Source organism: Tardiphaga sp. 42S5, assembly GCF_034044155.1.
Taxonomy (GTDB): Bacteria; Pseudomonadota; Alphaproteobacteria; order Rhizobiales; family Xanthobacteraceae; genus Tardiphaga; species Tardiphaga robiniae.
In genome coordinates this window covers 1,827,525-1,942,867 of the sequence record NZ_CP139027.1, presented here as the reverse complement: position 1 = coordinate 1,942,867, position 115,343 = coordinate 1,827,525, and the positions used below count along the sequence as shown (strand labels likewise).

92 protein-coding genes and 5 pseudogenes (2 of these 97 cut by a window edge) are annotated in these 115,343 nt (G+C 59.6%); 35 read left to right on the top strand and 62 right to left on the bottom strand.

Going from position 1 to position 115,343, the window contains the following annotated elements; translation table 11 throughout:
* A protein-coding gene (locus SFY93_RS09015; protein WP_320446828.1) for a Gfo/Idh/MocA family protein crosses the window boundary here: on the top strand, window positions 1-988 show its 3' portion. It extends 23 nt beyond the left edge of the window; 988 of the gene's 1,011 nt are visible here — the last part of the coding sequence; the start codon falls outside the window, past its left edge; it ends in the stop codon at window positions 986-988.
* Window positions 989-1,129: 141 nt separating this feature from the next.
* On the top strand, window positions 1,130-1,855 hold the full coding sequence (locus SFY93_RS09010; RefSeq protein ID WP_320446827.1) for a FadR/GntR family transcriptional regulator: 726 nt from the start codon (window positions 1,130-1,132) through the stop codon (window positions 1,853-1,855).
* A 426-nt stretch (window positions 1,856-2,281) separates the two neighbouring features.
* On the opposite strand, the pseudogene SFY93_RS09005 reads toward SFY93_RS09010, so the two are convergent.
* Window positions 2,282-2,542, bottom strand: a pseudogene (locus SFY93_RS09005) (transposase); the annotation flags it as partial.
* A 371-nt stretch (window positions 2,543-2,913) separates the two neighbouring features.
* Window positions 2,914-3,031: pseudogene (locus tag SFY93_RS09000) on the bottom strand (IS5/IS1182 family transposase); the annotation flags it as partial.
* Between the two features lie 372 nt (window positions 3,032-3,403).
* Between SFY93_RS09000 and SFY93_RS08995 the strand changes: the two are divergent.
* A complete protein-coding gene (locus tag SFY93_RS08995; protein WP_320446826.1) occupies window positions 3,404-4,369 on the top strand; it encodes an AraC-like ligand-binding domain-containing protein in 966 nt (321 codons plus the stop codon).
* Between the two features lie 22 nt (window positions 4,370-4,391).
* Here SFY93_RS08995 and SFY93_RS08990 read toward each other — a convergent pair whose 3' ends face one another.
* The 4 genes and pseudogenes from SFY93_RS08990 to SFY93_RS08975 all read right to left on the bottom strand — a co-directional run bounded on the left by SFY93_RS08990 (window position 4,392) and on the right by SFY93_RS08975 (window position 8,578).
* Window positions 4,392-4,928: a flavin reductase family protein gene (locus SFY93_RS08990; protein WP_320446825.1), complete on the bottom strand. Its 537-nt coding sequence runs from the start codon at window positions 4,926-4,928 to the stop codon at window positions 4,392-4,394.
* Window positions 4,929-4,935: 7 nt separating this feature from the next.
* Window positions 4,936-6,357, bottom strand: a complete 1,422-nt coding sequence (locus tag SFY93_RS08985) for an NtaA/DmoA family FMN-dependent monooxygenase (protein WP_320446824.1) — start codon at window positions 6,355-6,357, stop codon at window positions 4,936-4,938.
* A 731-nt stretch (window positions 6,358-7,088) separates the two neighbouring features.
* Window positions 7,089-7,299 (bottom strand): annotated as a pseudogene (locus tag SFY93_RS08980) (ISNCY family transposase); the annotation flags it as partial.
* Window positions 7,300-7,630: 331 nt separating this feature from the next.
* A complete protein-coding gene (locus SFY93_RS08975; protein ID WP_320446823.1) occupies window positions 7,631-8,578 on the bottom strand; it encodes a LysR family transcriptional regulator in 948 nt (315 codons plus the stop codon).
* Between the two features lie 375 nt (window positions 8,579-8,953).
* Here SFY93_RS08975 and SFY93_RS08970 point away from each other — a divergent pair, with 375 nt between their 5' ends.
* The 6 genes from SFY93_RS08970 to SFY93_RS08945 all read left to right on the top strand — a co-directional run bounded on the left by SFY93_RS08970 (window position 8,954) and on the right by SFY93_RS08945 (window position 15,531).
* Window positions 8,954-9,922 carry a Bug family tripartite tricarboxylate transporter substrate binding protein gene (locus tag SFY93_RS08970; RefSeq protein ID WP_320446822.1) on the top strand — a complete coding sequence of 323 codons (969 nt, stop codon included), beginning with the start codon at window positions 8,954-8,956 and terminating at the stop codon, window positions 9,920-9,922.
* A 12-nt stretch (window positions 9,923-9,934) separates the two neighbouring features.
* Window positions 9,935-10,705, top strand: coding sequence for an ABC transporter ATP-binding protein (locus SFY93_RS08965; protein ID WP_414717138.1), 771 nt, complete (start codon window positions 9,935-9,937; stop codon window positions 10,703-10,705).
* Complete coding sequence (locus SFY93_RS08960; protein ID WP_320446820.1) at window positions 10,698-11,543, top strand: ABC transporter permease; 846 nt, start codon at window positions 10,698-10,700, stop codon at window positions 11,541-11,543. The genes SFY93_RS08965 and SFY93_RS08960 overlap by 8 nt, the downstream gene beginning before the upstream one ends.
* A 39-nt stretch (window positions 11,544-11,582) precedes the next feature.
* The gene (locus SFY93_RS08955) at window positions 11,583-12,977 is read left to right on the top strand and encodes an FAD-dependent oxidoreductase (RefSeq protein ID WP_320446819.1); all 1,395 of its coding nucleotides are present in this window, start codon (window positions 11,583-11,585) and stop codon (window positions 12,975-12,977) included.
* Between the two features lie 37 nt (window positions 12,978-13,014).
* The gene (locus SFY93_RS08950; protein ID WP_320446818.1) at window positions 13,015-14,055 is read left to right on the top strand and encodes an ABC transporter substrate-binding protein; all 1,041 of its coding nucleotides are present in this window, start codon (window positions 13,015-13,017) and stop codon (window positions 14,053-14,055) included.
* Between the two features lie 120 nt (window positions 14,056-14,175).
* Window positions 14,176-15,531, top strand: coding sequence for an FAD-dependent oxidoreductase (locus SFY93_RS08945; RefSeq protein WP_320446817.1), 1,356 nt, complete (start codon window positions 14,176-14,178; stop codon window positions 15,529-15,531).
* Between the two features lie 365 nt (window positions 15,532-15,896).
* On the opposite strand, the gene SFY93_RS08940 is transcribed toward SFY93_RS08945, so the two are convergent.
* Genes SFY93_RS08940 through SFY93_RS08930 form a run of 3 tightly spaced genes read right to left on the bottom strand, consistent with a single transcriptional unit; the run spans window position 15,897 to window position 19,259 of the window.
* Complete coding sequence (locus SFY93_RS08940; protein ID WP_320446816.1) at window positions 15,897-16,802, bottom strand: 3-hydroxyacyl-CoA dehydrogenase NAD-binding domain-containing protein; 906 nt, start codon at window positions 16,800-16,802, stop codon at window positions 15,897-15,899.
* Between the two features lie 47 nt (window positions 16,803-16,849).
* The gene (locus SFY93_RS08935) at window positions 16,850-18,046 is read right to left on the bottom strand and encodes an ABC transporter substrate-binding protein (protein WP_320446815.1); all 1,197 of its coding nucleotides are present in this window, start codon (window positions 18,044-18,046) and stop codon (window positions 16,850-16,852) included.
* Between the two features lie 16 nt (window positions 18,047-18,062).
* On the bottom strand, window positions 18,063-19,259 hold the full coding sequence (locus SFY93_RS08930; protein WP_320446814.1) for a serine hydrolase domain-containing protein: 1,197 nt from the start codon (window positions 19,257-19,259) through the stop codon (window positions 18,063-18,065).
* Window positions 19,260-19,459: 200 nt separating this feature from the next.
* Here SFY93_RS08930 and SFY93_RS08925 point away from each other — a divergent pair, with 200 nt between their 5' ends.
* Together SFY93_RS08925 and SFY93_RS08920 are read left to right on the top strand one after the other, a co-directional pair.
* The gene (locus SFY93_RS08925) at window positions 19,460-20,410 is read left to right on the top strand and encodes a helix-turn-helix domain-containing protein (RefSeq protein ID WP_320446813.1); all 951 of its coding nucleotides are present in this window, start codon (window positions 19,460-19,462) and stop codon (window positions 20,408-20,410) included.
* Window positions 20,411-20,945: 535 nt separating this feature from the next.
* Window positions 20,946-21,188, top strand: coding sequence for an MFS transporter (locus SFY93_RS08920; RefSeq protein WP_320446812.1), 243 nt, complete (start codon window positions 20,946-20,948; stop codon window positions 21,186-21,188).
* Here the strand turns inward: SFY93_RS08920 and SFY93_RS08915 are convergent.
* From SFY93_RS08915 to SFY93_RS08905, 3 genes and pseudogenes are all read right to left on the bottom strand, one after another.
* Window positions 21,130-21,348: pseudogene (locus SFY93_RS08915) on the bottom strand (exodeoxyribonuclease III); the annotation flags it as partial. The gene SFY93_RS08920 and the pseudogene SFY93_RS08915 overlap by 59 nt on opposite strands.
* Window positions 21,349-21,354: 6 nt before the next feature.
* The gene (locus SFY93_RS08910; protein ID WP_320446811.1) at window positions 21,355-23,211 is read right to left on the bottom strand and encodes a peptidoglycan D,D-transpeptidase FtsI family protein; all 1,857 of its coding nucleotides are present in this window, start codon (window positions 23,209-23,211) and stop codon (window positions 21,355-21,357) included.
* 4 nt (window positions 23,212-23,215) lie between these two features.
* Entirely contained in the window at window positions 23,216-24,577 is a 1,362-nt protein-coding gene (locus SFY93_RS08905; RefSeq protein WP_320446810.1) for an MFS transporter, read from the bottom strand.
* A 903-nt stretch (window positions 24,578-25,480) separates the two neighbouring features.
* Between SFY93_RS08905 and SFY93_RS08900 the strand changes: the two genes are divergently transcribed.
* Window positions 25,481-27,964, top strand: a complete 2,484-nt coding sequence (locus tag SFY93_RS08900) for a penicillin-binding protein 1A (protein WP_320446809.1) — start codon at window positions 25,481-25,483, stop codon at window positions 27,962-27,964.
* Between the two features lie 356 nt (window positions 27,965-28,320).
* On the opposite strand, the gene SFY93_RS08895 is transcribed toward SFY93_RS08900, so the two are convergent.
* The 5 genes from SFY93_RS08895 to SFY93_RS08875 form a co-directional block, all read right to left on the bottom strand.
* Window positions 28,321-29,817 (bottom strand): aldehyde dehydrogenase family protein, encoded by a 1,497-nt coding sequence (locus SFY93_RS08895; RefSeq protein ID WP_320446808.1) that lies wholly within the window; start codon window positions 29,815-29,817, stop codon window positions 28,321-28,323.
* Window positions 29,818-29,975: 158 nt separating this feature from the next.
* On the bottom strand, window positions 29,976-30,968 hold the full coding sequence (locus tag SFY93_RS08890; RefSeq protein ID WP_320446807.1) for a Bug family tripartite tricarboxylate transporter substrate binding protein: 993 nt from the start codon (window positions 30,966-30,968) through the stop codon (window positions 29,976-29,978).
* 126 nt (window positions 30,969-31,094) lie between these two features.
* On the bottom strand, window positions 31,095-32,288 hold the full coding sequence (locus SFY93_RS08885; RefSeq protein ID WP_320446806.1) for an FAD-dependent monooxygenase: 1,194 nt from the start codon (window positions 32,286-32,288) through the stop codon (window positions 31,095-31,097).
* Between the two features lie 229 nt (window positions 32,289-32,517).
* Window positions 32,518-34,206 (bottom strand): thiamine pyrophosphate-dependent enzyme, encoded by a 1,689-nt coding sequence (locus SFY93_RS08880; protein WP_320446805.1) that lies wholly within the window; start codon window positions 34,204-34,206, stop codon window positions 32,518-32,520.
* 90 nt (window positions 34,207-34,296) lie between these two features.
* A complete protein-coding gene (locus tag SFY93_RS08875) occupies window positions 34,297-35,733 on the bottom strand; it encodes an FAD-binding oxidoreductase (RefSeq protein ID WP_320446804.1) in 1,437 nt (478 codons plus the stop codon).
* A gap of 281 nt (window positions 35,734-36,014) precedes the next feature.
* Here SFY93_RS08875 and SFY93_RS08870 point away from each other — a divergent pair, with 281 nt between their 5' ends.
* Window positions 36,015-36,854: an IclR family transcriptional regulator gene (locus SFY93_RS08870; RefSeq protein WP_320446803.1), complete on the top strand. Its 840-nt coding sequence runs from the start codon at window positions 36,015-36,017 to the stop codon at window positions 36,852-36,854.
* 64 nt (window positions 36,855-36,918) lie between these two features.
* Here SFY93_RS08870 and SFY93_RS08865 read toward each other — a convergent pair whose 3' ends face one another.
* Complete coding sequence (locus SFY93_RS08865) at window positions 36,919-37,380, bottom strand: MarR family winged helix-turn-helix transcriptional regulator (RefSeq protein WP_320446802.1); 462 nt, start codon at window positions 37,378-37,380, stop codon at window positions 36,919-36,921.
* 213 nt (window positions 37,381-37,593) lie between these two features.
* On the opposite strand from SFY93_RS08865, the gene hmgA reads away from it, so the two are divergent.
* From hmgA to fahA, 3 genes are read left to right on the top strand one after another with little or no spacing between them, the layout of a single operon-like run.
* Window positions 37,594-38,940 carry a homogentisate 1,2-dioxygenase gene (hmgA, locus tag SFY93_RS08860; protein WP_320446801.1) on the top strand — a complete coding sequence of 449 codons (1,347 nt, stop codon included), beginning with the start codon at window positions 37,594-37,596 and terminating at the stop codon, window positions 38,938-38,940.
* An 8-nt stretch (window positions 38,941-38,948) separates the two neighbouring features.
* Window positions 38,949-39,602, top strand: coding sequence for a maleylacetoacetate isomerase (gene maiA / locus SFY93_RS08855; RefSeq protein WP_320446800.1), 654 nt, complete (start codon window positions 38,949-38,951; stop codon window positions 39,600-39,602).
* 25 nt (window positions 39,603-39,627) lie between these two features.
* Entirely contained in the window at window positions 39,628-40,899 is a 1,272-nt protein-coding gene (gene fahA, locus SFY93_RS08850; RefSeq protein ID WP_320447730.1) for a fumarylacetoacetase, read from the top strand.
* Between the two features lie 321 nt (window positions 40,900-41,220).
* On the opposite strand, the gene SFY93_RS08845 is transcribed toward fahA, so the two are convergent.
* From SFY93_RS08845 to SFY93_RS08830, 4 genes are all read right to left on the bottom strand, one after another.
* Entirely contained in the window at window positions 41,221-41,904 is a 684-nt protein-coding gene (locus SFY93_RS08845; protein ID WP_320446799.1) for a Fe2+-dependent dioxygenase, read from the bottom strand.
* A complete protein-coding gene (locus tag SFY93_RS08840; protein ID WP_320446798.1) occupies window positions 41,898-42,095 on the bottom strand; it encodes a hypothetical protein in 198 nt (65 codons plus the stop codon). Before SFY93_RS08840 ends, SFY93_RS08845 begins: the two co-directional genes overlap by 7 nt.
* Window positions 42,096-42,101: 6 nt before the next feature.
* Window positions 42,102-44,609 (bottom strand): TonB-dependent receptor, encoded by a 2,508-nt coding sequence (locus SFY93_RS08835; RefSeq protein ID WP_320446797.1) that lies wholly within the window; start codon window positions 44,607-44,609, stop codon window positions 42,102-42,104.
* A gap of 85 nt (window positions 44,610-44,694) precedes the next feature.
* Window positions 44,695-45,762 carry a tetratricopeptide repeat protein gene (locus SFY93_RS08830; RefSeq protein ID WP_320446796.1) on the bottom strand — a complete coding sequence of 356 codons (1,068 nt, stop codon included), beginning with the start codon at window positions 45,760-45,762 and terminating at the stop codon, window positions 44,695-44,697.
* A 1,005-nt stretch (window positions 45,763-46,767) separates the two neighbouring features.
* On the opposite strand from SFY93_RS08830, the gene SFY93_RS08825 reads away from it, so the two are divergent.
* Complete coding sequence (locus tag SFY93_RS08825) at window positions 46,768-46,947, top strand: hypothetical protein (protein ID WP_320446795.1); 180 nt, start codon at window positions 46,768-46,770, stop codon at window positions 46,945-46,947.
* Here the strand turns inward: SFY93_RS08825 and SFY93_RS08820 are convergent.
* Window positions 46,920-47,726 carry an AraC family transcriptional regulator gene (locus SFY93_RS08820; RefSeq protein ID WP_320446794.1) on the bottom strand — a complete coding sequence of 269 codons (807 nt, stop codon included), beginning with the start codon at window positions 47,724-47,726 and terminating at the stop codon, window positions 46,920-46,922. The genes SFY93_RS08825 and SFY93_RS08820 overlap by 28 nt on opposite strands.
* Window positions 47,727-48,599: 873 nt before the next feature.
* Window positions 48,600-49,400, bottom strand: coding sequence for an AraC family transcriptional regulator (locus tag SFY93_RS08815; protein ID WP_320446793.1), 801 nt, complete (start codon window positions 49,398-49,400; stop codon window positions 48,600-48,602).
* Window positions 49,401-49,809: 409 nt separating this feature from the next.
* Here SFY93_RS08815 and SFY93_RS08810 point away from each other — a divergent pair, with 409 nt between their 5' ends.
* The 5 genes from SFY93_RS08810 to SFY93_RS08790 all read left to right on the top strand — a co-directional run bounded on the left by SFY93_RS08810 (window position 49,810) and on the right by SFY93_RS08790 (window position 53,370).
* Window positions 49,810-50,208, top strand: a complete 399-nt coding sequence (locus tag SFY93_RS08810; RefSeq protein WP_320446792.1) for a hypothetical protein — start codon at window positions 49,810-49,812, stop codon at window positions 50,206-50,208.
* A 118-nt stretch (window positions 50,209-50,326) separates the two neighbouring features.
* Window positions 50,327-50,725: a hypothetical protein gene (locus SFY93_RS08805; RefSeq protein ID WP_320446791.1), complete on the top strand. Its 399-nt coding sequence runs from the start codon at window positions 50,327-50,329 to the stop codon at window positions 50,723-50,725.
* A 135-nt stretch (window positions 50,726-50,860) separates the two neighbouring features.
* Window positions 50,861-51,589: a helix-turn-helix transcriptional regulator gene (locus SFY93_RS08800; RefSeq protein ID WP_320446790.1), complete on the top strand. Its 729-nt coding sequence runs from the start codon at window positions 50,861-50,863 to the stop codon at window positions 51,587-51,589.
* 95 nt (window positions 51,590-51,684) lie between these two features.
* Window positions 51,685-52,317, top strand: a complete 633-nt coding sequence (locus SFY93_RS08795) for an acyl-homoserine-lactone synthase (RefSeq protein WP_320447729.1) — start codon at window positions 51,685-51,687, stop codon at window positions 52,315-52,317.
* A gap of 105 nt (window positions 52,318-52,422) precedes the next feature.
* Entirely contained in the window at window positions 52,423-53,370 is a 948-nt protein-coding gene (locus SFY93_RS08790; RefSeq protein WP_320446789.1) for a LysR family transcriptional regulator, read from the top strand.
* Here SFY93_RS08790 and SFY93_RS08785 read toward each other — a convergent pair.
* The 11 genes from SFY93_RS08785 to trbB form a co-directional block, all read right to left on the bottom strand.
* Complete coding sequence (locus SFY93_RS08785; RefSeq protein ID WP_320446788.1) at window positions 53,343-53,585, bottom strand: DUF2274 domain-containing protein; 243 nt, start codon at window positions 53,583-53,585, stop codon at window positions 53,343-53,345. The two genes, SFY93_RS08790 and SFY93_RS08785, sit on opposite strands and share 28 nt — an antisense overlap.
* A 9-nt stretch (window positions 53,586-53,594) precedes the next feature.
* On the bottom strand, window positions 53,595-54,809 hold the full coding sequence (locus tag SFY93_RS08780) for a TraB/TrbI/VirB10 family type IV secretion system protein (RefSeq protein WP_320446787.1): 1,215 nt from the start codon (window positions 54,807-54,809) through the stop codon (window positions 53,595-53,597).
* Complete coding sequence (trbG, locus tag SFY93_RS08775; RefSeq protein WP_414717137.1) at window positions 54,806-55,819, bottom strand: P-type conjugative transfer protein TrbG; 1,014 nt, start codon at window positions 55,817-55,819, stop codon at window positions 54,806-54,808. Before trbG ends, SFY93_RS08780 begins: the two co-directional genes overlap by 4 nt.
* Before the next feature lie 17 nt (window positions 55,820-55,836).
* On the bottom strand, window positions 55,837-56,520 hold the full coding sequence (gene trbF / locus SFY93_RS08770; protein ID WP_320446786.1) for a conjugal transfer protein TrbF: 684 nt from the start codon (window positions 56,518-56,520) through the stop codon (window positions 55,837-55,839).
* On the bottom strand, window positions 56,520-57,779 hold the full coding sequence (gene trbL, locus SFY93_RS08765; protein ID WP_320446785.1) for a P-type conjugative transfer protein TrbL: 1,260 nt from the start codon (window positions 57,777-57,779) through the stop codon (window positions 56,520-56,522). Before trbL ends, trbF begins: the two co-directional genes overlap by 1 nt.
* A 3-nt stretch (window positions 57,780-57,782) precedes the next feature.
* Window positions 57,783-58,097: a putative entry exclusion protein TrbK-alt gene (trbK-alt, locus tag SFY93_RS08760; protein ID WP_414717136.1), complete on the bottom strand. Its 315-nt coding sequence runs from the start codon at window positions 58,095-58,097 to the stop codon at window positions 57,783-57,785.
* A 65-nt stretch (window positions 58,098-58,162) separates the two neighbouring features.
* On the bottom strand, window positions 58,163-58,894 hold the full coding sequence (trbJ, locus tag SFY93_RS08755) for a P-type conjugative transfer protein TrbJ (RefSeq protein WP_320446783.1): 732 nt from the start codon (window positions 58,892-58,894) through the stop codon (window positions 58,163-58,165).
* Window positions 58,891-61,332 (bottom strand): conjugal transfer protein TrbE, encoded by a 2,442-nt coding sequence (trbE, locus tag SFY93_RS08750; RefSeq protein ID WP_320446782.1) that lies wholly within the window; start codon window positions 61,330-61,332, stop codon window positions 58,891-58,893. Before trbE ends, trbJ begins: the two co-directional genes overlap by 4 nt.
* A gap of 10 nt (window positions 61,333-61,342) precedes the next feature.
* Complete coding sequence (locus tag SFY93_RS08745) at window positions 61,343-61,606, bottom strand: VirB3 family type IV secretion system protein (protein WP_320446781.1); 264 nt, start codon at window positions 61,604-61,606, stop codon at window positions 61,343-61,345.
* Complete coding sequence (locus SFY93_RS08740) at window positions 61,606-61,932, bottom strand: TrbC/VirB2 family type IV secretion system protein (protein ID WP_414717092.1); 327 nt, start codon at window positions 61,930-61,932, stop codon at window positions 61,606-61,608. The genes SFY93_RS08745 and SFY93_RS08740 overlap by 1 nt, the downstream gene beginning before the upstream one ends.
* Window positions 61,929-62,849 carry a P-type conjugative transfer ATPase TrbB gene (gene trbB / locus SFY93_RS08735; RefSeq protein ID WP_320447726.1) on the bottom strand — a complete coding sequence of 307 codons (921 nt, stop codon included), beginning with the start codon at window positions 62,847-62,849 and terminating at the stop codon, window positions 61,929-61,931. The genes SFY93_RS08740 and trbB overlap by 4 nt, the downstream gene beginning before the upstream one ends.
* An 826-nt stretch (window positions 62,850-63,675) precedes the next feature.
* On the opposite strand from trbB, the gene SFY93_RS08730 reads away from it, so the two are divergent.
* A complete protein-coding gene (locus SFY93_RS08730) occupies window positions 63,676-64,518 on the top strand; it encodes a universal stress protein (protein WP_320446780.1) in 843 nt (280 codons plus the stop codon).
* 114 nt (window positions 64,519-64,632) lie between these two features.
* On the opposite strand, the gene SFY93_RS08725 is transcribed toward SFY93_RS08730, so the two are convergent.
* The 4 genes from SFY93_RS08725 to SFY93_RS08710 all read right to left on the bottom strand — a co-directional run bounded on the left by SFY93_RS08725 (window position 64,633) and on the right by SFY93_RS08710 (window position 77,526).
* On the bottom strand, window positions 64,633-65,991 hold the full coding sequence (locus SFY93_RS08725) for an HlyD family type I secretion periplasmic adaptor subunit (protein ID WP_320446779.1): 1,359 nt from the start codon (window positions 65,989-65,991) through the stop codon (window positions 64,633-64,635).
* A gap of 18 nt (window positions 65,992-66,009) precedes the next feature.
* Window positions 66,010-68,331: a cadherin-like domain-containing protein gene (locus SFY93_RS08720; protein ID WP_320446778.1), complete on the bottom strand. Its 2,322-nt coding sequence runs from the start codon at window positions 68,329-68,331 to the stop codon at window positions 66,010-66,012.
* Window positions 68,328-70,103: a type I secretion system permease/ATPase gene (locus SFY93_RS08715; protein ID WP_320446777.1), complete on the bottom strand. Its 1,776-nt coding sequence runs from the start codon at window positions 70,101-70,103 to the stop codon at window positions 68,328-68,330. Before SFY93_RS08715 ends, SFY93_RS08720 begins: the two co-directional genes overlap by 4 nt.
* A gap of 76 nt (window positions 70,104-70,179) precedes the next feature.
* Window positions 70,180-77,526: a peroxidase family protein gene (locus SFY93_RS08710; protein WP_320446776.1), complete on the bottom strand. Its 7,347-nt coding sequence runs from the start codon at window positions 77,524-77,526 to the stop codon at window positions 70,180-70,182.
* 508 nt (window positions 77,527-78,034) lie between these two features.
* Here SFY93_RS08710 and SFY93_RS08705 point away from each other — a divergent pair.
* From SFY93_RS08705 to SFY93_RS08690, 5 genes are all read left to right on the top strand, one after another.
* On the top strand, window positions 78,035-78,706 hold the full coding sequence (locus SFY93_RS08705) for a response regulator (RefSeq protein WP_320446775.1): 672 nt from the start codon (window positions 78,035-78,037) through the stop codon (window positions 78,704-78,706).
* A gap of 49 nt (window positions 78,707-78,755) precedes the next feature.
* Window positions 78,756-80,138, top strand: a complete 1,383-nt coding sequence (locus SFY93_RS08700; protein ID WP_320446774.1) for a sensor histidine kinase — start codon at window positions 78,756-78,758, stop codon at window positions 80,136-80,138.
* Window positions 80,139-80,151: 13 nt separating this feature from the next.
* The gene (locus tag SFY93_RS08695; RefSeq protein WP_320446773.1) at window positions 80,152-80,949 is read left to right on the top strand and encodes a LuxR C-terminal-related transcriptional regulator; all 798 of its coding nucleotides are present in this window, start codon (window positions 80,152-80,154) and stop codon (window positions 80,947-80,949) included.
* Between the two features lie 193 nt (window positions 80,950-81,142).
* Window positions 81,143-81,325, top strand: a complete 183-nt coding sequence (locus SFY93_RS29670) for a BTAD domain-containing putative transcriptional regulator (RefSeq protein WP_414717091.1) — start codon at window positions 81,143-81,145, stop codon at window positions 81,323-81,325.
* A 1,095-nt stretch (window positions 81,326-82,420) separates the two neighbouring features.
* A complete protein-coding gene (locus SFY93_RS08690) occupies window positions 82,421-82,591 on the top strand; it encodes a hypothetical protein (protein ID WP_320446772.1) in 171 nt (56 codons plus the stop codon).
* A 72-nt stretch (window positions 82,592-82,663) separates the two neighbouring features.
* Here the strand turns inward: SFY93_RS08690 and SFY93_RS08685 are convergent, their stop codons facing one another.
* Together SFY93_RS08685 and SFY93_RS08680 are read right to left on the bottom strand one after the other, a co-directional pair.
* Window positions 82,664-82,915: a hypothetical protein gene (locus SFY93_RS08685; protein WP_320446771.1), complete on the bottom strand. Its 252-nt coding sequence runs from the start codon at window positions 82,913-82,915 to the stop codon at window positions 82,664-82,666.
* 117 nt (window positions 82,916-83,032) lie between these two features.
* Window positions 83,033-83,209, bottom strand: coding sequence for a hypothetical protein (locus SFY93_RS08680; protein WP_320446770.1), 177 nt, complete (start codon window positions 83,207-83,209; stop codon window positions 83,033-83,035).
* Between the two features lie 275 nt (window positions 83,210-83,484).
* Here SFY93_RS08680 and SFY93_RS08675 point away from each other — a divergent pair, with 275 nt between their 5' ends.
* Complete coding sequence (locus SFY93_RS08675) at window positions 83,485-84,300, top strand: ion transporter (protein WP_320446769.1); 816 nt, start codon at window positions 83,485-83,487, stop codon at window positions 84,298-84,300.
* A gap of 353 nt (window positions 84,301-84,653) precedes the next feature.
* Here the strand turns inward: SFY93_RS08675 and SFY93_RS08670 are convergent, their stop codons facing one another.
* The 3 genes and pseudogenes from SFY93_RS08670 to SFY93_RS08660 form a co-directional block, all read right to left on the bottom strand.
* Entirely contained in the window at window positions 84,654-90,263 is a 5,610-nt protein-coding gene (locus SFY93_RS08670; RefSeq protein ID WP_320446768.1) for a DUF3320 domain-containing protein, read from the bottom strand.
* Between the two features lie 139 nt (window positions 90,264-90,402).
* Entirely contained in the window at window positions 90,403-91,764 is a 1,362-nt protein-coding gene (locus SFY93_RS08665; RefSeq protein WP_320446767.1) for an AAA family ATPase, read from the bottom strand.
* A pseudogene (locus tag SFY93_RS08660) lies at window positions 91,730-92,836 on the bottom strand (AAA family ATPase); the annotation flags it as partial. The pseudogene SFY93_RS08660 and the gene SFY93_RS08665, both read right to left, overlap by 35 nt.
* 76 nt (window positions 92,837-92,912) lie before the next feature.
* On the opposite strand from SFY93_RS08660, the gene SFY93_RS08655 reads away from it, so the two are divergent.
* Window positions 92,913-93,224, top strand: a complete 312-nt coding sequence (locus SFY93_RS08655) for a hypothetical protein (protein ID WP_320446766.1) — start codon at window positions 92,913-92,915, stop codon at window positions 93,222-93,224.
* Window positions 93,225-93,286: 62 nt separating this feature from the next.
* Here the strand turns inward: SFY93_RS08655 and scpB are convergent, their stop codons facing one another.
* The 13 genes from scpB to SFY93_RS08590 form a co-directional block, all read right to left on the bottom strand.
* The gene (scpB, locus tag SFY93_RS08650; RefSeq protein ID WP_320446765.1) at window positions 93,287-93,928 is read right to left on the bottom strand and encodes an SMC-Scp complex subunit ScpB; all 642 of its coding nucleotides are present in this window, start codon (window positions 93,926-93,928) and stop codon (window positions 93,287-93,289) included.
* Window position 93,929: 1 nt separating this feature from the next.
* The gene (locus SFY93_RS08645; protein ID WP_320446764.1) at window positions 93,930-94,871 is read right to left on the bottom strand and encodes a DUF1403 family protein; all 942 of its coding nucleotides are present in this window, start codon (window positions 94,869-94,871) and stop codon (window positions 93,930-93,932) included.
* 405 nt (window positions 94,872-95,276) lie between these two features.
* Window positions 95,277-95,711, bottom strand: a complete 435-nt coding sequence (locus SFY93_RS08640; protein ID WP_320446763.1) for a CopG family transcriptional regulator — start codon at window positions 95,709-95,711, stop codon at window positions 95,277-95,279.
* Window positions 95,712-95,715: 4 nt separating this feature from the next.
* Window positions 95,716-97,707 carry a conjugal transfer protein TraG gene (locus tag SFY93_RS08635; protein ID WP_320446762.1) on the bottom strand — a complete coding sequence of 664 codons (1,992 nt, stop codon included), beginning with the start codon at window positions 97,705-97,707 and terminating at the stop codon, window positions 95,716-95,718.
* Between the two features lie 45 nt (window positions 97,708-97,752).
* Window positions 97,753-99,516 (bottom strand): relaxase/mobilization nuclease domain-containing protein, encoded by a 1,764-nt coding sequence (locus tag SFY93_RS08630; protein ID WP_320446761.1) that lies wholly within the window; start codon window positions 99,514-99,516, stop codon window positions 97,753-97,755.
* Between the two features lie 250 nt (window positions 99,517-99,766).
* On the bottom strand, window positions 99,767-100,675 hold the full coding sequence (locus SFY93_RS08625; RefSeq protein WP_320446760.1) for a lytic transglycosylase domain-containing protein: 909 nt from the start codon (window positions 100,673-100,675) through the stop codon (window positions 99,767-99,769).
* On the bottom strand, window positions 100,675-101,187 hold the full coding sequence (locus SFY93_RS08620) for a S26 family signal peptidase (protein ID WP_320446759.1): 513 nt from the start codon (window positions 101,185-101,187) through the stop codon (window positions 100,675-100,677). Before SFY93_RS08620 ends, SFY93_RS08625 begins: the two co-directional genes overlap by 1 nt.
* On the bottom strand, window positions 101,184-101,648 hold the full coding sequence (locus tag SFY93_RS08615; RefSeq protein ID WP_320446758.1) for a DUF2840 domain-containing protein: 465 nt from the start codon (window positions 101,646-101,648) through the stop codon (window positions 101,184-101,186). The genes SFY93_RS08620 and SFY93_RS08615 overlap by 4 nt, the downstream gene beginning before the upstream one ends.
* A 448-nt stretch (window positions 101,649-102,096) precedes the next feature.
* Window positions 102,097-102,981 carry a replication initiator protein A gene (locus SFY93_RS08610; RefSeq protein WP_320446757.1) on the bottom strand — a complete coding sequence of 295 codons (885 nt, stop codon included), beginning with the start codon at window positions 102,979-102,981 and terminating at the stop codon, window positions 102,097-102,099.
* A 17-nt stretch (window positions 102,982-102,998) separates the two neighbouring features.
* Entirely contained in the window at window positions 102,999-103,283 is a 285-nt protein-coding gene (locus SFY93_RS08605) for a helix-turn-helix transcriptional regulator (protein WP_262047337.1), read from the bottom strand.
* 133 nt (window positions 103,284-103,416) lie between these two features.
* Window positions 103,417-103,938: a DUF2285 domain-containing protein gene (locus tag SFY93_RS08600; RefSeq protein ID WP_414717090.1), complete on the bottom strand. Its 522-nt coding sequence runs from the start codon at window positions 103,936-103,938 to the stop codon at window positions 103,417-103,419.
* A gap of 58 nt (window positions 103,939-103,996) precedes the next feature.
* On the bottom strand, window positions 103,997-104,191 hold the full coding sequence (locus SFY93_RS08595) for a transcriptional regulator domain-containing protein (RefSeq protein WP_320446756.1): 195 nt from the start codon (window positions 104,189-104,191) through the stop codon (window positions 103,997-103,999).
* Window positions 104,192-104,352: 161 nt separating this feature from the next.
* Window positions 104,353-104,631 carry a DNA -binding domain-containing protein gene (locus tag SFY93_RS08590; protein ID WP_320446755.1) on the bottom strand — a complete coding sequence of 93 codons (279 nt, stop codon included), beginning with the start codon at window positions 104,629-104,631 and terminating at the stop codon, window positions 104,353-104,355.
* 132 nt (window positions 104,632-104,763) lie between these two features.
* On the opposite strand from SFY93_RS08590, the gene SFY93_RS08585 reads away from it, so the two are divergent.
* Together SFY93_RS08585 and SFY93_RS08580 are read left to right on the top strand one after the other, a co-directional pair.
* Window positions 104,764-105,009, top strand: a complete 246-nt coding sequence (locus SFY93_RS08585) for a helix-turn-helix domain-containing protein (protein WP_320447724.1) — start codon at window positions 104,764-104,766, stop codon at window positions 105,007-105,009.
* A 76-nt stretch (window positions 105,010-105,085) separates the two neighbouring features.
* A protein-coding gene (locus tag SFY93_RS08580; RefSeq protein WP_320446754.1) for an IS5 family transposase occupies window positions 105,086-105,843 on the top strand; the annotation gives its coding sequence in 2 pieces (ribosomal slippage) (window positions 105,086-105,428 and window positions 105,428-105,843; 759 coding nt in all).
* A 203-nt stretch (window positions 105,844-106,046) separates the two neighbouring features.
* Here the strand turns inward: SFY93_RS08580 and SFY93_RS08575 are convergent.
* The 3 genes from SFY93_RS08575 to SFY93_RS08565 all read right to left on the bottom strand — a co-directional run bounded on the left by SFY93_RS08575 (window position 106,047) and on the right by SFY93_RS08565 (window position 110,707).
* A complete protein-coding gene (locus SFY93_RS08575) occupies window positions 106,047-107,237 on the bottom strand; it encodes a DUF932 domain-containing protein (protein ID WP_320447723.1) in 1,191 nt (396 codons plus the stop codon).
* Between the two features lie 375 nt (window positions 107,238-107,612).
* The gene (locus SFY93_RS08570; RefSeq protein ID WP_320446753.1) at window positions 107,613-107,924 is read right to left on the bottom strand and encodes a DUF736 domain-containing protein; all 312 of its coding nucleotides are present in this window, start codon (window positions 107,922-107,924) and stop codon (window positions 107,613-107,615) included.
* A 782-nt stretch (window positions 107,925-108,706) separates the two neighbouring features.
* Window positions 108,707-110,707: a ParB/RepB/Spo0J family partition protein gene (locus SFY93_RS08565; RefSeq protein WP_320446752.1), complete on the bottom strand. Its 2,001-nt coding sequence runs from the start codon at window positions 110,705-110,707 to the stop codon at window positions 108,707-108,709.
* 1,071 nt (window positions 110,708-111,778) lie between these two features.
* On the opposite strand from SFY93_RS08565, the gene SFY93_RS08560 reads away from it, so the two are divergent.
* Window positions 111,779-112,690 (top strand): DUF2971 domain-containing protein, encoded by a 912-nt coding sequence (locus SFY93_RS08560; RefSeq protein ID WP_320446751.1) that lies wholly within the window; start codon window positions 111,779-111,781, stop codon window positions 112,688-112,690.
* Window positions 112,691-112,790: 100 nt separating this feature from the next.
* Here SFY93_RS08560 and SFY93_RS08555 read toward each other — a convergent pair whose 3' ends face one another.
* Complete coding sequence (locus SFY93_RS08555) at window positions 112,791-113,654, bottom strand: ImmA/IrrE family metallo-endopeptidase (RefSeq protein ID WP_320446750.1); 864 nt, start codon at window positions 113,652-113,654, stop codon at window positions 112,791-112,793.
* A gap of 11 nt (window positions 113,655-113,665) precedes the next feature.
* On the bottom strand, window positions 113,666-114,037 hold the full coding sequence (locus tag SFY93_RS08550; RefSeq protein WP_320446749.1) for a helix-turn-helix domain-containing protein: 372 nt from the start codon (window positions 114,035-114,037) through the stop codon (window positions 113,666-113,668).
* A gap of 173 nt (window positions 114,038-114,210) precedes the next feature.
* Here SFY93_RS08550 and SFY93_RS08545 point away from each other — a divergent pair, with 173 nt between their 5' ends.
* Window positions 114,211-114,663, top strand: coding sequence for a multiubiquitin domain-containing protein (locus SFY93_RS08545; protein ID WP_320446748.1), 453 nt, complete (start codon window positions 114,211-114,213; stop codon window positions 114,661-114,663).
* Window positions 114,563-115,343 carry the 5' portion of a ThiF family adenylyltransferase gene (locus SFY93_RS08540; protein WP_320446747.1) on the top strand. It continues 467 nt past the right edge of the window, so only the first 781 of its 1,248 coding nucleotides appear in the window; it begins with the start codon at window positions 114,563-114,565; the stop codon falls past the right edge of the window. The genes SFY93_RS08545 and SFY93_RS08540 overlap by 101 nt, the downstream gene beginning before the upstream one ends.

The window sequence follows — 115,343 nt, the reverse complement described above, 5'->3', positions numbered from 1 at the left end:
TGGGCTTGGAATGGCGGTGAAGCCGCATATTCTTTCGTTGCTTGAATTGCAGGCGCAGGGACGGATCACAATCGTCGGCGGATTTGCGCCATCAGCGGACCGGCGGTCAGCGTTTTCACAGCAGTGGGGCGTTCCGGTTTCCGATAGCCAAGAGGATTTGCTGTCGCGCTCCGATCTCGATCTCGTCCTGATACTGACGCCCCCTGGGACGCATCTGGCGACGGTGCAGGCTGCAGCCGCAGCAGGGAAGCACATTCTGGTCGAGAAGCCCGTCGAGATATCGGTGGCCAGGGGTGAGGAACTCGCGGCCGTCACGGAGGCTGCCGGCGTGCGGTGTGGCGTGTGCCTGCAACATCGCTTTCGTCCCGCAGCACTACGCCTGAAGGCCGTGCTGGATCAGGGAGATCTGGGCGATATCCTGTCGGCGAGTGCATCGATCCGCTGGTGGCGTGATGACGTCTATTTCCGTCAACCGGGCCGCGGGATGAAGGCTCGCGATGGCGGCGGCGTATTGCTCACACAAGCCATCCATACGCTCGATCTGCTTCTGCATTTCGTGGGGCCGCATAAGGACGTCGCCGGTTTTGCATCGACCTCGCCGCTCCGAACGATCGATACTGAAGACGTGACAGCGGCGGCCGTGCGCTTCCAAAGCGGTGCCATCGGCGCGCTCGATGCCACCAGTGTTGCGCGGCCCGGCTATCCGGAGCGTATCGAAATCGCCGGCACGCGCGGCTCGGCCTATCTCGAGACGTTCCAGTTGGCCGTCCATCGTCACGAAGGCCCGCCAGAGACGGTCGGGACTGCGCAATCGGGCGGCGGTGGCGCCGATCCGATGGCATTCGATCACGGGCCGCATCGGAACGTGATCACCGAGATGCTGGATGCGATCGAACAACGACGCGAGCCGTCCAACAGCGTGCGCTCCGCCCTTCACGTGCAGCGATTGATCGAGGCCTGGCTATCAGATGCCGCCGCCCGCGCTTGACCGACGCCCTCACGGCCCCTCGCGCCTCAGCAGTTTGGCCCGCGCTGCAATTCTGGATTGTCAGCGGCAGTGCACCGACTTGTCAAAAAGATGTAATGTTGCCAAAGACTGGAGCATGTTCGGAGCAAGGACGGGGTGAACATGGGCTCAACGGTCAAACGGGACGACATTCCGGAGCGCCCGGCTGTGACGGGAAAGCTTAGCGACCGCGTCTACGATCATGTCCTCAGCCAGATCACGGTCGGAATCTACCCGGTCAATTCGCGGCTTCCTCCTGAGACACGCCTGGCAGATCAGCTTGGCGTTTCACGCCCGGTCGTCCGTGAAGCGCTGATGCGGCTGCGCGATGACGGCGTCGTCGCATCGCGGCAGGGCGCCGGCTCATTCGTGATGCGACGTCCCGCGGCAGACGTTTACAACTACGCTCCCGTGGGAAGCATTGCCGATATCCAGCGCTGTTTCGTATTTCGCATCGGCATCGAAGGAGAAGCTGCCGCGCTTGCCGCGCGCGATCACGATCCGGAAGGTCTGCGCCGGATCCGCGATGCAATCACAGCACTGGATCAAGTGATCGCAGATGCCGCGCTCGGCGTGGAGGAAGACATCGCGTTCCACCGATCAGTCGCAGAGGCCACCGGCAACCGCTTCTTCGCCGCGACTCTCGCCGCGATCCAGTCTCAGGTGAGCGTGGGCATCACGCTCAATCGAAATCTCTCCTTGATTCAGCCTCGCGACCGACTTCTGCGTGGGCAAGAAGAGCACCGGGCCGTGCTCGATGCGATCACCTCCAGAGATGAAGCCCGAGCGCGCGAAGCCATGCGGTCGCATATCGAGAACGCCCGCAAGCGCGTTTTTGAGGGCGGATAGCTGCGCGCAGCAGGGCACGCGCGCCCGAGTGGTTGTACTTAGATGAAAATCGGGAGATTCTTGACAGACGGCGGCGCCGCGAAATGACGCTAAGTCATTGAAATCATGGTCGGAGTGGCAGGATTCGAACCTGCGACCCCTGCGTCCCGAACGCAGTGAACATCCTTTAAGCCATTGATTTTTCTCACTGTCGCAGGTGTTTCCGTCACGTTTTGTTCACGGTCGTTTCACCCAATTCGTTGCGATATCGTTGCGGCGTTCTCAGAGAGAACGGTAGCAACCGGCTTGGTCCAACGAGCACGCTTCTCCGACACCTTCCAGCACCGGATGTACAGGGGCGCGCTGGAGGCCTCTGTCCACCACGTCTTCTTCCCCGTCCAGGACGAGGCGTTGAAGGACAGTCCGTCGGCCCGCGCTGTGTATGAGCAAGGCGCTGGCCTCCCGACGAAGATCCTTCACCTCGCCCGATGTCGCGGCGCGCGCCGTGTCACCGGCCAGCCAACGCTTGCCGGCTTCCAGGAACTTTTTGGACCAGCCGTAATACATCGAGGCAGCGACGCCTTCCCGGCGGCAAAGCTCGGAGATGTTCTCGTCACCACGCAGCCCTTCCAGCACGATGCGGATTTTCTCTTCGGCCGAATACTGCCGACGCGCCTGGCGTTCAAAGCTGAGTATCTCTACGTCAATCTTGGAAGCAGCAGCATCACTTCAGCAGCTCCAACGACTCCCGGTAGTGCCGTTTCTTCCTATGGCACGCACTTCAGCGATCTCGATTTTCATGTCCTGCGCGTCGGTGTGAACTACCATTTTTGATTTTTAGATGATCAAGGAAAAGCCCGGCCATAGCGCCGGGCTTTTTTATTGCTGGTAAACCGGATTGGACTACTCCCATCCTCAAATCCACTAAAGGAATGATACTTGCTCCAATTTATCTTCAGTAGATGGGCAAGATCAAACGGCGATAAACGTTAGGCAGCGCGTCGATCTTGACCTGCTCGCCTGAAACGCCCCCGATTTTGAGTTAGGGTTCTGTTCTCCACCGAGGAGACAGCGACTGCGAAAACGAGCAGTTTGCCGTTGAGAACACGTCGGTCGTTCCCTAGGCACGCCGCGCGGCTTGTTCGGAAGGAGCGACCGGATGGCAGTCCACTCAAAGTCTGTGAGTTCGTATCTCATGTTTCGAGGCTCCGGTTCGGGAGCTTGAATCACACCTATCCCGGCTTTCGCAACTCGTATTGCAGGTCCGAGATGGGCCAGATAGCGGAGATGCTGCAGATATGTCAAAAATGACGCGAATGACCGGCAGAAGGGGCCGCTTATTCGTGCGACGCACCGATTGGCGGCCTAAGCGGCAGGCAACCGGTGAGCAAGCTGCCTTACTTGTGATCGACGCAACCTCCCAACAACCTTTGAGAGCACCCTATCCTGACGATTAATACCAAAAGCCCTAGGAAAAGAGCCGTTTTTCAACACCTGCGAGCTGAAGCTGCGAAGCGCTTTGAGTGGCACGAATGATGCTTAGATTTTCTGTCATCCCGATTCAGGGACATGCAGATGGACACTTGGACGACCGATACACTGCCAGAGCGCGACCAGTTCAGCTACTGGAAAGAGGTGTTGTGCGAGGCATACATCGCGCTTGATCCGACCAGGCCTTCGTCGGGCGCATTTGCGGGAACTGTCACAGCGCAGCCGCTGGCAAGCGTCAACGTCACCACCATCGCTTCGACCCGGCAAAAGATTCACCGCGGCCGTTCGGAGATCAGCCGGATGCCGGCGGAGGTATATTTCCTGAACTTGCAGATCAGGGGACAGTGCCGGATGTCGCAGGGCGGACGGTCCGCCCTGATTCAACCTGGCGAATTCTCGCTGGTCGATTCCACGGAGCCCTATCTGAACGACTATTGCAGTGACGACTGGCTGCAGTATTCGTTTCGCATCCCACGCCATTTGCTCCGCCCGCATTTGCGCAATGCCGATCGCGTGACGGCCACCTCGGTGTCCGCCAATGGTGGTGTCGGCACGGTCGCAGTTGAGTTTCTGATGTCGATCACCCGAAACGCACATACCCTGTCGCCTACAGCGGCGCAGTTGAGTCACAGTATGATTGAACTGGTGGCCATGTCGCTAGGAGCGACGAGCAGCGCGATCGAAGCTGGCGAGGGTTCAGCACGCAAGGCACTTTGCGCGTCAGTAATGAACCACATCGAAAGGAATATTGCCGATCCCGAACTGTCGCCAGCCAAGGTCGCGGCGCATTTCGGCGTATCGCCCAGATATCTGCATCGCGTGCTGGAAGAAGGCAGCCGGTCGTTCGGCCGAACCGTCCTTGAGGAGCGGCTCGATCGCTGCGCCCAGGATCTTGGCAGCGCGCGAAAGGAAACTATTTCCGAAGTCGCGATGCGCTGGGGCTTCAACGACCTATCTCATTTCAGCCGCACTTTCCGCCAACGCTTCGGCAAGACGCCGCGGGATTTCCGCCAGACAGAGGCCCGGGCACAGTCAATCGGCTGACAGCCCCGGGCATTGTCTGCGGTCAGTCGTCGACTTTTTCGACACGTCGAAACGCACTGTCCAGATAGAGCAGCGGGTCGATATACTTCTCCGGACTGTGAACTTCTTTGACGGCACCGAGGAAGATGGTGTGCGTGCCATAGGACAGCCGTTCCACCACCTCGCAGTCGAAGGATACCAGCGCGGAATGTAGCGATGGCGCCCCGGTCGCTAGCGTTCGCCAGTCGCCCGACGCAAAACGCTCGGCGCGTCGTTCGGTCTGACTGAATACTTGCACAAGATCGACGTCTTCCGCCGACAGCAAATTCACGCACAGGATCCCGGACCGGTCGATCGCGCCGTGCGCGGACGAGTTCTTGTTCACACAGACCAGCAAGGTCGGCGGGCTTGTGCTGACGGAGCTGACCGCCGTAGCGATCAGTCCTGCGCGAACGCTGTCCTCCGCGCTGGTGACGAGGGCAACACCGGATGCGAACCGGCGCATCCCCGCCTTGAACGACTCAACGTGCCGCTGTTGGTCATGGAGGTCCGAGAGTAAAGGGCGAAACATCGCGTTCATGATCGCCTTACTCCGCCGGTTCTCTTTGCCAACTCACACCCGTGCCGCCGGTGCTCGTCTCGGCGGCGCGGACGAAGGCACCTCGGTAACGCGCGGCAGGATGGCTGTCCGGTAAACGTCCGCCGCTCCCCGGAAACAGCTTCTCCCGCAGTGAGCCCGGCCCGTATTCGCGTTGCGCAAGACCGCGCTCCTGCAGAACGGGAATCACGTGCTCGATGAAGTCGCGATAGGATCCCGGGAAATACTGGCAGATCATGTTGACACCATCGATTCCGGCGTCCTGCCAGGCTTCCAGTTGGTCGGCAATGCTCTCGGGCGTGCCTACCATCCGGCTGTTGTACGAGAGCGCGTAAGCGAGGTCCTTGACCCGTGCCTTCTTGCCGGGATTGCTGGCCTCGAACATGCTGACGAAGCCGCGCAGCCCGTCGACCTGCGCTTCCTCGATTGGCATGTCCTTGTCCATCATGCCCAGATCGATACTGAGGTCGCGGCTGATGTGCGCCGCCAGACCATCATAGCTGACGCCTTCGTCTATTTCGGCCGACTTGCGCCAAGCTTCCTCTTCCGTGCTGCCGACGACAAACGAGAAGCCCTGAATGAATTTCAGGTCGTCCGCGTGGCGGCCTTGCGCGACGGCAACGGCCCGGGTCTGGGCGATGCCCTTACGCGCGCCCTCGATGGTCGGATAAAGAATGAAGGTGCCCTCGGCATTGCGGGCGGCGAAGGATTGGCCGACCGGCGACGAACCGGCCTGGTACAGCACCGGCGTTCGCTGCGAGGATGGCGAGCAGAGGTGCGGACCGAGCACCCGGTAGCGTTCGCCTTCGTGGTAGATGCGGTGGATCTTGTCGACGTCGGCATAGACGCCGTTGACCTTGTCGCCGAGTACCGCACCCTCGTCCCAGGATCCCTCCCACAGTTTGTAGACGACCTCCATGTACTCGTCCGCCCAGCGATAGCGCTCGTCGTGCGGCACGATCTCGTTGAAGCCGAAATTCTGCGCGGCGTTGTGGCTGACGCTGGTGACGATGTTCCAGCCGATGCGGCCGTTGCTTAAATGATCCAGCGTCGAGATACGGCGGGCAAAGCTGAACGGGTGCTCCGACATGATCGAGCTGGTGAAAGTCAGCCCGAGGTTTTTCGTCACACCAATCAGCGCTGCGCATAGGGCGCCGGAATCGTTGCACGGTATCTGCAGGCCTTCCTTGACGTAGGTGTCCCAAGACCCCTTGTAGGCCGGATCGATGCCGATCACGTCGGCAAGAAACAACGCGTCAAACTTCCCCTTCTCGAGCAGTGTGGTCAGCTCGATCCAGGTTTCCAAATTGTCGAAGTGCATCTGCGTGCTGTCGGGATGCCGCCACAGGCCATGATAAATGTGCGACACGACGTTCATCGAAAAGCAGTTGAAAATCAGGCGTTTTCTCATGGGAGCGTCCTCTCGGTTAGAGCTACGTCCGATCTGAATTGGACAAGTCCAGCCTAATGGGGCCGCACGATCTGTCTTGTCTAAGAGCGCCCGACTTTTGGTCTGAGAGAGAACAATGGTGAAAGTGCCTGGCGGCCGTTCACTTTCCGACACTGGAGCTAGACATTTGTTCGGTGTTTACCGATAGCGCGATTTGCGCGCCAGCACCGGATGTTGCAACAAAACGGCGCGACGGCGCCGCGCAGGCCATCGTACCGGAGCGGCGCCGTCTTTTTCGGACTGGTTTTGGGGCTGAGGTGACTGTTCCTGGATCCGCAGGGCGCGCGCTTTCATAAGACCCTGCTGCTGGTCTGAGCGTCGTGGTCCCTTTGGAAGTTTATTAAATCGCGGCCGAGCGTCTTGCTGTTCCGTGATCCAGGCCAGAACCTCGCCCAAACGCTTGTTCTCGACGATGGCGGCGTGACTGACCCGCTGCAACTTGTCAAAGGCTGAGTAAGGCAGGGATTGGCCTTTCCAACGAATCTCGAGGCGCCCGTCGGGAAAGTCGTATATCTCGACCATTCTGCCGCGAAGACGAACAGCAAGACCCTCAGGCTTGAGCATCAGCTTCATCCGGCTGTAGTTGACCACAAGCTGATGTGAGACCTGCCGCAGTTCCCGCCAACACAGGATTTGATCGACATCCTGATGGGCATCAAGCTCGCGATGAAAGTCTCGATCTCGCACCGCAGGCTTGGCAAAGCGGACGTTGTAATGAGAGATGAAGCCAGGCAGGAAGGCGTTTGCCGCGTCTATCGTGCTGATGCGGGCAAGTCGCAGTTCCTTCACCAGACGATCTTGCAGCGTATGATGCGCACGTTCTACACGGCCCTTGGCCTGACTGGTATTGGCACAGAGAATTTCAATGTTGAGTTCAGATAGAGCCCGTCCAAACTGCGTCATTCCATTGCCGCTGGCCGCGTTCTCGTTCGACACCCGACAAGTAATGCTTGTTCCGCTGATTGAGGAGCTCGAATTCGATAGCTCATTTTAGCCTACTTGTGCACTTCTTCGTCACCACGACCTTCAGCGGCCGAACCGACTCGATGCACAGGGATTGATGAATGTGAGGTTGGATCGCGGAGGATCCGACGCTGATTGTCCTCTGACCGACTTCTCAATGATCGCAATTTGGTCAGCACTGTGCTCCACCGTCATTTTCCGACGGATGGATGCAATCGTACGTATTGTTATGTTAAGTCGAGTACGAACGCGTGCCGCCTGCGGCCAGCACCTATGGATTGCCCACAAAACCGACTTTGGGCATTTCAGGTTCCCTGTCATCTAAACCTCGCCAACGCGGCATTTGACCGAGAGCCTCTTGGAAGCGGCCGATCAATGCCTGCACGGCTGGCACGGCCGCGCGGCGGTCGGGTGCGACAGCCTTGATCCAAAGGGCCGGCACCGGGAATTCCGGCAGCAGCGGAACAAGAGCGCCCGAGCCAATTAAGTCCCGCACCATGTAGTATGAGACGAGCGCTATACCGCGACCGGCAACTGCAGCAGCGATCAGAATCTGAGCATCATTTGAAGACAGGCGGGGCGTAACTTCGATGGTGACCTGACCCTGCTTAGCCTCGAATACCCAAGCGTTACCTGTCGGGAGAAAGCTCAGACAGGCGTGATCGGCCAAGTCGCGGGGGTGGCGAACACGAGGGTTATTGGCAATATAGTCCGGCGACGCGCAGATCATTCGGTCTAGTTGGCAGAGCGGAATCTCGGTCACGCCGCCAAATGATACCCAGTACGCGCCCAAGGCTAGATCGAAGCCTTCGGCAACCGGGTTGACGGAGCGATCCATAAGCACAACCTCGAGTCTCACTCGCGGAAAATCTCTCTCGTAAGCGTCGATAACGTCGCGGAGGAGAAAAGTGGTTAGAGAAGTGGGCGCCTTTACGCGAAGGAAGTCTTCCACCTCGCCAGGGGATCGGCCTGGATCCTTCAGTAGACCGTCAAAGTCGACAAGGGCCAAGCGACTTCGTTCAAGATAGCGTCGCCCAACTTCAGTGAGAATCAATTGACGCGTTGATCTCTTAAACAATGTCACCTTAAGTTGATGCTCCAGCTGGTTGACACGCTTTGTCACAACGGACGCCGCAAGTCCGAGCTGATGGGCCGCTCTGGAGAAACTCCCATATTGAGCCACTGCCTGAAAGGTCTTGAAGTTCTGATACGTATCCATGATCTAACGCGAAATGCGCGAGAAGTTCGCTCGTTGACGTGTATTCCCCGCTCAAGCGCGTGATGTTAGCCCTCCTGCCAATAGCGCTCAAGTCAAAAGGCGCCGGTATCTAGGGAGGGAATTTTGGTGATCGTCGCCCATTTGAACGAAACCACGACCCGGCGTGAACACCTCACGCCAGACCGCTCATGCTCGCGCCGGTCCTCTCGCAAGATGACGCCGCATCGTGTCGCCAACCTTCTGTTCGCAAGCCGGCGCATTTCGATGCGCCACGACGAACGGCCAGTTACGCGCAACGGGGAAGCGTGTTTCGCCATCGGGCGGTCGGCAGCCAGGGCGCTCCCCGCTCGCGGTCGATCTGAAGGTCCGACGAAGATGAGCGTGATCACCAAATGCTTCGCAGTAATATGCCTGACATTCTACTGCAACCCAATCGCTGCGCAGGAGTGGCCAACACGCCAAGTGACGATCATCTCGCCGTTCCAGGCGGGATCTACTCCCGACAGCGTCGCGCGCATTCTAGCGGATCGGATGCAGCAAAGACTTGGCAAGACATTCGTTGTTGAGAATAGGCCGGGCGCGAGCGGCAACACAGGGACGGGGATGGTTGCAAAGGCAGTGCCGGACGGTCACACGCTTGGCGTCAGTATCGTCGGCCCATTGGTTATCAATGCGCTGTTGTTTCCAAAAATGCCCTATGAGACCGCCAAGGACATTGAACCCATCACTATCCTTGCTTCGCAGCCGAGCGTGCTGACCATCAATCCGAGCATGGCCGCGGACGACGTCGCTACCTTGATCGCAATACTCAAACGCGCCCCTGACAAATTCAACTATGGGTCAATCGGCCGGGGCTCGTTGTCGCATCTTGCAATGGAATCGATTGCCACCAAGGCCGCGGTAAGGCCGGTGCACGTCCCGTACGCAGGTTCACCGGCTGCTGTAACCGCCCTTCTACGAGGTGATGTGCAGATATCGGTGCTGCCCGCTGGAGCGGTGGCGCAGCAGGCCGCAGAAGGCAAACTGAGGATGCTCGCGGTAACATCAGCCCGCCGTTCGGCGCTACTGCCCCAACTTCCGACGCTTGCAGAGGCTGGAATCGCGAACGTCGAAGCCGATGCGTGGATTGGCCTGATTGCGCCGGCTGGCGTGAGCCCCCCTATCATCACGAAAATTCGAGAGATTGCGATCGCCGTGCTGGCAGAACCGGAGGTCGTCGAGAAGCTCAAACTCCAGTTTATGACGCCGGTCGCCAACACAACCGAAGAATTCCGCACTGTGCTCAAGGAGGAGCATGATCGCTGGGCTCCTATCATCGCGGCTAACGGTATCAAGGCCGAATAGATGCCTAGCTCCATCGCAATCGCTGTCGACCGCGTTTCGCATCGTTTTGGAAGCCTTAGCGTCCTGCAGGACATCTCGTTCACCGTTGCCGCCGGCGAGGTTGTCGCTATCGTGGGGCCATCGGGATGTGGCAAGAGCACGTTGCTGTCCATCATTGGCGGACTCCTCCTGCCGTCGTCCGGAGCTGTCGCGCTCAGCAACGACACCACTGACAGTTTGAATCCCCTTGCTTTCGTTTTCCAAGACTTCGCACTATTGCCGTGGAAAACCGTAGCGGCGAACGTCGCCTTCGCTCTAGAACATTGCAGTCTGTCGCGTAGTGAGCTCGATGGCATAGTGCATGACGCACTGAAAAGAACCGGACTGGTCGATTTCGCAAACGCCCTTCCCAAGCAGCTGTCAGGCGGCATGCGCCAGCGCGTCGGGCTTGCTCGTGCGCTCGCCGTCAGGCCGACATTCCTACTTATGGATGAACCTCTATCGGCTCTTGACAGCCAGACGCGCGAAATTCTGATGGCAGACCTTACCTCCCTGCTCGACGACTCCAAAATGAGCGTCGTTTACGTCACTCACAATCTCGATGAAGCCGTAAGACTCGCCGATCGGGTCGCGATCTTTTCACGACGCCCGGGACGCATTCGCGAATTTTTTGATGTGACTATTCCCCGCAGTCAGCGAGGGAGCGAAGCCGCGTTGGTCGAACTAGCACGCACGCAAAGGCGGTTGTGGTCGAGCATTCGTGACGAAGCGACGCAAGCCGATCGGGAGATGGCTGATGTCTGATTTGACCCGCACTTCTTCTTTGCATCCAACTGCGGGCGGGAACGAGGGCCGGAGCAACCTTTCGCCGGTTCGATTCAGAGCCCAAGGCTTCACCGCCGCATCCAGTCGGTTTGGGGGGTGGGCGGCTGCAGCCGTGCTCATCGGCTTTTGGCAGGGTGCAAGTTCCCTGGGCTTTGTCAACGCTCTGTTTCTTCCGAGTCCCATCGCCGTCGCCAAGACGCTAGCCGGCCTGATAGCGAGCGGCGAACTCTGGCAGCACGTCTCGGCGTCCGCACTACGGATTGCGACTGGCTGGATTTGCGGAACGGCAGCGGGCCTCCTGTTAGGCTTTTCGATGGGATTGTGGAGCCTGGCGCGCTCCACCGGCACTGCCGTGGTTTCTGCCTTGTTTCCAATCCCGAAGATTGCCCTCCTGCCTCTGATGATCCTGTGGTTTGGAATCGGCGAGCCTTCGAAGATCGTCACCATCGCACTCGGAGTGTTCTTTCCAACCACCATCGCCGCCTACAGCGGCGTCGATTCCGTGCCCCGCAATCTCATACGTATGGCGCAGAGCTTTGGAGTGCCGTTCCTTGACATTGTGCGCAAGGTAGTTCTGCCGGGCGCCTTGCCTTCAATCCTGGCGGGTTTCCGCATTTCCACGTCGTTTGCTCTGCTGCTGGTTGTCTCAGCGGAGATGATCGGCGCCGACAAGGGTATCGGCACATTTGTGATGCAGGCCGGAAACCTGATGCAGACCGATCACCTTCTCGCTGGAGTCACCGTGCTCTCTCTGTTCGGCCTAGCCATCGCCCGCGGAATCGGTCTGCTAGAGAAGACGGTCCTTCGTTGGCGCTAATTTTTAGTGATCATTGTCACGTCGTTGGAGATCAATCGCATGTCAGCAGGCTTTGAGACACAGATTCGTGGGCTTGAGGAACTTCGGCTTCGGGAGCCCACCGAGTTGGACGCTCGTCTGAACTACGACGTCATCGTTGCTGGCGGCGGGGCTTCCGGGTTAATCGCCGCGGTATGCGCTGCACGTAGCGGTGCCCGCACCTTATTGGTCGACCGCGCAGGCTGCTTGGGCGGGACCGCGACGACGGCGTACGTCGCACAATACCTTGGATTTTTTAACAACAATCTGCAGGCTGTGTGGGGCGTGCCATTTGAATTCGTTCGCCGGATCATAGCATCCGGCGGCAGCGATGGCTTCACCAAGTACACGTTGGCGGAAGCAGCTGCTACACCGCTAGTAGTTCACAATCTTCCGTTCAATCCCGAGATCGTCAAGATCGTCGCCGACGAGATCGCGCGCGAAGCCAATGTGGCTGTGCTTCTGCATAGCCAGATCGCTGACGTCCTCATACGCGATGGGCGAGTTTCTGGCATCGTTGTGGAGGGAATATCGGGCCGCCAGGAGATCGGAGCAGGCGTTGTCGTCGACGCGACCGGTGACGCACTCGTTGCAAAGGCGGCCGGCGTCGAGGTGAGGGGCGAAGACGCGGATTTATCCAAAGCACGGCAGCCCATGACACTGGTATTCCGACTGTCGAATGTGGATGTAGCCAAATTCCGGGCAATACCGCGCGAGAAGAAGCGGGCGCTTGCGCTCAAGGGCATTGATGCTGGTGAGCTGTTCTGGGAGAGCATGTCCTTCGTAAGCACCCCTGGCGGCACCGACGCCATTTGCCTCATGAGTCGTATCCAGGGTTTGGATGCGTTGGACCACTTTGATCGGAGCGAGGCAGAGCGCGTTGGACGCCAGCAGATCAAGAGCATCGTCGGATTCCTCAATCGCGAGGTGCCGGGCTTCGAGCGTTCAATCATCGCCAGCATCGCGCCCAGCGTTGGCGTGCGCGAGACGCGAAGGATTGTCGGCCAATACACGCTGACCGAAGAGGACATCATTCAGCAGAGAGAGTTTGTTGACAGCGTCGCGCTCGGTTGTGGGCCGATGGATCTCCATGAGCCCAACGGCACCGGCATCCAACTCGCGATGCCTCCCGCCCCATTCGAAATCCCGATGCGATGCCTCATTCCCGGGGATGTCGAAGGCTTGATCGTCACCGGACGAGCGATCTCGGCGACGCGCGAAGCCAACGGCGGCGCTCGTCATATGGCCACCGCAATGGCGCTCGGCCAGGCGGCCGGCACCATGGCTGCGATAGCCGTTCGCCGAAAGGTGTCGACGCGGTCGCTTCCGGTCGATGTCGTCCAGTATGAGCTGCGGGCCGCTGGCGCAGCCTTGTCTAAGGCGGATTGCGGGGCTCACGCGAGCGCGGCGGAGTGACCGCTGACACCGTCGATTATCGAAAGAGGAGGAAACCATGATTCGAAGTCACACGCCGCGCCTCCCGAAAGCAATTGCAAGGGCCGCCCTGCTTCTCGCGGCGATAGCAGCCAGTAGCTTCGGATTATCACACTCCGCGGCCGCCGAGGGCTTGGTCATCGGAATCGCGAAACTCGCCTCGGCCGGGCCGGTGTTCGTCGCCATCGACCGTGGGTATTTCACTGAGCAGGGTTTTGAGCCCGTCCTCAAATATTTCGAAGCCGCCCAACCTATCGCCGTCGCTGCAGCGTCCGGCGATATTGATGTGGGTGCCACGGGCCTAACTGCAGGGTTTTACAATATGGCAGGACAAGGTGTCCTGAAGATCGTCGCTGGTCAGTCTCACGAGAAACCCGGATATCAATCTAATGCAGTCATTGCATCGCTCAATGGATTTAATGGCGGGCTAAAATCACTGGAGAACCTTGCAGGAAAATCGATCGGCATCGCGGCCGTCGGATCAACGACACACTATGCGTTGGGGTTGATCGCAGAAAAATACCGCATCGATCTGAAGGCAATCCGCATCGTCCCGTTGCAAACCATACCCAACATGGTTTCGGCGCTGCGGGGTGGGCAGATCGATGGGTTGGTGGTTCCATCGACCGCTGCGATGCCGCTGTTGCGTGACGGACAGGCCAAGCTCCTCGGATATGTCGGCGATGAGACCCCCTGGCAGATTGGGGCAGTGTTCACCTCAAGCAAAACGGCTTTGGAGAAGCGCGACTTCGTAACTCGCTTCATCACGGCATATCGCAAGGGAGCGAGAGATTTCTTCGAGGCCTTCAACGGCCCCTCAGGCAAGACAGTCGACGGGGAAAGGGCTGAAGGTATCCTTGCGATCGTCTCGAAATATACGGGGCAGTCCCCCGCAACGCTCAAGGACATCATCCCCTATGTCGACCCCGATGCACGCCTGAACGTCAAGGACGTCGTTAAGCAGATCAGATGGTATCAGGCGCAAGGATTCATCGGACCCAACGTCGATCCGACAGTTGTTTTTGACATGTCGCAAATCGTGGAGACACCGGCACCGTAGGTCCCAGCTGGAGACACACGTCTCGCGTCTGAAGCGCTGGCCTGGAGGGATCGCCTCAATCATAGCCCGCCTTGATCGGGCGACCATCTTTCTTCGTCACTTTATCTTCCGGAGATCCATATGAATGTGATCGAAATCGTTACTGAACCTGCCCGCAAGACCAAGCTTTACGGGACGTTCGATGTCGTCGTTCTTGGTGGCGGTCCCGCCGGCATAGCTGCCGCAGTGGCCGCCGGACGCGCGGGAGCTGCGACCCTGTTGATCGAACGTTACGGCTTCCTGGGAGGCATGGGTACCGCCGCGGGTGTGACTAATTTCTGCGGCCTACATGCTAATCGTTTTGGCCGGATGGAACAGGTTGTGCATGGAATCGCAGACGATCTGCTTGACCGGATCGCGCGTCTGGATGGTCTCAAGGAACCGCACACAGTCTTCGGTAAGATCCAAGCTCAGGCCTATGACACTGCGGCTTACAAGCTCGCGGCCGACCAATTGCTGCTCGACGCCGGCGTGAAGATCTTGTTTCATAGTCTCGGTGCCGGTGTGCTGATGAGCACGGAACGGCAAATCGACACACTTTTCATCGAAACGAAATCGGGCCGGCGCGCTGTCCGTGGCCGCATCTTTATCGATGGGTCCGGCGACGGCGATCTCGCAGCTTGGGCCGGCGCGCCGTATGAACTCGGCGACGGCGCCGGCTCGATGATGTTTCCATCGACGATGTTTCGTATCAACGACGTCGACCGAAATGCCGAAGCGGCAAGAGCATGGGAGCCAATCGCCGGCATGATGCTGGCAGCAACGCGCGATACCGGCCGCCAATTTCCGCGCCAGACTCCCATCATCCGCCCGCAAAAGCACGGTATCGAATGGCGAGCCAATATTACCCAGGTCGGCAACAAGGACGGCACCGCGGTCGATGGCACCGATGCCGATCAACTGACGTATGGCGAGATTGAAGGTCGCAAGCAGGTCAGGGATACGTTCGAGTTTCTGCGAGAGAACGTCCCCGCTTTTGCCAATGCCTACATCGTCGATCTGCCGCCCCAGTTGGGAATTCGCGAGACGCGTCGGATTGTCGGCGACTATCAGCTTAGCGAAGACGATGTGCTACAATGTGCGAGCTTTCCCGACACCATCGGCGTGAACGGGTGGCCAATCGAAGACCACATAACTGGCGATATTGTTTTCCGCTGGCCCGACATTCCCGGAAGCCGCGGGTTCAATCATCTCCCGTTTCGCATGCTTCTTCCCCAGCAGCTCGACAACTTGTTCGTTGTCGGCCGTTGCGCGTCCATGACTCACCGCGGACAGTCCGCCGCTCGTGTTTCGGGAGCTTGTTTCGTGATGGGTGAAGCGGCCGGGACTGCCGCGGCCATGGTCATCCAGAGCAACGGCGTTTGCCGGGATGTCGATGTCGGCACCTTGCAGGCAACCCTTGTAAATAATGGTGTCTATCTGGGGACCGATATGTAGCCAAGTCCGCTCGATGAGTCTGCGCAATTCTAGCGAGCTAGAAGGCATTTCTTCGAGCGGCCCGGCAGAGGGCCGCCTCATTGAGACGATCGAGGAGGAATTACGATAAACGTTTCGCAAGTTCGGTAGGCTCGTCCCTGGACATGCCGGTTGCCTCACCGGGGATCTTCGTTACAGCAATCTACATCGGTCATATTGCAAATAAGCGCCGAACTTTGACCTCCATCGGCTCACAACATTGCCCCCAATACGTGATGAATATTCCGGTGATGGTCAAGGAGTTCGGCTGTATTGGCCAGGGTCAACCTTCGGCGCCGATCGGGGGGCAAACCGTGCGCCGAATAACAATAAAACTCAGCGGCATCTCACGGGTTCAATTTCTCCACTGTCGATGTTCTTGTCTCGGGCGAGAGTTGGAGTGCCGCAATCCTCAAGATGGATTTGAGGCGATCATTGCGAAGTAGCGTCAATTCATCGACTGATAGGCCACCCAATTGCTTTTGGGTGCTATCTATCAATTCACGCTTGAGCTCGGATGTCATAGTTGGACGCTTGGCATCGTCCCAAAGGTCTTCAAATACAGGCCCGAGATGGTCAATGAAGTGAGCTAGACCGCCTGAGCCACCGCCTAAATGAAACGTTGCAAATGGCCCCAGGAGAGCCCATCGCGGACCCAATGCGTAAGTGACGGCCGCGTCCACATCCTGCACGGTCGCCTGGCCTGTCGCGACAGCGTCCACCGCCTCACGCCATACCGCTGCCTGCAAGCGATTTGCGAGATGACCTTTTCGTTCGACGTTCAACCTAATCGGATGCTTGCCGATTGCCTTGTAAAATCGAACGGCCTCCTCAAGCACCGAAGGAGCGGTATCGCGGCCACCGACCACTTCGACCAGCGGGATTAAATGAGGAGGATTAAAGGGATGCCCAACGAGAACCCGCTCGGCGAAGCTTAATCCCGCCTGGAGGTCGGACGGCAGCAACGCCGACGAAGAAGAGGCAACGATCGCATGTGCTGCGAGCTTATTGGAAAGCCTTGCGTACAACTCTCGTTTAATAGCGAGATCCTCGGGCCCGCTTTCCTGAACGAAATCGGCGCCCTCCACAGCATCTTCAGGCGTGTCGCACCATTGGATTGGACTTGAGGCATCAGGTCGAATGACAGAATGTTGCGGATCCCACGCTTTAACCGTCTGGCATTGCGTCGAGAACGCGGCAATCCAGCTCGAACCGATCAACCCGCACCCCAGCACGGCGACAGTTTTTGGCATTTACCCCCCCTAATTGGATCTTCTATGGTGTTGACGCAACGGCGCGGCTATCTCACAGAGATCAGCGCTCCCTCCGGTCTCCAGGTTGAGCCGTCCCATTTGCCGAGTTGAATCTGCTCAATTGGGAAATGATCGTCAGGACCGGTATTAAGAACGACACCAGGCGCGAGCAGGGGTAGTGCCAAGTGTCTTACGTTTGAGGCCTGCTTCATAATGTTTGCTCTGCTGAGGTCATCTCCGCAACGTGCTAGTACGTCGACCAGAGTTTGAGCGACCGAATAGCCATAAACAGGAGCGAAATCGTCGTCTCGCACTCCCGGCATATACTTTCGCATGAAATCGAAGTACTCAGCGAGCGACGGGTCTTGCCTCCAATTGGGATCGTTCCAGTTTTTGAAAAAGGTTGCGGTATACAGGGAGAGATCGCTTCTACCCTTTACCGTTTCCGTTGTTACAGAAACCAAAGAGGCGCCTCCGGTTACATAAACAGTGGGGGACCAATTCATCTCGACGAGTTTGCGCACGAACTGTGCAGCAAATTTGGGAACGGCTGCGAGTACAACCACATCGGGGTTGGCCGCCCTCACATTCACAAATTGGGATTCAATCGTGGGGGCGCTCGTCTCATAGCTGAATTCTGAGATTAGCTTCGCCGAACTCTGCTTGTCGAGCACGTCTTTGACCCCAAGTAGATAGTCTTTACCGAAGTCATCGTTTTGATAGAGCACCGCAATGCGTGCAGATGGGTTCTTGTCGATCGCGTCCCGCGCGAAGGCCCGCGCTTCAGACCGAAAGCTTGGTTGCCACCCCATACTCCAGGGATATTCCTTCACGTCTCCCCAATAGTGTGCTCCCGTCCCAACGAACAACTGGGGTATCTTCTGCCTGTTGAGATATTTAGCCTGAGCAGCGTTCGTCGGTCCTCCAAAACTGTTGAACATGAACGCTATTTCATCGTCTTCGACCAATTTTCGCAGCTGCTCGACCGACTTGGGCGGCGAATAGGCGTCGTCTCTGGATAGAAGCTCAATCTTCCTCCCATTGATCCCCCCTTTCTCGTTCAGCATCCTAAAGTACGCGTCTTGCACTTTGCCTATGAGTCCGTATTGAGAAGCCGGGCCGCTATAAGATGTCGTTTGCCCGACTTTGATTTGGTTTGCTGATACTCCGGGCTCTGCCGCGAAAACAGCCGCCGAGGCCAAATGCGCAGACAGAACTACGATTGCGATACCACATCGAGACATAATCCATATTCTCCTTCTAACGGCTCTTTCCGCCGCGCAGTGCCTGATAAGTAAGTTGACGAAGGAGCCGCCGACAGTGATGGCGTTGATCGGGAGCCTGCATCATGAAGACGCAGACCATCTCTTCGGCTGGATCCACCCATGCATATGTTCCTGATATCCCCGCCCATGAGAAGTCGCCGACGGATCCTGGAAGCGAGTTTAGACCGCGGTGAATTCTAATCAGAAAGCCCAGTCCGAATCCTTGACCCAGCTCCGGGAGAGGAGCCAACGCGCCAAGACTTGGCATATACGCTCCAAAGTTCACCTGCTCCGGAAGATGGTTTGCGACCGTCCAGCTCGCCGTGGCACGACTCAGGAGAACGCCTCGATCATGAACAAGGTCATCCAGAAGCGTTTGAAGGAACTCGTAATAATTGTGAGCACTTGACAGCAGGCCGCCTCCGCCGGAGTACCAAGACGGTGATACGTTGCTCTCCCAGAATGCGGGCATCCACGGCATTCGACCGGATGCCTTGTCTCGAAAGGGCTGGGCAAGGCGCGATTGCGACGTGCTGGAAAGCAAGAAGCCGGTATCGTCTAATCCCAGAGGAGCGAACACAAGATCATGTAAGGCCTGCTGAAGATCGCGGGCTAAAAGGCGTTCAATAATCAGCCCGAGCACGTCCGTCGACATGCCATACTCGAATGTGCTTCCAGGAACGTAGAGGAGACTTATCCGCGCAAGCTTCTCAACCAGATCGCTCGAGGTCTGCTGCGGGTCCAACACGTTGAGGCGGCGATAGCTTTCGTGGACAGGGCCAGACCCGAAATCGCCGTATGTGAAGCCTGAAGTGTGCCGAAGCAGGTCGTGAACTTTGATCGGCGGGGTGGCGGCGCTCGAAGGACAGCAGAGGCCGTCGAATTCCGGCAGGTAACGCGCAACAGGTTCGTCGAGCGAGAGCATGCCGCGTTCGACAAGGATCATTGCCGCGACCGATGTGATCGGCTTTGTGAGCGAAGCCAGCCGAAACAGGGAATCCAGCCGCATCGGGACTTCCCTGGCAGGATCGCAATATCCGAACGGTTCGAAGAATACCGGCTTACCAAAACGCGCCAACAGCACGACTGCGCCGGGAATTATCCCGCCCTCAACTTGCTCCTTGATCACTTCACCTAGCCGGGCAAGCCGTGTTGGGCAAAAGCCCACCTCTTCCGGCGCGACGCACTTCATACGGGGTCAACTCTCGCTTTTGCCCTGTTGGATCGCCCGGCTACTAGGCCTGCGGTTTCGCGTCTCTTTGACAGGTTTTCGCGAATTGGGTTTGCGATACGGCCCACTGTGCTTTGTTCCTGGCGCTCCCATCCACCCCCAGTTGCGTGCTTTCTCCGCCGTTGGCATATTGGGGGCGCATAATCAAGGCGTGGCCGTCAATGTCGAAACAACCCAGCTCGACCGAGATACTTGTCGCTCGCACCTCCGATGTGGAACTAGCTGAGCAGGTCGAATATTGGTCTTCTGCTTTCAGCTCAATCTGGGGAAGAGTGCAGCTCTCTCCGGAGGAGCACCAATCATTCTCCGGCGATTTGCATTCCGTCCAAATCGCCTCGTTGAGAGCTAATCGAATTTCTTTTGGAGGCCAGCGTTTCAGACGGATCGAAGCCAACTCGGAGCAGGCGTTCTACTCGCTCGCATTTCCGCAACGAGGTGAGGCAAGTATTCGGATGGGCAACGACGGAGTTGCGCTTGGGCCAGGTTCAATGTTCTTGCTTGATAATTCGCGCCCCGCAGAATTTTTTGCATGCAACTCATATGAAACGCTAAATATTCAAATTCCTATTTGCAGAATGAAGCAGCGGATAGGCAGACAGTTTAACACCAACTTTCTCCGCGTAGACGCCAGCAAAATACTACCAGAACTTTTGCGGGACATTCTGATAAAAGTAAGCGCCTTGACGAGTCCGCTCGAACCGCGTTCGGCCACACTTTTGGAACAGCAAATTTGCGACATCGCTGCGTTTTGTTTTGCACCGGCAAATGCTTCCGAATCGGAGGAAGGTGTCCTTCTCCTCGCGCAGCGGGAGCGCAGCGACAAGCACATAACCCGGCTCCACGCACGACCCGACCTGTCTCCATCCGTGATCGCCAGAGCATGTGGAATTTCAGAAAGCTACCTGCATAAGATCTATCGCGGGAGTGGCCAGACGGTCATGGAGCGTGTCAAAGAGCTTAGACTGGAAACGGCTCACACCCTTCTGTGCCAAAAGGGGCGCATCTGCACAATATCTGAGGTCGCATATGAAGTTGGCTTCAAATCGTTGGCGGAGTTTTCGCGAGCATACAAGAAGCGCTTTGGAACCCCGCCGCGGCGTACGCGGCTCTGAGTTTCATGTTTGCTCTCCGGGTTTTGGACTGAATAGTGACATTGTTGGCTAAGCTCCCTAAGAGGGCCGATGCCAGAACGTAATTGTCGATCCGCAAATTTGGATGGCAGCTTCTTTGGACAGATCCATCCTGCACTATAGGGACAGTCCAACGTATCTCGCGCGTCAATTGGTGTAAGTTCCTACAAGGCCATACAAGACGCGACGTCGCTGTGCCCATCGAACCCATGATCCGCCATAAGAGGGCCGTGGGCATCTCCGGCTAGAATCGCATGGATGACACCCCATTCTGAATCCGGCATCGCAGGTCGCCTGCCTTTGGTTTCAGATCGGCATCCTCCCTGTTCAATCTTTCTGCGCCCATCGACATCGCAGCGCTGATTGTCAGCCGGTTTCAGATTCACGTGCTGCTGCTGTGCTCGGCCGTCTTGTTCATCGACGGCTTCGACACCCAGGCCATTGGTTACGTCGCTCGCGAGCGGCAATTGGGCGCGGAGCGCTCGGACCGGTCTTCAGTGCCGGTCTTTTGGGCCTGATGATCGGCGCACTCATCCTCGGTCCCGTCGCCGACCGCGTCGGCCGTAAAAAGATCATCGTCTTCAGTTCGATCGCTTTCAGCATTGGTACACTATGCTTGAGCAAAGCGCCGGCGAAAGAAATGCGCCTGAGCAGACTGAGCATGCGGAATATCCGGAACTCCAAGGCAATCGATATCGAGCGCCGGACTTTATCAGCTTCGCCGCGTGGGTATTCAGACGCTTCAGCCATGCCAGCTTGAATTCGAACTTCGGTCCGGGCTGGGGATTGCCGTTGGAAGCGTAGACGCCGGCGACCCGCACGCCGTCAACGGCGGCTTCGATATATCAGCTTTGGGCATCCTTCGGATCACCAGGCAGGCGCGTCTGTGTGACGATGATCTCCGAGCCGCGAGCGTGGATAACCGATCAGTCGGTCGTCTTGGATGCTTCAAGAAGGCGATCCGACGTAGGCAGGTCGAAGCGGGGCTGAAGACCCAACAGCGGCGCAATCCGCTCGATCACCTTCCCACCGGTAGGCACCGCGTTCCAGCCGGAAGCGATGTTGCCATAGGTTTCCGGGAGCGCCTGCGGCTCGTCAAGCATGATAAGGACCTGATATTTCGGATCGTCGCAGGGCATGATTGCGGTGAACGAATTCAGAACACGCTTTTTGACATAGCGGCCCTTGAAAACCTTCTCTGAAGTACCGGTCTTGCCACCGATGTAGTAGCCTTTGACGTTCGCTTTGCGCGCCGATCCGACCTCCGCATTGAGCCGCATCAAGTAACGCATCTTGTCGCTGGTCTCCTGCTTGATTACGCGCTTTGCGATTCCTGCCGCTTCTTCTTCGCTACGCCTGAGAAATGTCGGCGCAATCAAATAGCCGCCGTTGACCAACGCATTGATCCCCATGACTGCTTGCAACGGAGCGACGGAGAGACCTTGGCCGAATGCCGCGGTGATCGTGTTCAGCTCGCTCCAACGACGGGGTATCAGCGGAGCTGCGCTCTCCGGTAGTTCCGTGCGCAACCGCGTCAACTGGCCCATTTTGGCGAGGAATGCCTTGTGCGCCTCAACGCCCTGCCCGAGCGCGATCCGCGCAGCGCCAATGTTGGACGAGTAGGTGAAAACTTCCTTGGTGTTGATAAAACGACCGAGCATGTGGCTGTCATGGATGGTGAACTTGCCATAATGTAAATTGTCCCGCGCATCCCATAACGAGTTCAGGTTGATCCTGCCGGAATCGAGCGCCATTGCCAACGTGAACGCCTTGAACGTCGATCCCATTTCGTAAACGCCAGTGGTCAGACGATTAATGCGCTCGGGGTCGTGAACTTCTTTCGGATTGTTAGGATCAAAATCTGGAAGAGAAACCATCGCTACGATCTCGCCGGTCTTGACGTTAGAGACGATGCCAGAAGCGGCTTTGGTGTGGAATTTTTCCTTGGCCTTTAGCAATTCGTCGCGCAGCGCGTGCTCGACGCGTAGGTCGACCGATAGTTCAACCGGTCGCTGCAGACGATCGGCGGCGAAGCCCGCGCGGTGCAGATCAGCAAGGCCATTGGTGTCTAGCCACTTCTCCATCCCGGCGATGCCCTGGTTGTCGATGTTAACCAGGCCGATCAGATGCGCAACCTCAGCGCCCGATGGATAGACGCGCTTGTTCTCGCTCAGGAAGCCGATGCCGGGAATGCCGAGGCGATGGATGTCACGCATCTGATCCGTCGTGATCTCGCGCCTCAACCACGCAAAGCCCTTGCGACTGTTGATCCGCTCGCGGAATTCCGGCGTGTCGAGATCGGGTAGTGCTCCTGTCAGGAGCTCGACGGCCTCGTCCTTGTCGATGATGCGACGCGGCTCGGAAAACAGCGATGGCGACTTGACGTCAGTGGCGAGAATCGCGCCGTTGCGGTCGACGATATCGGGCCGCGCGGTCGCAATCGCGTCGCGGGCGGCGCGGCGTTCGCCATGGGCGTCGCCGTCGACACCCAAAATCACAAGGCGGCCGGCGATGACGCCATAAATGCCGACGAAGGCGATCATCATGATGCCGACGCGCGCGCGCGCCTTGGCGGCGCGATCGACGTTGCGTCCATAAAGAAGGCTGCGTACCAGGCGCTGGCGCCACGACTCAGCCGGCGGTCCCGGCGGCTTAACCGATGATTGCGTGTGACCGGTCACTGGGTGTCCTTCGACGCCGGCACCAAGCCCGTCACGATATCCGGGTCGATGGTGTTGGGCATCGTACAGATCGGATAGAGCTCGCCGGCTCTGCGCGTTCATGTGCCTATGCCTGTTGTTCTTTTCGAACGACCGCGTTCGCAAAAGGGGTGACAGCGATCAAAGTGGCCCCAACGATCAGAAGCACAGCTGCGAACAGAAGGCCCGCGGCAAAGTTTCCTGTGACGTCACGCAATATCCCGATGACATATGGACTGACGATCGATCCCGTAATTCCGGCCATGGTGATAATCGCCAAGCCGGCGGGCTTTGCTGCAGCACTTAGATGACTTGCTGGGATGGCCCAGAAGACGCCCAAAGCTCCGTAAGCGCCTGCTGTGGTCAGAACGAGTCCGAGGAAACGGAAGATTGGATCGGAACCAAAACCCGCCATCATCCATCCTAACGCTGCGAATAGCATCGGCAAAACCGTATACATGCGCCGGGTTCCGGCGCGGTCTGACATGCGGCTGAGCCAAAGCATCACAAAGCATGCGCAAACGGCGGGAATACCGGCCAGAAGCGTGGCCGCCGTCGGCGTCCAACCGCTTGAAACATCCTTCACTATCTGCGGAAGCCATGTGGAGATCGCGTTAAGCGATGTGACGAGACAGAAGTAGATCAGCGCAAGCGTCGCAATTACGGGTTTCCAGAGCGCTTTGAATACGGCGCGGGCACTCTTATCGCCGCCTGTACTGAGGTCTCCCTCCTCATCCGAGATCGCCCGCTCCAGAACCTCGGCCTCGCGACGGGTTAGCCAGGATGCCTTTGAAGGTCTATCGCTGAGAACGAACCAGGCTGCAACACCGAGAATGATTGAAGGCGCCCCCTCGATCATGAACAACCATTGCCAGCCTTTGAGGCCAGCGGTGCCGTCGAGCTGCAGGATCAGCCCTGAGATCAGCGAGCCTATAGCGATCGTGAAGGGCTGCCCCACGAGGAACATCGCGGTCGCACGTGCTCGCCGATGCGCCGGCACCCAATAGGTCAGATAGAGAAGTACGCCAGGCATGAGACCCGCCTCGGCGATACCCACGATAAAGCGAAGTGCGTAGAGACTATGAGGGCCGACGGCGAAACAGGTGAGGCATGCAGCGATGCCCCACGTCACCATGATACGCGGGATCCAGATCCGCGCACCATACTTCGCCAAAGCCAGATTGCTGGGCAGCTCGAAGGCAACGTAACCGATATAGAAGAGTGAGTTCGCTATTCCGAACTGGCTGGCAGTTAAGCCGAGATCGCGGTTCATCGTCAGCGCAGCGAAACCAATATTGATTCGATCGATGAAGCCAACGACGAAAACAATAAAAAGGAAGAATATCAGCCTGCGGTCAACTTTGCGCAGTACGGCCTCGAGCTCATCATCAGGGGCAGCCAAACTCGCCATGCTTGAATCGCGATATACCTGGTCTATCGGCGTCGTCATAGAATTCCTCCCACGGTGTTTCTGTTTGTTAGTTGTTTTTGCATTGCCGCCTGTGTCGACGATTGCACAAGGCAATCGTTTGCCGCGGCGAGCTGGCAATCTCCGGAAGCATCCAGCACGCCTACCCGCCACGATGGCTCGCGAGAGGTCATGGCCGCGACGGCGCATCCGGTCGCAAACGGGCTCTTTGCGATGCAATTGCCCATTACGGCGTGAAGCCATACTGGCTGAGACGCGCTGCTTCGGCGTCTATCGCGCTCCTGCCCCTGTTTCATCGCTCGATAAAGGCTCAAGCCGGAGAAATTCTCAGCGGACTTGGCGGCGCCGGCCGCAACGCTTTGGCGAGGTGCAGCTGTAGCAGCCGCATAGGCTGACCGGGGCGGTCTCCAAGGGATACCTCAAGAGGATCATGGAGAGCAGTCGTCCCTGACGCCCTGAGCGCGAGCTGTCCTGCAAGAACTGTCCGTCAGCTTGTCTCATTCGATACCTTCGCCGGCCCCTACATCACTGAAAAATCTAAGGTGGTTCCCATACACTGTCAAATTAACTTCCACATAATCAAATTTTTTGAGGTACGTGGCGCCCCACGGTTTCTGACTCTCAGAGCCTCGGAAAGCTGGCAAACGCGGAAGAATGTGGGCGGAGCGGTATTCTGGAGGGGGCTCTGTGACCCGCTTGCAATTAAATACTGTAATATACTATTTGATTAAGTGTGGCTGCCCATGCGCTCCGAGATTCTTTCCGCCCAGGTCGAGGTGCTTTTGATGGGTGCGCTGCATCCGCAGCCCTTTCCCGTTTGAAAAGACAACCACCCTCTTCGACTGAGACTACTGGCTTTGACTTTGGCCCTAGGGCTTGCCGCTGAATTAACCGCGGCATCGCGATTGAAACGGATCATCGATAATGCGTCTGCTCGTTCGGTTTTTGGGTTTCTTGTTCGCCGCAGGAACCGTCGTGTTCCTGGTGGGCGTCGCCGCCGCAGCCGGGCTGATCTGGCATTATTCCAAAGACCTGCCGGACTACTCTCAGCTACAGAATTATGAGCCGCCGGTGATGACGCGCGTCCATGCGGCGGACGGCGCGCTGCTCGGCGAATACTCCAAGGAGCGCCGGCTCTATCTGCCGATCCAGGCGGTGCCGAAGCTCGTAATCAACGCGTTCCTCGCGGCCGAAGACAAGAATTTCTACGAGCATGGCGGCCTCGATTATTCGGGCATGGCGCGCGCGATGGTGCTTTACGCGCAGAACCTGGGCTCCGACCGCAGGCCGCAGGGGGCGTCGACGATCACGCAGCAGGTTGCGAAGAACTTCCTTCTGACCAACGAGGTCTCCTTCACCCGCAAGATCAAGGAAGCCTTGCTGGCGATGCGCATCGAGCGCACCTATTCGAAGGACAAGATCCTCGAACTGTATCTCAACGAAATCTATCTCGGCCTCGGTGCCTATGGCATCGCCGCCGCCTCGCTGGTCTATTTCGACAAGTCGGTGAACGAACTGACCGTCTCGGAAGCAGCGTATCTCGCAGCATTGCCGAAGGCGCCATCGTCGCTGCATCCGATCAAGAACCGCGACCGTGCCATCGAGCGCCGCAACTATGTGGTTGATCGTCTGCTGGAGAACGGCTGGATCAAGCAGGCCGATGCCGACAAGGCGCGCAAGGAGACGCTGAGCGTCACCGGCCGCAACAGTTCGGGTCATATCTTTGCCGGCGAGTATTTTGCCGAGGAAGTGCGTCGCGACATCTTGGAACGCTACGGCGAAAAGAAGCTCTATGAGGGCGGCCTGTCGGTTCGCACGACGCTTGATCCCAAGCTGCAGCTGATGGCCCGCAAGACCATGACCGACGGTCTGGTCCGCTACGACGAAGCGCATGGTTGGCGGGGGGCGACCCATAAGATCGATATTTCCGGTGATTGGGGCCTAAAGCTCGCTGACGTGAAATCGCTATCCGACATCGCGCCGTGGAAACTGGCCGTGGTGCTCGATGTTAGCGACCAGTCGGCACGGATCGGATTTCAGCCTGGCCGCGAGCTTGGCGGCGCCGTGCTGAAGGATCGCCAGACCGGCAATATCTTATTGGAAGGCGTGCGCTGGGCGCGCCCGACCCAGGGCCCCAACAAAGGCAAGCAGCCGACCTCGCTCTCGCAGGTGCTTGCTGCGGGCGACGTGATTTATGTCGATCCGCTGAGCAAGGACGGCACTGACGGCCAGTTCCGGCTGCGGCAGTATCCGGAAGTGTCCGGCGCCATGGTTGCGATGGATCCTCAAACCGGCCGTGTTCTGGCGATGGTTGGCGGCTTCTCGTTCGACCAGAGCCAGTTCAACCGCGCCACGCAGGCCTATCGCCAGCCCGGTTCATCCTTCAAGCCGATCGTCTATTCTGCGGCGATGGACAATGGCTACACGCCGTCCACTGTGGTGGTCGACGCGCCGATCGAAATCGATCAGGGGCAAGGCGCGGGTGTCTGGCGTCCGGAAAACTCTTCCGCCGGAAAGTATTATGGCCCGACTACTCTGCGGAACGCGCTGATGCGCTCGCTGAACACCGTGTCGGTCCGGCTGGCACAGGACGTCGGCATGCCCCTGATCGGTGAATATGCCAAGCGTTTCGGAGTCTATGATGAACTACCGAACTACCTGTCTTACGCGCTGGGCGCCGGCGAAACGACAGTGATGCGCATGGTCACAGCTTATTCGATGTTCGCCAACGGCGGCCGCCGCGTGAAGTCGACGCTGATCGATCGCATTCAGGATCGTTACGGGCACACCATCTTCAAGCATGACCAGCGCGAATGCCGGGGCTGTGACGCGCCGGAAGGCTGGAAAAACCAGGCTGAGCCGCAACTTATTGACCGCCGCGAGCAGGTGCTCGATGCCATGACGGCTTACCAGATCACCTCGTTGATGGAGGGAGTCGTCCAGGGCGGCACCGCGACTGTCCTGCGTGAACTTGGCAAACCGATCGCCGGCAAGACCGGCACCACAAACGACGAGAAGGACGCGTGGTTTGTCGGCTTCTCGCCCGACGTCGTCGTCGGTCTCTATGTCGGCTATGACAAGCCGCGGAATCTCGGCCGGGGCGGTACGGGTGGCGGTCTTGCCGCGCCGATCGCCAAGGATTTCATGAAGCTCGCGCTCGCCGACAAGCCGGCGGTGCCGTTCCGCGTGCCTGCCGGCATCAAGCTGATCCGCGTCGATGCCAAGACCGGCATGCGCGCGGGCCCGGGCGACAGCGGTCGCACCATACTTGAAGCTTTCAAACCTGGGACCGCGCCATCGGACAACTATTCGGCGATCGGCGTGGCCGATGCCGATGGTCGTTCACTGTCGGTATCGCCCGATACCGACCGCCAGTTCATGCGGCCGGGGACGGGCGGACTTTACTGAGCGATCGGTCGGTCTTTCGGGTTCGAACGCCACCCTATCTCATCACTGGATCGTATACGGCGCGGAAGCCGCGGCCATCTCTCCCAAGCGTAACTGTCTGGCACCCCTCGGTTTCGGCTCAATCCTTCGATGCCATAGCCGCCCTAGTGCGGATGGCTTGTATCCGGCATCGCCTGCGACGAACCAACCATACGCTGGCGCGCAATCGCCGGGACGCTGGCTCTGCAGCGTACGACTGCGTGGAGGAGGCTTCTTCCGTCCCCCACGATCAGGAAGCCCCTCATGTCGCGAGCGGCCGGTCGAGGAGCGCGCTTTGCTCCGTAAGCTCGTCGAGGCGCCACCTAGCCGCGCAGCATTTAGAGAGCGACGATTACGGATTTCGTTTCGGTAAAGGCCTCCACGCCCTCACGTCCCGACTCGCGTCCCCATCCGGACTTCTTCATCCCTCCGAACGGCAGCGCCGGATCGAGACCGCCGCCGTTGATACGGATGGTGCCGGCGCGCATCCTATTTGCGAGCCTATGCGCCGAACTGAGATCACGCGTCCATAGTACCGCGCCCAAGCCGTATTCTGTGGCGTTCGCCAACATTGCGAGGTCGTCCAACGCGTTATTGTCGTCAAAACGTTGAACGCAGACAACGGGGCCGAAAATTTCCTCCTGCACGATCCGCATGTTCTGCCGGGTCTGAGCGACAACGGTCGGACGCATGAAGTATCCCGTCTCATCTTCCGCGTTTCCGCCGATAACGACCGACGCTCCGTCGGTTCGTCCCAATGCAACGTATTGGCATACCCGTTCCAGCTGTGCTTGTGAAATGAGCGGCCCCATCTGCGTGCTCGGTAACAGTCCGTTTCCAACAACCAACTTCTCAGCGAAGTCTGCGACCCCTTGAAGCACGCGGTCGTATACAGAACGATGCGCGTAGATACGCGAACCGGCGTTGCAGATCTGCCCGGCGTTGCCGAAAATCCCGCGGGCAGCGCTTGGTATGGCTTTGTCCAGATCGGCATCCTGCATGATGACGACAGCCGACTTGCCCCCCAATTCCAGCGTAACCTTCTTCATCGTCCGGGCCGCGGAGGATATGATCTGTTGACCGACCGCGCCTGAGCCCGTGAAGGAGATTTTTTCGATTCCCGGATGGTCCACGATGGCTTGGCCCACGCCGCGGCCGGCTCCCGTCAGGATGTTGATCACGCCCGGCGGAAATCCGACCTCTTGCGTCAACTGACCGATGCGCAGGGCGGTCAATGAGGTAAGCTCTGCCGGCTTTAGGATTGCGCAACATCCGGCCGCGAGCGCCGGAGCGAGCTTTGCGATCGCCATCATGATTGGCGCGTTCCAGGGCACGATCAGTCCGACGACGGGAAAGGGCTGGCGCACCGTAAAGCTGTGCCATTCGCCGGGAAAGGAAACCGGAACGGTCTCGCCAGTCAGCTTTGTCGCCCACCCCGCGCAATACCGGAGAGTTTCGATGGCATTGCGAATGTCGATGACCCGCGCCTCGCGGACGGGCTTGCCGTTGTCGAGCGTTTCTAACACCGCGAGTTCGTCCGCGTGGGCTTCCACCGCATCTCCGAGACGCCACAACAGACGCTGCCTCTCGGACGGAGGCAACTTGGACCAGATTTCGTTGAAGGCGCGTGACGCCGCGTCGACCGCCAGTTCGACGTCCTCAGCGCCCGCCTCGGGGATGACACCTAGAAGCGATTTAGTCGCCGGATTGTAGGTCTCGAAAACGCGTGCCGATACAGCATCACGCCATTCGCCGCCGATTAGAATTCCGTGCTTTGTACGCGCAAAAGTTTCGGCTCCATCGCGCACGTCGGCATCGAAGTAGCGTTCGCTCATGAACTTTCTCCTTGGTCTGTTACTGCTTGATCGGCGTCGCCGCGGCGCGCTCGGCATTCTGAGACGATGCGCGTCACGACGAAGGTGTGTTCGAAGTCGATCGGATGGCGGTCCGGTCAGCCCTGCTCCCGACTGGATATCTGTGACGCGGCAAGGCCTTACTGCACCGTGATTCCTCTGCTCGCCACGAGCTCCTTGTAGATCGCCGATTCCCGAGCGATGCGTGCGGCCATGTCCGCAGGAGACCCACCGACCGCTGAGAAACCGAACTGTTCCAAGTAGCGCTTCATTTCCGCGGACTTCAGCACTTCGTTCGCTTCCTTGTTCAATATCTCAATGACAGAAACGGGCGTGCCGGCGGGCGCTGCAAGACCGATCCACGACGTGAGGTTCGCCTTCGGGTACCCCAATTCCGCTGCTGTCGGGACATCGGGCAGCAGGGAGGATCGGCTGTCGCCGCTCACGAAGAGCGGCACGACGCGTTTCGATTGCACCTGGGGAGCCGCGCTCGGGACGACTTCGAAGAAGATGTCAACCTGACCACCGATGATGTCATTCATGGCCGGACCTCCGCCGCGGTACGGGACGTGCGTGAACTTCACGTCGGCCAAGGATGAGAACAGCTCCGCAAAGATGTGCGGAAAACTCCCGTTTCCTGCGGAGGCGACGGTCACACCGCCTGGCTTCTGCCTGGCTGCATCAATCAGCTCCTTGAGGCTCTTGAACCCGCTCTTCTCGCTCGCGACGAGGACGCTCCCGGTCTGGGTGAGATTAATGATCGGCGCGAGCTGCGTGAGAGGATCGTAGGGCTGCGGCTTGAAAATGTACGGCGCGATGACGAACGTACTCGTCGTTCCGAGCAGGACAGTGTGGCCGTCTGGAGCAGCGCGTGCGACGGACTGGGCGCCGATGGTGCCGCCAGCACCGGGCTTACTCTCCATGATAAAGACCTGACCCAACGCCGTCTGAAAATGGTTGCACAGCAGCCGGCCCAAAGGGTCGAGCTGGCCTCCGGCCGCGAATGGGTTCACGATTGTCACGGTGCGCGCGGGGTACTTGCTCTGTCCGAAGGAGGGACCTCCGATGGAAGCAAACAACGTCCCTACGATAAGCGAGCGTCTATCAATCACTTTCTTTCCTCCCTTTTTCATTTTTAAAACATCGAGGCGACCCTGACGAAGCGAGTGGCGACCGGTAGCCTGCGGACGCCGATAATCGACGGCTCGACGCCGAGGCACGGGCGCCCCGACGGATAAGCTTGATTGCAGACAGGTGGGCTAGAGCGGCACCGTGTCGACTTGGTACCGGAACAGCCAGTCGTAGCGTTCCTTCACCCGGTCCTCCGCCCATTCACGTTCGACATAGGCCTGCGCACCGACGGGATGAGCGAGTTCAGGATTGTGGAAACGCCTCGCGTTCTCTGCCGACCCTTCCACCATCCGATCGGTACGGCTCTTCCTCGCGCGCTCGTAGCGCCGGAAGCCCGTCTCAACATCGTCGCTCTCGGCCAGGGCGCGGGCGAGCACGTAGCCATCTTCGACGGCCTGCACGGCGCCCTGCGCTAACATCGGCAGCGTGGGATGGCATGCGTCTCCGAGCAGGGTGACCCGTCCCTCGGTCCACCTCGGCAGCGGACTGCGCAGCATGAGAGCCCATTTGTAAGGCGTTTCGATTGCTCCGATCATGGTCTGCACGTCGTCGTTCCAGCCGGAGAAGTCGGAACGCAACTCCTCGGTCGTCCCGCGTGCCGTCCAGCTCTCGACCTGCCAGTCCGTACGCTCCACGATGCCGACGAAGTTCATCAATTCGCCGCGACGTAGAGGGTAGTGGATGACGTGGCGGCCGGGCCCGACCCAATTCGTCGCGACCGGTCTGGAAAGGTGCGATGGGAGGCGTTCCATGGGAATGACGCCTCGCCACGCGATCATTCCCGTGAACGCGGGAGTTTCGTCTCCGAACAGCTGATGCCGGACCCTGGAATGTATACCGTCGGCGCCTATCAGAGCGTCTCCGGTTACGGTTCGGCCATCGTCCAAGGCGAGCGTCACCCGCCCCTCCTTCTGGTCGAAACCGGTCACCTTCGAGCCTAGATGAATCGCGTCCGGCTTTTCCCGCCGGACGGCGTTGACGAGAGCTTCAAGGAGGTCCGGGCGGTACATCGTGAAATAGGGAAATCCGTACCGTGCGATGGACTCGGCGCCGAGGTCGAACAGCTTCCAGGTCTGACCGGTGCTCCACAGCCTGATTTCCTTTCCGCTCGCTTCGCACGACGAGGCTGCAAGCGCCTCGCCTATGCCTAACGCATAGAGCGCGCGCGAGCCGTTGGCGCTGATCTGAACGCCAGCCCCGACCTCCCGGAGTTCGGGCGCCTGTTCGAATACGTCCACGTCAAAACCGAGCCGAAGGAGAGATAGCGCCGCGGTGAGGCCACCGATGCCTCCTCCGACGATAAGGATGTGTGACCGCGTCATCGATTTGCCTCCATGTGTAACTCCCAGAGCGACTTCTTAATTTTTCGTGCCCAACGGTTTGGTCGGACGGACGTCCGGTCTCGCCGATCGAGCCTGCCCCCGTGAAGCGGCGAGCCGCGCATTTATGCAGGGAGGGGACTTCGCGATCAGCCCTCCCTTACGCAGTCGCAATTACGTATCGCTGCGAAACCTCGCACCGTTGCGATTGGCGTCCCTCGAGGAACCGGCGTTACCCGATCCAAGGCCTCGCTGCCGGCTCTCCCAGCGGGTTAGGCGGCGCCGGTCGGGGGGCCTTCGCGAAGGGCGGCTGCTGCAGGCGCATGAGATGCCACGGACTTGGCATCTCCCCGACTGGTACCTCAATGACAGCTGGACCGCGCGCGGTGAACGCAGATTTTAAAATGGATACCAGGTCCTCGGGCGTTGCCGCCTTTTGGTATGGAATCCCATACGCACCCGCGAGCGCAGCGAAATCGGGGTTGCATAGATCGGCGTTGAACTCGGATCCGAAAATGTCCTTCTGCATCGTGCGGACGTTGCCAAAATGCCCGTCGTTGAAGATGACGATCGCGACGTTCAAATTGTACTTCTTGGCAGTCGCAAGCTCTTGCGAATTCCATCCGAAGCCACCGTCGCCATTGATGCTCAGGACGGCCTTGTCAGGATTGCCTACCGCGACACCGAGCGCGGTCGGAAGGCCGAAGCCGAGCGTGCCCTGATATCCAGGGGTAATGAACGTATTCGGTCCGTACACCGGGAAATGAAAACGGCCTAGATAGCCGACCTGCGTGAGCTCGTTAACGAAGAAGCCATCATCGGGCAGCGCCTTTCGCAATGCCTGCAGCCAGGCTGCCTGCGGCTGGATATCGTTCGCCTGCTCGTCCGACCAGGCGCGCACCTTCTTCAATGCCGGGGCGATCGAAGGAGACCGCCGCTTCACTGCGTTCGAGAGCGCCTTGAGGCCCAGCGCTGCGTCGGCCAGGATCGCGACGTCAGCGCGACGAGGTTCGTTCCAGGAAGACTCGTCGAGGTTGATGTAGATGTATCGCGCACGGTCGGACGGCCATGCAGGCTTGCCTACCTGCGTGTCCACGAAGCGGCTTCCCACCACCACCACGACGTCCGCATGCGGAAACACCGCGCGCCCTCCGAGCGCGTTCAATGCAAGCGCATGACGGTCCGAGACCGCACCTCGTCCGTTCTCCCCCATGACGATCGGCGCATCGAGACGTTCGGCCAGCTCGGCGAGCGGCAGCGAGGACTCGCTCGCCAGAGCGCCTCCGCCGACGTAGATGACTGGAAAAGAAGCCCCATCCAGCAACTCGGCGGCCCGAAAGATCGCTTTCTCATCAGGCGCGGTCGCGGCCGAACGCAGCGGCCCTTCCACGAGCGGGTTTTCCGTCTCAACGTTCAGCAGATCCTGTGCAACCTCGAAGGCGACGGGCTTGGGCTGTCCCGAAGCTGCCTGCACCAACGTCTCATGAAGAACGGCTGCGATCTCGTCGGTCGAGGTGGCGCGACCCTGCCATTTGGTGACCTTTGCCAAGATTTCCGTCTGCCCGTTGATCTCATGAAGTAACCCGACGCCCTTGCCGCGTCCGGACGAATTGATATCGCCGGCGATGCAGACCACGCGGGAATTGCATGCGTAGGCGGTCGCCAATCCGGCCATGGCGTTCAACACGCCGGGGCCCGGCACGACCATGCAGACTCCGAGCCGGCCAGTGGTCCGGGCATAGCCATCCGCCATATAGGATGTGGCTTGTTCATGACGTGGGACGATCACCCTCGTGGAAGCCTGATTGCGCCGCAAACCATCGAAGGCCCAGTCGAGTTGGATGCCAGGTATAGCGAAGACATCCTTAACCCCGTCGAGCGCGAGCTGGCTCGCAAGGGCCATTCCACCGGTCTGTTTCACGTCTTCACTCCCTGTCAGACTTCAATTTGGCACTTGAGTAGCCGCTTCAACCGAATTCGTCAAATGGAGTTTGATAATATAAAATAACGTTTAAGAGGCAGCTTCGCCCTTCGCGGCCTGAAGCGCGGCGAACATGCCGACGTCAGAGCCCATCTTTCCGGGGTTCATGATCCCCTTGGGGTCGATCGCGTTCTTGATCAGAGCCATCGTCTCGATCGCCGGCTCGCCATGCTCTCCGATTAGATATGGCAGCTTGAGAATCCCGATGCCCTGCTCTCCGCTTACAGTTCCGCCGTAGGAAATGGCCCGGAGATTCAGCCGCTCGATCATTCCTCGGACACCGTCACGTTGAGCGCTGTCATTGGGATCGATAAGATAGGCGACATGGAAATTCCCGTCTCCGACGTGGCCCAATATCTTGGCGGCGATGCCGGAAGCCTCGATATCCGCCTGCGCGGCCAGGATGCTGTCCGCAAGGCGGGAGATCGGAACGCACACGTCGGTGCGCCACACCTCCGCGTTCGGACGCCACGCATTCGTCGCGTACAACGACTCATGGCGAGCCTGCCACAGACGATTGCGCTGCGCAGGATCCTGGGACCATGAGAAGTCGATGCCGCCATGCTGCGCGACGATCTCGCCGAAGACCTCACTGGAGGCTGTCACCTCGGCCGGAGAGCCATCGAATTCAACGAACAGAGTGGGCGCGACCCGCAGACCAAGGGCGGAATAGCTGTTCGCCATCTCGATGGACAGCGCATCCATGAATTCCATTCTGGCGACTCTGAGCCCGTATCTCATCGCATCGACCACAGCCGCAATCGCGCCAGCGACTGTCTCGAAGGGACATATGCCGACGCTGACCGCTTCTGGAATCGGATGAAGCCGGACGGTGAGCTCCGTAAAAATGCCGAGCGTGCCTTCCGAACCGACGAAGAGACGGACAAGGTCGTAGCCGCTGGAGGATTTGCGCGCCCGGGAGCCGGCCTGCACCACGCGTCCGCCGGGCAGCACTATCCTCGCGGCCGTGACCGCTTCGCGCATCGTACCGTACCTCACGGCGTTAGTTCCAGACGCCCGGGTTGACGCCATTCCGCCTAGCGTCGCGTCGGCTCCGGGGTCCACGGGAAAGAACAGTCCCTTGTCCCGAACGTGCAGATTGAGCTGCTTGCGCGTCACGCCCGGCTGAACGACGGCATCGAAGTCGTCCTCGTTCACACGAAGTATCTGGTTCATACGTGTCATGTTCAGCACCACTCCGCCTTGGACGGGCAGAATGTGGCCTTCCAGGGAGCTCTGGTGTCCCTGCGCGACAACGGGCACGGCGAATTCCTGACAGGTCTCAAGAACGACGCGGACGTCTTCTTCACTCTCGGCGAACACGACGGCGTCCGGCAGAGCAGCTGGCAGCCTGGACCAATCTTTGCCGTGCTGTTCACGGACGGCGGCGCGATCGTCGAAACGTTCCGCAAGCGACCGCCTCAGGCTTTCGAGGCAATCCTTTTTTTCAGCTGTCCCTACGTCCATCGAAGTTCCTCCCAAACGGATTGTCGATCGCCGGCGACTTTCGCGCCGGGTGCGGAACACGTTGCTTCACGACACGCGGTTTCCACGACTGCGCGTGAATTCATCCGGTCCGGCCGTCCGCGGCATGGATCCGCCGGACACCTATCGAAGCATAAGCGCGGCACGACTAAAGCGGCCGCCTCTCATTGTCAAATTGTGTTTGATTAAAACAAACGTTCCGGGCACCTACTTTTCGGTGGTGTGGGTGTTATGAAGTCTCGTCATCAGGGGAATCTGCAATCGTGGAAATCAGGGAACAGCGCCACATCCAATCGATCGAGGTCGGCTTCAGGTTGATCAGCGTGCTGGAGACGGCAAGGGCGAAATTGCCCCTTAAGACCATAGCGGAACGGGCGGGCATGCCGGCAAGCAAAGCTCACCTCTACATGGTCAGCTTTCTCCGATTGGGACTGGTGGCCCAAGATCCGGCCACAATGAAGTACGGCTTGGGACCTTACGCGGTACAGCTCGGACTGGCAGGCCTGCGGCAACTCGACGTCGTCGATCTTGCGCGGGGGCCCATGGAGGAACTGCAGCAGAGCGCTGGTCTCTCCGTCCATCTCTCAATCTGGGGCAACATGGGGCCGACCATCATCGCGAAATCCGACGGCGAACTCGACGTTCCGATGATAATCAAGGTCGGATACGTCCTTCCTCTGCTCACCTCAGCGACCGGCCGCGTGTTTCTGGCGCTACTCCCGACGGCCGTTCTCGCCCCGGCGCTTCATCGGATCCCCGCCTCGGCGGGGGCGATGCGCGCGACGGTCGAGGAGGCGAAGGCGGAGATGAATCGCAAAGGCGTCGCGACCTCGGATAGCCGCGTTTTCGATGGCTTCGCCGCCGTGTCGGCGCCCATCCGCGATCATGCAGGAAGCTTGGCCGCCACTATGACGCTGATAGGACTGCGCTCGCATGTGCCGTTGGACGGGATCGGCCCCATAGTGGATAACCTAAAAGAGACATGCGACAGGATCAGCACCGCCATGGGGCGCGATGTCGAGCCCACCCCGGTCAAGCCTGCAAGGTCCGTCGCGCAGCCCCCCTCGCTCACGTCACCTCTGCGCAAGAAGCGAAAAGCCTGATGAAACGGCGTCGCGTCGCAGCTGGCGCTTTCGCCGGTTGTCCGTCGGGCTGGAACGATTAGCCCTAATCGTCGGCCTCCATCGTGGCGGGCAGGCCCAGATTCGCCTCGATCTTTCCGAGTAGCGCGCTGAGAATACGTCTTTCTTCACCTGTGAGGCACGCGAGTATCTCGTCCTCCCTCCGCTGCAGGCGCGGGACCAGCTCCTCGTAGAGCGCCCTCCCCTTCTCGGTGAGGCAGATGCTGTTGGCTCTTCGGTCGTCGACCTGGTCTACCCGCCTGATCAGCTCACGTTTCTCCATCTCCAATACCGCCCGGCTGATGGTCGACTTATGGGTGCGTGTCGACCGCGAGATGTACTGGGCGCTGCTGGGCTTACGGCGGAAACCTAAGGTCGCCAACACCCGCCATTCGGGAATCTCCAGCCCGAAACGGACGCGATACTCCTCCGAGAGGGCGGAGCTAACCTCCGACGCCAGACGATTCAGCCGAAAAGGCACGAACTGCAGCAAGTCGAAATCGGACAATCTCAATCCCCTGATTGACGCGCCAAAAACAATAAGGTAGATAGTTGCACGTGGGACTATCTGTCTTCGCCGACCGGGCCGGCATCCGCGGGTGAGGGCTCGCGTGGCGTTGCTAAAGCATCCGCGATGTTCCGCAAGCTCAGCACGAGAGGCCCGGACCGGCAATCCGCCGTCACGCGGTAGTCTGTTCACGATCCACAAGCGAGGTAGACGATGAACATCAACACCAATCCCGATGCGATCATCCGCAATACGGTGAGCGTCACCCCAGGCTACATGTCCGGCTTTGGCAACTCATTCGAGACCGAAGCGCTACCCGGCGCCCTGCCCATGGGCCGTAACTCGCCGCAGCAGTGCGCCTACGGTCTCTACGCCGAACAACTATCGGGATCGCCCTTCACGGCGCCGCGCGGATCAAACGAGCGCTCATGGCTCTACCGCATCCGTCCATCGGTCAGACATTCCGGCCGCTTCGAGAAGATCGATGGCAAGCTTTGGCGCACCGCGCCCTGTCATGAGGATGACATGCCGATCGCGCAATTGCGTTGGGATCCGTCCCCTATCCCGAGCGAGAAACTGACCTTCATCGACGGGATCCGCACGATGACCACGGCAGGGGACGCCGGAAGCCAGGCGGGCATGGCCGCGCACATCTATCTGATCAACTCGTCGATGGTGGACCAGAACTTCTACAATGCGGACGGCGAGATGATGTTCGTCCTCCAGCAAGGCAAATTGCTGTTCGTGACGGAATTCGGCCGCATCGACGCTGAGCCCGGCGAGATTGTCGTGATTCCCCGCGGCGTGAAGTTCCGGGTCGAACTGCCCGAAGGCCCGGCGCGCGGCTACCTCTGCGAGAACTACGGCGGCGCGTTCACGTTGCCCGAACGCGGGCCGATCGGCGCCAACTGCCTGGCGAACGGTCGGGACTTTCTAACCCCGGTAGCGTCCTACGAGGACAAGGACACGCCCACCGATCTGTTCGTGAAATGGGGGGGCGCTCTCTACGTAACCAAGCTGCCGCATTCACCGATGGACGTCGTCGCGTGGCACGGCAACTACGCGCCCTACAAATACGATCTGCGGACCTTCTCGCCGATCGGCGCCATCGGATTCGATCATCCAGACCCGTCGATTTTCACGGTCCTGACGTCCCCCTCGGAGACCCCCGGCACTGCGAACATCGACTTCGTCATTTTTCCGGAACGTTGGGCCGTCGCGGAAAATACTTTCCGTCCTCCTTGGTATCACATGAACATCATGTCCGAATTCATGGGCTTGATCTACGGTGTCTACGACGCCAAGCCACAGGGCTTCACGCCAGGCGGCTTCAGCTTGCACAACATGATGCTTCCGCACGGGCCCGACCGTGAGGCTTTCCATCATGCCAGCAACGGCGAGCTGACGCCAGTCAAGCTCACCGGCACGATGGCCTTCATGTTCGAGACGCGCTTCCCGCAACGGGTGACGCACCATGCAGCCACGACCGCCACGCTGCAGAGCGACTACGCCGACTGTTGGAACGGGTTGGAAAAGCGCTTCGATCCGAGCCAGCCATGAGAAACGCCATGACGGCGACGCAATCCGATCCTGTGCTCTACGGCTATTTCCGCTCCACCGCGGCCTACCGCGTTCGCATCGCGCTCGGTCTCAAGGGCGTAATCGCCGAACACCGCTTCGTGCATCTGCGCAACGGCGAACAGAACGAAGAAGCCTATCTCAAAATCAATCCCGCCGGATTGGTACCGTACTGGATCGATGGCGAGCTGCAGCTCGCGCAGTCGTTGGCGATTATCGAGTACCTCGACGAAACCTGTCCCGAACCACCGCTGCTGCCGGACAGCGCCGCCGCCCGCGCCGTAGCACGCGAGATGGCGCTCGCTGTCTGCTCAGACATCCACCCGATCGGAAACCTCCGCGTGCTCAAACGCCTCGGCGACCTGGCCATCGACGACACCGCGCGCAATGCGTGGTCGCAGCACTGGATCTCCATTGGATTCGAAGCGCTAGAAAAAAGGCTGGCCTCAATCGGGGGCGGTCCCTTCGCGTTCGGCACCAGACCGACGCTTCCGGACATCTGCATCGTTCCGCAGGTATTCAACGCACGCAGATTCGGCGTCGATCTCGCACCCTATCCCCGCATACGGGCGATCGACGCTGCCGCGTCTGAAATCGACGCCTTCGCCGCCGCCGCACCGCACCGGCAACCCGACGCCACCTGAGCGCCGTTTCCAACCCATTGGACAGATCATGCATCCTAACGATCCCGAACTGCGCTCCTTCGTCGACGTCGAGCCTGACGGCGACTTTCCGATTCAGAACCTTCCCTATGGCGTGTTCTCGACTGGTTCTGCACCGCAGAAGCGCGTCGGAGTGGCGATCGGCTCCTTAGTGCTCGATCTCGCCGTCCTCGAGCAAGAAGGGATGATCAATCTTGGGACCTCCGAAGCCGTTTTCGCGCAGCCATCGCTGAATGCTTTCATGGCTTTGGGACCGGAGATCTGGTCGGCGACGCGAAAGCGAATTAGCACCCTTCTTCGTCACGACCAGCCGGAGCTGCGCGACAACGCGAAGCTGCGCCAGCGCGCGTTGCTGCCGCTGGATCAGGTCGTAACCCACCTTCCTCTCGCGGTCGCCGGGTTCACGGATTTCTATTCATCGAAGGAACACGCCACCAACGTCGGCGTGATGTTCCGCGGCAAGGACAACGCGCTTCAACCCAACTGGCTACACATGCCAATCGGCTATAACGGTCGAGCATCTACCGTAGTGGTGAGCGGCACGCCGGTCCGGCGTCCGCGAGGGCAGGTGAAGCCACCAGGCGCCGACGCCCCCTCGTTCGGTCCATGCAAACGGCTCGATTTCGAGCTCGAAATGGGCGTCGTCGTCGGTCAACCGTCGACAATGGGAAAGATGCTGACCGAGGTCGAAGCCGAGGCCATGATCTTCGGCTTCGTCCTGCTCAACGATTGGAGCGCGAGGGACATACAGCAATGGGAGTACGTCCCTCTCGGGCCTTTCCAGGCGAAGGCTTTCGCCACGTCAATCAGTCCATGGATCGTGACGCGGGAGGCGCTTGAGCCCTTCCGCACGAAGGGCCCGGCGCAGAGCCCTGAACCGCTGGAATATCTGCGACAGACTGGCGACAACAACTACGATCTGCGACTGGATGTCGATCTACAGGCAGGAGACGGACGAGCAGCGAGGATCTGCTCCACCAATTTCAAGTACATGTACTGGTCGTCCGTCCAACAGCTCGTGCACCACGCGTCGAGTGGCTGCGCGATGAGCGTCGGAGATCTTCTCGGCTCTGGCACGATCAGCGGCCCGGAAAAGCATCAACGCGGCAGTCTGCTCGAGATATCCTGGGGCGGTTCTGAGCCGATCGCGCTCCCGGGCGGCGACACACGTACGTTCCTGGAAGACGGCGATACGCTCTCCATACGAGGGTGGTGCCGAAACGACCGATATCGGTTGGGGTTCGGCGAAGTGGCTGGACGGATACTTCCTCCGGACTAGCCGCCGATCCGGCCCTGTACGGACCTACCCGAATCCGCCCATAGCGGCCGAATACGTCGTGATACGCGCCGGGAAAGCGCGTCGTCGCCGTCGAGAAGCTACTCTACGGAGAGCGCACTGTCCTTTGACCGACGCCGATAGCTGCGCGCACGACTTCGCTCGTGCCCCGAGCGGCCCATCGAAGCCGTACGATAGCGGGCCGCTTCGATTTGCCCAATCTGTCCTGTCGCATGTACAAAGTGCGCCCGCCCCTACTGAGCCGGGAATGCATCCAAAGCGCGCCACTCCGAGCGCCATAGCGCTCGGAGATCTAGCAGCTTGTCATAGCTCCGCCCAATGCCGCAACAGATTGTGATAGACGCTGGCCAGCGCAACTGTCGCGTGCGACTCGCCTTGCAAGAGATGACGCGTCTCCATGATACCTAGGTCGAGATCGTAGAGTAGCGCCCGACGCCCATCGTCCTTGACGATGGACTGGGTCCAGAAAAACGACGACCAGCGGCTGCCCCGCGTGATTACGTTGACCTTGTGCAGACTGGTCGAGGGATAAATGACCATGTGGCCGGCCGGTAACTTGACTTCCTGGCTGCCATAGACGTCCTCGATCACCAGTTCGCCGCCCTCATAGTCTTCCGGCGGCGTCAAGAAGAGCGTCGACGAAACGTCGGCGCGCATTCGCATGTTCGCACCCGGAATCGCGCGAATTGCACCGTCGACATGGGCATCGAACTTCATGCCCGTGTCGTAGCGGTTGAACAAAGGCGGCAGGACGCGGAACGGCAGAGCGGCACTGTTGAAGATAGCGTTGCGTCCAAGCGCGCGCAGGATCACATCCCCGGCCTCAACGGCCGCGGGGGATCCTTCCGGGACTTGCAGGTTCAATTTAGCCTGCGCGGCTTGCTGGCCTGCTGTGGCTTTGCCGTCGATCCAGGTGGCGGCTTCGATCACAGCTCTCACCTTTGCAACTTCATCGACCGTAAGGACGTCGGGGATTCGAATCAACATGCGGCGAACCAAAGGAAAGGGCTGATCGTGAGCATCAGGGTGCAGGGGGTGAGCCTTAGGAAAAATTCAGCGTGTCGTCTGCCTGCGTCGCTCGCGATCACCCGCCTCTCGACCATTTCCGAAGCTTCGATCGTGGAGGTGACGCTTACGACTTCCTCTTTCGGCAGGATATCTGGATTCACGGTCATCATGTCGGATCAGAACTTCATGCCAACAGTGCCCGTGACTGTTCGTCCCGCAATCGGGGAGGCGTAGCCGTTCCCGAAGGCGGCACTATAGGCCAGTGCATCGGTCAGATTGGTGACGTTAATCGCGAGGTGGTATCGATCAAAATCATAGGACACCATGGCGTCGAGCGTGATCGCGGCGGGGATGCGCAATGAATTTGCGTTGTTGACATAGTAGTCGGATCGGTAATTGACACCGCCACCGACGAGCAGTTGACCGGGAAGGCGCTGGCCACCGGAAAGCTCTTGGATGAGAGGCACGATGTCGTAGGTCGTCCACAAGGAGGCTCCATGCTCAGAGACGTAAGGCACGCGGTTGCCGTCGGTGGACACGGGGTTGAAGACGGAGATCGACGACGCGATGATCTTGCTATCCATGTAGGCGTATGAGGCCTGCACATTCCAGAGGTCCGTGATCTTTCCTGTCAGTCCCAGTTCGACGCCTTGCACCCGAACCTTGTCATCCGTCGTTGTTTGGACGCCTGATGTTGGATCGGTGTAGGAGGTGTTGTCCTTGTCCACGCGAAACAGCGCAGCGGTCGCTCCGAGGCGGCCATTCAGGAGGCTCCATTTGCTGCCTACCTCATAAGTGGTATCGGTTTCTGGCTTCAGGTTGGAAGTTCCGGTAACTCCGACGATCGACAACGACGAGCTCAGCGACGTAATGTTATTGGCGGGCGGCGTGAATGATTGCGCATAGCTGAAATAGTAGGTCTGCTCCTTGGTCGGCTCCCAGATCAAGGAGGCCTTAGGGCTCGCGAATTCCGTGGTCGTCTCGATCGGCGTCCCGGAGACATTGCCCTGAACGTTATAATGGTCCCAGCGCACACCGCCCAGGACGGAGAGTTGGGGCGTCAGCCATACCCGGTCGCTGATGAAGGGCCCGACATCCCAGCTCCGCGCTGTGGTGCCGGTAGCCGACAGAAGATTCGAGAAGTCCGACGAGTTCTGGAAGATCGGGTCCAGCAATGTCCCGTCAGAGCTCGACCCGCTCGGTATGTAGAAATTAATCTTCGAATGCTGGGCATAGACGTCAATTCCCGCGACGAGTTCGTGCCGCAAGAAGCCCGTGTTAAATCGCATGGTCGCCGAAGTGACGTTCTCTCCACCGTAACTGGTCTGCTTGGTGCCGCCGACCGGCCAGCGGGTAAAGGCTGTATTGAGGTTGCCCGCCGCCACGTCCCTGGCGCAGGTGCTCGACGGGATGCCGTAAATGGCAGTGAGAGGAAAAGCGACATCCATGCACATCGATGGCGTGAACTTGACATCCCGCGCGTAGTAACCGAAGCGCGAGCTGTTCGAGAGAGTGAGCCAGTCGCCAAACTCGCCCTTGTAGAGGACCGTGGCGACGTCTGCGTCCATCAAATCGCGATCGCTCTCGCGGCCAAAATAGTTTGAGCGCGGCACGCCATTCTCGGTGAGGGGTTCGCTGACGGACGATCCTCCGAACTTGCCCATCGGCACGCCGAAATCGGGGCGGCTGTTGCTGTGCTGGTGGAAATAATTCATGATGACCGTCTGGTCGGTGCCAAGACCGAATCCGATCGAACCGAGCACGCCCCAGCGCTTCGAATACACGTTGTCGCGGTTCACGATGTCCTGCCCACTGCCCATGGTAACGATCCGCAGCGCCGTAGTCGTATCGATCTGGCGATTGACATCAAGCACACTGCGTCCGTAAGGACCCGAGCCACCCGTCACCTCGATCGAATTCGCATTGCCGAGATGCGCCTTCTTGCTGTCGAGTTCGATCACGCCGCCGGTGGTACCGTTACCGAAGCTCTGCGAGGATGGTCCTTTGAGAACCAAGATGTTCTCGGTGGCGAAGCTGTCGCGCACGTAGGAACCGAAATCCCGCAGTCCATCAACATAGAGGTCACCCGATGCATCGAAGCCGCGGATGCGGAACTGGTCGCCGGTAATGCCGCCGTTGCCTTCACCTGTCGCGACCGTGATGCCCGGCACATATTGCAACACCTGGTTAACGGTGGTCGCTTGCTGCTGCTGGATCACCACCTGTGGAATGACGGTGATGGTCTGCGGGATGCTCTGAATCGGCCCGGGAAGGCGGTCGAGGCCGGTGCCTGTTTGAAGCGTGTTGCTGGTCGGCCCACCGGCACCTTGGCTACTGTTTGCCGCCGTGGCTGGCGCGGCCGCCGAGAGAGGTTTCGCCTGCGAAGGCCGACGCGGAGCCGCAACGCGCCGGTCCGGCCCCCGCTTTGCGGCAGCGGAATGCTTACGGGAGGAAGGCGCCTCGACTGTGACCGGCGGCAGTGACTGTCCCTGAGCTTGCGCAACAAGCTGTCGAGATGCAGTTGACGAGGCCGAAAGCGGGACGGACGGATCATTCGGCCCGGCAGGCTGGACCACGTCCCGCGCCTCGGCTTCCTCAACGGGGACGAATAGCAAGCCGCTGGCAAGGCTGGCGGAGGCCGCTACACCGGACAAAACCGGCCGCAAGGTTTCGATCGTTCTCATAGTGTTCCCCTTCCCGTAGATTGAACGCGCAAATCGGTGCTGACGCGCGTGCAGACCGCAAGACCCGAGCGACTCGAACAACGCATCATTCTTTGCCGGAGCCGCGCTTGCCCCAGCATGGCCTCCGGCGGCGGCGCCTTAAGGTTGCTGCGGCTTGATTGAGATCGCGCGGCCCCGCGAGGCCATCGTCAAGCGCGCAGGCGTGGGCAAATAGGTCTTCTGGCGCCCCGACTTCCGCACAGCGCCGCAGCGCTTCGATTCCGTGGATCCGCAACTCTGGCTCAGGACGTGCAAGCAACAGCGCCGCGACACGGCGTCGAAATCCATTGTCGCTGATAGCGATGGCGCTGTGAAACCACTTGTCCGCGGCGTCGCGATCTCCCTGGCGGAGCAAGATCGTCGCAAGGTTGAACTGCGCCCAATGATCGCCGGCATTCGCAGCTTTCAGATACCAGAAAGCCGCGCCGTCGAGATTGGGAGACCCTGCCCAGCCCTCTTCTAGGAAGCGCGCAAGCGAGTTCATCGCCTTGATATTGGCCTTGCTGTTTCCGCCTTCGGCGGCGGCCTTGAACAGCGCAAAGCAACGCGGGCGGTCTTCCGGAGCGCCGGTGCGCATCAGCATCTGGGCAAGATTAACTTGGGCCCAGAGATGGCCGGCCTTGGCCGCAGCCTCGAAAACCTCGGTGGCACGGCCGGCATTGACCGCGACGCCCCACCCCTGCTCGTGGCAGCGCCCGACCATGTTGAGCGCCTCGATATCGCCGCCGTCCGCCGCCATTGCAAAGGCATGGAAAGCCGCCACCGGATCGCGCGGAACCAACTTGCCGTCGAGCAAGATCTGCCCCCACACCGTCTGCGCTGCCGGGATGCCATCATCAGCAGCCGCGCGGATCGCTCGAAGAGCCTCCGTGGGATTCTCGCTGAAAAAACGCTTGAGCTCGGCGGCATCCGCATAGCGCCGCCGGATCGCGATCAGAGGTCGCGCGAACCTGATTTCAGTTGCAGGGTGCCGCACGGGCCGCGCGCCCAGAAGACTTCCAAATGCGACACGTGCGAACCTCCTAAGACGGTAGGGTAGCGACGCTGATGCCACTGCATTGAACCCGCGGTTGATGGATGAAGAGCCGAGTGTCGAAAAGGCGACGTCGCGCAACGTCGGCGTTCCCGCCAACATTCTTCACAGCTGCCCAAGCCGACGCAGTCAGACTACCGGCCCGCCGCCCACGCCACAGTGCACCGCAACGACAAATCGTTTCGCAAAACGGACTCCGCATGTGCTGTCACGGCACCATTGGACGATCGGCGTGCTTCCGCCGCGAGTCATGCCGTCGCTTCTAGCGCGAACCTGGCCCGCAGAATATCAATGAAAGCACGTGCCGAATGCCCCCGAAAACGCTGCAGTCTATCTCGACGTAACCATCGCTTCTTGAAGATGCATTCGCTTGAGAAAAATTTCGACTTGGGTAGTACCACCGACATCCAGGCCCGGGCGCCGCCAAGTCCTTCGGCGCGTCCGCGGTGCCTAATTTTTTGCGGCGAGTCGCCTGGATCGACCGCGCGGCGTCAGCGTAAAGCCGATGGCGCGGTATCGCCCCTGACGATGGCCATGGGGTCCATGACTATTGGCAAGGCCGACCGCGCCGCTGCCCTGCCGTCGGCCCGCGAGTGAACGCCTCGCACCACCCGAACTTGCGGCAAAAATACCCCGCCGGTCCGCTGATCGCGGGCCGGATCAGACCATCGGCCAGAGCTTTGAGATATCCGCGTTCACGTGGCGTGGGCTGCCGATCGAAGACCGGCGAGAAGGTCAGGGAATTCTATTCCATCGCGCTGCATTCGGCGGAGGTCTGCCAGTGTCGCATCGACGATGCGATGGCGACGCGAGCCACATTGCGCAATTTGCCATCATATTTTCACACCGGCTAAGGTGGCCCGAGGCCGACTACGATTGCTGCGGTTGCTGAAATCGCGGCCTCTGTAATCGCACATGGCGATGGTTACGCAACAGCGGAGCGATTATTGCGTGAAGACGGGCAATGAGCCGTCCCTAACAAGTTGCGGGGCAATTAGCTTTTGATCGCGAACCAAGCTCTGCCAAAGCCGTTAAGCATGAAATTGTCAGCGTCTGCTTCGCCTGAAGTCGTCCGCGGCGCGGCGATTGAACAAGCGCACCTCGAAGAACTCTGCAAAGATGAGGCTACTGACAAAAGACCCGATGGGCGAATTGGATCGGATAGCGCGCACGGTCACCAGCGAATGGCGAAACAACTTGCTGCGGCATGGCATGCCCGATGTGATGATCGGCAATCATCAGGCCGTGGGCGCGACGGCGCCGTAGCGATCTGCGAAGTAGCGCGCCGGTGGCTTGCCTACCGTCTTGCGGAACATCGCCGTGAAGCCACTGGCGCTCTCATAACCAAGATCGACGGCAACGGCCTGGACCGTCTGCCCGGCGCGGAGCCGACGCAGGCCAACGAGGACATGCAGTTGACGCCGCCAGCGCCCGAAGCTCATGCCCGTCTCCTGTTGCAGCAACCGGCACAGTGTCCGTTCTCCGAGTCCGACGCGAGACGCCCATTGGGCCACCGTCGCCTTGTCGGAGGGATCTGAGATAACCGCCTCGGCGATGCGCCGGAGCCGCGGGTCAGTCGGCATCGGCAGGCTCATATGCTGGGTTGGAGCTGTCGTCAGTTCATCAATAATGACGCCGGCGAGACGGCTTTCACGACCAAAGTCATCCGTCGCAGCAGGCTGCCGGGCTGCGCGTCGGAGCAACTCCTGAAATAGTGGGCACACGGCGACAAGGCAGCACGAGCGCGGCATCGTTGCGGCACACTCCTCCTCGACGAATAGACAATACGATTCCATACTGCCGCTGCCGCTGCTGCGATGGGCGACGCCGGGCGGAATCCAGATCGCACTTTGCCCTGGGATCACCCACGCGTCGTCGGGGGTTTCACACGTGACGACGCCGCGCGCCATGTAAAGGAGCTGGCCTTTGCGATGTTCATGGGCCGGCTGGGTCCAACTGGACAAGGACGCGTCAAATCGCGAGACCACGACCGCCCTCGATATCTGGTCGGGATCAAAGGTGCTCAATGCGTCGACCAGAGGCAAATTTCACCCTTCTCTCGGCTCTCGCTGACGGCAATTAGGCGCACGTTGGCAAGATGCCACACCTGGATGAAGTCGCTGGTACGCGAATCGAAAATCGATCGCAATCTCAACAGATTAGATCATCTCAAAACTGGAGTTCTGTCCGGCTGCTTGCAGTAGCCGAATAAACGAGGTTCGTTACACCGCCCCAGCGGGTCTGACTAAGGAATAATTTTGAGACGCCTAGCTGTTGCAACCACATGGGTACGGTTGTCGGCATCAAGCTTGGTGTTGATGTTGCGAAAATGCGTGCGGTGTTAATTCCGACGATCTCGCCCGGGTGTTCCGATTTGATCTCGCCCAGGATTCGGAGATGATCTCGCCCACCATTCCGATCTGATGTCGCCCGGGGCGCGAGGCCGCAAATCGGCCCGCGTTGACCAGGTGCCAATTGGTCCGAAATCTGTCTTCGGCTGAATATTGGTGCATGGGGAGCGACAGCAATCCGGTTTTTCAGCGCTAGGCCCCGAATGCCAAATAGCGAAAACAGCGGTGGTTGCGTCGTGCTTGATCCTCCCAATTGTTTTGAAGAGCGTAATCCGCTTGGAAACTCCCGGCCATATTGAAAGCCCGTCACTCATTTTCACTGATGTGAAGAAGAATCTGTCATTGCTCGGCTGGAGGGGAGGACAGTTTTCGAGAGTAATGACCACTTCTGGCGGATAGGTTCTGCAGGCGATCTTCGAGATGGAACTTAGCGTTCACGAACTGAAGGGACGTCGGATCGTCACGTATGTTGAATGGGTCGCACCTGATTATCCTGCCGAACCTCCGGGAATCGAGTGTAGTGCTTCATGTTAGCTCGAGTACCATCCGCGTGACTGCGCGCTAAGTTTAGCTCTGCTTCTGTTGATCAAGCAGGTAGCGCCCCGGCGGCTTACCGAGCACCTTGCGAAACATCGTTACAAAGCTGCTGGCGCTTTCGTAGCCGAGATCGAATGCGACCGTTTGCACGCTCTTGCCGGCGGCCAGGCGCTGGAGGGCGAGGATGACATGGAGCTGTCGGCGCCAGCGGCCGAAGCTCATGCCGATCTCCTCCACAAACAAGCGGCTAAGGCTGCGCTCGCTGAGCGCGACGCGCGAAGCCCATTCGGCGAGCGTTGCACGGTCCGTCGGGTTGGCAAGCAACACCTCCACGAGCTTCCTCAATCGCGAATCTCCTGGGATCGGGAGACGGAGATTCTCGAGCGGTGCCGCCGCGAGTTCGTCAAGGATGACCGACACGAGGCGACTGTCGCTGCTTTCGATCTCATAGAACTCCGGCAAGTCCGCCGCGCGGACGAGCAATTGTCGCAACAGGTTCGACACAGCGATCGTACAGCATTCAAGCGGCAGGTCCGGGGTGGCCTCGGGCTCGACGAAAATACATAGGCATTCGATGTCACCCGATCCAAAGGCGGTGTGCGGCAGTCCGCCCGGAATCCACACGGCGCATTGTGGTGGCACGATCCAGATGCCGTCATCGACCTCGCAGTTGATAATGCCGCGGACGGTGTAAAGCAGTTGCGCCTTCCGGTGATGGTGCTGACGCGACTGCTCCCAGCTTTCGAGGTTACCGGTGAAGCTGGCGGCGACGAGATCGCGGGGCACATTGTCAACGTGCGCGGACACATCGGCTCCGGCGTCTAGGTGCATGGATGGCCTCGTTTGGTTTGCCTGTTTGGCCGGATTGGAACATACGATGGCCAATTTGCGCAATGACGCCGTGCCGATAAAAATGCAACTTTCGTTCAATCCTCAGGGAGCTCGATCGCGGGCGGGCATTCGCGAGTGGAATAAATGATCGCCATGTCTGACATGTTGACCGAGTCCAAGAGAGCCCGCGTGGACGCAGGGAGGCCGGACGTCTGACAAAACTGATGATGCGTTGGTTCTTCCACAAGGCCGTGGTTACCAAGGTCGAAGCGCTGAGCTCGAACTTCCGTGGGATGTCGCTGGCCGGGCAAGACCTGAAGACAGCGACATGGGTCGCCGATGGTCCGAGCAGAGCGAGCCGGTGGAACCGACGCATAGACCGGTCTTGTAACGATAGGAGAATACAAAAATGGCCAGCAAGGATCAAAACAGAATCGTATTGTTCTGGCTGTCGTGCGCAGTTGGCGCCGTACTCTTTGTGAGTATCCAGTCGTTCTCGTATCTTGCCGACTATATCAGGGCAAATGGTGCGACGCCCGCAGTCACGTTCGATTCGAGCGCGTTGTGGATGCTGTCCATCTTCTACGGAGCCTGGCTCGTCCCGGTGCTGCTCGCTTTGGTGGGAACGTCCGCAACGAATTGGGCGATGCTGATCCTCGGCGGTCTTCTTGCGAGCCTGAATACGCTTGCTGGTGTCTTCGACGGCCTGCGCGATGGAGGACATATCGCCTTCTCGGCGTTGACGTGCATCGCGCTTCCCGGTGTCTGCGCCGTCGTCGCATCCTGGCGCCACGTCAGGAGAGGATGAACGGTTTTGACCGGCGGGATGCATAGAATGTCTGCAGCTCGAGATGGTCTCAAGCAACCACAAGATTACACTTGCTGAGATGCTCCATCATTACTGATAAGGTCGATCTGAAATGTCGATGGATAGCTCCAATTTTCCTATCGTCTGGATAGGCTTTGAGCATGAGGTCGGACACGACCCTCAACGGGACTTCGAAGAATTCGAAGTCAATCTGAAGCGCGGCACACCGTTCGTCCTCTTGAGCGATTCCAATCCAGGGGAAGATCATGAGCATTCGCAAGAGGAGAAGAAGCGTACTTCGCTTTGGATGAAGAAAAACAAAGCCGAGCTACGCAATCTGGTCCTGGCGATGGTCATGATCGAAGCCAGCAGCGCCAAACGCCTCGGGTTCAAAGCTTTTGCCGTGGTATTCGCAAAATTTTGGGGCTATCCGCTGATGCTTGCCTCCTCCCGGGAGGAAGGCCTGGAAATCGCAGAAAAACTGCTGTCGCAGAGCGGCAAGTCGTCAGCCGCCTGATGTGTCGATACGACAGAACGAGCGATCGCTGCAAGTTCCGGCTCACGCCGACTGCCGCTTTTCAGTTTCGAGCATAAGTCATTTTGGGCTCAGCGAATTGGTACGAGCATGTAGTCCCGCCCATATTGTCTCGATATGCACCGCATTTTTCAAACCTATATCGATCGTCTCTCCGAGAGCACCGACGCAGTGGCGCTTCGGGAGAGCATGGCAGAGGCTACTCAAGCGCTCGACCTGTCCTGTTTCGCCTATCTGCGCATTTCAGAACAAAAAGGTGGTGCTCCCCAACTGATATCGACCTACCCATCCACCTGGACAGCGCAGTATCTAAAAAACCGCTACGAGCGTTTCGATCCTGTGATCACCCAGGTACTCGAAGGTACTGAGCCCTTTCAATGGGGCCTCAACTCGGGAAAGCACATATTATCTCGTCCACAGCGCGAGTTATTCGAGGACGCCGCTAGATTCGGCATCGCGTGTGGCTTTACAGTTCCTATTCACGATGGTCGTGGGCCAATAGCAGCCGTTACTTTTGCAGCAGACGAGCATCACGGTGCCGCCTTCGCTCGGCGTGTCGAAGCGCACAGACAAGTACTTCAGCTCATGGCGATGTGCTTTCACGCGCATGTTCGACGCAAAATCTCGCCCGGTCGTGTGATCGACGGCGTGTCATTATCGCCTCGCGAATTCGAATGCTTGGAATGGGCGGCGCAAGGCAAATCTGCCTGGGAGATCGGGCGTATTCTTGGCATTTCTCGGCATACGGCGGCCACGCACCTCGATAACGTCAAGACTAAGCTCAGAGTTCGGACTATCATTCAAGCTGTCGCCCGCCTCATGTTATCTAGATCGAGTATCAAATAGGCTCCGCGCCCAATCATATCCCGTAGCTACGGGAGGTGCGCCGCTTTCTGGCTTCGTCTTCAATGCTGAAAGGTCAGCAATCGAGGGCGCAACAAATGATGCAGCTAATTACGTCAAGTTACTACGGTCAATTTATCGATGACCTCGCGGAAATGCACCGCCTGCGGTACCGCGTATTCAAAGAGCGGCTCGATTGGGACGTTCAGTTCAGCGGCGACATGGAGATCGACGAATTCGACGCACTTTGCCCTGCGTATTTGATCCAGCGAGTACACGATAACCGCGTGCAAGGCTGCGTGCGCCTACTCCCCTCGACCGGCCCCACCATGCTGCGCGATATTTTTCCCGTTCTCTTGGACGGAGCATGCGCTCCCGCTAGCCCGACCATCTGGGAAAGCAGCCGCTTTGCGCTCGATGTTGCAGCCGACGCGCCCAAGGGCGCTCACGGCTTGGCGGTCGCGACCTACGAACTGTTCGCGGGCATGATCGAGTTCGGTCTGTCGCGACAGCTGACTGAGATCGTCACCGTCACAGATGCCCGGATGGAGCGGATCTTGCGCCGCGCCGGATGGCCCTTGCAGCGGATAGGTAGCCCTCGCCCGCTCGGCAGCACCGTGGCGGTTGCGGGCTATCTGGAGATTTCGTCACTTGCCTTGGCACGCGTGCAGACCGCTGGCGGGTTGCACGGACCCGTGTTGTGGGCGCCAGTCGCGATTCTGGCTGCCTGACACTTTTATAGAGCCTCCGCGAGCTTTCCCCGGCGACGTCTGCACGCAGACGTCACCATTTTCCCTCGACGGTCTATCGAACATCAAGGCATCGCGGAAAGAACCATGGCAAACGATAAGGGACGACCTGACGCCCGGCCGCTGGGTGTTGATCTACAGCAATTGCGATTCGCGGTGACCGCTGCAGATATTGGCAGCTTTCGGCAAGCTGCGGATGTATTGCGGCTACGTCAGTCGCAGATGAGCCGAAGTGTCCGCCAACTCGAACACTCGATTGGAGTCGTCGTGTTCGAGCGATCGAGCGGTGGCGTGAAGCCAACACCCGGCGGCCGCGAGTTTCTCAGGGCGGCAAGAGTAATCTTGGAGCAAGTTGATGCGCTCGTCGCGAGCGCACAAACGAACAGGCGCGGAGAAACCGGTAGATTAGCGGTCGGATTTTGCACGTCTCTTTCGGCCGGGAATCTGCGCAAGACTCTGCTCGAATTCAAGGTACACTCTCCGCATATCGAGCTTGTCACCGTCGAGCGATCGCGAACGCGCCTGACGACTGCGCTGCGAAACGGAACGCTCGATATCCTCATCGTGACCGGCGTTTCGCCTCTTCCAGAGAGTCAGACTTTCCCGCTCTGGAGCGAGCGGATCCTGGTGGCCTTGCCGAAGGATCATCCCTTGACGACGCGAGACGTCGTTTTGTGGACCGACCTTCGGGATCAAACAGTTTTGCTGAGCCAATATGACCCCGGACAAGAACTTGAGAACGTCCTGATTTCGAAGCTGTCATTGCCTGGGGAAAGGCCTCAAATAGAGCGCCATGACGTCAGTCGGGGCATCGTCAAAAGCCTGATCAGCATGAAGCTCGGGATCAGTCTGGTCATGGAATCCGACATCGGCGCCAGCTTTGCCGGTTTGGTTTACCGCGAATTGCGCGACGGAATACGGCCGAGCTACCTGAGCTTTTCGGCACATTGGCGCGGTGACAACGAGAACCCCGCTCTACACGCCTTTCTGAAACTATTGGCCGAGCGCTACCCGTCATCGGCAACGGGTGAATGAGCCGCGCGTCGCGATTTCGCGAATCCTCGATCCGTCGCCATGAATCGCATCAACATGGGCGCGATCAGCTTTGACGGATCATTGACCGGCTGGCCGGTTTCACGTGCGAGGGCTCCCGCATAGGCGACGAGATCACGATGCACCACGGCCGGCAATTCGACGGTGACCTTGACAGGCTTGTCGTCAGCAAGCACTCCGATTTTGAGCTTGGCCATCTTCATTCCTCACCCTCTATAAGGCTCCAGTACGAGGTCGCGATTGACGATCACGCGAACTGGAAATCCCGGCCTGATCGTCAGCGTTGGCTGGATGTTGAGATTGCGTTCAACGATCTTCTGGCCAGTTCGATTGAAGCTATCGCTCGATCCACGGCGAAGGGCCTGGATGATGTCGCCGTTATTGCCGGTGTCGGAGCCGGCTCCTACTTCGCTGCCGACTGCTAGGAGCGTCGACAGGAGTGCCGCCTTGAAGAGAGCGCCCCAATGATTGTCGACTTCATCCTCCAGACCCGCATAGCCGCCTGCATTCGCGCCTGGCTGGCGTTCGAGCACGATCGAACGGCCGTTGGGCATGATCAAGCGTGTCCAGACCAGCAGCACACGTGACTGACCGAACGCGATCTGGCTGTCGTAGGTTCCGATCAAACGAGCGCCCTGCGGGATAAGCAGCAAGCGACCGGAAGGTGTGTCAAAAACATTCTCGGTCACCTGCGCCGTGATCTGCCCGGGCAGATCTGAGCGGATGCCGGTGATGAGTGCCCCAGGAATAAACGTTCCTGCCTGAACCACATACGGAGAAGCTGGTTTCGTGACGCGGTCAGGGCTTGTGGTACGGCGGTCAACCGATGCATTGACGAAGGCAAGTTTGCGATCCTGGCCGTTCTGCGCAAAACCGTCGTCAGCTCCCGGCATAGACGATGAGGCGGCTCGGTCTACGCCCGAAGCCAACGCAGCAGAGGGCGTCGTCTCGCGGACATTGGTGGAGGCGAACACACGGCTGACCCGTGCGGCTTCGGTCTCCTGGTCACGACGCTGTTGCTCTTGATCGAAGCCAGTCGTGGTTGTAATTGGCGGCTGTCCCTGAGCGGCAAGGATTGGCCTGCCGAGATCACCAGGAAGCGGTGGGCCCAGCGAGGGCACTTGACGTGAAACGCCAGCATAGTCCCGCGGCAATCCGGCGAGGCCATCAGCGACGTTATGATGATCGGTGCTGTAGAGTTCGTCTGGCGCGGGTCCGCGGGAGCGGTTGCTTTGCAGAGCCCAAAGCACGGCACTCCCAACAAGAACCAATGCAACGGCGGTCCCTCCTGCCAGAACCTTACGGGATAGCCGCGTGACGCGTGGATGATCTGCCCTTAACCGGAAGCCATGCGCCAATTCTTCCGACCTGTTCGGCTCGCCGGGCTGCCCGCTACTGTCATTGCTCTGAAGTGTGCTCATGACGACGGCCTCCCATCGGTCCGGACAATCCGGACTTTCTGCTGATGCTCGCCACCGAGCCGCAACTCCGCGGCAGCAAAGAGCCGGTCGACAACCAGGACGTTACCGTAGGCACGGTAATTCACGATCTCGGTCTTGCCGTCGTGGCCAATGACGAAGAGAGGCGGCATCTCGCCTTGAACGATGCCCTGCGGGAATTCGATGTAAACCTTGCGTCCATCATCATAAGCGGTCAGCGGCCGCCAGGGCGGACCGTCGCCCTCGATGGCATAGCGAAAGCGACGCTGCGTCGGATCGGGTAGCACCGGCGTCAAAGGCGCGGCCCGCACCCTTCCCATCCTATCCTCCGGATAGTACCAGGCGACCGAAGGCATATAGGGTTTTTCGCGGGCGCGAAGCTCGATCAGGTAGGTGCGCCGATCGGTGTTGATGACGAGATTGGTTTCGATCGAAGCGCGCGTGGGCTTCACCAGAATATGGACGCGGCGGGTATCTCCGTTGCCGCTTTCGGTATCGCCGACCACCCAACGAACGGTGTCGCCTGCCGCGACCGGGCCGGATCCCGTGAGCTGTTCGCCTTCCTCGAGCGCGATATCGGTGATCTGTCCGGGGGCAGCGTAAATTTGGTACAACGCACCCGGACTGTAGGCGTAAACTTGTGCAGCGTTAAAATATCCCTTCTTGCGCGGTTCGACTCGAGCCGCACTGTTCGCCGTCTCGATCCGGCTCACCGGCTCGGTCTCCTCCTTGCTACCGGACTTACCGCCAAGGGCCGGTTTCCACGCTGGTGGAACATGAAGCGGCCGCGGCTTGTCGTCGGCAGGTACCGGTGGCGAAGGCAATAGCGGAACATCACTGTCGTAACTAATCTCGGGTGGCTTGAACGTGGAGCAACCACCCAAAGCCGAAACGCAAAGCAGCAGGGCCGGAAGTATCGCCTTCCCGAGCGCCAGACCATTTGATCTGAGCCACACGGGGCGGCTGCACGAAGTACGGCGCGGAGAAGCCATATTGCGAAATTCATGATTCACTGCCCAAGCTCCTTCGACCAGTTGATGGCGTGGACGTAGACGCCAAGGGGGTTCTTACGCAGCCGATCGGCATCGCGCGGCGTCTCGATGACGACGGTGAGAATGGCAGTCCAGCGCTCGGTCGAACTGAGAGACCCGTTGTCGTAGGCACGCTGAACCCATGCCACGCGAAAACTCTCCGGCGAGGCGCGAATAACGCTCGATACCTCGACCGACACCTGCACTTTGCCGAGCCTGGCAAAGGGATCGTTGGTGCGGGCGTAGTCATTGAGGGCGGCAGCACCGCGATCGGTCGTGAAGTCGTAGGCGCGCAGCCAATTCTGACGCAGCACGATGGCGTCAGCCGGCAGGCCCCGGACATCCTCGATGAATCGCGCGAGGTGGTAGGCGATCTGCGGATCTGTCGGCTGGTAGTCTGTATTGGCCGGTGCCACTCGTTGTGCCTGGCCAAGACGATCGACCTCGACCACCCAAGGCGTGATCGTGCCTTGAGTCGACTGCCAGACGAGACTGCCGGCGAGACCCGTCGACAGCGCGAGGCATCCGAATGCCATCAATCGCCAGTTTTTTGCCTGCACGCGGGCCGACCCGATACGGTCATCCCAGACCTGCGCTGCTTTTTGATAGGGCGTGACCGGCTCGGGCGTGCGGCCGTAGTGAACGGATGGACGTTTAAACATCAGTGGTTTCCTTCAGAGAGATCGATCGATGCGCCGCCTCCGCCATGGTCGCCCGAGCGAACGGCATGGGTGACGGCTGATGCGCCATGGCCGACGGTCTGCGCACGCTTCATGCGCCGCGCCCACTCGGGCGGACCATCCGGCGCGGTGTTCTCGGTCTCGGCACCCGCGCCCGCTGTGGTTGGCGCCTGCCCAGCCGATTGAGCGCTGTTACTGAGAGTTGCCGCGGCCCGACGCAGCGGGCTTGCCACTGCCGAGAGCCCGGCGTCGGCGACACCGCTGAGGCCGCCACTGCGATAAGCCGCGGACGCACCACTTGTGAGCGCGGTGCCACCTCGCGCGGCTCCTGCTATCGCTCCTCCGGCAAGCCCGGCTCCGCCCGCAGCCAAACCCGCGCCGGCGACAACAATGCCGCCGGCAGCAAGGCCCGTTCCGACCGCGGCACCCGCGCCGAGCTGAGGTCCGCCGGACACCAGGCCGTTAGCGATCCCAGGACCGAAAATACCGAGACCGAGCAGTGACAATGCCGCCAGCACCAGCGCCATAGCGTCTTCGATGGTCGGCTGCCCGCCGTTGAACCCAGACGTGAATTGAGTAAACAGTGTCGAGCCGATGCCAACAATGACGGCAAGAACCAGGACTTTAATGCCTGACGAGACGACGTTACCGAGCACACGCTCAGCCGCAAATGCGGTCTTGCCGAACAAACCAAAGGGGATCAGCACGAAGCCGGCGAGTGTCGTCAGCTTGAACTCGATAAGGGTCACGAACAGCTGGATCGCCAGAATGAAGAAGGCGAGCAGCACCACGACCCAGGCGAATAACAGGACGACGATCTGGACGAAGTTTTCGAAGAAGCTGATGTAACCCATCAGACCTGAGATCGAGTCGAGGATCGGCCGGCCGGCATCGAGGCCAACCTGGGCGATCCGTCCCGGCCGCAGGAAGTCCGCTGATGACAGGCCTGTGCCGGAGGCTTTCAGCCCGAGACCGGCAAAGCTCTCGAACACGATACGCGCAAGGCTATTCCAGTTGCCAATCAGATAGGCGAAGACGCCGACGAACAGAGTCTTTTTGACGAGCCGTGCGATCAGATCGTCATCGGTGCCCCAGCTCCAGAACAAAGCCGCGAGGGTAATGTCGATTGCAGCCAACGTCGTTGCAAGAAAGCCAACTTCGCTGCCCAGAAGGCCGAAGCCAGAATCGATATAGCGGGTATAGGTATCGAGGAACTGATCGATCACGCCGGTGCCGGTCATGGCTTACTCGCTCTCCGGGAGGGCCACCGACGGATAACCTTGCGGCATCCGGCTCTGATCCTTTGGCGGCAACTCAGACGGTTGGCTGGAGGGCGCATCACTGCCAGCGGGGGCCGCCGCACTTCCCTTCTGACCGAAAAACCGGCGTCGGTTCTCAGCCCAGATCCGGCGACAGTAGTCGTAGGTTGCTGTTTGCTCCGGCTTAACCGTTTGGCAGCGCGCGAGGCTGGAAGCGGGCGTCCCCGCGGTCTGTGGGCCGGCCGGGTTTGACGAAGCTTCGTCGCCGTCACCGCGGAGCTGGATGGCGCATGCCGCCATCACCAACATCATGGATCCGGCTGCTGCAACAATTGGCAGTCGTTTGAACCTACTGAACGCGCTCATCAATGAAACATCTGCACGTTTGAGGATTGATAGCCTTGGCCCGGCGTCAGAAACCGCCGCAGCTGCTCGCGGCCCTGATCCTGCGCCGCCGCGCGTTGAGCCGCTTCAAGGCTCTGCGCCCTGCCCTGCGCTGCAACGGTCGCCGTGAGATCGGCGAGCTGCTGAGCCTGAAGCGCAAGGATCTGGTTGCCGGCCTGCGTCGCCTGCAGCGCGCCGCTTGCGCCCTGACTCGATGTTACGAGCGCCGACGTCTGGGTGCGGTTGGTGTCGAGGTTGCCGACAACGCCGGCCTGCACTCGCAAGGCGTCCTGCAGCGCGGCGACCGAGTTCTGCCAACGCGATTGCGCGTTGGTAATGAGTGCTTGATTGGATTGGCTGCTCGTCACCGGCGCATAGTTGGTCGAGAACGCGCGGTCGATCTGCTGTACATCATAGGCAATGCGCTGGGCCTGGGCGAGCAGTTGCTGGGTACGTTGGATCGACGATTGAAGTTGCTGTAGCGAGGAGTATGGCAGGCTCGCCAAATTCTTCGCCTGATTGATCAGCATCTGCGCCTGGTTTTGCAGCGACGTGATCTGATTATTGATCTGCTGCAGCTCGCGCGCCGCTGTCAGGACATTCTGAGCATAGTTGTTCGGATCGAAGACGATCCACTGCGCGAATGCCGGCGACGTGACGGTAAGCGACAAGGCGACGGCGCTCGCCGCAGCAAAAATGCAAAGACGTCTCATAACAATGGCCCCAGATTGCTGAGATTGGAGATCAGATCAGTGGCCCACGACGCGTCGCGATGTCGAAGCCAGGCGGGCACGAAGCCGTCGCGACCGTGTTCTACGAGCAGGCGTTCGATTGAGGCCTGATCGATCTTGGAAGAGGCGGCAGTAAAAGCGAGCGCGACTTCGCCCAGCCCCAACTCGAACATCCGATTGCCGCGGCGGGATTGGCAGTAGTAGTCGCGCTTCGGTGTTGCCCGGCTCAACAATTCGATCTGCCGGTCGTTGAGACCAAAGCGGCGATAGATCGCCGTGATCTGCGGTTCGATCGCGCGCTCGTTCGGCAGCAATATGCGGGTCGGGCAGCTCTCGATAATGGCGGGCGCAATGCCTGATACGTCGATGTCCGAGAGCGACTGCGTGGCGAAGATGACGGAGGCGTTCTTTTTGCGCAACGTCTTCAGCCATTCGCGCAACTGCCCGGCAAAATCCTCGTCATCGAGCGCAAGCCAACCCTCGTCAACGATGAGCAGGGTTGGGCGACCGTCGAGACGATCTCCTATGCGATGGAAGAGATAGGCTAGGACTGCGGGGGCCGCGCCGGTGCCGATCAATCCTTCGGTTTCAAAGGCCTGAACCGATGCTTCACCGAAGCGCTCAAGTTCGGCATCCAGCAACCGGCCGTAGGGCCCGCCGAGGCAATAAGGTTGCAGAGCCCGCTTCAGCGCGCTCGACTGGAGCAACACCGACAAGCCTGTCAGTGTACGCTCCTGGATCGGAGCCGAGGCCAATGACGTCAGGGCGGACCACAGATGATCCTTGGCCTCCGGCGTGATCTCGATTTTTTCCCGCGCAAGGATCGCGGCGATCCATTCGGTCGCCCAGCCCCGCTCGGAGGCGTCGTCAATCCAGGCCAGCGGCTGCAGCGCAACAGGTTCGGACGCATCATCCGACAGCGCACCCCCGAGGTCGTGCCAGTCGCCACCCATGGCGATGGCAGCCGCCCGGATCGATCCACCGAAATCGAAGGCGAAGATCTGCGACCCCGGATAGCGGCGGAACTGCAACGCCATCAGCGCCAGCAGCACCGATTTCCCGGCGCCGGTCGGACCAACCACCAGCGTATGACCGACATCCCCGACGTGGAGAGAAAATCGGAACGGCGTCGAACCCTCGGCCTTTCCGAACAGCAGAGGCGGTGCCGCGAAGTGATGGTCCCTCACCTCGCCGGCCCAGACCGCCGATAGCGGAATCATGTGGGCCAGGTTGAGGGTCGAGACCGGTGGCTGCCGGACATTGGCATAGGCATGTCCCGGCAAACTGCCGAGCCAGGCTTCGACAGCATTCACCGTCTCAGTCATTGAGGTGAAGTCGCGACCCTGGATCGTCTTTTCGACCAGACGCAGCTTCTCATCGGCTACACGCGGGTCGTCATCCCATACGGTGACCGTCGCCGTGACATAAGCTTCGCCGATCTGGTCGGAGCCTAGTTCCTGCAGTGCGGCATCGGCGTCCATCGCCTTGTTGTGGGCGTCGGTGTCGAGCAGCGTCGATGCCTCGTTCGTCATCACCTCTTTGAGGATTGCGGCGATTGACTTCCTCTTGGCGAACCATTGCCGGCGGATCTTCGTCAGCAATTTGGTGGCATCCGTCTTGTCGAGCATGATCGCACGCGTCGACCAGCGATACGGAAATGCCAAACGATTCAGTTCATCGAGTATTCCGGGCGTCGTCGCGCTCGGAAACCCGATGACAGTGAGAACGCGCAGATGCGATGTACCCAATATCGGCTCGAGGCCGCCGGTCAGCGGCTGATCCGCCAGCAGCGCATCGAGATACATCGGGATCTCGGGCACCCGAACTCGGTGGCGCTTCGTCGACACACAGGAGTGCAGATACGTCAGTGTCTCCGGGTCATCGAGCCAGACGCATTCGGGCATAAAGCCCTCGACCAGCTGCAGCACCCGGTCGGTGCGGTCGACGAATCCGCGCAACACTTCGCGGGCGTCGGCGTTCTCGGTCCTATCGCGGCCCTCATACAGAAACCGTTCCGCCCGCGCGGCGTCCTCGGCCGGCGGCAGATAGAGGAATGTGAGGAAATAGCTCGACTCATAGTGAGCTCCCGCCTCCTCGAACTGGGCTTTCCGCTCGGCATCGACCAGGGCGGACGCCACATCCGGAAATGTGCTTGCCGGATATTGGAATGCAGCATGGCGCTGAGCCTCGACAAAAACCGCCCAGCCGGAGCCAAGACGGCGCAAGGCGCTGTTGAGGCGGCCAGCGACGGCGACGAGTTCGGCCGGGACTGCGCTGTCGAGATCCGGTCCGCGGAACCTTGCGGTACGCTGGAATGAACCGTCTTTGTTGAGGACGACGCCCTCCCCGACCAATGCGGCCCAGGGCAGGAAATCCGCGAGGCGGGTGTTGGAGCGGCGGTATTCGGCAAGATTCATCATGATCGAAAACTCAAATGTTGAGATGACCGGGAATGCGCAGATGACGGCGCACCACATCGACGAAGGCGGGATCACGTTTGGCAGCCCACACTGCGGCCGCATGGCCCATCGTCCAGAGCAAGAGACCTGCGATCCAGAGCCGCAGACCGAGACCGAGGGCGGCTGCGAGCGTGCCGTTGACGATGGCGACCGCCCGCGGCGCACCACCCATCAGGATCGGTTCGGTCAACGCGCGATGCACGGGCGCGACAAATCCAGCGACCGGCTCGTCCATCAGATCAAGACTCCGCCGCCGAACGAAAAGAATGACAAAAAGAAGCTCGATGCGGCGAAGGCGATCGACAGGCCGAACACGATCTGGATCAGCCGGCGAAAACCACCGGAGGAGTCGCCGAATGCGAGCGTGAGACCGGTGACGATGATGATGATCACCGCGATGATCTTGGCGACCGGCCCCTCGACCGATTGCAGGATCTGATTGAGCGGCTGCTCCCACGGCATGTTGGAGCCGGCAGCCCAAGCCGGAGCAGCAGCGAAGAGAGCCGTTCCCGACACGGCGATCAACATCGCGGGCTGAGAGAGCAATGAACGAAATCTCATGTTAGGTCTCCTGCTGGTGAAAGGCTGTAGTCGCCAGCTGGTCCGAGCCCGGTGACGCGGGCGAGTTCGGTGAGACGACGATCCGCACCGCGGCCGGCCAGCACGGCAACGATGTTGATAGTTTCTGCGATCAGGGCGCGCGGAACGGTGATGACCGCTTCCTGAATGAGTTGCTCGAGCCGGCGCAGTGCGCCGAGCGCCGTCCCGGCATGAATGGTGCCGATGCCGCCGGGATGGCCGGTGCCCCACGCCTTCAGGAGATCAAGTGCTTCAGCGCCGCGCACCTCGCCGATGGGGATGCGGTCCGGTCGCAAACGAAGTGACGACCGTACGAGATCTGACAGTGAGACCACGCCGTCCTTGGTGCGTAGAGCTACAAGGTTCGGCGCCTTGCACTGCAGTTCGCGCGTATCCTCGATCAGCACCACCCGGTCGGCAGTCTTGGCGACTTCCGCAAGAAGGGCGTTGGTCAACGTGGTCTTGCCGGTCGAGGTCCCACCAGCGACCAGAATGTTCCTGCGTTCGGCGACGGCGCTGCGCATGGTCTCAGCCTGATCCGAGGTCATGATGCCGGCGGCGACGTAGTCGTCGAGCGTGAACACGGCTACCGCTGGCTTGCGGATAGCAAACGCAGGCGCCGCGACCACCGGCGGCAGCAGACCTTCGAAGCGCTCTCCGGTCTCGGGCAGTTCGGCGGAAACGCGCGGCGCACCAGCATGCACTTCCGCACCGACGTGGTGCGCCACCAGCCGAACGATGCGTTCTCCGTCAGCGGCCGAGAGGGTCTCTCCTGTGTCGATCAAGCCGCTCGACAGCCGATCGATCCACAACCGGCCATCCGGGTTGAGCATCACCTCGACGATCGAGGCGTCCTCCAGGTATCGCGCAATAGCGGGGCCAAGCGCGCTACGGAGCATGCGCGCGCCGCGCGAGATCGCCTCTGCTTGAGCTGAATGAATTGCCACCGCCGCCCCCAACAAAGAGGCCGCGTGAAAGGCGTCCTCAGATGAGGATGATTAGAAAAGGCGGAACTGGCGCGGCGCAACAACGCTCCCAAGGTGATCGTAGATTGGCGTAGAAAGAGAAAGAATAGGCGAGATGGTGATACCGAAGACTCTACGATCGAGGCAATGAAGCGGCCCGACGCTCACCAGACCCGTTGAGCGCCAGACCGACCGTTGCTTGTGCTTCTGGATCCCTCCGGTCCAAATAATTTAGCATCGCGTCCGGCTGTGATCTGTGGTCTCGCTGTTTAGAGAAGCCGAGATCGTCAAGTGGAAGCGGCGGCAGGCGAGGACGTCGGCGGCCTCGGCTCCTGAAGGGAGCTCGCACAGCTAGTCGCTAGACGCCCCCACACCCGATCTAGGGTTTACTCCATAATGAAACTTATGCGAATCGAACGTGGCGAAGCGGACTGCGTGAGATCGAATGTCCGCTCTTAAGATCTGGTTTTGACTATGCACGATCTAGCTCGACGAATAACCGTTACGCACGCCGGGAAAGCCCGCTATGCGTCCCCTTCGTTCAGCCTTCGTTCAGTCCCGCCGGACCATGCTGCTGCTGTGCAATAGATCTCGGGGCGTCGCTCCCGCCTCTGGGCAGGGTCAACGTCATCCTTACATCAGTACAAGCAAAGCCCCGTCTTGCATCTGGACTGGCCCGCCAGCGTGATCCGGGCAGATCGTTTGCACTGCAACTGGCAAAGCAGGCGCGCGAGGCGCGGAATGTGACCGGTTAGGCACCATGGCCCTCAAGTCTCTGATCGTTTTCGTCGACCCTTCGCCAGGAGGCGTGGCCCGGACCCGCTATGCCGTCCGCCTTGCCGCTGAGCACGACGCGCACCTGATCGGCGTGTTCATTGCGCCCACAGGCTGGCGGCGAAATCCCGCTGATGGCTTCGTCGCCGGAGCCGTTGCCGTGCGCGAAATGGTGGAGCGCCATAGCCTGTTCGAACGGGAAGCGGCCGCGGGGGCCATCAAGAGTTTCGAGGCCCTAGCCGGCCGCGAGCGCGTGACCTTTGAATTCAGGTCCATCGAGGCCAACAACGCCGACGAACTGGCACGCCTGCATTCGCTTCACAGCGACTTAGTCATCGTTGGCTATCCGTCGCCAGGCGGCCTGCCAGCGCAGGGAACTCCGGCGGGCATGTTGCTGGCGACTGGTGTTCCGTTTTTGATCGTGCCGGAGAGCTGGATCAGCGACGGTGCCGCTAACAGAATCCTGTTTGCTTGGAATGCGAGCCGCGAGGCGCGTCGGGCGATTAGTGATGCACTGCCGCTAATGAAGATCGCGCAATCCGTGACCGTGCTAGTGATTGATCCGAAGAAGAATGCGTTCCATGGTGAACAGCCAGGCGTCGATGTAGCGCACTATCTCTGCCGGCATGGCGTCATCGCCACCGTCGAACAACGACAGTCCGAAGGCAAAGCCGTCGCCGACGTGATTCGCGAATTCGCGACCCACGATGGGTCGGACCTGATCGTGCTCGGGGCCTACAGCCATGCTAGAACCAGGGAATTCATTTTTGGCGGCGTGACACGGTCATTGCTCAGGAACATCACAGTGCCGACTCTGATCGCCCATTGATCATATTCGTTTCGATGCACTGTAAGTGCACCGACGCAATCAATCATGTTCTCGCCAAAGTTTGCTCCCCGGGCAGTATTGACAGTAAGCGAACGCGACGCCGAGGCTTATATTTCACCGCTCTCTAAACGCCCGGTTCATTTGGTCAGCAAATGGCTTGACAAGGTATGACATTGCACTCCTCTCCTGCGTTGTCACAAAGACTTCCGCGGGCATTCCGGGAACCAGCCTGATCCCTTTTAACTGATTTAGCGCGTCCTCAGTTTTCAGCAAATGGACGTAAGCAATGTAATGCTCCTGGCCCGTTGTGGGGTCTCGCGAGGAAGCAGGCGAGACCATGCCCAACAAACCCTTCATTTCCGGCGTCGTGGTACGGTTAAATGCCGTGAGACGAACACGCGCGGCCTGCCCTTCACGAACCTGGTCAATGTCATTGGGCGAGATCTTGATTTCAAGTTTTAGCTCCGCGCTCTCCGGAACCACAGTGGCAATGCGCGCGGCTGGCGTAATGACGCCTCCAATTGTAAATGCCGAGAGTTCATTGATATAGCCAGTCACCGGCGATTTGATTTCGGTTCGCGATAGCCGATCCTCGATCGCAAGCTTGCGCTCGCTCAGTTCTGAGATCCGAGCATCGACGGTACGCAGATCACGCTGAGCTTCGGTGCTCGCGTTCTGGTCAACAGCAATGACCTGCACCTTGATTTCGCTGGCGCGAACCTTCGCTCTGGCGATACTGGCCGATATCTCGCCCCTTTCGCCAAGTATTCTGGCCCAGTCCCGATGAACTGAGTAGACACGAGTGTACTCAACGATCTTCTTTTCGAAGAGGCCGTCCATTTTATCACGCTCGGCGCCAACTAGTACTATCTCGTGTTCCTTGGCCGCAAGGCGAGCCTCCATTCCTTTAATTTCCTCTCCAGTTTGAATAATGCTGAGCCCAAGTTGCTCCTTCTGACTATCTCGGCCGATTTTGTTGCCGGCGAACAATCGCGTTTCGCCATGAACTACGCTGTCGGCAGAGGCCGAAAGACGGAAGAGATCCGTGGGAAATTCGATGCTGTCCAAATTATCGCGTTCGGCGATCAGGCGAGCTTGCCGGCCCATTGCCTCGCCAAGTTGTGAGCGCACTATGAGCAACTCCGCCTTGATCTGAACGTCGTCTAGCGTGGCAAGCACTTGCCCTTCTTGGACGAGATCACCTTGTCGGACCGCAAGCGACTTGACGATGCCGCCGTCCCGATGCTGTACCTCCTTGAGGTTTTGATCGACCTTCACAACCCCGGAAGCGACAATCGCGCCCTCCAAGAGTGCGAGCGCCGCCCAGCCTCCCAGTCCCACGATCAAAGCTACAACAAGCACCAAGCCAGCAACCATTCTGGGCCAAAGCCGGAAAGTCCTTTCGTCCGGGACTGTGGCCTTAGAGCCAATTGAGGCTGCTCCAGAGAAATGATCTAGATTCTGATGCTTCATAATTAGTTCCACACTGAATCAGGTGATAGCAGAAAATTGGAGATGGTGATGTCCGAGCAATTCAATCGAATAGAAATCGTCCGCGTCAGGGCGATCATGAACGTCGACCAATGTGACATCGACGCCGGCGTCACGGTTCTCAAACCGAAAACGAATCGGGCGATTGTCAACTTCGCCAGATAGGTAAATGTCGTCGAATAGGTCGGCTACGGACTCGGCACCAACTTCTCCAAAATAGCTGATTTCGTAGGTTGCGGCGACGATCCGGTCGCCAACTGTGAAATCGGTAATCTTACGTACGGTCATGGCTGATTGATCGCCTTCGCTCCGCTGATAGAATTCAAAAGTATCGTCACCCGCTCCTCCGCTCATGGAGACGTCACCCGTACCAGCGATAAGCCAGTCGTTGCCCGACCCGCCGATAACCTCCTCGAAGTCGGCGATGAGATCCTCACCCACGTCGGCCCCGCTAGCGGTGCCGCGCCTTAGATCAATCGTCACGCTCAGCGTGGCGGATGAATAATCCAGGGTATCGTGCCCATCACCGCCGCTGTAGTCGTCACTGGATGCATCAGCAGCGGCAACCACCCGATCAGATCCTTCGCCGGCATGAGCCATATCGCGCCCTGCTCCGTCAGCGAGCAGATCATCGCCGGATCCGCCATACAGCACATCGTCTCCCGCGCCGCCATCCATCCAGACTGCCTCCAACGCATCGGCGGAAATGCGGTCGCTGCCTGATCCCCCGATGATTTTCTCAATACTAGAGATCTCGTCGCGCCCCACGTCGTTGCCGGTCACGGTCTTGGCCGTCAGGTCGGCCACGATGCCCGCTGAAGATGCGGAATAATCGAGCGTGTCGAATCCTGTATCGCCTGCATAAATATCGGCGGCCGCGTCCGCTGCAGCGATCAGGTAGTCGTCGCCCGCACCGCCCCAAACCGCGTCGGATCCGCCACCATCGGAAAGAACATCGCTATCGTCTCCGCCTTCCAACAGGTCGTTGCCAGCTTCTGCGACAATAACATCGCGACCTGCCCCACCTGAGAGCTTGTCATTACCGGTGCCGCCATAGAGTGTGTCGGTTCCGTCGCCTCCCTCGGCCTTATCGTCTCCTTCGCCCGCCAGCAGGAGATCGTTTCCTGCCCCGCCGAAGATGACATCGTTTCCCTCATCGCCCGTCAACGTGTCGTCGCCATCTTCGCCGAACAGAAAGTCGTTTCCCGATCCGCCGAACACGATGTCATTGCCGGCGCCAGCGAATACGATGTCCTCCCCCGCGCCCGCATAGACGATATCGTTGCCAGAGCCGGACACAATGTGGTCATCGCCTGCATCACCAGTGATGCGATCAGCCGCCTCGCGTGAATCAATATTGTCGTTGCCATCCCCGCCAAGAATGGTGTCGGCGCAATGCGTGCCGAGCAGGCTGTCGTCGCCTGTAGTACCGAAAATAGGGGGCGCTTCGACTATACGGAAATATGCGGTCTGAACAACGGACACGTGACCATCGCTAATCGTGTAGGTGAGCGTCACATCGCCAGTCATGGAACCGTTGCGGACGAATTCCCATTCGACGTCTGACGTCCGGGTGAGTGTTCCCGATGAGGACGACAAACCGACTACTGTGAGGGAATCTCCGTCTGCGTCCGAGGCTCCGGAGAGCAACGCCAGCAGTGGTATCAGGAACGTCTGACAGCCAACCATGTCTTGCAGACGCACTGGTCCTGTTACCCGTGGCGCGCGGTTGCGGGCTTGATCCGCATCCGTCGGCCCGGGCTCAAGAGCAGGAGGCTTGTCGACCACACCAAGTCGCTGCAGCGGCTCAGGACTCTGGCCGCCACCTCCTCCGCCACCTCCTCCGCCGCCGCCACTTCCCGGCGAAGACTGGCCAGGCGAACGATGAACGGTCGCGGTCTTCATTTCGTCGGCGAATGAGCCTGTATCTACCCGAACCACCGGCGGCCTTACGGACTCCTTGGGGTCCCGGCTCTCGTTTTCCGAAAATGCGGCATCCAATGGCGCCGAAATGCGAAGCGGGCTCACGCTGTCTGACGATTTCGCAAGAACCGGGGTGGCGTCCTCGCTATCTCCGCTACCGATAACGGTGTCCTGCTCGGGTGCGCCTTGCTTGGTCTCGTCGTCTTCCCGCTCCTCCTTATCGTCCCGGGCTTCGAGCCGGATTGGCAAAAAGCTCTTTAGATATGCCGCGCATGCGGTAAGGAAGAGCAGAAAGGCAAGGGGGATGATGCTGCGCTTGCCATTCTGCTGCTCGACAAAATCCTCGCGCGACGTCTGCTTTGGATGCGCTTGCTGCGTGAGAGCCTTTACGGTGATCATGCTGGCCTCCGCGCCTCGACGTTGAATGCTGGTTCGTTCGGGACAGGGACAGCCTCGGAAGCTGAAGTTGCGGCCGGCCGCAGGCCCGGAGTCATGATGTCGTGCTTGTCGCCGAACGCGACCAGGCGTCCGTTCTGTACAATCGCGACCAGGCCGACCGCGACCAGCGCGCTCGGCCGATGGGCAATGACGATAGTGATCCCGCCGCGCGCACTGATACCCTCGATCGCCTTTGTCAGGGCCTCCTCACCTTCCCCATCCAGATTCGAATTGGGTTCGTCCATGATAACGATGAACGGATTGCCATAGAGGGCACGCGCCAGAGCGACCCGCTGCCGCTGTCCCGCCGAGAGCGCCGCGCCCTGCGGCCCAAGCTCGGTGCGATAGCCGTCGGGCATCTTCACGATCATGTCGTGAACACCGGCGGCCCGGGCAGCGGCGACAACCTTGCGATAGTCCGGGGCCGGTTCGAACCGGCAGATGTTCTCCTCGATGGTAGCGTCCATCAGGCTGACTTCCTGTGGCAGATAGCCGATGTGCTGGCCGATTTCGTCCTCGCGCCATTGAGTGAGATCAGCGCCATCCAGCCGGACGTTGCCGCGTAGCACGGGCCAGATGCCGGTCAGGGCTCGCACCAGGGTGGTCTTGCCCCCGGCGCTGGGACCAATGATGCCGAGCGCCTGCCCGGCCTCGAGTTCAAAGCTGATATCGCTCAGGATTACTTGGCCCGAGGCTGGGACCGCAACCGTCGCTTTTTCAACGCTAAGACGTCGGCTCGGCACGGGAAGCTGCATCGGTTGATCGACGGACGTTAAGGCCACCACCGTATCGCGAAGCCGCTGATAGGCCATCCGCGCCGCGATGAAGGACTTCCAGTTGCCAATCGCCAGGTCCACCGGCGCCAGGGCACGCGCAGACGCTACCGAACAGGCGATGATCGCACCCGCCGAGAGTTCGTTCTTGATCGTCAGATATGCACCGAGACCAAGCACCGCTGACTGCAACAGCATACGCAGCACCCGGGACACGGCGGCGAATGTGCCGGTGATATCGTTGGCCTTGGTTTGCAGTTCCAGATGATCGCCGTTGGCGTCGTTGAAGCGCCCGACGGCGCGGCCGGCGAATCCCATCGCCTTGAGGACATCTGCATTGCGAGCGTTGCTGTCGGCGATCGTGTTGCGCACGATCGCCGCCTTGCGGGTAGAAAGGCTGAGCCGCTTTGTGAGAATTTCGCTGACAACCGTCAGAACTGTGAGCACGAAGGCGCCCGCGAAAGTCAGAGCGCCCAATAATGGATGCAAGAAGTAGATGAACGCTAAGTAAATTGGCATCCACGGCAGATCAAACAGCGCCGCCGGCCCCTGACTTCCGAGGAAGCCACGCACCGTATCGACGTCGCGCCCGCGCTCAAGCGCCTCAGACGTCGAGAACCCGAATCGCGGCATATCGATCGCCACGCGGTGCGCGAGCGGCGCCACTTTCTTGTCCAGCCGTGCGCCGACGCGCACCAGAACCTGGGAGCGGATCACGTCGAAGGCTCCCTGGAACAGATACAGTCCAATTGCCAGTGTCGAGAGCACCAAGAGCGTTGGAATGCTGCCGCTGGTGAGCGCCCGGTCGTAGATCTGCATCATGTAAAGCGACCCGGTCAGGGCCAGCACGTTGATCATCCCCGAGATCAGGAAGAGGAAGATAACGATGCCGCGGAAGCCGCGTGTCAGCTCGGCGAGGTTCCGCCGCTTGCCTGGCGTCAGTTCTTTGGACTTGGCCATGCCTATGCGTCCTGGTTAGGGAACTGGAGAGAAGACAGGCAGGCAGGCGGCGCGGGGCGCCGCCTGCCTGTTGGTCTCAGAGACCGACGTTCGTGGCAGTCAGGTTATGGTGACCTGCAACCTCGAACTTGAAGTCCGCATCGGTATTCCCGTCGATGTTACCCTGGACGACGGTGAACTCGCCGTTTTCGCGCGTCTCGAAGGTCACCGCGAGTTGGCCCGCCGCGGTGAAGGCGGCGCCGCCGACCAGCGTGAAGCTCTGGTCGCCCGCCGTGCCGATGCTGGCGTCGATGGCCGTCAGATCGAGCCGGTCACCGGGTTCGAAGCTGAGAATGGTGTCGCCCTCGGCGGCCGAAGCCGAAGTGAACCTGAACGTGTCGCCACCAGCTCCGCCATGGATCACGTTGACTGCATTGCTCGCGGTGATGGTGTCGCTGCCGGACCCGGTATTGACGTTTTCGATGCCCCAGATGGTGTCGTTGCCCGTCTGGGAACTGGACGCCGTTCCGTTCGACATGGGCCCGGATCCCAGGTTGACCGTAACGTTCACGGTCGCCGCGGACATGTCGAGCGTGTCGATGCCGTTGCCGCCGTCACTGTCGTCGCCGAAGTAGACGTCGTTGCCGTCGCCGATCTCGGCCACGATCAGATCGTTGCCGGCACCGCCGAACACGGAGTCATCTCCTGCACCGGCATTGATGAGGTCGTTGCCTGCCTCGCCCAGGATGCGATCCGCACCTGCATCACCGTAGATGATGTCGGCATGGCCACCACCGAACACCTGGTCGTCACCAATGCCGGCGAAGATGACATCCCTGCCGTCACCGCCATTGACGAAATCCGCGCCGGCGCCTGCCGAAATCGCATCGGCTCCAGCGTGCCCCATCGCGATATCGTCTCCGTCGAAAGCGACGATGTTGTCATCCTGTGCCGTTCCGACCAATACGTCGGCCTGAGCCGTCCCGGCTCGAACACCACCGGTTCCTGAACCGGCAGTATCGGTGTCATCGTCGTCGTCACAGTCATCATCGCTATCGTCGTTACCAGCCGTATCGTCGTCATCCTCGTCGTCATGGTCGCCGAACTGCGGCAGGCCATTGGGACTCGTGAAGGAGATGCTCTGGCTGGCGTTCGTCATCGTCGTCACGCCGCTCGCATCGGTCGTGACCTCGTAATCGCCTGGAACTGCCCCTTCCGGCAGCCGGATCACGTCCTGCGGCCGCAACGTCCCGATGATCGTATCGTTGCCGCCGTTCGAGCGGAACACGATGCGGTGCGCCGAGGTCAGGGCCGAGATGTCGACAGTATCGTCACCGGCATTGCCGTCGATGGTGATGGTGCTGAAGTTCAGGCTGGTGAACGGCGCATTGAAATTGCCGATGACCTGGATCGTGTCGCCGTTACTCGTACCTCCATCCGGAGTTGTCGGATTGTTGCCGTTGTTGATAGTGGTATTGAGCGTATTGACCGAGATCTCCTCGATATTGTCGAGTTCAGCAATGACCGTCGTCGTGCCGGCGACCGTGCGAGTAATGATGATCTCGCTATCGGCTCCGGTTACCTGGACCCCAGCCGCTAGGGCTGCTGCCCTGGCATAGATTATGAAAGTCTCGGCAGTGCCGGCTCGTCCGTTCACCACGAAGGTGTCGGTTGCACCGGCCTCGCCGTTGACCATGTCGAAGCCATCGGTATCGCCCGCTGCGTTGGCATTCCAGTTGATGGTGTCGTTACCGGTGCCGGCGAGGATGATGTCGCTACCGGTGCCGCCGCTAACCGTGTCGCCGCCGTCGCCGGCATTGATGTGGTCATTGCCGGCACCGCCGGTAATCGCATTGACGGCGGTGTTGCCGACGATGATGTCGTTAGCTCCGGTGCCGGTGATGTTGGCCGTGGTAACGCGGTTGATCGTCACCGTGGCCGGGTCGGTCAAAGTCCCGTCGCTGCCGGTGTAGGTGAAGGAGCCGCCGGCTGACGCATCATCGGAGAGGGTGATAACCCCCGCCCCTAGTGCCGGTCCAGCTGCAAGGCCGGTGGCACCGCCCACTGCAGTGATGGTGATTGGAGAACCCTCGGGGTCCGTATCGTTGGCGAGCAGGGCTGCCTGCAAAATGGAGAACGAGGTGTTCGCGGCTACATTGGTGATGACCGTGTCGTTATTGGCGGCCGGTGCGTCATTTGTGGCGGTAACATTCACCGTCGTCGTGGCGACCGCGCTGTCGAGCAAGCCGTCATTGACAGTGACCTGCAGGGTGCGTGCGCCAACGGTCGGATTCTCCGAGTTGTTGGAGTAGCGGACCTGCCCGATCGCTGTCTGGTAGTTGGCGAGCGAGGTGCTGCCAGTCAGGGTCAAGGTGATCTGACCGGCAACGCTGGCGTCGACCGCCGATGTGATGCCGCCTGGCAGTCCACCAAGTACCGTCAGCAGATCGCCTGCACTGGCATTTGTGAGAATGACACGGGCCGAGGCTATGGTCACGCCGTCATCGGTGATCCGAGAACCAGCGGCGATTGCGACGGCAGCGCCATTTTCTGCGTAGTTCGTCACATAGTTATTGCCTGGAGTGCCGGGCGTAGTGGTGGTCGTGGTGGTTGTGGTCGCGATGTTGAAGTTGTTGATCAGGACATATTCGCCGGCGCTGATCGCACTGGAGACGAACCGGATCGCCGAGTTCGGACCTGCACCAGTGAGGTTCAGAGCGACGCTGAACGTATCCGCGCCGTCACCTCCTCCTGAGGTTTCGTTGATCGTCGTCAGGACCGTGAAACTTCCAGGCGCAAACGATCCGGACTGAGAGTATTGAACTACAATGGACTCGCCGGCATCGATGCTGCTGGTGCCGTTGTTCCGATCGTAATCGAATGAAAGCGTGGCAGTCGTCACGCCGCTGAGATTGACAGTGCGCGTGATCTGCGCGCCGTCGCCAGCGGTGAAGCGCAGCTCGTTGGTTCCATTGTCGAGCTGAATCTGGCCACCGGTAACCACATTGCCGGTCGTGGTATCGTTGGTCTCGATCCAGGGTGTCCCCCCCCAGGCTACGCTGCCGTTGCTGTTGTTATGAGCGGCGGTATCGAACGTGTCACGATAGGCCTGCGCAGCTGTCGTGGTTGTCGTGGTGGTGACATCGCCGTTGAGATCCAGCGTCGGGGCCAGCAGCGAGATGTCCTGGTCGGTAAAGTCCAGGACCTCGATGTTACGCAGCGTGTCCGTACCGTCGGTCGCCAGACCCCCGGTATGGGCTACGGTCAGGGTGCCATTGGGATTGAAGGTGATGTCATATTCGGCCCGTGCGCCGGAGAACACGGCCGTGTCGACGTCTGCAACACCGTTGCTGTCGACGGTCTCGCCATTGGCTTCCTGCGTGGTGCTGTTCCGGATCGTGCGGACGATACCCAGCTGGCCCGGATTGATGGTGCCATTGAACATGCTGGCTGCAAGGGTGGTCATGGAATTATGCAGCGCGATCGGTGTGCCCGCATGCTCGGTATCACCGGGTGCGAAAACTCCGATCTGCACGTCGAGCCATTTGTCGCCGTCGATGATGTCGTCGCCTTCCTGGCCGGTGATACGGTCGCTGCCGTCGCCGCCAAGAATGATGTCGCCGGCGCTATATTCAGTGACGCCAGCGCCCAGAACCGCCTGCAGACCGGCGATCAAGGCGATGCCTTCGGCGTCGAGCGCACTGCCCTGGTAGCCTTCGGTACCCCCTTGGAGAGTGGGGAGGCGATCGGCGGCGAGTAGGTTGGTGCCGGTCAGCACGTCATTGAACCGCGTGCCCGACAGGCCTTCGACCGACTCATACTCGTCGAGCGCAGCATTCTGGGGCAGCGTCGGGGCTTCGTCGAATATGATCGGGATCGACAGGTCGGCGTTCACGAAGTTCGGATTGTCCTTGTAGGTTGCCCAGTCGAAGCCGGACATGCCCACCATCTTGCCGCGGCCGGCGCTACCGACGAAAATTTCGTCGCCGCCCTCGCCGATGAACTCGTCGAACCCGCCATCGCCCAGGAATACATCGTGCCCGTCAATGGTGTCGTGCGAGAAGATCTCGTCGAAGTTATCGCCCGGCGCGCCGTCGAAGGTCCCGGTTTCGATCCAGTCATTGCCCTCGTTGCCGAGAATGCGCTCAGCGTTCTTGTTGCCGTAGATGAAGTCATTGCCGGTTCCGGCGAAGACCTCCGAGCCCATGTCGGTGCCTAGGAAGATGAAGTCCTGACCGTCATTGCCCATGACGAGATCAAGTCCGGGTCCGGCATGAACCACGTCGTTGCCGGCGCCTGCCTTGATGTTGTCGTCGCCGCCGCTATCCTTGATGATGTCATCGCCATCGCCACCGTTGATGATGTCGTTGCCGAAGCCACCTTCGAGCTTGTCGTTGCCACCGTCGCCGAACAGCGTGTCGTCACCGATACCGGCAATCAACGTGTCCGCGAGCTCAGTGCCGCCGAGAACCACGTGTTCGCCGCCGGTGTAGCGCAGGTAGTTTGTGTCTGTGCCGGGGGTCGTCGGGTCGTTGCGGACCACCAGGGGTGTCAGGATGCCGCCGCCCACCGGATCGGTGCTCTCAAGAATTCCGTCTCCGTTCAGGTCGTTGAACTGCCGGGTTGTATCCACTTCCAGGATGAGACCGGGAGTGGAGAACACATCCGACGGCAGGTGCGTCGCATCGGTATTGCGCATGATCAATGCGGCGAAGGAGTTGTTCTCCATTTCACCGAACAGATGCAGACCATCGAGGCGCTGCAGGTAGTAGAACCGGTCGCCGCTCTGCAGGTTCTCCATCTGGACTTCGAAGACGAAGTTGAAGGTCGAACCAAGCATGCCACCGAAGGGCATGGTCGCTTCGGCAAGGCCGCCGATCCAGAGGTCGACGTTGTTAAGACCGCCAAGCGCCCCGGCTGCGCCATAGGCGCCCAGACCGTTGAGGAAGTCAGACGCGTCTGCCGGAACCGCAAGGCCGCCGACAGAAACGCCGCTAATGATGGTCAGCGCCGCGTCGCGCTTCCCCTCAAGCGTCGCCTGACTCGTGATCAGCGCATGGGTGCCGTAGGAGGCGATGAAGTTGATAATCGAGGCTTCGTTCTTGAGGTGACCGGCGAAATCGACCCAGCTCTCATAGGGCTTGAGCAGGGAGTCTTCGTTGGTTGCCTCATAGAACTGCTGCCGGGCCTCGTTCAGAGTCGGCACGCCGGTGTCACGGCCGCGAGCGAGGTTGATGGTCGCGAGATCGAGCGGCAGACCCAGCAGGTTGTTGCGCAAGGCGCTGGTGACGAACTCGTCGATCTGGTTGCCCGCCTGTCGCGTCATGCCGCGGATGATGGCGCCTGCCGCGATGTCGGCATCGACCGTCCCGGTGGTGCCGTTGTTCATGAACTGCAGCGGATTGAGGAAGCCCTCGATCAGGCCGATATGGTCGGCGTTGAAGGTTGGGTCGAAGCGATCAATCGTTTCGGTGAGCATAGAGTGACCGAAGCGATAAACCACATGAGCGAACTCGGCGACGATCGAGGGATCGAGCGTCACGTCATAACCGTCGGGAACCAGGAAGACGTTGATGTTGGGCTGGATCTTGCGGGCGAATTCCTCGAACACCAGATGCTGATACTGCATCTCGGTGCCGAACTTGGCCGCTTGGAACAGGCGTTCGCCATCCCAAATGAGGTCTGCCGGGCTGGCCGGCACGCTCGCCACGTCATCGATCAGCCATTCGTTCAGGAAAGCGACCGCCTCCGCCTGCGATGCACCACCGTCGAGCAGAGCTGTAGCGTCGGCCAATACGACGGCCTTGGTGTGTTCGGCGAGCCGGTTGTGCTCAGAGTGGAAAACATGGTGGACGGCGGTCAGGCCGATGTTCTCGTTTGCGCGGCCGTCACCGGCGACGAAATGCGCGTCGAGGAGTTCGTTGTCATAGAACCCGTCAGTCGCGCTGCCGTCACCATTGCCGAGCCCGATCTCGATATCGCCATCTTGGAGGCCTGTTGGAACCGCATTGTGAGCGATGTCGGCAAGGAAGGCGTGGCCGGTGCGGACTGCCAGATGGACCAGGTCAGGCAGCGCATCGGCGTCCGGACCATCCGGCACGGTATTCACGAGACTCAGCGGAGCGTCAGGGGTGCCCGAAGCCAAGAACTGTGGCGGCCCCGCCATCACGACCTGCGGGAAACCTGTAATAGGATCCGGGATGAAGTTGCCGTACTGGTCGGTAGCAAGCAGAGGCAGATTGCCGACATGAGCGTCGACCAGTTCGATTCCCAAGATGTTGCGTGCCTGAGCCTTCAGGTCGGCCCAGGTCGCCATCCCACCATTGGCGCCCTCGATGAGTCGGCCGGTTGCAACCGGCTCGCCAGCGGCGTTAAGCTCATATTCCCGCAGGAACACCTGATGCGACGGGTGCGAGGTATAGGTCTGGTTCTGGTCAACGAACGAGGTGGTGGTGTTGACGGGACGGTCGGTATCGTCCGCAGTTCCCATCACGCCATCGGCGCCAGGTCCCGCCAAGGTGGCGCGGGTCAGCACCATGAAATTAGTCGTACCACCGGGAACGTATAGCGGATCGTCCGGCATCAGCGGGATGAATACCGTGCCGTTGCCGCCCTTGGCGACAAGGTCGAGCCCGTGATCGAAGAACTGGCCGAAGAGTGTGAACCATGAGTTGAAGGGTGCCGACAGGCCCTCGTCCGGGGCCGTGTTGGTGATCTTGACGTTGGCTCCTTCGAGCTCGATGCCGTTGGCGGTGAGCAGCGCCATCAGGTCATCATCAACAGTATCCAGCGCCGCCTGTGCTGCCGACAAGGCCGCCGCGGTGGCTGCCGCGGCAGCTTGAAGATCCGGATTGCCCGGGCTGGCGGATAATGCAGCCTGCGCTTCCGCGTCCGCCCGTTCGGCGTCGGACACAGCCTTGAACTCATCGGCGAGCGGCGCGTAAGCCGCCGAAATTTGCGCCGTGACAGCCATCTGGTCAGCCGGCGCCACGATCCCGGCGCGCTGCAGCCCGGTCAAAATGGCCGACGGGTTGCCCAGCGTCTGATCCACGATCAGGTTGGAGATCGTTCGGACATAGGGATCGAACACATCGCCGGGAGCGGCGGATCCGGGGCCGTCATTATCGACACCCGGCGTATAGGTGACGGGCACCATCGGCGCGGGCCCCGGCCCGTCGGGATCGACCATGATGGTGCGGAATTGGGTGCCCAGCCCCTCGGGAAATTCATTGTCTGCGGCGCCCAGCTCCGGATTCAGCAAGTTGTTGTACGTGCCATCGACCGTGCGCAGGCCCCAACTAAGATTGTAGGTCGGTATGGACCCGGTCGGTCCGAACAGGGGTTTGCCCTGAGCACCGCCCGTCCGTTCGAACAACGCATGGTCCTCAGCGATCTTGATCTGCGCGAGGATGAAATCGAGATCGCTTCTGATGTACGAGACCATAGTGCTCTCCTGTTGCTAGAGCCATGCCGTCATTGGCCACGGGTCTGGCCATTTTTCTGACGGTCGAGATGCTCTACAAGTTGCGCCTGCTCCGGCTTCGGAGAAACTGAGAAAGGTCTGAGCGTCGCTAAGTCAAAGGTCGCACTATCATCGGACCTTTGTCTGAGGATCGGTAAATTGATAGCGATCCGAGCTGCAGCGGGAGAATCTGGTGCACCGCGAAGTCAGGCGGGCATTGCCCGACACCCAGCAGCTTGACCACAAGCAATCAGACGATAGAGAATGAGGAACGATCGTCCCCTGACATTCTTTTCTAATGCGATCTTCACGAAGATTGTCTCGCCGGCCGTGAAGTCACGTCAACTACATCGGCGGTGCCGGCACAGAATACACGGAACGTCCCCGACGGCGCGTTTTCTAAGCATGCAAATTGCCTGACACTCATCAATGCTCAGCGTTCTCGACAAGCTGATCGTCCTTCGTTGATTATTTAGCGAGGCCAAAAGCAATGAAAGTGGTGGATATTGCTGTGGTGGACGGCCATCCACTGATGATCGAGGCGGTCAGCGCTCTGGTCGGCCGAACGCCGGGCGTTAAAATCGTAGACACCGGGACAAACGCCAATGACGTAATTTGTATCGCGTCCAGAAGCCGGCCGCGCGTTTTGATAACTGATGTCGATCTGCCAGGAAGCATTTTTAGCGCAATAAAGATTGTGCCCCTCTTGTCGCCCGAAACGAAAGTACTGATTTTTACCGCCGCCTCCGGCGTAGCGCCTGCTGTGCGGGCACTAAACGCGGGCGCGATGGGTTATGTGTTTAAATTCAACGCCACAGCGGACCTTCTGAGTGCCATCGTGGCTGTCGATCAAGGCCAAACATATATCACGAAAGCTTTTTCGGATCAGGCTGCCATTTATTTAAAAAATGAAACGCTTCGTCGAAGAGCTGCGGAAGCGGTAACGTTGACTATGCGCGACGAACAGATCATTCGATTACTTGTGCGCGATCAGTCTAATGAGGAGATCAGCGACGCTCTGCGGATTTGCAAGACGGATGTTGAACACCACGTGGCACGCCTGACGCAGAGAATGCACGCTAGAAATCGGCTCGAAGCATTAATCTCCGCCTGCCATCTTAAAAAGACGGCCAACAGAGTAAAAGCCTGGACAATCAACTGAAAAAGTTAAAATTGCCAAGCTCGCGACCATGCTGCGCAATGGAGGCCGAATGTTTTTGCAATCCGGCGGTCTCGGCAAACGACCAAGACTCCTTCGGCAGTTCTTGAGCGCAGCCGCCGCTACTATTTTCCTTTCGATGGCTCTCCTGTCCTTCTTCATCTCCCGCCAGCTTGAGTCCAGCCTGATGCAGACTGCTGCGGAGGAAGGCGCCATTGTAATCGACATACTCCTCGGCCCGTCCCTCCAAGAACTTGCTACGTCCAAGACGCTTTCGCAGCCGCAGACAGAAAAACTGGACGAATTATTGAAAATAGCACTTGGCGACCGCACCAAGGCTGTAAAGATCTGGTTGCGGGACGGCACGCTGATATTTGCGACTGACAAACAGCTAGTCGGCCAGAAATTTCCGTCGCTTCAATTGGACACTGCCTTTCGTGGCAGCGCATTTGGCTCGCTGACCAATTTAGGAAAGGAAGAGAACCAAGCAGAACGACATCTGGAGCTGCCTCTTATAGAGATATACGCGCCAATTTATCGAAGCGGTACCCGTGAAATCATTGCCGTAGGTGAAATTTATAATAGCGGCCTTCGCTTGCAGTCTGAATTGAAGTCGTTTCGCTGGGCTGCCATAGGTGTCGTAGGCGCGGTAACTGCCCCAATGATGCTGGCTCTTCTATTCCTGGTGTGGCGGGCGAGCGCCATTGTGACTGACCAGCGACGGGAACTTCAAAAAAGGGTAACCGAAGCCACGGCGCTGTCAATTCAGAACGTTGAGCTTCGACAAATCTCCGAGGCGCTGAAGGATGATGTATTTCACTCAAACGAGCGCTTGCTGAGTCAGATCGGTCAAGATCTGCATGATGGTCCAGTGCAACTAGTCAGCATTCTTGCTCTCAAGCTCAGCGAACTAAATTATCAAAATCACTCGGAGCTGGACATTGATAAATCAGAAAGCGAGCTAAAAATCAATGTCGAAGATCTTACAGCCGCCATTCTCCGGGAACTGCGCGACATCTCAGTTGGCCTCGTGTTACCCGAACTCGATGGACTTAGCATCGCGGAAACTTTGAATTTTGCTATTGATCATCATGAGAAGATCACAGGCACATCGGTCAAACGCACAGTAGGCCCAATAGCGTTTGAAGCATCCGCAGCACTTCGTGTATGCGTATTTCGCGTGGTTCAGCAGGGGCTGAATAATGCTTACATTCACGGAAAGGGCCAAGAGCAGCGTTTAGTCGCATACGAAACTAATCAGTGCATCACCATCACCATCACCAATCGTGCGCAATTTTCGTTTGAGAACAAGATGCGCATAGGCGGACTAGGGCTGCCCGGGCTGCGCCGCCGTGTCGAAGCCTTGGGTGGCAGCTTCAGTACAAATCGAACCGAGGAAACAATGTGCGTGAAAGTCACCTTTCCGCGGCATTAGCGGCCGACTAAAAATGAGTACCCCGAAAGGCGATGAGGGCAGCCGCAAGAATTTCTATTTACACATTGATCTTGGAGCGCTTAATCTGTGTGCATATTTTTTATGCGCGTTTATTCATAGAGATCTCGGCCACATTGTGGGGCGTTCGGACATGATCTCCATTGCGTTGATAGACGACCATCCATTGATGGTCGAAGCAGTTAGTTCATTGCTCCTGCGAACTGGCGGGTTTGAAATTCTGGCCACCGGCGGTTCAGCGAACGACGTGATTGAAATCTGCAGGACGACAAGACCACAGGTCATGGTGGTTGACCTAAATATGCCTGGAGACGTCTACGCGGCCATAACTTCAACAGTCACTTTGGAACCGTCGACTAAGGTTATTGCCTTCACAGCCGCAACAGGGGTTGAACCAGCAATTCGGGCGCTTGATTCAGGCGCAAGCGGCTACGTGTTAAAGGGCAGCAGCGCTCGCGAACTCATAGACGCTATAATGGCTTCCGTTGGGGGTGAGACTTACATTACTCAGCATTTTGCAAGCCGCGTTATTGCGGCACTGAGAGACACGTCATTGCGCCGACGGGCTGCGGAAGCGGTCAAGCTTAGCACGCGCGAACAGCAAATCGTCCGTCTCCTGTTGCATGGAAAAACAAACAAGGAGATTGCACTGACAATCCATATCAGTGAAAAAACCGTGAAGCATTACATGACACTCCTGATGCAAAAGCTTCAGGTCCGCAATCGCCTCGAAGTCGTAATCGCTGCGCAAAAGCTAGATGCGCGTTCTGGAACCACGGCGCTGCACTCATAGAGCCGCTGTGGATTCACCAAAGCCTGCAGCTCCAACATGAACCCAGGCTCTCTCTTAGCCGACGTTGCCCTGGTCGCAACGCAGCACCGAACTAGGTGAATCGGGTTTTATCGGCGGCGGCCGAAAACGGTCGTGTCCCAGGTGTTCGAAACTTGGTGGAACCTAGGCTTTCCCGTCCCTCGCCCGATGGGAGTTGGAGTTCCGATGGCGTACTAGCAAAGTGCAAATGTCACTTTTGCAAGAGTTGACCGCCGGCCGCATCGACCAAGCCTTGCAGGCTGGCCACCGAGCCCACGCTCTCAACAACATGCGAGACGACGTCCACCGTTTAACCATGCAGGCGCTGGCACCAAGGGCTGCAGGACCGAAGCGCTGACGTATTATACTTGCTCGATGCCCGACGCTATCCTTGAAGTCGTCATATCGGTTCCGGTCGGATCTGGGTTGACGAGCGAATGTATAATTCGCCTGGACACGGCGTTCCGACGTCGTCTCGCGCAGGCCACAAGATAACAACAAAAGATGTGACGTCGGTCACAGTGGTCCCTCCGAACGCTCGCTATAACCATGGCAAGCTGTGGAGGAATTCCATGAAACGCTTTCTACAAAATCTCTCGCCAGAGGACCGTCGTACGCACCGCAAGTGGGCCGTATCCGTAGTTGCGCTCTATACAGCGGCCGTTATCCTTGCACTCGTCATCGCATCGACGCTACCCCCGACTGATTACGCTCAACGTGAAGCCGCCAATCTCGTAAAGGCGCAGACGCCGTCTTTGCGCCAAGCCCGGTGAGATGACAAACGTATGAGAGTTTGGCAAAAACGGCAGAGCGCTGCGGCTCTACTACTCTGCTTTGCCACGACACCTTCGCTCGCCGCGACGACAACTGTTCCATCCCATCATCAGTTGTGCTGGGTCTTAGGAGCTTATGACCAAACAGTCTATTATGCGGAGATCGCAGATCGCCAAGATCGCGAAGAGAGCTTCGCGGTTCAGGTTGAGTACTTCGGAATAGAGCACACTGGCGTACAGTGTTACGATTACCTTGCAACAGTTTATGAAAACCGACGTGCTACTATGTTCGAGTATTGGCGGTCAAAGAAGCTAGAGATCGTAAATACGACGTTTCTATCGGATCTCGATTATTGAGCAGAAAAAGCCACTCGATGTCGTCGCTGGTGCTTATCGCAGACATCGCGATGGCGGACCGTGAGCGGCAACTCTTCTCAAATAGCGCTTTTCGCAGCCCACCGACCTTGGCATCCTAGTCCGACCACTGTCCGCTAAAGTCGGCGCTCATCCATTTTCGCCTCGGCTCGTTGTCGACGCGTTGCTTTGCCCGTCATACCGACACGCAAATGGCTTGAAATCGTAGGACTGCGCATCGCGCAAAGATTTGCATCACCGAATCCTCGTAAAACCGCAAATGAGGTTTTCCCGGTCGTTCTGTCTGTTACAAGCCGTGGATGAACATGGCGTCGACCAAAAAATGGAAAGAAGAGGCGCAAGAGCTGCGCGTAAGGGCCAAGTCGCTTGCCGCTGGTGCCGAGCGCGAGGGATTGTTGCGGCTCGCGCGGCAGCTTGAAACCGCGTCGCAGATGAGTGGCTGGCTCGATTCTCCGGGACTTCAGAAACCGGGCTAGCGCTCGCGTCTGCAATGGTATCGGGATCAATTGCCGCCAGCTCCGCACAGTGCCGGTTTTGTGCGACGGCCGTTAAGCGGACTCTGGCCGAAGTCTGTATAGGGGCCGCAACTCGCCCTGAATCTGCTCAACCGTCCGCTTGATGTCGAGAGCATCGTTGCGATGCTTTTCAAGGACGGACGCGCGCCAGTTGCTGCTAGCCTCGGGATCGTTGATCTCAGAGATGCTGACGTCGGACACGGTTTCGAAACCCGGCCTTTGCCGCAAACGATCAAGAACTGCTTTCGCAAGCTCTTGCCGGCCGACTTCGCGCTGCTGTTGCATTCGACGGCTATCCAAACGCTAAGTGGCCCAACGCTCCAACCTGGAGGGGGGCCATAGCAATCTAACTCAGATACCGGACAAACCGATGTGACAGTTTTGTAAACGCCGTGTGGCGGATCATCGCATTAGGGAACCGCGACCGACATCGATGGGCAGTTTCAGTTCCGCAGCACGGTCTCTCTTGGCCTTGCGCCTCAGTTCGCGCTCTCGCCTTTCGAACTCATCCATCTCGGCCTGTGCTATTTCCATGAAGTGATCCCGAGGTGTCTTTGAGATCTGCGTACGTGCTGACATGGCTCGCTCCTGATAATCTGTATCCTACATGAAAGACCGGAAGGCTGGAAAGTTCATAGGCTTCGATGACAATCAATCGCAAAAAAGACGCGCCACCCCGCAGGATGACGTGGCGAAGCGAGCGACGCCACCCATTCTCCTTCTAAGAACGGCGTCGCCGCGACGAGCTGCGCGCCTGGTACTGGCCGCAAGCGGATGACGCCATATCGGGACATTGCACGATATCGCTTACTCGCCGGGTTGAGGTGGCGTCGTTTCTATCCCAAAGTGACGCGATGAGCATTCCCCATTCGGGCGACATACCCGCGCCGAGAACGCCATTTCGCCGGTTTCGCCATCGCCTGCGGCAACTCTACGAGGGGCACAGCGCGCAGACCCGCTGGTTCCTGTATGGACTGCTGGCATTCGACTTCGTCTCTCTGCTGTTCATCATCGCGACCTCGTTCCTGCCCCGTGGCGAGACCACGCGCGTGCTCGACCTAACCTTCGGCGCGATTTTCCTCATCGAGTTCATAGCGCGCTTTATCGCAATCCGTCGCCCGCTGCGCGAATTGATGCGACTGACGACGTGGACCGATATCGCTGCGATCGGATCGCTGCTGGCATCCGCAAGCGGTGAAGCCGCCGGCTTTCTGCGCGTGCTGCGAACCCTGCGTATGCTACGCACGTTTCGTGTGCTCGAACATCTGCGCCGCGACAGCGCGCTGTTTCGTCGTCACGAAGAGGTGCTGTCCGCGCTGGCCAATCTGTCGGTGTTCATCTTTGTGATGACCGGTGTCGTCTACGAGACCCAGCGCCATACCAATCCTCACATCGCCAACTATGCCGACGCGCTGTATTTTACCGTCACCGCGCTGACCACCACCGGATTCGGCGATATCACCCTGCCCGGCACCATGGGCCGGCTGATCACCGTGGCGATCATGATTTTCGGCGTGACGCTGTTTCTGAATCTCGCACGCGTGCTGTTCAACCCCAGCAAGGTGCGGTTCAAATGTTCGGCTTGCGGGCTTCAGCGCCACGACCGCGATGCGGTCCACTGCAAGGCGTGCGGAGGTTTGCTGAACATCCCCGACGACGGTGCGGTGTAGAGAGCTCGGACTGCAGCAAGCTCTGATTGAAGTCGGCAGCCAATCGCGAAGTTTCCGGGCGTCTCGCGGCGCAGACAGAAGATCAACTCTCTGTACTGCGGACCATTATCGAGGCGTCTAGCCAACGACCCGAACACGCTCACTGAAACGAAAGCCTGCAGCGTCCCCAAAAGGACAGGAAACTGACATCTGAACTTTGCTCTGTGCTGACATTCTAGCTTTGCTCCTACTGCATGTTCGCCGTTCGGATGTTATGGAATGTGACCAGGTACGTCGATGGAAGCCATCAGCAGGCTGTCCTGATCGTGCGGCAAGCGAATTCCTAATAAATGACCTTGGATAGAACGGACTATTCAAGTGCTCTCTTGGGCAAACTTATGAGGTGAGGCCAGTTGCGAATGGCGCGAACTGCTTATGTTCGTATCGGCCGAGGGCATCCACATCGCGCCATCTTTAACGAGCTCCTTTCGCTCTTGCATTTCTTGGATGGCTTGGAGAATAGACGTCTTGAGTTGCGCGCTGGTGGCTTTAAAGCCGAGTTGGCGCGAGATCGTCTGCACAATCTCATCCTCCGTTGCGCCGAAGCTTGACGTTACAAGCTGCTTGATTCCGGCTGCTAACTCCGCACTCGCGATCATTTCTGGTCGTCGCAGTCCAGGCGATGCGGCGTACGATCGGTCCCTTAAGACCGGCACCGTCGTTGCTGCTAAAAGGAAGTGCCCATCTTGTCTTATTGTTTCGCGCGATTTTGCCAAGCTCACCGCTTGCTCAACGGCCAATTGAATGCGACCGCCGGCGCGTTGATAAGACCATGCACTCTTGAGCCGCGCCACCACCTCGTCAACGTGAACTGGCGCTTCGACGGAAACGACTCGCTCGACCAACTCGGCGAGCAGCCCAACCGGCGTCTCATGAAGCTCGTATGCGCCCGGCCGTCGTGGCGTTGCCTCGATATAAGCCGGCACACCAGTCTCGACGGTTGCTTCCGCGAGGCCGATCTCGGTCACCTCACCGCGGTCGACTGTGACGATCCGCACAGGAACAGCGCGACTTATCTGATCGCTACGTTCAAGCCGTTCGTCCAATTCGCGTTTCGCCGCCTCGATAGCTTCTATCGTGCGCTGGAGCTGCTCTCGTGGGCGCTGGAACCAGTCCGTGCTCCAGATCCGATGGATGATCCAGCCATGGTCTTCAAGCACCGCTTGCCGCAGCCGATCGCGATCGCGAGCTGAGCGCGCGTCATGATATGCCGCACCGTCACATTCAATACCGATCAGGTACCGGCCAGGTCGCTCAGCATCGGCAACAGCTAGGTCAATGAAGAACCCGGCGATGCCCACCTGCGGGTGAACTTGATAGCCACTCTCTTGGAGAGCAGCAGCGACCTGCTCTTCGAAGACGCTGTCGGGATCGCGCGTCGTGGCTTGCGACATCTGCAGCCGGCCGGTCCGGGCATACTGCAGGAACAGCTTTAAGGCGAATACACCTTTGCCCTTGGCGCGGGCGAGATCTATATCCTCATCGGTAATCGAGGCAAACACCTCGCAGCGCCGTTTCGCACGGCTGATCAGAACGTTCAACCGGCGTTCCCCACCTTCCGCCCCGAGAGGACCAAACCGCATGCTCAAGGGACTGTTGGCCCCGCGGGCGTAGCCCACAGAAATCATGATGACATCGCGTTCATCGCCCTGCACGTTCTCGAGATTCTTGACAAAAAACGGTTCGCTCGGATGACTGTGAAAGAACTCTTCCGTCTCCGGATTGAGCCTGCGTAGCCGTTCGACCTCTTCCTGGATAACGCGGCGCTGACTGACAGAGAAGGTTGCGACACCGAGCGAAAGCTTCGGCTGTTGCTTTGCGTGCGTCAGAATTGCCTCGGCAACCCTGCGCGCTTCGATCATATTTGCGGTTGTGCCGCCAGAGTCAAAGATCCCGTCCGGCACATGGCTGAACCGCAAGCCCATTCCGGCCTCTTGAGTATACGGGCTCGGCACGATGAAGAGCTTACTCTCGTAGAACTGGGTGTTTGAGATGGCGATTAGAGATTGATGCCGACTGCGGTAATGCCAACGCAGCATGCGTTGAGGAACGCCGCGTGCAGTGAACAGCCCAAGGATGCTCTCGATGTCGGCGACCTGAGCGCTGTCGTCGTCGTCATTCTCATCGCTGGCCCCCGTCAGCTTCGCGAAAAACTTTGTCGGGGGGAGCTGTTTATCGTCACCCACGATCACAACCTGCCGGCAGCGAGCTATGGCGCCAATCGCGTCGACAGGCTGGATTTGGCTGGCCTCATCCATGACTAGCAAGTCAAATGTCATCTTGCCCGGAGTTAGGAATTGGGCGACCGAGAGCGGACTCATCATCAGCACGGGCTTCAGTGCCTGAACCGCGGATCCGGCGCGTTGGACTAGCTGACGAATTGGCATGTGCCCGCGTCGTCGCGCCATCTCCGCACGCAACGTGCCGACGGCTCCCACGCCGCCTTGCGCGGGGATCCTACGATGATGTTCGCGTACGACCTGTAGCGAGGCAGACGCCATCCGGGCTTTATCTAGATTCGCAAATTCTGAGACCAGCTTGGAATGTAGTTGGCCGTCAAAGCGCGCAATATCCGGTTGCTCCTTGACGATTTCGCTGAATACGGCCTCGTAATAGGCCATATCGAAGGTTGAACGTGCGACCTGCGTTGATAGGCGACCGTCACTCATATGGTCGACGAAATCAGAGAGGCCAAGCTTGCGAGCATGGTCTACACGAGTATTGTAGCTGACCCATTTCGAGAGCTGTTCCGGCGCCGCGATCCAGCTGCCGAGGCGAGATGTCAGCGTCGCGATCGAAACAGCCTGCAACGGCCCTTCCCCAAAGAGGCGTTGTGATGTCGTTTCTAACGCTTCCAAGACGTTTGTTAAACCAGCCAATAAAGGTGACGTGGCGGCGGCGAGCTTCTCTCCGTCTTGGCGAGCAGCGTTGCGGTCTTGCACTCGAGCTGCCAGATGGCGAAGTGCTACGTACTTGGTCATCCAGTCCGTCGCGCGCGCCAACGTCAACCAGTCAGAGCGGTCACCTTGCCAAGCGTCTCCGAATGCTTCCTGCCCAAGGGGCCCGATTGCCTTTAGCTGTCGGTCAAGTTGTTGCCAGGCTAAGATAGCTTCGAGACGCTGCAAGCGTTCACTTAGCGCGATGGGTGGATTGATCAGCACCTGGTTGATCTCGCGCTCAGCGTCGACAAGCACAGCGGTGCGTTCCTGCAGGCGATCGATGCCGATACGCTCGCTGCCGCCTGCGTCCACAAACGCTTCTGTTGCGCGAGACCCCAAGCTCGTCCAAAAGTCGCTGAGTGCCGGACGCAGGGCGGCGAGGCGCTTGCGCAAGTTTTCTGTTCGTCGCGCAACTTCTGAGCGTTCAGCTAGATTTCCAGCGATGATGCGAGGCTCAGCGCCGAGGCCACGCAAGGTTCTCATCCACGCAACGATTGCTGCTAATGGAGCTGATGCGGAGCGCTCCCCACGCCAATCGGCTCCAAATGCTGAGCGACCGAAGCTATCGCCCGCGCGAACCATGGCTAGCGCAGTTTGGGCTTTCATAAGAACGTCAAGCAGCTTGACGATCTCGGTCTCTGGCTGGTTACTGTCTCGCAGGATCGATCTGCCGAGCGCGCGCGCCTTACGCCATTCTCCGCTAAAGTGACGAAAAATCCCCGTGTTGGTGGCGAGCACCTGACGAGTGCTTGCCACATCCGCCGACCAAGCGATGTCGAGAACCTTGTCGCCAAGGTCGGCGCGCAAGGCTTCGAGCGAAGCGACCGCATCCACAAGGTCGGCTGCTTGTTCTACGCCGTGGTCCCAGACCGTCGCGATGAAAGCTTCTGGGCTTGCGTCTGGGGCGACGGCGACCCGCTCGCCGATAGTCAGCAGGCGGGCAACGCTGGCAATGTCCGTAGCGGGTGTTGTGGTGCGCAACTCCGCTTCGAGACGGGCGACATCGTCCTTCAACTGCGGCAGAATCTGCGCAACTATGGAAGCCTTCTCAAATATATCTGCGGTCGCGTCGGTTGATAACCAAGCGAGGCTTTCAAGCAGGGCCCTTACGGGTGCCTCAAGCGCGCTCTCGGTAACATGGGGCCTCAGCTCCTCTGCCGACTTCTGAAGCAACGATCCCGTCCGGATGGCTGCAATAATATCGGTTGGTCGCTGTTCCCAGACCGGGGAGGTCAACGCCGCGGGCACCAATGAAGGCGCAGCGCCGATAGTTGCCGCAAGGCGTGATAGAGGTGCTGTCTCTTCGATAGACCTCGATGGGGTCTGTTCCAGCTGCTCGGCCAGCTCGTAGACAAGTTGCTGAAGACGTTCGGTCGACTGAGCAATTGCCTCTATGCGAGGCATCAACCGTTCAAGAGTTGTTGGCAACACTACCGACAGACCGATACCATGCCAAGGATGAACGCTCGGCTGACCGATGTCGTCGACTCGCTCGGCTAGCTCATTGAGGATACTTCGGCACTTGGCTAGGTCTTCTGGAGTCCAGAAGGGTGCTTGCGGGAGCGCGAGCTCAACTGGGCCTTGTCCCTCACGGCGCAAGCGCGTGAGCTGACCAATCACCTGAAACGGAGTCAGCCCAGTCGTTCGAAAAGATTGATGCATGCGCTCGGCGTGGCTATTGAGATCATCCCGCGCAACCAACAGCCTATCTGAAATTTCCGACGTAGACTCCCCTCGGGGAGAACCAAGCTCCCAGGTGCGCCGAAGTTCGTCGAGCACCGCGCGTTTGTTCGCCTTATGACTGTGGAGCTCAAGGCAAGCGTCTCCAACACCTGCCTGGTCAAGCCGGCGTTTGACCACATCCAGCGCCGCCATTTTCTCTGCTACGAAGAGCACAGATTTGCCGTCTACGATGGCCGACGCAATGATATTGGCAATCGTTTGCGACTTGCCTGTCCCCGGCGGGCCCTGCACGACCAGGTCGGTACCGCAACGAACATCGTGGACAGCCAACGTCTGCGAGCTGTCGCAATCCACAATATGCAGCATCTCGGCCGGCGTAATGTGCGGATCGATTGGATCGTCATCCGAAAGCGCTGGCAGGCCGGGAGGGTAGCCATCCGACAACAACGCGCGCACAATCCGCTGATCCGTGAGTTTACCGGTCGCTGGCCACAGCTCTGGATCAAGATCGCGATACATGAGAAACTTCGCGAACGAGAAAAAACCCAGCACCATTTCGTCTGGATTGACACTCCAGTCCGGCTTTGTCGAAATCGCGTGCGCGACTTGTTCGAAGTAAGGGCCCGGCAAAGATTCATCGTCGACCTCGAACGGAGGCAGGCGAAGCTTATGGACACGGTCGAGATATGCCTCGAGTGAGAGGTTCCCGGTGAGTTCCTCCGGGCGCACGCGGAGCTTGAATTTCTCGCCTGCTGTGCCTCGCTCCAGCTTCACTGGCACGAGAACAAGCGGCGCATAACGGATGTTGTCCTTGTTGTTCGGATCAATCCATTTCAGCGTACCAAGCGCTAAGAATAAGATGTTGACGCCCTGCTCTTCCTCTAGAGTCCGGGCGTCGTGATAAAGGTCAAGTAGGCGCTTCTGCAGCCCTGTCGGCGTCATACGCGTCTGGAATTTGGTATCAAAGTGGCGGCTTGCCATGCCGCGCTCATCCACATCTGCGGCATCGGTTGGTTGAGCAAGCTCGACATCCTCACTCTCTTCAGAGTTTTCGTCGTCGACTTTTCGATCCGGACGGCCGGCCAGAAAAGTGAAGGTCCGCCCCTCGTTGATGAAAAGACGGAAAATCTGGTCGGTCTTCTCGTCAAGAATCTCGATGGTTTTCGCGCTCTTTGATGAACGCGGCATGTTAAGCAGGCGGTTGCGCGCGGAAAGATCAAGAAGCTCTTCACGCGCACGTTCGAGTTTCGACTCGATCGACAACCCGCTCTGGAAAATAGAGCCTTCGTGATCCAACGGCATTGACTGAATTTCCCTCTAACGCCCGAGACTATGTTCCCGTAGGTATGTTCTGCAACTCTCCTGATCGTCCGAGGAAAGACGATCTAAATGCCGTCAATGGACGTTTGATTATCAGCATTGGTGCAATGCAATATCCGCTCTAACCACCAGCCACTGCGAACGGCTGCGCGGCTGCGATCTGTTTAGCCTCTTCATTATCTTCGATGCGCATCATCATTCGATAGTGTGCATCATGCCCCATGACATCAAATATGCGCTTGAATACGTCGAGATAGCGCTCAATCATGCTGTCATCTTGCGAGATGTAAAGCTCGTCGTGAGCGCTGTGAGAGCCATCATTCACCCATGAGAGCAGTGAGGAGCATACCTGCTGATCCTTACCCGTAAACTCAGCCGTAATACTGTTCGGATCGAACCCGCCGAGGATCTTGAAATAGTTTTCGATAACCCGGCGAAGTACATTCTGGATTGTGAGCTTGTTCGGATCTCGCACTTCTTGCCATAGTAACTCATAAGAGGTCTTGATCGGGTTGGTCCGGTACGAAATGGCCTCGGTGACTCCGGCAGGCTTACGGATGATCCAGAATGTCTCATCTTTTAGAGCATTTCCGGTGCGGCGATCAGGATTGAATGAAACTTCTTTGTGGAAGTATATATTATGAGTCAGAACAAACACCTGTTTGATCTGACCCTTCTTCTCCATTGCCTGTTTGATCACGCGCTTCATGAGTGCGCTGACTACGAACAAGACATCGCTGTCGAGGCTAGAAACAGGATCATCGAAAATCACAACGCGATCGTCGTTAATGTCGGTTTCTGACAGACTTCCACGCAGTAGTTGATAGAAATATAGAAAGCTAACGAAGCTTTTCTCGCCCTCACTTAACGTCTCATTGGCGTTTCCGCCGTCATCGCGGACAATTTCGTACAAATGATCATGTTCGCCCGCGGTCTTCAGCTTAAATCCTGAAAACCCGAAGGAATTCAGCAGGCCGTTGATCTCATCAACGGTAGGCTGGACGCTGGTGACCGTTTTCTCAAGCGCGCGGAGCTCTGCAGTCGCGCCCGAGAGTTGTGCTTCTTTGCCAGTAATCTGTTCGCTTAATCTCTGAATGGCTTTGTCGAGATTGCTGCGCGCCGCCGTAAAGGTGCTCAACAACGGTTCATTTTCGTTGAGCAGGCACTTCCAGATTTCCTGACTCAACTTATTTCGTTCAACAGCAAGGTTTTTCACGAGCGCGTTGTGCTTCTTGATTTCTGCATTCGCGTCCGAAATCTGGCGTTCGATGGCCGAAACGATCTCTCCGATCGACTCCAACGTCACGGGCGCACTCGGCTCTTTCTTTTTCCCTTCGAGTAAACGCCGGTTCGTTGCAAGACGCGCCGCAAGCCGGTCGATATCCGCGCGGAAAGAAACCTCGTTTATAAAGCGATGCTCTGCGCCGGCAGTTGTCTCGCAGCTTTCTGCCGATATCTTCTGAGTGCACTTCGTAACGCTCAAAGGTGCGCGCTATCTCCGCCGTATCGGCTTGAAACGCTTCGTCGAAATAGGCGTTCAATTGGTCAGCCAGGTCGTCCTGGATTTTTTGCTGGCAGAAGGGACACTGGCCACCCTTTTCGAGGTATGGCAAGCCTTGTCGCACCCAATCGCTATTCCCAAGACGCCGGATCAGTGCCGCAACATCAACGTCTTCTTTGCCAATTACTCTCTTGGCAAGAATCGGCTCGGCCTCCGCTTCAAGCAGATCGCGCGCATCGAGCGGAATGATGGGAGTAAGAGTTTCCACGGATTGATCGAATATGCTAACTGCCCGCGCTTTGAGTGCGTCCAGGGCGACAAGCTCGGCTGTGTTCTGCTCAAGTTCGTGCAGCACGCGGTCACAGAACTTGTCCTTCGAATTTCGGAGACCGGTAAACGCATCTTTAAAACTTGCGTCGTGGCGGCCTTTGATCTGCCAGCACTCCGCCTCGAATTTTTCGCGCAGCTGTTTCAGCTCCCGGCGTTTGCCATCCGAGTTATCGGCAGGCCCCAGTGTACCCAGAAGTCTGCCAATATCCTCGCGCGTTTCGTTGATCTGCTTCTTAGCCTTGGCGATCTTGTCGAGAGTATCCTGCTCGGCCTTGCCGAGCGTAAAAATCCCCTTGAGCTGCGGTGTAAAGTTTTGAGCCACGAAATCGCGGTTGTACACGAGTGCCTTAAGCGGCTGCACTTCGGCCCAAATTACTGTGCAGGTCGGATAGGTGGCCGGATCTGCTATCACGCGCGAAATCGTGGTTTTGCCGGTGCCGTTTGTTCCGAAGAAAAAATTGACCGGCTTGAGCTCCTTAAGCGTAATGCCTGTGGGCGAATAACTTGCGACATTCGCAACGCTAATTTCGCGTATCAATGGTTCTCTCCCAATCCACGCGTGTTTTGCGCTCGGAAACCGTAACGCGTTTTCGGGGTAGAGCCCAATCTTTTCTATCAGAGCGAGTAGCTGGTTCGTCGGTGCTGGCCTGCCGGCAGGCCGCGCGAAAGCGTGGTCTAGGTCAAGCCGTATCGCCCCAGGTACCCTGTAGACGGCCCGACTCATTGGCCCGGAGCTAATTCAGTGGTTGTAGGTTAGGCTTCCAAATAAAAACATTGCCCCTCGCCTGATAGGATACGCGATGCCGCCCGAACCAAGATACACCGGCTTCAAACATCACGCACGGGTGCAAAGCTTCCGATTTTTTACCATGCTGCTCGCTTGGGGGCTCCTCATCGTGACCTTCGTCTACAAGCCCGAGTGGATCCGCGACGGCATGCGCGCTGGCACGCGCGCTATCGAATCCGTCGGGGATTCCCTGCCGAGCTACTGGGGAGCCCAGGCAGAGATCATCCTGCGCGAGCTTGGTGGATTTCTCTGGATTCAGATCACCGCGGTGATCGTCGCCATCCGCACGATATTCTGGCTCCTCGGCTCCGCGTTCCGGCGCTGAGGCTCTCGCCCGCCCTGCGCGCCTGACGAAGGCGTTCATTCAAAGGACCTGCTGTAGAGACCTTACTCGTCACCGGCGCCGGGCAAGACGTCCCCTGCAAACCGCTTGTCCTTGCTCAGCAGCCCGGCATCCTCGAGCGCCTCGATGTCCGGCAGGTCGCGCAACGTATCGAATCCGAACTGCGTCAGGAACGCTTTGGTCGTCACATAGGTGTACGGCGCGCCGGGCTGCGGCGCCCGCGGCCCGGAGCCGATCAGGTCGAGCCTGCGCAGATGCCCGATGACGTCGCGGCTGATCTCCTTGCCGAAGAACTTGCCGAGCTCGCCCCGGGTGATCGGCTGGAAGTATCCCACGCACAGCAGCACCTGCATCTCGCTCGGCGACAGCGTGCTGCCCGGCTCCCCGGCCCCGGTTGCGGTGCGGATCGCATCGGCAAACTGTTTGCGGGTGCGGTGCTGCCAGCCGCCGGCGACGGCGACCAGCTCATAGGGGCGGCCGCGCAGCTCGGCCTGGATGTCATCGATGATCAGATCGAGGTTGCAGTCGGGGCCGACGACCTTCGCCAGCATGGCGCGGGTGACCGGTTCACGTGCGGCAAAGATCACCGCTTCGACGCGGCCCATCCATTCGCGCCAGCGTAGCGCGCTCGGCAGATCCGGCAGCGAGGTATCCAGCGTGACGTTGGCTTTTGGTCGGCGTCCCATTCTACAGCCCGTACAGTCTGAACGTGGGGCGGCCGGTCAGTTCGCGGACGACGCCGAGCGACACCAGACGTTCGAACAGCCGGCGGCTGGAGCGATCGCTGGCGGTCTGCCCTCCCCGCGCCGGCTGCGCGTCCTCGCTGAGTAAGGTCGCCACCATGGTGTCGGCGTCCTTGCCTCGCAATTTCGGCGCCGCGCCGAGCAAACGATCGGCGCGGTGTCCGAGCTCGGCATAGCGGTCCCATGCCGCCGCCGCGGCGCGCGCATAAGCCAGGCTGCAGACCTGCATCCAGCCTTGCTCATCGCAGTTCGTTGCCGCCCGGCGCAGACCATTGCCGGTGAGATGCGCCGCCAGCAGCGGCACCGGCGCCGGCCAGCTGAGGCGATGGGCGAGCACGGCATCGGCCAGCCACAGGGCCAGCGGCCAGCAGTCCGGTCGCAGCCGCAGGCTCATCGCCGCCGTTGCCGCGGCGGCTTGCACCGGATTGCCGCCGCCGATGCATTGCGCGAGGGCACATGCGATCGTCTCCTGCAGCGCTTCGTCGTCGCGGCAAGCCATGAGCGCCGGCAGCAGTGTCGGCCACGTCTCCTTCAGCGTGAGCGCCTTGCTGGTCCCGAGCCGGCGCCAGGCGCCGAGCACGTGGCCGGCCGGGCCCGGATCGTCGCTGCTTTGGCGCAGATACCAAGCGTCACGCAGCCTCGCTTCGTCTTCCGTCCGGCCGCCCTGCCCGGCCAGCTTAGCTGCGCAAGTGAGCGCGAGGCGCTGGCGCCACAACGTGCCCAGCAGATGTTCGTCGCGCGCGATCGGGTGCAGCGCGGCAAGCGCTGCGCCAGCGACAAATGGCGCATCGTCCGTCATACCAGGGACATCGCGCAGCCGCGCCCAGCCCGGCATCGGCGGGAAGCGGCGGGGTGCTGCGGGAATGATGTGGGCGCGGGACGACATGGCGCAGCGTAAGGCGGTACGGCGCTTTGCGCCATTAAATCGGCCCAAAGCGCCCCAGGTTATGGTTAATAAAAACGAGTGATAATGTTGCATTATCGATCGTTATCCTCGGCAGTTCGCATCAACGCTCAGCGGTGTTGTGCGGCACCGGCAAATTCGAGTCCATCAATGATGCGCACGGTGACTTTGTACTTGAGGCCGTTGCGCGTAAGTTCAACCAGTCGAGCGCGAAAGTGACGTCGTCAGGCGTTTAGGCGGCGCAGAGTTCGCGGTGTCCCGGCCGCACACCAATGCCCCCATTTGCGCGCTCGGCCCGCCCGTAAACATCGCCCACTCGTCAGCCTTCAGGAGTTTGATTGGTACCGAAGCCTCCTCGATCGACCTGTTGGTCCTAAAGATTTCTAGTCAGAGAGATCGATCAGCTCCATCTGTTTTTTGGTTCACAATGTCGTCCGGGATCTCGCGTAAAAAACTCTGGCCCTTCTGTAGTCGGCGGCCAAGGGTCTCGATAAAACCTTCAAAGCGCTCGCGGCCCTTGATCTGGGCGGCAGCCTGCGCATCATTCGGCAGGGGTGGCGTAATCGTCAGCCAGAAGCGAATGAACAAGGCCAGCGTTTCGGCGGTAAGGCCAACATCCCGCTCCAGCCTCTGCATTTGTCGCGACAGCCGGTCGAGACGGCGCGCGAACGCCGCCTCGCGCCTGTCCGCTCCGTCCGGAGATAGGAATGAGACGACGGCCGCTTCCACGATCGCCGATCGAGAAAGCTTCTTGCGGTCGGCGAGATCGGCGATCTGCTTCAGAAGCTCCGGCGGAAAATACACATTCATCCGGTCCCGCATGGTCTCACAACTCCATGCCATCATTCGGGTCAAGCGAGACCTGGCGGGCGATGCCACGCATCTGCTGGCGCAGAATGCGGGTCCGACTGGCGGCATCGTCCGACTCGTCATCGAGCACAATGGCAAACTCTTCCGCCGGCCTCGGGTCGGTCGTCTCCCTGACGATGGCGATGTGATCGGGAAGCTCGGGTTCGCGGCGCAAGCCGCTGTTGGCAGCGTCCTGTTCCGCCTTGTGGATCTCACCAAGCAGCACAGCGTCCGGTGGCTGCGGTATTAGAGCCGACCATCCGTCCGTCCGTGACGACTGGCCAGACTTCGCGGGATCAGGCGGCACCAGCACCCGTTCGGTGAAACGGCGATCCTCGTAGTAGCGAGCTTTCTTAGCCCGGATCGGGAGCGTACCGGCAACCATGACGATCTCGTCAGTGGGCGGGAGCTGCATCACCTCGCCCGGCGTCAGCAGCGGTCTTGCCGTCTCCTGCCGCGAGACCATGAGGTGACCAAGCCAGGGATTCAGCCTGTGACCCGCATAGTTCTTCATGGCGCGCATCTCGGTCGCTGTACCCAGCGCATCCGAGACACGCTTCGCCGTGCGCTCGTCGTTGGTGGCAAAGCTGACGCGGACATGGCAGTTGTCGAGGATCGCGTTGTTGGGCCCGTAGGCCTTTTCGATCTGGTTCAGCGACTGCGCGATCAGAAAGCTCTTGATGCCGTAACCCGCCATGAAGGCCAGGGCGGATTCGAAGAAGTCGAGCCGGCCAAGTGCTGGGAACTCGTCGAGCATCATCAGGATGCGGTGACGGCGATCCCTCGCATGCAGATCCTCGGTGAGTCTGCGGCCGATCTGGTTCAGCACGAGGCGGATCAGCGGTTTGGTCCGCGAGATATCGGACGGCGGCACCACAAGGTAGAGCGTGGCGGGCTGGGGATCGGCGATCAAGTCGGCAATCCGCCAATCACAGCGGGACGTCACTTCGGCGACGACGGGGTCGCGGTAGAGGCCGAGAAACGACATGGCAGTGGACAACACGCCCGACCGTTCATTGTCGGACTTGTTCAGCAGCTCGCGTGCGGTCGAGGCAACAACGGGATGCGGACCTTTCTCGCCGAGGTGCGGCGTGGTCATCATCGCTTGCAGCGACGTCTCGATCGGCCGCTTGGGGTCCGAGAGGAACGCGGCGACGCCGGCCAGCGTCTTGTCCACCTCGGCATAGAGGACATGCAGGATCGCGCCGACGAGCAGCGAATGGCTGGTCTTCTCCCAATGGTTCCGCTTGTCGAGCGACCCCTCCGGGTCGACCAGCACATCGGCGACATTCTGGACGTCACGCACCTCCCATTCGCCGCGGCGGACTTCCAGCAGTGGATTGTACGCCGAAGACCTGGCGTTGGTTGGATCGAACAGCAGCACGCGGCCGTGCCGCGAACGGTAACCGGCGGTGAGCTGCCAGTTCTCGCCCTTGATGTCGTGGACGATCGCCGAGCCCGGCCAGGTCAAGAGCGACGGCACGACCAAGCCGACGCCTTTGCCGGAACGGGTTGGCGCAAAACACAGCACATGCTCCGGGCCGTCGTGACGCAGATACTCATGGCCGAGCTGGCCCAGCACGACGCCATCGGCGCCAAGCAGCCCGGCTGCCTTCACCCCGCGCAGATCGGCCCAGCGCGCCGAACCGTAGGTCTCGACGTTCTTCGCCTCCCGTGCCCGCCACACTGACATGCCGATCGCCGCCGCGATCGAGATGAAGCTGCCGGAAGCAGCTATGAAGCCGCCCTCGACAAAGACCTGTGGTGCATAGGCATCAAAGATGTACCACCACCAGAAGAAGACCGGCGGATAGTAGACCGGCATCCCGGCGAGTTCGAACCAGGGCCGGCCGAGCTCCGGCTGGAAGCCGAGTCGCCACGCCGTCCATTCGGTCGCGCCCCAGATGGTGAGCAACACGATCAGGAAGACGACAATGATTTGGCCCCAGAGGATTTTGGTCGCGGACATGACGAACGTCCTTGTCTGTGATTGAGGGTGGTGGAAACGACGGAGCTACAAGCCCAGATCTCGTTTGCGACCAAAGCTCCACTCGATGCCGCCACCGTCTTTGGTGACGCCGGCGACGTGCTGGCCGAGCTTCTTCTCGATCTCGCGCGACCAGGGCACGAGCCGGAAACCGAGGCCATTGTCGACCATGGCGAAACGGCCGGAGGCGAGCGTCAGGCGTTGACGATAGGTGCCGCTCACATGCTCGCCGGTCGCGGCCTTCATATGCTGCAATCCCGTCGTGGCTGAGAGTTTTGCACCCGCCGCGTCCAGTTCGCGTCGACGCAGGGTGTTCAAGAGATCGCGCTGCATGATGATGCGCTGACCCTGCCGGCGGGCGAGCCCCTCGCCTGTGAGATGTTCGGCACGAGCCTGCATGGCATCGCGCGTTTCGCGACCAAATCCGCCCATGGCGAGCGGCATCGGATCGCGCTCGACGAGGCGATGGTCGATCCAGGTCGCGCCGGGTGCAGTGATCTGCTGATTGAGGTCGAAATCGCTGCGGTTGGCGAGCACCAACATCGGGCGCGGATCATCCAGCCCACCAAAGCGGCGGACCTCGACGATCCCTCCGATCGGCGGGGCGTGCTCGAATGCCTCGATTCCTCGGAAGCGAACATGGTGGGCGCGACCGTCCGTGCCATCGATGACGGCATAGGCCTCGCCGGTCAGTTCGTCATGCAGTCCCCTGTCGACCAGCCGGCCGACAATCGGCGAGTTCGGCTTCTCACTATCGATCACATAGTCGGCGACGCCGCGAGCATCCCCGCGTTCCGTGAAGGCGCGATGCATGGTCTTGATGATGTCGCCGCGCATGCCGAGATCGCGAAGATTGCGCTCGGCCTCCAGCCCGACCATCCATTCGCCGGAGCCGGCCGACGCGGCAAGGCCCATCTTCTCCAGGTGCTGGAGCCGCCCGATCATCAGGCGGCGGATTTCGGGATCGCCTTGGCCGGGATTTTCGGAGCGCAGGTCGATGGCGCCGGTTTCATCGGCGGCCATGCGGATCTCGACGTCGAGCCGCGTCCAGCGTTCGGCCGCGATCTCCTTTTCCAGGGCGTTGCGGATCTCGTGCTCGGGCTTGGGACCAAGCTCGATAGATGCCAACTCCTCGGCGCGCGAGCGTAGGCCCCGGCTGATGTAGTCTCTGGAGATCACGAGGTCGGCGCCGGTCTGATCGACGCCGCGCACGAGCAGATGAACATGTGGATTGTCCGTATTCCAGTGATCGACGGCGACCCAATCGAGCCGAGTACCGAGATCGACTTCCATTTGCCGGGCGAGATCGCGCGTGAAGGCTTTGAGATCGGTCATCTCACCGGCGTCCTCGGGCGAGACGATGAAACGGAAATGATGCCGGTCGTCCTTGCAGCGATCGGCGAAGCCCCCGTCGTCAGTGCGGTCACTGCCGGCATCGAACATCACCGCCTTCTCGCTGTCACGGGTGACACCATCGCGCTTGAGGTACGAGAGATGAGCGGTCAGTGGCGCGGAACGGAAGGAACGGCCTTGATGCCGAACGATGCGAGCCTTCACCACCGCGCGCCGCGCCGGGCTGAACAGGCGGCTACGGCTAAAACTGATCCGGCCGCGCCCGAAGGTCGAGCGCCCGTAGCTCGAGGAGCGCTTACCCACAGCTGCAAGACTGGAGCTGTGACCGGCTTTCTTCGCCGCACGCAGCACCTGATTGATGAAGCTCTTCGGCTTTGGCGCTCGCGTGCCGCGGATGCGGCCAGGCCGGATGCGAAAATCGCTGTCGCCTGCACTCATGGCAAAGGCTCCACAAACGCTGAATGGGGAGCAGTGCTGAAAATACAATTGAATTCATTGGGGAAAGCATCAGGCGCGGCACGCTCCCCGACCGACCGGCACGGCCGAACCCAAGCCATTCCAATGGCTTGCGGTTCGAGCGGTGAGCCGCTTTTATCTCGCCGTCCCGCTGTCGTGCTTCCCTGCTGTCCTCGCCTTCCCAGCCATTCTATCCCGGAGCACGCCATGGCGAGCCAGACTGCACATCCAGTCATTGCAGGTCTCCCGCGCTGGATCGAACAACGAAAAGGCTGCGCGCTTGCGGCAGAATTGCAGAGAGATCGCGCATCGGGCCGGTCGCTGGAGCGTGGTCCGATCGCCGCGCAGCCGACACCTGATCGGCAGCGGTTGTGCGTTCGGGTCGCCTGATGAACACCGGCGCCTCGGTCCATGACTTCGAATGACGAACTGCGACGGAGATCCAACCGGCGAGTTCACCGCCACCGACCAATGGAGCAAGAGTTGCCACATAAGCGCGGGTCTCGGCCGGCAGCGGTCGGCCCGCGAGATATTGTTCGTAGCGGCCAGGGCCCGCATTATAGGCGGCGAGGAAACCGGGCGAGCCATAGCGGTCGTACAGTTCGTGCAGGTACGCAGCACCGGCCAGAATGTTGTCGCGCGGATCGTAAGGATTATGGCCGAAGCGGTGATGTGCACGCAGGTCCGCCCAGGTCTCGGGCATGATCTGCATCAACCCCATCGCGCCTTTTGGCGATCTGGCCCGCACGTCACCGGCACTTTCGACAGTCATCACGGCGCGTATCCAGTGCGCCGGTAAGGCGAAGCGGCGTGAGGCCTCTTCGATGAGATTCGCAAACGACACGGCAGGCCGTGCGCTCGGCGGATGTCCGGTTGATGCGTTATCAACCTGTGCGGCATCAACCTGCACGATCGCAAACGACAACACCATCACGACGGTACAAGCTGCCGTCCCTAAACGACGCAAACATGCCACCGTGCTCGCGCCCATCCAGGGTAAAGCTGCTTCGCGCCGGCCTTGCGGCCGCCCTGGACCGCCGCTGCGCGCGGCGGCGTTGCGAATTCTGGGCGGGACGGAGGAATGGTGCAGCATCCGGTCGAACAGAGGAATGGCAGATCGAGAAAGAGAAATGCGCACCATCACTCCTCCTTGGTCCAGACAGGGAATGCACGGCCGACAACGGCGGATGCCGCGATCGGCCCGAAGTAGCGACCGTCCAGCGAGTCCTTCGACTGCCAGTTCATGAGAAAGAGTTCGTCCTCGCAGACAACACGACAGCCGTGCCAGACCGGCAGCGGCCGGCCGCGACTATCTCGCTCGCGCGCCTCGCCCATGTCGATCTGATCGACCGAGATTGTGCGCCCGCTTCTGCAAACCGTTTGCCCCGGAAGCGCCAGCACCCGCTTCAACATGGGAATGCCGACTGGCAGATAGCCGTTCAGGCCAAGAAAGGTCGCCAGCGGCTCGGGTGGCTTGATGGCGACGAGTTCGGTGACAAACAACTTGCCTGCGGGCCGCAAGCGATAGAGGCCAAGCGGTACACTTCCGGAAGCATTCCACACGTAGAGGGGAACCGGCTCCGTGACGGCCGGGGCAACGAGAACGGTGATCCCAATAAGCATAACTGCGAGCGTCGCGAACCGATCATTCATGGCGCAATCCTCCGCCGGTGAAGCCAGGCCTGGTGACGCGATTTTGTGTAGGTCCGTGGAGCTTCGTTGACCGACAAGCGGTTATGGACGTGATGCCAATAATCGGGTGCAGCATCCGCGGGATCGATGCCGAGCGCTTCGATCGCATCGATCAGTTGCAGCACCCGCTCGACCTTGGGCCAGCCCGACAGCCGCAACAGAATTTCGCCGCCGGGTTTCACATAGGGTACCGTTGAACAACGCTGACCGGCCGCGACTGCGCGCAAGATGTCGATCCGCGAGATGACCGTGCCAAAGTCATTTGAGGTCCAGCGGACGAACGCGAAGATGCTGCCGGGCGCAAATGACACAACGCGCCGACGGCGATCGAGAATCTGTTCTTCGACAATGCGGCCGAAGCGAATCCGGTTCTCGATACGTTTCTCAAGCCACAGAATCTCGACCTGCGTGAGATCGCTCATGAACTTCCTCCATGCTTGAAAAGATGAGCCTAGTTGCAGGTCGACGGCGACGATGCACGTCGGCCATGCTTCAGCGATCGGAGACACCGATTGCGTGGGGCGGAACCTGGCAATCGATGTGGGTGTTTGACCGACAGCAACGCCATCGCGGCCCGGCCTTGCGCAGAGCGCACCTGTTGCCGCAGCCACGTTTTGCCAATGCTTGGGTTCTGCATCGGACTCGGAAACGAGACGCGAACTGTGCTCGCGCTGAGCCTTTGCTGGTTATCCCCCGCAGCAATGAACGCCGGGTCCGTTAGAGAAAATCCGAAGGATTTTAGGTTAGGAAAGTTACGGGCGCTGCAAAGCGTTGAACCACAAGGCGTTAGACTCGGTTTCGGTCCCCGATAGCACGAAGACCAAGTCCCTGATGGCACGAGGGTTGCGGTCCCCGATAGCATGAGCTGATTCACAGGCCGCCCTCCGATTGAGGAAGGAGCCCGCGCTTGCGCAGCCGCGCAGCGAATGGATCGACCGGGTGAGGCGCGAAGATGAGACGCTCGGTGCCGCGTAGGTCACGCTCGATCATGAGCCGATAGCCCGGCAACGTCTGGCGACGGACGATCTCGCGCAGGTCGTAAGCAAAATGCTTGAGCGGCGAGAGGCTGCCGGACTTGGCGTGAAGGTAGATAAAGTCGAAGCTCCAGCCGCCTTCCTGGCGACCGCCGTGCTTGCGGACCAGCCGATAAAGCCAGCGCTCAAGTCCACCGGTCAGATCGAAATAGGCGGGGTCAATTGTCAGCACGAGCGCGTCGTCCAGGACGCCGGCGTAGAACCAGTCCGGCAGGATCAGCTCAAGGCCAGATGGTCGCCCATGTGCATCGGCGATCTCCTTCCACTCATTAATCCAGGAGAATCGATGCCGCCGTCGTTCTGTCGGCTGGCGGATCGAGGTCAGCACCGTGGTTGATTGCAGCCTGTCGAGACCGGCCTTCAACCGATCATAATCGCGTGCACCGGTGCCGCGGCCGACGAAGGTCAGAATTTCGTAAGGTGTTGCAGCCATCAGGCGCGACGTCTTCAAACCGGCGTCACGCGCCTCGACTATCTGCGAGGCAGCCCAGATCAGAACATCCGCATCCCAGATGGTCGCCATGCCATGTTCCGGCACGGCCTCGACACGAATGGCGATTGTTCCCGCGCGAAAATCGATCGGCACGACACGCCTGGATTTTGCGAGCGAAAAGAACGGATACGCCATCAGATCCTGCGCATCGCGTGGCGCGAGATCGCCGGGCAACGCGCGAAAGAGATCGAGCTGTTCGCGCTCCGATTTATGCCGATGCCTCGTCACGACGCGCTCCCCGACAATCAACGTCGCTCTTGACCGGCATACGGACGCAGCACCGCCTCGTGTTTCTTGGCGGGCAGCACGGTACCCTTCCCCGGATCGGACGTTGACGTTTTGGCACCGCGATCGGCCCAGGCCTGCAAATCGTCGAGCGCGTAGACGACGCGGCCGCCGATCTTCCGGTAGGTTGGACCGGTACCGTAGGTGCGGTGTTTTTCCAGCGTGCGGCCGGAGAGACCCAGGAATCGCGCGGCCTCGGGGGTGCGCAGAAAGCGCGGCGGCAAGCCGGCCATAAGATCGGGCATTTGAAGGCTCCCTGATAACACCGCGCGTCAGCGAGAACCGTTGCGCGTCGGTTGTCACGATGGAGGAGCAAGACCGCGAAGGGGGATGCCGATCATCAGGGGGTGCGTTTGCGATACCCCTGCGAAATCTGAGCTACTTCTGTTTGCGCCTGTAACGCAGCAACTCGCGATAGCCGCCGCGCATCAGCGCAAAACCGCTTTGCACGAGACGGATGGTCCGGTTGCGGAGATCGTGGGTTTTCCAGGCGCGCTCGGGGATGCGCTTCTTGCCGAACAACACTTCTGCGACCGCACGATAGCTGCCGCCGTCCATGCGCCCATCGAGCGCACGAACCGCCAGAAGCAAACGTTCACGACGCTGAAGAGACAGTTCATGGAATGCGGGACCGGGCACACGCCCATTGATGGCCCGCCACAGCCGGTGGGCAGCGTGCGCGCGAACTTCGAAGTCAGAGTCGAGCGGCAGCACCGCCGTATACGACATGCTCATCGTCGGCGGCTCAGCCAGCCACAGACGATGCTCAGCTCCACGAATGCGCAGAACCGCGTGCCAACCGTCGGACGCTCGGCGCAGATCGCCCGCCGTCAGATCGACGAGCGACTGCCCTACGCCGTCAACATTCGAAGAAGATGCGGGTCGACCGATTGGCACCACCGTCGGCAGAGCCTCCGGCGCCCAGAAGATCGTCTGTTCGTCAAAGGACCCTTGCGGATCATGAGCGAAAGCAGAGGCCCCATCTCCCCCTGAATCCGGCTGTCACATTATGGACGCGTCCGGCCTTGACCATCCCGTCGTAGTCACGCCGATAGTCCGGATTGCGACGAAGGTATTCCCAGGCGATGGCGGTGATTTCGGCATCTTGTACGCGCTTGTACGACTCTGGCGCTCGCCAGTCGAATTCAGGCATTGCTCTGCTTCCCTACGACAACAGAAGGATTGCAGCGCAATAACCCTGATCGATAACGTTGCAGGAAGCCTCTTTTTGAGCATAACGCCTGATGCTCAAATGTGATCGCCATACGAAGATAATTCCTTTCCGCAAATGAAAGTTTGTATGACCGATTTCGTCTACTTTGCCGCGCCTCCGCGCAATAAATGGCGATAGCCATGCTCCGTCATCCATTTGGCGCGGACCAGATGGCTATCAAACGCATTGCGCGCGCGAACTGGTTCGCGGTCTGGATCAATATGCAGCACGATCCGCGCGACGTCTTGCCAATCCGCCCCGTCTGACTCGGCCGCTAAGAGGCGCATGTACGTCACAACATGCTGCTCATCGTAGACCGTTAGCGCCGGATCGGTCGGCGCGACGTCGGCAACGTCGGGATCAAGCGGCGGGTTCTTCATGAAATTCCTACTCAAATATTCACAATCTTTATAGCGCCGTTGCACTTACTGGAAGGGATCAACGGTTGCACCAGCATTTTTGTAGAGAATACTCCGTGGTGAAATACTCTTCAAGACGCTGCCCTCTTGGGCATGGATATACGAGAGGTGCTGGCACTCAATTTGAGAAAACTCCGACGGGTTAAGGGCCTGTCGCAAGAAGAATTGGCACATCTTGCTGAAATCGACCGCACCTACATCAGTGCACTTGAGCGGAGCGTTTACGCAGCCAGCATTGATGTTCTGGATAGGCTTGCGCGAGTTCTCGGTGTTGAGGCGGCAGATCTGCTCACACGACCATCTCCGGCCAGTGAGAAAAAGAGGCCGAAGTCGGCCTAGAGCCGATCGACATTCAGGATTCCCAAGAGGTTCAATCGCTGATTCATAGGGCTCCATGATTTGCACGGAGCAAGTGATGGGGGCGAAGCGCTACGAATTGAATGAGGCGCAGTGGGTGAAGATTTCTCCGCTGCTGCCGGGCAAGGCTGGCGACGCAGGACGCACAGCGGCTGATAACCGCCTATTCGTGAACGGCTGTTTGTGGGTTCTGCGCTCGGGTGCGCATTGGTGCGACCTGCCGGAACGGTACGGCAAGTGGAAGACGGTACATCGGCGGTTCAGCCGCTGGTGCCATGCCGGGGTCTGGGAACGCGTGTTCACAGCCCTGACGGCAGACCGGGATAATCAGTATCTGATGATCGACAGCACCATCGTTCGCGCTCACCAGCAGGCTGCGGGCGGAAAAGGGGGGCTAAAGATCAGGCGCTGGGGCGTTCCCGAGGTGGACTGACCACGAAGATCCATATGCTGGCCGATACACTTGGTCGCCCGCTCCGCTTCATCATCACAGCCGGACAGGCTGGCGACGTCACCCAGGCGCCTGCCTTGCTCCAGGGCCAGGCCGGCGAAGCCGTGCTTGCCGACAAGGCCTATGACAGCAACGCGCTACGCGCGATCATCGCCGATATGGGGGCAACAGCGGTCATCCCGTCCAACCGAACCCGCAAGGTCATCATTCCGCACGACATCAACGTCTACAAGCAGCGCAATCGGATCGAGCGCTGCTTCTGCCGACTCAAACACTTCCGGCGCTTCGCCACACGCTATGACAGACGAACCTCGCACTTTGCTGGCTTCATCCACCTCGCCGCAGCAATGATCTGGAACCAATGAATGTCGATCGGCTCTAGTGCTTTCTAGGTGGAAAATGACAGAAGTCGGCCAGTGCTTCCCGAGCCGCGGGCGCGGCGAGCCACGGACGCGGCTGCGCGTCCGCCGCCGATCCGGAAAACGGATCGGCGGAAAATTGCAAAACCCAATGTCTCGAGAAGCGCTAGCCGCGCAACCGGACTTCCGGCTGCGCGGCCATTCGCTCATCAGGTGACACGTTCCAGCAGCCGCTTCGCCTTCCCCTCAAGTTCAAGGCGCGCATCTTGATACACCTTGCCGCGCGCGAGTGCGGTGATCCCCTGCACGAAATCAAACACGCTTTCCGGCGGATGGCCTTCTTCATGCAATACGGTTGCGATGATGTTCGCCGTCTCCGACTTGGAGAAGCCGCGCTTGCGCAAGAAGCTCTCCCGATCCTCTTCGTTGCGAGCGACGATCCGGTCCCGCGCGGCCTTGATCCCGGCAATGAACGGCGCAGGCGACGAATCGGCGAAGCTTGTCAGAGCGGGTGACGCCTCATGCGCAAACCGCTGCGCGGCGAATTTGGAATGCCGGATGGTGATTTGCTCGAAGTTCTCAACGCCCCAGAGATTGCGGTTCATGCAGACGGCCCGAAGATAGAATGAGGCAATGCCGAGCGTCTTCGATCCGACTTCGCTGTTCCAGCAATAGAAGCCCCGGAAATACAAATCCGGCGATCCATCCGACAAACGTCCTGCCTCGATGGGATGCGTGTCATCCACCAGAAACAGGAATACATCGCGGTCGCTGGCGTAGAGCGTCGTGGTGTCCTTGGTGATGTCCACGAATGGATTGTGCGTCATGCTGTTCCAATCGAGCACGCCCGGCACCTTCCAGCGTGTATCTTCGGTCCCATTGCCCGCGATCTTCATGACGGCGGCGACCAACTCGTGATCCCAAATGCGGCCATAGTCCGGGCCGGTCACGGCGCGAAGCTCGACACGACCGTCATCAGCCTCCAAGGTTTTCAGCAACTCGGCGCGGTGGGACAGCAAGCCGTGTTGCAGATTGATCCCAGCCAGCGGCGCGGGAAGCTGCCGTAGATAGGATGACGGTGCGCCGACAAGACTGCACAATTGCCCAAAGCTCCAATGCGTCGGCGCAACGGGTTCATCACGCCCCGGCACGATCAGGTCCAGCCGCTCGGCGCTGTCACGGCTTGCCTCCGCCCTGACCGCACGGCTTTCAACGGTGCGGGTCTGCGCACGCTCGGCGCGGCGGCATACCGCTTCATAAAGATCGGTCAGGCTCAGATAACGCTCGTCATCGGGTCGGGAAAACCATTCCGACGACACGCGGCCAACACGCTCGCCGCGCGATACGTCAACGCGAAAGCCGCTGGAAACGGGCTGCTCGTTCTGGGTCAAGGATAGCATGGTCATCGCTCATTCTCCTTTGGGGCAGGTTGAAGCGCAGCGCTGCGCTGCAACCTTGCCCGTCGGCGAGACCGGGGTAGCAAGGGCAAGGGCGGCCGGAGTGGAGGGGGATCACCCGCCCAGCGGGGCGCGCGTCTGCACGCGTGTGGAATTCATGCGTCCTATGAATTCCTCTTGGCGCGGAAGACCGGGGAGACCACTCCGGCCGGCGCCGGCTTCGGCGCTTTACCCTTGCGCGCGCGAGGGCGGAGCCCTTAGCGATCATCCAACGACAAGGAGGCCGAAGACCTTCCCCCTTCTTTCTGCGCCGTTGTGGTCATGAACACAGAAAAAAGCCCCGCCTCCGAAGAGGCGGGGCGCGTCGATTGGGTTGGATCAGTCGCCGTTACGGCGGGACCAGATTAGCGTGTAGCTGTCGTCGCCCTCGCCTTTCACCAGCGATGCGTAGATCGGCGCCGGGAAGCTGGGGTCATCGAGCTTGACCGAGAGATATTCGCGATCGGTCTCCCGTGCGGTCTTCTTCCAGGCCGCGCCGAACTCTGTGGCGCCGGTCACGATACGATAGTCGGGCGCCTTGTCGTTTTCCTTGTCGGTCGCGACGAATGTCGCCTTGACGTTGAGCGTCAGTGTCTTGACCGAGCCGGTGAAGCCGTTGTTCGACGCAGTGAAGGTTCCGATGGTAGCCATGGTGGTCTCCGTTCTGTTGTCGGGCCGCGACCATCGCAGCCTCGATGGCGGTCCTTGGCCCGGGGAGCGATCGGCCCGCAGCCGTCAGGCCCGCAGCGCAGCGGAGGACGGCGGCAGACGGCTTTTTTGCCTCGCGAGGAATGCCGCCACTTCGCGGCAGGGGAAAAAAGCCGGCGTAGCCGTTGCGGGAAGGCGATCGAGGCGCAGCCGGCCCTCGGGCCTGATCCGTCCATTCGAGGTTGCGTGGGACGCGCCAAAAACGGACTGATGGAGACGACCATGAGCGCTGCCGTCGCTGCCGCACAAGGACATGGCATCACCGGTCGCATAAAAACCTGCGCCCGCGCATCAACGACAGTGAAGGCGTGACCGGACGAACGACAGCGCATGATCTCGCATTGCTGCGCGCCGGTTGGTACACTCTTAGCCCGAGACCGGTGGGGCCGGCTCGCAATCGCGATGTTCGGAAAAATCGATACGCCCGTCACGATGTAACCTCGCTGGTGAAAAATGAGAGTCGATCAGTCGAACCCGATATCGCAAGTCGCGCCACGGCATGATCCGCGGCGACGTACCGTCCTTCGGGCGGGCTCTTTGGCGCCGACCATAACGCGCCCTTCCCCATTGGCTTCATCTTGAAAAGTGCTTCGCTTTCTAGAATGCGCCCCGTGGAGGGCGTGAGTATCGTAAGATCGGCCGCGCGCCCTCCGGCGCGCGGCAGATAAATTTCAACCGTCTCACGATGGCAGGCCGGGACCGCTTGAGCGGTGCCGGTCTGCCGTTTATTCGGCAGCGACGGAGTAGGCGTCAGAGTTCGTCTCCGTGACCGCATCCGCTTGCGGGTGTTCAGCAGGCTCTTGGCCGATACGCGGTGTCCGCATCAGCACAGGCAGCCATCCGGTTCCGACTAACGACTGCTCGGCAGCTTCCGCCATGTCCTGCTTCTTCATGTCCGTCATCCAATCAGCGGCCTCATTGCTGACAGCTTCACGCACGGCGGCAAGAATATGCGTCTTGGTGACGCGACCAAGATAGGCCTGCACGGTCGGTGCCCAATGCGCGGTCATGTCGAGTGACACGGCCTCCGCCAGCCGGTTCGCCGTTGCCACCGCACGGGGCCTGCGCTCCGACGGCAGTCTCACTGCGTTGACCGTGAGCGCAACGCAGTGCGCGAACAGCGCTATGCGGCTATCATGGTCAAGCTCAACGACAAAAGACCACAGGTCGGTCACGTCACGCGGCATTTGCGCCGCCCAACGCGCGTGATGATCAGCCCACGCCTTACCGGCTTTTGTATCGTCGATACCATCCGCATGTGAGGCCAGCATTGTGTTGACCAGACGGATATCGAGAACGTGCGCGTCCGCGCCGCGATAGAAGATTTGCGCGGCGAGCGCATGGGTCACCGCAACAATGGCGACCTCTGGCTGTTCGCTCAAGGCGAGGCGAAGCCCGAGGGTCCGGTGCGCAGTGAGATCGCGGATCAGGATGTCCGACAACGGTTTGTGATCGTCGGCATCCTCATCCTCCGCGCCCAAATTGTCACCCTCGGCGTCACCGCCCTCTGCTTCGCCGCTTTGGTCCTGCGTTTCCGGCTCCGGTTTCTCGTCCTCGGCCCGCATGAAGCCGCGTTCGACGCGCACTGTCCCATCGTGATTGAGGATCACGAAGGCCCCGCAACGCGCGACGTCATCGGCATCATAGGCCTGACGCTTCGCCTCAAGCCGCTCGATCACAGTTTCAAGCTCGCCCAGACGCGCATCGACTTCATCAGGCAATTCCTCCGCGCTCTCATACTGCTCCGTCAAGCTGTCGAACTCGGCCTGTGCGGCATCCAAGGCAGCTTGATCTTCGGCGGACAAGTCCACCGGTTGCGGATAGGCCCGGCGCAGTCCGTGACTGTGGGGATAGTCGAGATGGACTTGCACCCACTTCCACCCCTCAGCCTCCTGCAAGGAGGTCGCTTCACGCCCCAGCTTCGCCATCACAAGCAGGTCTAGAAGGGCCACATCCTCGAAATAGCCGCCCCGATCCTCGGTGAAGAGATCGCGGAGGATCGTGCCACCCACCTCGGTATAGGCCTCCGCACCGACGAAGACCGCGCGGCGATCCGTGGCGGCGACGTGGGTTTCGGTGAGCAGGCGGCGGATCGTGCTGGCATCGCGGTTATAGGATAGGCGCTCATAGGCCGCTTCCTGCCGGGCATGGTCCTCGGCGATCGCAAAGGCCATCAACTGGTCGAGCGCCAGATCGCCGTCGCGATAGATTTGCATCAGCTTGGGCGACACCGCACCCAAGCGAAGGCGCTGCCGCACCACATGCGGCGTCACGCCGAACCGGGCGGCGATTTCTTCCGCACCGAACCCGCGTTCTTCCGCCAGCTTCTTGAACGCCTCGAACTGGTCGGCGGGATGCATGTTCTCGCGCGTGACGTTTTCATCGAGGCTAATTTCGAAGGCGTCATTCGCGGTGTCGATGACGCAGCGGATTGGCTCGGCCTTCTTGATCTCCTTGCGCTTGACGCGCAGAAGCTGCGCCAGCCTGCGGCCTTCGCCGATGGTGACGAAGTAAAAGCCGGTAGCCGCACCATCACCGTCCAGTTCCGGTTCGACAACAAGATTTTGCAGGATGCCTTTCGCGGCGATGCTAGCCGCATAAGCCTCAATCGACGCCTCGCTGTGCGGCGTCTTGCGGGCGTTGTTCGGGGACTTCTTAAGCTTGTTGAGCGGAATGAAAATCTCCGTCCCGCTCTGCTGGATGATTTCAACGTTCTTGGCAGACATGATCGTTCTCCTTTGGGCTTGGGGCGCAGCGCTGCGCTGCGGCTCTGCCCGTCGGCGAGACCGGGGTAGCAAGGGCAAAGGCGGCCGGGGCGGAGGGGGATCACCCGGCCTGCACAAGCGGATTCCGATGGTGGCAACTATCCGGTCTTGCCGTCCGCGCGGAAGGTCGGGGAGACCGCCCCGGCCGGTCCCGGATCTTCCGGGATTTCACCCTTGCCCGCGCGAGGGCGGAGCCCTTAGCGCCTAAAAAGGAAAAGGGCGTCTGTGCCGCAGCGAAGCGAAGGCCAGTCGGCAGTCGCGAGACCGGTTAAAAAGGCACCCGCAGGAGGGCCAGCATAGCGCCGCCTTTAGGCGGGACCCGGGACCGAGTGCCTCCGGCGAGCGACACATTATCGCGCGAAGGGATCGAAGCCGAAGGCCGAGACGCAGCTTTGCTGCTCGGTTTACGAGAGCCCAACCGGCAGAGCCGGACGCGAAACGTCACGTCTGTTTTGAATTCGCCAGCTAATTTTGCAAGGCAGTATCGAGTAGCTGGGCTAGTCGTATGCCGGCTTTCTACACCTGTGTCTTCACGACCGGCTCGTTCGCGTCAAGATATTCCGTGCGGATGTTTATGCCGCCGCTCGTCACGTCGCATGACGATCCGTGCATGACACAATCCCCCGTTCGGGCGGCCTCCGTGATCCCAAAGGATTCGTTGGCCCAGTACCGCCCCGTGCGTTGCTGGCAAAAAATATCCAAGAGCTTCTGCCCGACGTCCCTCCAAAGCACCTGCGAACCATAAAGCCGAACGGCATCGGCCTTCTAGATCTCGATAATCCGCTCGCAGCGTAGGCAAGTGACACGCAGAACATGTTGAGAGATATCGGAGCGATACCGTTGTTTGACAGGCCTGCCAGGCGGTCTGGCGTCAATACGGGGGTCGCATAGGACCGCCTACGCCGACTTCCGATGGCGCCCTGCCGCCGGCTTCTTGGCGGCCGCCAAAACGACATGCACTCGACGCGGTCGTTTCGCCGGTATTCAATGCGCCGTGAGGCTCCGTCCACGGCCTCGGGGGACATCCGAATCATGCATCGCCGCGCGGAAAAGCTTGCCGATCGGTTCAACCAAGCCAGCGTGCTTCGCATGGCGAAAGGCAACGAGAGGGGCGCACCGACCGAGCCCCTTTTCCACTACACCTCGGTGGCAGCGCTGGAGGCGATCATCGCTTCGGAAACGTTCTGGTTCACTAGCGTCTATCACATGGATGACGATCAGGAATTGTCGTTTGGGTTCGCCATCTCCCATGCACTGCTGGCCGCGGCGCTGGAGCGCGAGGACGTCAACATGAAGGTCTTTCTGAAGCCGCTGGTCGAGGACATGGCCTTCTCGAGGATCAGGGACCGGTTCGAATTCTACTCGGCCAGCTTCGGTCAAAAGGACGATGCGAGGCAATGGGCCGACTATGCCGACGGCGGGAAAGGAATTGCGATCGGCTTGGGGCCCAAGCTCTTTGGGCTCGAGAAAAAGAAGACCTACAAACCCGAGGAGAAGACGTTCCTCGGGAAGGTCGAGTACGGCGAGCCCGCAGCGAAGATTCGCCACGCTGCGATCGTCGACAGCGCGGTGCAGACGATCAAGCAGGCCCATCAGCAGGGACTTCTGCTCAAGCCGGAAGACGAGGAAGCTTTCCTGCATCTGATGGCCGCCTACATGTACGTCGAGATCCTCTGGAATTCAGTAACTACCAAGTCGGACAAGTGGGCCCACCAGGTCGAGACCAGACTTCTGGCCGTTAACGATCTCAAGAAGCCCGGCATCCCGATCAAGAACGCACCCGCGCGTCCGCGCGTGGAGATCCCCCAACCCCTTTTGAAGGCCAACATCACCGAGGTCATGATGGGCCCGAAGGCGGACGATGACGCGCGAGCGAACGTCCGGAAGGTTCTGGACGACGGCGACCTCGCCACCGTGCAGATCACCTCGGCCTCGACGGCGTAACGGGGCCCGACATCGGGAATCTTTTGATGCGATGATCATCTGGGCCCGCGCGCTGACTAGGCGGCGACCAGATCGCCATTGGTTCAGAAACCTGAAATGTCTACCTACGCTTCTTGCCGCTGGGCCAAGGAAGAATCCCATCGAGCTCGCGCAGCAGATACGCGTCGTCGTCCCATTGCTTTCGTTCCGGAACCGGAGCTGCGAGACCTTCGTCGTCGAACCACAGAAGCGTCAGCGTCTGGTCCCACTGTGACAGGTGCAACGCATCCTCGAACAGCGCTCCGTCTCGCGCCCAGTCCTCGAACCACGAATCCGGGTCGGCGTCCTCGCGGCCCGACGGTCTTTCACCAGCGCGTATGCGGGCGCTGAAAGAATCCGTTGGCAGCGGAAAGCCCGGCCTGATCCACCCCCGCGCTTCGCGGAGACGTGCGGAGCGGGCACTGTAGCGCACTTTGCCTCCCTCGGAGACGATCAAGGCGCAGATTTCGCGAGAGAAGGTCGCGAAGCGCGAGCCCGTGGAAATCAACGACGCGTCGAACTCGTCCGCAAGGCTGCCGATCGCTGCGATCGATAGGTCCGATCCATCGACCCGAGGCTTGAACTGCTGATACGGCAGCAGCAGCTCGGCTGCGAAAACGTCGCAGGCAATCTCTCCCGGCGGCCGGCGCGAATAGCTCCAGCTCGGCGCCGTGTGGTCGGAGGGTATCCCGAGGACGACATGGGCCACCTCATGGCAGACGCTGAACCTTTGGCGCCTCGCATTGTGGGTGCAGTTCACGCAGATGCGGTACCTGCCAGCGCTATCGCGGAACGACCAAGCGTCCTCGTTCTCCCCCAACGTCTCCTTGAGCACCTGACCACCGATCTGCGCAGCGTATGCATCGACGGAAACCGGCACCGCCGACGGGCCGCACAACCGGATGAACTCACGCGCCTTCATAGCGATGTCGAGCTCATCGATCACGGTGGCGCTCCCTAAGTCATGAACTTGCGGATGCGGGCAAGAGAGGTCGCGTAGTCGGGTCGTGCTCCGCGATTCACGACCGTCGTCATCATGTGAAACTGATCGAACGTGACGGTCGGATCGCCCTGGACGAACTTAACAAGGCCCACATCGATGTTGGTGCGGTCGACGAGAAAACGAAGGATCTCCGCGTCGCGCTCGGGTGGCGTAAGCGCCGATATCAGCTTGTCGACCACCTCTGCCGAGGGTGCCTCCTTCGTGCCCGTCTCAAGACGGTAGATGTAGGCGTGATCGACGCGACTTCGTTCGGCGGCTTCCCGCAGGCTCATGCCGCGGCGTTCCCGCAACTCCTTCAACCAAATTCCAAGAGCCGTTTCCGGCATCCGACCTCCGACAGAATTTCGCCACATTTATAGTGTTGTCTGGCTGGACAACGCGCCCTCACCCGCTTCGCGGACAGGGCGTTTTCAACACTCTGAGTGTTGTCTGACTGGACACCAGTCATACAACGCCGCCCGCGCAATGCAAGTGCCGAGAGGCAGGAAGGTTTATCGAAATGTCCGTCGATGTCCTCGCGCATTTGGTGCGCATCCATGTCAACCGCGAACCATACGACTCGCCGAACCCCACCACGGGCGAACACCTCTACGCTCTTGCCGACATCCCACCCCATCAGCGGCTGTACCGGGAGGTCGACGGCGAAAAGGAAGACAAGCCTGTGCCGCGCGACGGCAAGCCGATCCACCTAAAGAAAGACGAGCACTTCTACAGTCAGAAGGTTCTAGCGATCTTCGTCAATACCGACGAGCACGAGATCGACCACAAGCACATTTCGTATGCCCAGGTCGTCGATTTGTATCTCGGGAGCGGCGGCAGCCCCTCGAACGAATACCTGGTGAAGTTCTCACATGGGCCGGCGGAAAATCCGAACGGCACATTGGCTCCTGGACAGAAGGTGGCGGTTAAAGATGGCATGCGCTTTAGGGTTGCCGGAACTGGCGAGTCATAATCCGTTCGTCAAGGATCTCGAGGAGCTCGGCTACGAACTCGGCTTCGTGGGCGGCTATCTGATCATATACGGGCTACCGTACCTGGATGCTCAGGGCGCGCTTCAGCATGGAGATTGGGCAAGCCCGCTGGATCTGAACAACGCTGTGATCGATACGCCGTCCGATCATCAGGCATGGTGGCGGGGCAGCCGTCCGTGCGACCAGGCGAAGCGCGAGCTTCGCCTCGGCGGTGGACCGAATACCGTGACGATTGCTCAGGATCTCGTCACCAGTCAGTCGTTTTCGTTCAAGCTGCAGGAGAACGGTGCGATCCGCGCCTATCGCTCGTTCCAGGAAAAGGTCGAAACCTATGTCGACGTCATCACGGGCCCGGCGCTTGCCGCCTATCCGGACGCGACGCCGCTGCGCGGCATCGCGGTGAAGGCCGCGGCGCAAGGCAGCCCCCTGCGATACCCTGACACGATGTCCTCAAGGTATCAAATGAACGACATCTCGGCCCTTCTTCGCGGCAAGAGCATTGCGATCATCGGCCTCGGCGGGACCGGATCCTACATCCTGGACTTCGTCGCACGCACGCATCTGGATCGCATCGCGATGTTCGACGACGACAAGATTCACGTTCACACCATCTTCCGCATTCCGGGCTTCATCCCACGCGCGATCGGCGAGCTCAAGGTCG

What these genes read in the sequence shown, in the direction of transcription:
- SFY93_RS09010 (WP_320446827.1), top strand. Translation starts at nt 1,130, where the DNA reads ATGGGCTCAACGGTCAAACGGGACGACATTCCGGAGCGCCCGGCTGTG.
- SFY93_RS08995 (WP_320446826.1), top strand. Translation starts at nt 3,404, where the DNA reads ATGCAGATGGACACTTGGACGACCGATACACTGCCAGAGCGCGACCAG.
- SFY93_RS08990 (WP_320446825.1), bottom strand. Translation starts at nt 4,928, where the DNA reads ATGAACGCGATGTTTCGCCCTTTACTCTCGGACCTCCATGACCAACAG.
- SFY93_RS08985 (WP_320446824.1), bottom strand. Translation starts at nt 6,357, where the DNA reads ATGAGAAAACGCCTGATTTTCAACTGCTTTTCGATGAACGTCGTGTCG.
- SFY93_RS08975 (WP_320446823.1), bottom strand. Translation starts at nt 8,578, where the DNA reads ATGGATACGTATCAGAACTTCAAGACCTTTCAGGCAGTGGCTCAATAT.
- SFY93_RS08970 (WP_320446822.1), top strand. Translation starts at nt 8,954, where the DNA reads ATGAGCGTGATCACCAAATGCTTCGCAGTAATATGCCTGACATTCTAC.
- SFY93_RS08960 (WP_320446820.1), top strand. Translation starts at nt 10,698, where the DNA reads ATGTCTGATTTGACCCGCACTTCTTCTTTGCATCCAACTGCGGGCGGG.
- SFY93_RS08955 (WP_320446819.1), top strand. Translation starts at nt 11,583, where the DNA reads ATGTCAGCAGGCTTTGAGACACAGATTCGTGGGCTTGAGGAACTTCGG.
- SFY93_RS08950 (WP_320446818.1), top strand. Translation starts at nt 13,015, where the DNA reads ATGATTCGAAGTCACACGCCGCGCCTCCCGAAAGCAATTGCAAGGGCC.
- SFY93_RS08945 (WP_320446817.1), top strand. Translation starts at nt 14,176, where the DNA reads ATGAATGTGATCGAAATCGTTACTGAACCTGCCCGCAAGACCAAGCTT.
- SFY93_RS08940 (WP_320446816.1), bottom strand. Translation starts at nt 16,802, where the DNA reads ATGCCAAAAACTGTCGCCGTGCTGGGGTGCGGGTTGATCGGTTCGAGC.
- SFY93_RS08935 (WP_320446815.1), bottom strand. Translation starts at nt 18,046, where the DNA reads ATGTCTCGATGTGGTATCGCAATCGTAGTTCTGTCTGCGCATTTGGCC.
- SFY93_RS08930 (WP_320446814.1), bottom strand. Translation starts at nt 19,259, where the DNA reads ATGAAGTGCGTCGCGCCGGAAGAGGTGGGCTTTTGCCCAACACGGCTT.
- SFY93_RS08925 (WP_320446813.1), top strand. Translation starts at nt 19,460, where the DNA reads ATGTCGAAACAACCCAGCTCGACCGAGATACTTGTCGCTCGCACCTCC.
- SFY93_RS08920 (WP_320446812.1), top strand. Translation starts at nt 20,946, where the DNA reads ATGATCGGCGCACTCATCCTCGGTCCCGTCGCCGACCGCGTCGGCCGT.
- SFY93_RS08910 (WP_320446811.1), bottom strand. Translation starts at nt 23,211, where the DNA reads ATGAACGCGCAGAGCCGGCGAGCTCTATCCGATCTGTACGATGCCCAA.
- SFY93_RS08905 (WP_320446810.1), bottom strand. Translation starts at nt 24,577, where the DNA reads ATGACGACGCCGATAGACCAGGTATATCGCGATTCAAGCATGGCGAGT.
- SFY93_RS08900 (WP_320446809.1), top strand. Translation starts at nt 25,481, where the DNA reads ATGCGTCTGCTCGTTCGGTTTTTGGGTTTCTTGTTCGCCGCAGGAACC.
- SFY93_RS08895 (WP_320446808.1), bottom strand. Translation starts at nt 29,817, where the DNA reads ATGAGCGAACGCTACTTCGATGCCGACGTGCGCGATGGAGCCGAAACT.
- SFY93_RS08890 (WP_320446807.1), bottom strand. Translation starts at nt 30,968, where the DNA reads ATGAAAAAGGGAGGAAAGAAAGTGATTGATAGACGCTCGCTTATCGTA.
- SFY93_RS08885 (WP_320446806.1), bottom strand. Translation starts at nt 32,288, where the DNA reads ATGACGCGGTCACACATCCTTATCGTCGGAGGAGGCATCGGTGGCCTC.
- SFY93_RS08875 (WP_320446804.1), bottom strand. Translation starts at nt 35,733, where the DNA reads ATGGACGTAGGGACAGCTGAAAAAAAGGATTGCCTCGAAAGCCTGAGG.
- hmgA (WP_320446801.1), top strand. Translation starts at nt 37,594, where the DNA reads ATGAACATCAACACCAATCCCGATGCGATCATCCGCAATACGGTGAGC.
- maiA (WP_320446800.1), top strand. Translation starts at nt 38,949, where the DNA reads ATGACGGCGACGCAATCCGATCCTGTGCTCTACGGCTATTTCCGCTCC.
- SFY93_RS08845 (WP_320446799.1), bottom strand. Translation starts at nt 41,904, where the DNA reads ATGTTGATTCGAATCCCCGACGTCCTTACGGTCGATGAAGTTGCAAAG.
- SFY93_RS08840 (WP_320446798.1), bottom strand. Translation starts at nt 42,095, where the DNA reads ATGATGACCGTGAATCCAGATATCCTGCCGAAAGAGGAAGTCGTAAGC.
- SFY93_RS08835 (WP_320446797.1), bottom strand. Translation starts at nt 44,609, where the DNA reads ATGAGAACGATCGAAACCTTGCGGCCGGTTTTGTCCGGTGTAGCGGCC.
- SFY93_RS08815 (WP_320446793.1), bottom strand. Translation starts at nt 49,400, where the DNA reads ATGCACCTAGACGCCGGAGCCGATGTGTCCGCGCACGTTGACAATGTG.
- SFY93_RS08810 (WP_320446792.1), top strand. Translation starts at nt 49,810, where the DNA reads ATGGCCAGCAAGGATCAAAACAGAATCGTATTGTTCTGGCTGTCGTGC.
- SFY93_RS08805 (WP_320446791.1), top strand. Translation starts at nt 50,327, where the DNA reads ATGGATAGCTCCAATTTTCCTATCGTCTGGATAGGCTTTGAGCATGAG.
- SFY93_RS08800 (WP_320446790.1), top strand. Translation starts at nt 50,861, where the DNA reads ATGCACCGCATTTTTCAAACCTATATCGATCGTCTCTCCGAGAGCACC.
- SFY93_RS08795 (WP_320447729.1), top strand. Translation starts at nt 51,685, where the DNA reads ATGATGCAGCTAATTACGTCAAGTTACTACGGTCAATTTATCGATGAC.
- SFY93_RS08790 (WP_320446789.1), top strand. Translation starts at nt 52,423, where the DNA reads ATGGCAAACGATAAGGGACGACCTGACGCCCGGCCGCTGGGTGTTGAT.
- SFY93_RS08785 (WP_320446788.1), bottom strand. Translation starts at nt 53,585, where the DNA reads ATGGCCAAGCTCAAAATCGGAGTGCTTGCTGACGACAAGCCTGTCAAG.
- SFY93_RS08780 (WP_320446787.1), bottom strand. Translation starts at nt 54,809, where the DNA reads ATGAGCACACTTCAGAGCAATGACAGTAGCGGGCAGCCCGGCGAGCCG.
- trbG (WP_414717137.1), bottom strand. Translation starts at nt 55,819, where the DNA reads ATGGCTTCTCCGCGCCGTACTTCGTGCAGCCGCCCCGTGTGGCTCAGA.
- trbF (WP_320446786.1), bottom strand. Translation starts at nt 56,520, where the DNA reads ATGTTTAAACGTCCATCCGTTCACTACGGCCGCACGCCCGAGCCGGTC.
- trbL (WP_320446785.1), bottom strand. Translation starts at nt 57,779, where the DNA reads ATGACCGGCACCGGCGTGATCGATCAGTTCCTCGATACCTATACCCGC.
- trbK-alt (WP_414717136.1), bottom strand. Translation starts at nt 58,097, where the DNA reads ATGGCGGCATGCGCCATCCAGCTCCGCGGTGACGGCGACGAAGCTTCG.
- trbJ (WP_320446783.1), bottom strand. Translation starts at nt 58,894, where the DNA reads ATGAGACGTCTTTGCATTTTTGCTGCGGCGAGCGCCGTCGCCTTGTCG.
- trbE (WP_320446782.1), bottom strand. Translation starts at nt 61,332, where the DNA reads ATGATGAATCTTGCCGAATACCGCCGCTCCAACACCCGCCTCGCGGAT.
- SFY93_RS08745 (WP_320446781.1), bottom strand. Translation starts at nt 61,606, where the DNA reads ATGGACGAGCCGGTCGCTGGATTTGTCGCGCCCGTGCATCGCGCGTTG.
- SFY93_RS08740 (WP_414717092.1), bottom strand. Translation starts at nt 61,932, where the DNA reads ATGAGATTTCGTTCATTGCTCTCTCAGCCCGCGATGTTGATCGCCGTG.
- trbB (WP_320447726.1), bottom strand. Translation starts at nt 62,849, where the DNA reads ATGCTCCGTAGCGCGCTTGGCCCCGCTATTGCGCGATACCTGGAGGAC.
- SFY93_RS08730 (WP_320446780.1), top strand. Translation starts at nt 63,676, where the DNA reads ATGGCCCTCAAGTCTCTGATCGTTTTCGTCGACCCTTCGCCAGGAGGC.
- SFY93_RS08725 (WP_320446779.1), bottom strand. Translation starts at nt 65,991, where the DNA reads ATGAAGCATCAGAATCTAGATCATTTCTCTGGAGCAGCCTCAATTGGC.
- SFY93_RS08720 (WP_320446778.1), bottom strand. Translation starts at nt 68,331, where the DNA reads ATGATCACCGTAAAGGCTCTCACGCAGCAAGCGCATCCAAAGCAGACG.
- SFY93_RS08715 (WP_320446777.1), bottom strand. Translation starts at nt 70,103, where the DNA reads ATGGCCAAGTCCAAAGAACTGACGCCAGGCAAGCGGCGGAACCTCGCC.
- SFY93_RS08710 (WP_320446776.1), bottom strand. Translation starts at nt 77,526, where the DNA reads ATGGTCTCGTACATCAGAAGCGATCTCGATTTCATCCTCGCGCAGATC.
- SFY93_RS08705 (WP_320446775.1), top strand. Translation starts at nt 78,035, where the DNA reads ATGAAAGTGGTGGATATTGCTGTGGTGGACGGCCATCCACTGATGATC.
- SFY93_RS08700 (WP_320446774.1), top strand. Translation starts at nt 78,756, where the DNA reads ATGTTTTTGCAATCCGGCGGTCTCGGCAAACGACCAAGACTCCTTCGG.
- SFY93_RS08695 (WP_320446773.1), top strand. Translation starts at nt 80,152, where the DNA reads ATGAGTACCCCGAAAGGCGATGAGGGCAGCCGCAAGAATTTCTATTTA.
- SFY93_RS08690 (WP_320446772.1), top strand. Translation starts at nt 82,421, where the DNA reads ATGGCGTCGACCAAAAAATGGAAAGAAGAGGCGCAAGAGCTGCGCGTA.
- SFY93_RS08685 (WP_320446771.1), bottom strand. Translation starts at nt 82,915, where the DNA reads ATGCAACAGCAGCGCGAAGTCGGCCGGCAAGAGCTTGCGAAAGCAGTT.
- SFY93_RS08680 (WP_320446770.1), bottom strand. Translation starts at nt 83,209, where the DNA reads ATGTCAGCACGTACGCAGATCTCAAAGACACCTCGGGATCACTTCATG.
- SFY93_RS08675 (WP_320446769.1), top strand. Translation starts at nt 83,485, where the DNA reads ATGAGCATTCCCCATTCGGGCGACATACCCGCGCCGAGAACGCCATTT.
- SFY93_RS08670 (WP_320446768.1), bottom strand. Translation starts at nt 90,263, where the DNA reads ATGCCGTTGGATCACGAAGGCTCTATTTTCCAGAGCGGGTTGTCGATC.
- SFY93_RS08655 (WP_320446766.1), top strand. Translation starts at nt 92,913, where the DNA reads ATGCCGCCCGAACCAAGATACACCGGCTTCAAACATCACGCACGGGTG.
- scpB (WP_320446765.1), bottom strand. Translation starts at nt 93,928, where the DNA reads ATGGGACGCCGACCAAAAGCCAACGTCACGCTGGATACCTCGCTGCCG.
- SFY93_RS08645 (WP_320446764.1), bottom strand. Translation starts at nt 94,871, where the DNA reads ATGTCGTCCCGCGCCCACATCATTCCCGCAGCACCCCGCCGCTTCCCG.
- SFY93_RS08640 (WP_320446763.1), bottom strand. Translation starts at nt 95,711, where the DNA reads ATGCGGGACCGGATGAATGTGTATTTTCCGCCGGAGCTTCTGAAGCAG.
- SFY93_RS08635 (WP_320446762.1), bottom strand. Translation starts at nt 97,707, where the DNA reads ATGTCCGCGACCAAAATCCTCTGGGGCCAAATCATTGTCGTCTTCCTG.
- SFY93_RS08630 (WP_320446761.1), bottom strand. Translation starts at nt 99,516, where the DNA reads ATGAGTGCAGGCGACAGCGATTTTCGCATCCGGCCTGGCCGCATCCGC.
- SFY93_RS08625 (WP_320446760.1), bottom strand. Translation starts at nt 100,675, where the DNA reads ATGGTGCGCATTTCTCTTTCTCGATCTGCCATTCCTCTGTTCGACCGG.
- SFY93_RS08620 (WP_320446759.1), bottom strand. Translation starts at nt 101,187, where the DNA reads ATGAATGATCGGTTCGCGACGCTCGCAGTTATGCTTATTGGGATCACC.
- SFY93_RS08615 (WP_320446758.1), bottom strand. Translation starts at nt 101,648, where the DNA reads ATGAGCGATCTCACGCAGGTCGAGATTCTGTGGCTTGAGAAACGTATC.
- SFY93_RS08605 (WP_262047337.1), bottom strand. Translation starts at nt 103,283, where the DNA reads ATGCCCGATCTTATGGCCGGCTTGCCGCCGCGCTTTCTGCGCACCCCC.
- SFY93_RS08595 (WP_320446756.1), bottom strand. Translation starts at nt 104,191, where the DNA reads ATGCCTGAATTCGACTGGCGAGCGCCAGAGTCGTACAAGCGCGTACAA.
- SFY93_RS08590 (WP_320446755.1), bottom strand. Translation starts at nt 104,631, where the DNA reads ATGAAGAACCCGCCGCTTGATCCCGACGTTGCCGACGTCGCGCCGACC.
- SFY93_RS08585 (WP_320447724.1), top strand. Translation starts at nt 104,764, where the DNA reads ATGGATATACGAGAGGTGCTGGCACTCAATTTGAGAAAACTCCGACGG.
- SFY93_RS08575 (WP_320447723.1), bottom strand. Translation starts at nt 107,237, where the DNA reads ATGCTATCCTTGACCCAGAACGAGCAGCCCGTTTCCAGCGGCTTTCGC.
- SFY93_RS08570 (WP_320446753.1), bottom strand. Translation starts at nt 107,924, where the DNA reads ATGGCTACCATCGGAACCTTCACTGCGTCGAACAACGGCTTCACCGGC.
- SFY93_RS08565 (WP_320446752.1), bottom strand. Translation starts at nt 110,707, where the DNA reads ATGTCTGCCAAGAACGTTGAAATCATCCAGCAGAGCGGGACGGAGATT.
- SFY93_RS08560 (WP_320446751.1), top strand. Translation starts at nt 111,779, where the DNA reads ATGCATCGCCGCGCGGAAAAGCTTGCCGATCGGTTCAACCAAGCCAGC.
- SFY93_RS08550 (WP_320446749.1), bottom strand. Translation starts at nt 114,037, where the DNA reads ATGCCGGAAACGGCTCTTGGAATTTGGTTGAAGGAGTTGCGGGAACGC.
- SFY93_RS08545 (WP_320446748.1), top strand. Translation starts at nt 114,211, where the DNA reads ATGTCCGTCGATGTCCTCGCGCATTTGGTGCGCATCCATGTCAACCGC.